Below are 115,343 nucleotides of genomic sequence, written 5' to 3' on the forward strand. Positions count from 1 at the left end.
CTTCAAAAGCACCCCGCGCACGATGCGCAGGAAATGGGTGATGGGCAGGACCTCGCCGATGGCTTGCGCCCAACCCGGCATGCCGCGGAACGGGAAGGCGAAACCCGATAACAGGATAGAGGGCATGAAAAAGAAGAAGGTCATCTGCATCGCCTGCATCTGATTGGTGGCGATGGTCGAGATGGTATAGCCGACCGCCAGCAGCGCGGTGATGTAGATGGTTCCCTCCACCGCCAGCACTGTCAGGTCGCCCAGCATCGGCACATGGAAGATGAAGCGCGCCACGCCCAGGATCAGGGCTGCCTGAAACGCGCCCACGAAGATATTCGGCGTGATCTTGCCGATCATGATTTCCAAAGGCCGCGCGGGCATGGCCAGCAGATTCTCATAGGTGCCGCGTTCGCGCTCGCGGGTCAGCGAGATCGAGGTCGCCATCACCATGGTCATGGTCAGGATGATGCCGAGCAGACCCGGCACGACATTGAACTGGGTATTGGCTTCGGGATTATAGAGATTGTGAATCGCCACCGAGAAAGGCGGGGGCGCGCTGGCACGCGCGGCGAGGGGGCCTTTCAGATCATCGCGCATCGCCGTGGTGGCAAGGCCCGTGATCGCCGACACCGCATAGGAACTCGCCGCCGGATCGGTGGCATCGGCTTCCACCAGAATGCTGGGGCCGCTTCCGCGTACGAGGTCGCGCGAGAAATTGGTGGGAATCTCGATCGCGAAAGCGACCTTGTTCTCTGCGAGAAGCTTGCGCGCTTCGGCGCGCGAATAGGTGACATGGCCGATATCGAAATAGCTCGAATTGGCGATGCCCGAGACGATGGAATCCACCAACGACCCGTCATCGGCCACGATCATCGCGGTGGGCAGATGGCGTGGTACCATGTTGATGGCATAGCCGAACAAAAAGAGCTGCATCAGCGGAATGCCAACCAGCATGGCCAGCGTGGTGCGGTCGCGCCGCATCTGGATAAATTCCTTGCCCAGCATGGCAAAGACGCGGTGGATGGTGAAACGGGCGCCACTCATGCTCCCGCCCCCTTGGCTATGGCTTGCTCCTGAAGCTGGATGAAGACGTCTTCCAGGCTGGAGTCGGTCTCCAGGATGGTCAGCTTGGGATCGCCGCGATAGGGCGCCAGCGCGCGTTCCAGAACCTCGCGGTCGTAGCCGGAGACATGCAAAAGCGCGCCGAAGAAGGCGACGGAAGCAACGCCAGGCTGGCCACGCAGTCGATCTGCCAATTGCCGCGCGCCCTCACCGCCAACGGTGAAGGTGATGAGGCCTGATTGGCGGATGATCTCGCGCACCGGTCCGCGCGCCACGATGTCTCCGTACGAGATGAAGACGATCTGATCGCAGCGCTCGGCCTCATCCATGTAATGGGTGGAGACCAGAACGGTGATGCCTTCGCCGGAAAGCCGGTGAATCTCGTTCCAGAAATCGCGCCGCGCCTTGGGGTCCACGCCCGCGGTGGGCTCGTCCAACAGCAAAAGTTTGGGGGAATGCAGGGTGCAGGCGGCGAGCGCCATGCGCTGCTTCCAGCCGCCCGATAATTCGCCCGCAAGCTGTTTCTGGCGGCTCGCGAGGCCTAGCTTTTCGAGGCAGTCATCCACCAGCGCGCGGCGGTTCGAAAGCCCATAGACCCGCGCCACGAATTCGAGATTTTCGCGAATGGAAAGATCTTCCCAGAAGCTGAAGCGCTGGGTCATGTAGCCGGTTTCGCGCTTGATCGCGTCGGCTTCGCGGCGAAAATCATAGCCAAGGCACGTGCCCTGGCCGTCATCGGCATGCAGCAGGCCGCAGAGCATACGAATGGTGGTGGTCTTGCCCGACCCGTTCGGGCCTAAGAAGCCCCAGACTTCTCCTTTCGGCACCGCGATATCGACACCATTCACCGCCACCTTTTTGCCGAAACGCTTGGTGAGGTTCTGAACGTCGATAGCCTTAGCCGTCCCACCACTTGGGTTTGCATGGTGGCTCGTGGTGGAGCGGCGCGCATTCATAGCGGATCGATATCCACCGGCTGGCCGGGATTGAGTTTCAGCCCGCCCGGCGCGCGCGCCTCGATCTTGAACACCAGCTGGCTGCGGCTCTGATTGGAGAAGATCACCGGCGGGGTGAATTCATGGGCGTCGGCGACAAAGCTAATCGTTGCGGTGAGGCCATCGCCACAGCCATCGCAATGAATGCGCACTTTCCGCCCCAGCTTCACCTGGGCGAAATCGGCTTCCGGCACGAAGAAGCGGACATAGATGTTCTCAGGCGGCAATATCGCGACAACAGGCGTCTGCGCTGGCACATATTCGCCTTTGCGGAAATAGATCTGCTGCACACGGCCAGAGGTGCGCGCGATGATCTGGCGTTCGGAAAGCTGATAGGCGGCGTTGGTAAGACTCGCTTTGGCTTGCGCCTCACTGGCGCGCAGGGCTTCGATCTCAGCCGCCGCAGCCTCATAGGCGGACTTGGCCTGATCATAGGCTTGGCGTGAGGTCGCGGCTTTTGCCATCAGGCCTTTCTGGCGTTCGAACTGGCGCTTGGCGAGATCAAGATTGGCTTCGGCTTGCGCGATTTGGCCTTTTGTCTGGGCGATCTGTGCCGTGGCGGAATCGCGTCCCGCCGTCTGGCTGGTATCGTCCAGCACGAAAAGCGGATCGCCGATTTTCACCGCCGCGCCTCGCTCGATTTTCATCTCGCTGACCCAGCCCGGCGCCGGTGCAGCGATATTGGCGACATCTCCTTCGGCATAGCCCAGCCAGCGCCCTTCATGCGGCTTCTCGCAGCCCGCTAAAAAGATCGCCACAGCCAGTCCGATGAGGAGGTCGCGCAATTTCATGCCGCACCCCCTGCGCGCAGGCCGCGATAGAGCACGTCGCGATGCACCGCCAAAAAGGCATCGTAATCGAAAGGCTTATCATCGGTCTGGGCAAAGGTGGTGCGCCAGATCAGGCTCATCAGCATCGGCGCCGCGCAGAGTTTGCAAATATAGTCCACCGGCAGGTCGCGAATCTCACCGCGCGCGATGCCTTTCTCGATGATGCCGCGCAAAAAACTCATCGAACGGTCGATCACCTCTTTGCGCCAGAAGATGGCGAGCTCCGGGAAGTTGCCGGATTCGGCGATGATGATCTTGGGCAGGGCGGCGGCTTCGCTGTTCACGACATTGCAGGCGAAGCCATGGAAAAACAGCATCAGGAAATCGAAGGTACTGCCTTCGAAATCGCGCGCCGCCGTCGTGGCGAGGTTGAGCTTATCGCCGACATGCTGGCGGGCGAGCTGCTTGAAGACCTCTTCCTTGCTTTGGAAGTAGAGATAGATCGTGCCCTTGGTCACACCGGCCCTGGCGGCGATGTCTTCCATGCGGGCAGCCGAAAATCCTTTTTCAGCGAAGACGGTGAGGGCGGCATCCAGGATCTCGCCTGGGCGGGCCTGCTTACGTCGCTGCCAGGTGCGGCTGTGGCGATCCGCTTCGGGTTTGGTGTCTACGGCGGTGTCTGGGGAGGGAATGTTGTCCATGGCGGGCACCATAAATAACTGACTAGTTAGTAAGCAAGTACAAAATGACTGGTTAGTTAGGAAAAATGACGCAAGCTGAGGAACTTTTGCGACGCCATAGGGTTACTCTTTGCCGCGTAGTCCCCAGAATGCGATCAAGGGAGAGATGAGGATGTCAGCTTTTGCCCGCGTGAGTGTTGCAGTGGGGGCATGCCTGATCCTCGCGGCCTGTCAGACCCCGGCCACTTATCATCCCCGCGACCCCCAAAGCGGCACCGGCTACACTGATGAGCAGCTCGCCGCGAATCGCTATCGGGTGACCTTCACCGGCAATTCCTCGACCCGTCGCGAGGTGGTGGAGAATTATCTTCTTCTGCGCGCTGCCGAGGTGACCCTGAAGGCGGGCTATCACTGGTTTATCTTCGACACCCGCGATACCCAGGCCCAGACCACCTATAGAAGCGATTTCGTGGGCTGGCCGGGCTGGCGCGGCTATGGCCGCTATTGGCATAGCTGGTCCGGTTGGGGCGTCGGTGCCGGGACCGATATCACCACACGTCCGATCACATCCTATGAGGCCTTCGCGGAGATCGTGCTCTTGAACCAGCCCGAAGCCATGCGCGAGCCGCGCGCCATCAAGGCGGAAGACGTGCTGGAACACATCGGACCGATGGCCCGTACCCCGCAGCCCTAACGGCGCTGCAGATGGGCGCGATAAATCCCGCCCTCGTGGGCTTCGCTCAACACGGTGAAGCCCTCTTGCCGCGCCATATGCGGCAGGTCCAGGTGTGAGAGCGGGTCATCGCAGATCACCAAAAGCACCGTGCCTGGCGCGGCGTTGATAAGAACCCGGCGTGCCATCAAGGCGGGCAAAGGGCATTTCAGCCCGCGAAGATCGAGGTGCTCGGCGCCATCAAACATCTTCTTGGATCTCGAAGCGCCGCTCGGTGGCGGCGGAGATCTCGGCGGCTGGAATATCGCCCTCGCGCTCGTAGCGGACAAGATGGGCCTCGGCGGCGCGTTCGATATGGCCGCGCAAAGGCGGATGCTTGCGTGTCAGCATGGTGAAATCCTCTGCCGAAAGCGCCAAGAGACGGCAATTGGTCAGCGCCACGATGGTCGCGCGCCTATGGGTCTGATGCAGTAGTGCCAGCTCGCCGAAGAAATCGCCGGGGCCGAAACGGACCGGGCGGCGCGCCACCTCGGCTTCCACCTCGCCGGAGATGATGAAATACATCGCATGCGCGGGGGCGCCCTTCACGGCGATGATGGTGCCTTTGGCGACCGATTGGCTGCGCAAGACGCTCATCACCTCGCTGAGGAGCTTGGCGTCGAAATCCTTGAACAGCGGCACGCGCGCCAGCATGCCGAAGGTGACGACGAATTCGCGCTGATGGATGGAGGTCATAAAGCCGTTGGCGACAATACCGACCGGCAAGGCCAGAACGCCAAGCCCCATCACCATGGTAAAGCCTGCCACGACGCGCCCCCAGAAGGTGATCGGAACTTCATCGCCATAACCGACCGTAGTCAGCGTGGTGATCGCCCACCACATTGCCGAGGGGATGGTACCGAATTTATCCGGCTGCACCGAGCCTTCCACCGCATGCATCACCGCGGCGGCAAACACGGTGGCACAGATGAGCAGCAGAAAGGTGCCGTAAAGGGCGCGGCGCTCCGCCGCCAGAACCCGGCCCAAAGTCGACAGCGCCGGCGAATAGCGCGCGATCTTGAGAAGCCGGAAGAGGCGCACCATGCGCAGGAAGCGCAAATCGAGATAAGGAAAGAAGACCGTGAAATAGACCGGCGCCACCGCGAAGAAGTCGATCACCATGGTCGGGGTCAGGGCGGCGCGTAGCCGTCCTTTCCAGCGCCCATGGCTGCGGATGAGCGGGTTTTCGATCGCCACCCACAGCCGCGCGATATATTCGAGGGTGAAAACGGCGACCGAGAAAACCTCGAAGGCCTCCAGATCGAACCAATAAGGCTCGCGGATGGAAGGCACGCTTTGCAGCGTGAAGGCGACCACATTGGCAATGATGAGGACGACGATGAAAATCTCGATCGCCTCGCCCAGCTTGCCATGAGCCGGGCCGCCTTCCAGCACAAGATAAGCGCGATGGCGGAGCTTTGCGTAGCTGGACCGCGCCCCGCCCATCGCCTCTACAGCGTCTTCAGCTTGGCTTCGATGGCGGCCAGCGCCACATCGGCCTTATCGCCATCGGGACCGCCAGCCTGGGCCATGTCGGGACGGCCACCGCCGCCCTTGCCACCCAAGGCTTCCGAGCCCACGCGGACAAGATCCACCGCGCTGACGGTCTTGGTCAGATCATCGGTCACGCCCACCACCAGCGAGGCTTTGCCATCGGCCACCGCCACAAAGGCGACAATGCCGGAGCCGAGCTTGGTCTTGGCATCGTCCGCCAGACCCTTCAGGTCCTTGGGCGAAACCCCTTCGACGACACGGAGCACGGCTTTGAAGGCGCCGATCTCTTTCACATCGCTTTCCGCCCCGCCCTTGGCAGGACCGGCGAGCGCCAAAGCCTTTTTGGCTTCGGAGAGTTCGCGCTCCAGACGGCGGCGGTCATCGGCCAGCTGCGCGACACGCGCAGGCAGTTCCGCCGGGCTCGTCTTCAACGCCGCCGCAGCCTCCTTGGCGAGTTCGGCCTGATGGGCGAGGTAGTGGCGGGCGCCTTCCGAAGTCAGCGCCTCGATACGGCGCACGCCCGAAGCAACCGCGCTTTCGGAGAGGATAGTGAGAAGCCCGATATCGCCGAGGCGGAAGACATGGGTGCCGCCGCAAAGCTCGACCGAATAGGGTTTGCCGTCGATTTCAAGATCGCGGCCCATGGTGAGCACGCGCACTTCATCACCATACTTCTCGCCAAACAGCGCTTCTGCGCCCGCTTCGATCGCCTTGTCGGTCGGCATCAGGCGGGTGGTGACATCGCTGTTCTGACGGATCACCGCGTTGATCAGCTCTTCGACCTTTTGCAGCTCGTCGAGAGTCATCGGTTTCGGGTGGCTGAAGTCGAAGCGCAAGCGATCCGGCGATACCATCGAACCCTTCTGCGCCACATGCGGACCCAGAACGCGCTTCAGCGCGGCATGGAGAAGATGGGTGGCGGAGTGGTTGGCGCGGGTAGCCCGGCGGCGTTCGGAATCGACCTTGAGGTCGAGCGCATCGCCGACAGAAATCTCGCCTTTTTCGATTTCGACCACATGCACGATCAGGGCGCCGAGCTTTTTCTCGGTCTCGGTGACCTTGCCTTCGGCCTTGGCATTCTTGACCAAGCCATGATCGCCCACCTGACCACCGGATTCGCCATAGAAAGGCGTCTGGTTGGTGACGATGCGGACGGTTTCGCCCGCTTTGGCCGATTGCACGCGCGCGCCGTCTTTCAGGATGGCGATGACGGTGCCTTCTGCCTCTTCGGTGTCGTAGCCCAGGAACTCGGTCTTGCCGAGTTCGTCCACGATGGAGAACCATTGGGTATCGGTGGCAGCTTCGCCCGAACCTGCCCAAGCTTTGCGGGCTTCAGCGCGCTGGCGGGCCATGGCATCGGTGAAGCCGGCCAGATCCACGCCCACGCCACGCGATTTCAGCGCGTCCTGGGTGAGGTCGAGCGGGAAGCCATAGGTGTCGTAAAGCTTGAAGGCGGTCTCGCCATCCAGCGTATCGCCCTTGCCGAGCGTGGTGCTGGCTTCGTCCAAGAGCTTGAGGCCGCGGGCCAGGGTCTCGCGGAAGCGGGCTTCTTCCAGCTTCAAGGTCTCGGTGATCAGCGCCTGGGCGCGCGGCAGTTCGGGATAGGCCTCGCCCATCTCGGCGACAAGGGCGGGCACCAGGCGGTGCATCAACGGGTCCTTGGAGCCGATCAGATGCGCATGGCGCATGGCGCGGCGCATGATACGGCGCAGGACATAGCCGCGCCCTTCATTGGAGGGCAGCACGCCTTCGGCGATCAGGAAGGAGGAGGCGCGCAAATGGTCGGCGATGACGCGGTGGCTGGGAAGGATATCGCCTTCCGCCTTGGCGCCCGAAAACTCGACCGAGGCCGCGATCAAATGGCGGAAAAGGTCGGTTTCGTAATTGTTGGTCTTGCCCTGCAGGATGGCGGCAAGACGCTCCAGCCCCATGCCGGTATCGATGGAGGGCTTGGGCAGCTCGATGCGGGTATTCTCATCCACCTGCTCGAACTGCATGAAAACGAGGTTCCAGAATTCCAGGAAGCGGTCGCCATCTTCCTCGGCCGAGCCGGGAGGGCCGCCCCAGACATTAGGGCCCTGATCGATGAAGATTTCCGAGCAGAAACCGCAAGGCCCCACCGGGCCCATAGCCCAGAGGTTGCTCTCATGGCCGATGATGCGGTCGTCCGAGAGACCGGCGATCTTCTTCCAGAGCCCGCGCGCAACGTCGTCTTCGGGATAGACGGTGATCAGAAGCTTGTCCTTGGGCAGGCCGATCTTCTTGGTGATCAGATCCCAGGCATAGGTGATGGCTTCTTCCTTGAAGTAATCGCCGAAAGAAAAATTGCCCAGCATCTCGAAGAAGGTGTGGTGGCGGGCGGTATAGCCGACGTTATCCAGATCGTTGTGCTTGCCCCCGGCGCGGACGCATTTCTGCACCGTCGTCGCCTTCGAATAGGGCCGCTTCTCCGCGCCCGTGAAGACGTTCTTGAACTGCACCATGCCCGCATTGGTGAAGAGCAGGGTGGGGTCGTTTCGCGGCACCAGCGGCGAGGACGGAACGACGGCGTGTTGGCGGTCCCGGAAGAATTCGAGGAAGCCGGAGCGGAGATCTGCAAGACTAGTCATAGGGACCCTTTTAGCGGGGGCTTAAATCCTTGTCATCAGAGGCTTTGGGGGTGCGGAGTCGCGCGCGGGGCAAAGGGCAAGGCCCCCAAACGGGAAGGGGCGCAGCGGTTGCCCGCTACGCCCCCCGGAGTCGCTCCCTCATGCCAACAAGGGAACAGACCTGAAAACTGTTCGCGAAGGTCTTACCCCTCCGCGGCTTCCGAATCTTCACCGCCCAGCGCCAGCGCTTGGCCGATCAGACCGGCATTCTGCCGGATGGCGGCTTCGATCGTGTCGGCGACCTCCTTGTTGTTCGCAAGGTAGGTCTTAGCGGCTTCGCGCCCCTGACCGATTCGGGTGCCATCATAGGAGAACCAAGAGCCCGACTTTTCCACGATCCCGGCTTTGACGCCGAGGTCGAGAAGTTCACCGGTCTTGGAGATTCCGAGGCCGTACATAATGTCGAATTCGACCTGTTTAAAGGGCGGAGCGACCTTGTTTTTCACCACCTTGACGCGGGTCTGGTTGCCCACCACCTCGTCACGGTCCTTGATGGCGCCGATGCGGCGGATGTCCAGGCGCACGGAAGAGTAGAATTTCAGCGCATTGCCGCCGGTCGTGGTTTCGGGGTTGCCGAACATCACGCCGATCTTCATGCGAATCTGGTTGATGAAGATGACCAGACAGTTCGACTTGGAGATCGAGCCGGTCAGCTTGCGCAGGGCCTGGCTCATCAGGCGGGCCTGGAGGCCGGGGAGCTGGTCGCCCATCTCGCCTTCAAGCTCGGCCTTGGGGGTCAAAGCGGCGACCGAATCGATCACCACGATGTCGACACTGCCCGACCGCACCAGCGTATCGGCGATTTCGAGGCCCTGTTCGCCAGTATCCGGCTGGGAAATCAGGAGCTCGTTGATGTCCACGCCCAGCTTGGTGGCATAGCCCGGGTCCATGGCGTGTTCGGCGTCCACATAGGCGGCAATGCCGCCCTTTTTCTGGACTTCGGCCACCGCATGCAGGGCCAGCGTGGTCTTGCCCGAGGATTCCGGGCCGTAGATTTCGACAATGCGCCCACGCGGCAAGCCGCCGATGCCAAGCGCGATATCGAGGCCCAAAGAGCCGGTCGAAACCGTGTCCGCCGCGGTCACAGGTTCGCGCTGGCCAAGCTTCATCACGCTGCCTTTGCCAAAGGCGCGATCAATTTGTGACAGCGCCGCTTCCAGCGCTTTCTTCTTATCGTTGTTGTCTTCTTTGCCCACGACGCGCAACGGTGCCTGACTCATCGCTTCAGCTCCCTTAGACCACGGCTGGCTCTCTATTCCCAATGAATTTCCGAAGAGCCGCTATGCATGCCAAAGTACACGCTTTGTTCTCTTTGGCAAGCCGCTAGATAAAGACCTGATTTAGCGGAATAATACCTTATCATGTTCTCTCACCGTTCCAGTTGGAACAAAACTGGACCATGAAACCAGATTCTGGGCTCTTTTCAGCTTCAGATAGCAGCCCCGCAGGCGCGCGCGGCGGGGGCTGTGCAGAGTGATTCCAGAGGCCCTAAAAGCTGTTCTCCGAGAGGGTGTTAGCCCCCGACTCAAGGCTCCTGCCGGGAGGAAAATACCTAGGCTTCGGATGGCCCTTTGGCTCCATTTTGTAAGAGGTGGGAAAGGGGCGGCGCCTATCGTCGAGTGCGGTTTTCCAAGGACATCCGCGCATGGTCATCGATTTTTCCGGTCTCATTCTGGGCGTGGAGATGATGGACGCGGAGCATCGCAAGCTTGCCGAGCTTTTTGATGCTTTCGAACAGTGTTTCCACGAAAGGTCGGTCGAGCAAAAGGCCGAATGGGTCATCACCGAAGCGCTCACCCTCGCCAATTTGCATTTCGAGCATGAGGAAGAAGAGATGGAGAGAAGCGCCTTTCCCTTCACTGCGGAGCACAAGTTCCAGCACCGCAATATGCGCCTGCAGTTCACCACGCTGATGGCCGATACGCTGGCCCATGCCAAGGCGCACGATCCGGTCACGCTGGAGCACCTCGATATCATGCGCCAGCTCATCAAGGATCACATTCTGGGCCCGGACGCTGCGCTGGCCGCCTATTTAAAGAAGCGCCAGGCCGCTTGAGAAGGGCGCCCTGTTGGGCTCGGGCTTTTATGGCGGGCTTGAGGCACATCCTCGGGCCCCGCCGCGCCCTAGCGCCTGCTGCGAAAACCTAAGGCCGAGAAAAAATTATTTCCCGGAATGGCTTAGTGCGCGGATCGCGTCCCGGGATCATGGTTAGCGCTGATCTGCGGCATTAAGGCCTTCGGCAATTCAGGCCAAAACCCGTCCAAGGCGAAATCGAATACCTTCAAATGGCTGCAATCGCGCATGATCGCGCCCTGCTCACGCCACAGGGGTGCGACATCAGCACTCGCGCAACGCGGGAGCTGGTAGATGCGCAACATCGTCTCTGTCTATTCGGTGACCATGGGCCTTGCCATGGGCGTGTTCTGGTCGGTTTTGTGGGCGATGTCGCTGCTGCCGGATATGAGCGCAAAGCCGATGGAGCTGGTGACGACCCTGACCGCGCAATTCACCACCGCGCTGCTTTTGATCGTGTCCGGCATCGGCATGTGGTTTTCGGGCCGTTGGGCGCTGCGCCTCAACATGTTCGCCTCGGGCATGCTGGTCTACAGCCTGATCCAGCAGCCCGGCTATTATCTGGAGCGCCACGCCATGACGTTTGTGGTGCTCTTTGCGGTGACCTTTGTGATCACCGTGCTTCTCTCCCCCGCCTTCAAACCGAGTCTTGATGTCGAGTGCGAGTCGTAACTTTGCTCCGGCGCGCGGCACGTTTTTTGAGCCAGATCACGATTCCCGTGACAGACAGCATCGCCACCGCCAGCCCCGTCAGGCAAACCAGGATACGTCCCGGCCAGCCTAAGATGCGTCCTGTGTGAAGCTGATACTGCATGCCGGCGTAAATGTCGGCGGCGCGGCCTTTGCCAGCCTCTTGGGCAAGGATCAGCTTGCCGCTGCGGTCATCGAAATAAAGGTAGGATAGGCCAAAGCCATCCATGCCCTTATCGCCCCTGTTGCCATAGCCGACACCGATGCTGCCATGCTCGGGTTCGGCAAAAACCCATTGCGGCACGAACTCGCCTTGCACCTTCTGGCGGCCAAGACGCAGCGCATCATCAAAAGATAGCAGCGGAGTATGAGCGGCGGTGCTCGGGGGACGAAGGTCGTGCAAGCCGGGCGAAAGCGTCGTGACGCTTTTCAGAAGGGGGCGGAAAACTTGTTCGGGAAGATTAAGCGCCACGCCGCTTGTCGCCAGAACCAAGAGCACGCCCCAGAGCCACAAGCCGCCAGCGCGATGCAGATCGACATTCAAGCGATAGGCGCCCGCGCCGCGCTTGATCGACCAGGAGGTCTTCCATTTTTTCCAAAAGGGCTTCGCGCGCGGCAGTGTCAGCACAAAAGCGGTAAAGCAATCGAGCGTCCAAAGGCAGCCGATAATGCCCATCAGCCAAATGCCGATCACGCCTGGCAATTTCAGCGTGTAGTGAAACAGATAGAGCATCGGCATCAGGGCGGCGCGGCTAACCCCGGCCTCGCCCCATAAGCGCTTGCCCAGTACCTTGCCGGTAGCGGGGTCTGCAAAAACCTGATTATAGGAAAGCGCATTGCCGCGCCCGATCACCCAAATCTCGCTCGCACGGCCGCGTGGCGGCAGCGACAGCATGGTGACTTTGCTGCCCGGCAATTGCGCCTCCGCGGTCGCCGCTAAGTGCGAGGGCGAAAGAGGTGCGGATTGGGTTACGGGCACCTTGAATAGGTCCGGATTCAAGGCACGATCGAGCTCCTGATAGAACACGATCACGCTGCCGCTGAGGCCTGCCAGCGCGAGAAAGATCGCGATGGCAAGCCCCACATATCGGTGCAAAAAAGTAAATGCGGCGCGCATCAGAGCCGGTAAGAGAGGCGGGCTTCGATGCTGCGCGTGGCCCCCGGCTGGACATAGACGTCGTTATAGGAGCCGGAGAAATAGCGTTCGTTGAAGAGATTCTTGAAGGAAAGCTGCAGTGTGGCATCACCGTAATCATAGGCGATACCTGCATTGGCCAGTGTGTAAGAGGGCAGGCGGAAAGTATTGGGCAGATCGCCCGCCATGCTCGAATAGTAATAGACCCCGCCATTGACCGAGAGCCCATTCAGCGCGCCATCAAAGGCATAGCGCGACCACAGCCCGATGCTGTTCTTAGGCACATTGGAAAGCTGATCGCCCACCGGATAGGTATTGTCTTCGATCACCACCGCATCGGTATAGGCATAGGTGAAAATCGCCTGCCAGTTTTCCACGATGTTGAAGCGGCTGTCGAATTCAAAGCCGCGGCTGCGTTGTTTGCCGCTCTGGATGCTGGAGAAGGGATGGGTGGGATCCGAGGTCGCCACATTGTTGCGGGTGAGGTAATAGAGCGAGGCGGAAAGATCGATATGCCCATCGAGCAAGCTCGCCTTAACGCCGGTTTCCCATTGCCGTCCGGTTTCCGGCTTCAAGGGCTCGCCTGAGAAGAGCGTCCCGCTTTGCGGCAGGAAGGATTCGCTATAGCTCGCGAACAGTACTGCGTCCGGCATCACCGCATAGGTCAGCCCTAAGCGCGGCGTATAGGCGACATCGGTCTTATCGGCGCCGCCGCTGATCGAATGCGCATCGTCCCAACGCAGAGAGGCGGTCAGGGTGAAATCGCCATACGTGATATGGTCCTGCACATAGGTGCCAAGTGTGTTGAGGCTTTCGTGGGCGGAAGCGAAGCTCTTATAGACCGGCATCGGCTTGTGATAGGTGGGGTGGAAAAGATCGATCACCACATAGGAATTGGGATCTGCGTAATCGATCTGGCCGGAATGCGAATGGGAATGGGTGATGGCATAATCGGTGCCGATCATCACCTGATGGCGCAAGGGGCCGGTGGTGAAATCGGCCGATAACGACGTATCGGTCGTGATCATCGTGCCGAAGCTGTCATAGTCATAAGGGTACTGAGAAAGCGCCAGCGTCGAGCCGGTGTCGACCAGCGATGAGGTATAGAGAATTTTGTTCCAGCGCTGATCGTTGACCGTGTAGCGCAGGCGATGGTTGAGGGTAAAAACATCGTTGAAGCGGTGGCTCGCCTGATAGCCAAGCTGGGTGCGGTTGACCCAGGAGTGGTTATCGTCGCCGAGATTACCGGTATAGGTTTTGAGCGAATAGGTGCCGTATTTCGACGGCGTGATGGTGCCGAGCGCGGTCAGCGGCATCACCATGTTGAACTTGTCGTGCTGATAGGAAGAGAGCAGCGTCACGCTGGTATCGGCATCGATATCCCAGGTGACCGAGGGCGCCACATAGATGCGGTTGTCGCCACTGGAATGATCGGCGAAGCTGCCCGCCTGGCGCCAGGTCGCCACCAGCCTTGCAGCGACATCGCCTGTGATCGGCCGGTTGCCGTCCAGCGACAGCTCATAACTGTCGAAAGAACCGTAGGCCGCGCTGACATTCAGAAAAGCGTCGCGGGTCGGCCGCTTGCTGACGAAATTCACGAGACCGCCCAGCGCACCCTGGCCATAAAGGGCAGAGGCGGGACCCTTCACCACCTGGATCTGTTCCAGCCCCGAGATTTCGGCATTCACGTCGACATAGGAGTCGAGCCGCATACCATCGAGATAGATGAAGCCCGAGGCGTCGAAGCCGCGAATGCGGAAATAATCATAGGACTGGTAATAGCCCCCGCCCATCACACCGGCGACATTGCGCAAGGCTTCGTCCAGCCGGGTCACATTCTGGCTGGCGAGGAGGTCGGCGGAGAGGATTTGGATGTTCTGCGGCGTCTCCAGAAGCGGGGTATGGCCTTTCACATCCAGATTGATGGACTGGCCGGTGACCGTGACCGTCTCAACGCCTTCGGTTTTTGCCGCTCCTTCGGCGTTTGCCGCCACCGCGCAAATCCCCGCCGCCATGACAGCAGCCAATGCTGTGTTCCCGCGAATGTGACGCTTTATCATTTTACCCCTCTAAAAGTTCCTACTAAGAATTACTCTCAATAGGCTCATAAGAGGTAATGCGAGTGTTTCGCAAGTAAGAACCCGTGTCCGCGACGATTTCAGAAATTCTTCATTGCGGCCAGGAGTTTACGCTCTCAACCGATGTGCAAGCGCGTGCCTGCTACACACCGGTAGTTGCGAATCGTTTTCAAATTTATCGGGCTACTACTTCTTCGTCGTCGGCGCGCCTGACAGCACTTCTTTCACCTTGGCGGCAAGCTGTTTCAGGCCAAAAGGCTTGGGCAGGAAGTGGAGGTCTTCGGCCTTCTCGTCATTGCGCCGGAAAGCTTCTTCGGCATAGCCCGACATGAAGATCACCTGCATATCGAACCCGATGGCTGGAGAACTTCAACGCTCTTCACGCGGATAATCCGGCTGAATCCTAATGAGGCGGTGACGTGAATAATGCAGCTTCTATCAAAATAGCTTGTTCAAGGAATGGTCGAGTCCCCGGTTATGGCCGGGAAACCACGGGCGCCCCACACTGCAAGAACGTGTTCGAAATAGGCTTCGTTTTTTTCTGCAACACAGATGGTGGCGAGTTCTGATCCTGCCCGGGTAAACATCGCTTCGCCAACTTCTAGAGGCTGAGAGCCGGGATTGGCAATTTTCACTCGTTCACCGAAATAACTAGCATCTATCGTGGTTGACTGCTCTGTCAGTAAGAAGTTTGCATTTGGCGAATGCCGTAGCAATCCGATCGCATCGAGATGTTCCAATAGCGAAAAATGAATTCCCTGGTCTGCATAAACTTGACGGTTGTCCTCGCTAAAAATGACTGGAATCTTTGAAGGAATGTCCCAACAAAAAGAGCAGAATTTTGTAAATAGCCTCGCGTCGCGTTTGTCCATGCTTGCGACAATTTCGATTGTTCGTCTACTGAAAGAGTTTTGGGTGTTCGCTTCATCAGCCAAGATCTTGGCCCACAACATTTGCATCTCGTCGTCGGAAAATAATCGAGCCCGATCGAAGAGATATGTAAGCCAATCCTTTTCTATCTGATCAGGTTTGGCGTCTTCTTTGAGTAGTGGAAGGGCTTTGGCAGTGATGTTCTCTATATTTTCTTGCTTCTGAGCCTCTTCTCGGAACATGCGCTCCATTGCACGCCGCTCGAGGTCGGAGATTTCGATGCGCGCTTCGGCGCGAATAATTTCCGCTTTGGCTTCCGCTTTGGCGACGCTAATAATCTGCCCAGGACGTGCTATCCCTCCGACAGCGTCTGAAATCTTTTCGATTAGAGTCGTCACGGGCTTGGATAAATCGCCGAAATTTATGAGCGAATTGCCCCCCGACATTGTGCATCCCCTTTTCGACTGACTTCGAGCTCAGCCCCTACTTCTTCGTCGCCGGCGCGCCTGACAGCACTTCTTTCACCTTGGCGGCAAGCTGTTTCAGGCCAAAAGGCTTGGGCAGGAAGTGGAGGTCTTCGGCCTTCTCGTCATTGCGCCGGAAAGCTTCTTCGGCATAGCCCGACATGAAGATCACCTGCATATCGGGGCGGATGCGTTTGACCTGACGCACCAGGGTTGGGCCATCCATGTTCGGCATCACCACGTCGGTGATCACGAGATGGATCGGCGCCTTGCCGTCCTTCACATGTTCCAGCGCTTCTTCGCCGCCGGAGGCCTCGATCACATTATAGCCGCGCATCCGAAGCGCCCGGGCCGCGAAGCTGCGCACCGCTTCTTCGTCTTCCACCAGCAGGATGGTGTCCTGGCCGGTGACATCGCGCGGCGCCGATTTTTCCTGTTCCTGCACCACCGTGACGGACTCGATGTGGTGTCGCGGCAGATAAACTCGGAAAGTCGTGCCGCGCCCCATCTCCGAATCCACCGTGATGAAGCCGCCCGATTGCTTGACGATGCCATAAACGGTGGCGAGCCCCAGCCCCGTGCCCTGGCCGACCGGCTTGGTGGTGAAGAAGGGGTCGAAAATCTTGCCCAAAATTTCCTGCGGAATGCCGGTGCCGGTATCGGCGACATCGATGCGGACATATTCGCCCGCGGGCATGATGGCGGTGCCGAGCGCCGAGGCATTGGCCGTCGTTTCATTGGCCGTGCGGATGGTCACCGTGCCGCCATTGGGCATGGCGTCGCGCGCATTAACGACGAGATTGATGATGGCGTTGGAAATCTGCGCCTCATCGGCATGCACCGGCCAAAGCTCGCTGCCATGCTCGAGTTTGAGGTCAATGCCTTCGCGCAAAAGGCGGCGCAGCATCAGGGCAAGCTCGCCCACCACATCGCGCACGGCCAGAACTTTCGGCTGCATGGTCTGCTTGCGGCTGAAGGCCAGCAGCTGGCCCACAAGGGTCGCGGCGCGCAAGGCGTTCTGATGGATTTCGTTGATCTCTTTGAAAGAGGGATCGCCTGCCTGATGGCGCATCAGCAAGAATTCGGAATTGCCGATGATGACGGTCAGAAGGTTGTTGAAGTCATGCGCCACCCCGCCGGCGAGCTGGCCGACGGCCTGCATCTTCTGGCTTTGGGCGAATTTGACTTCGAGCGCCTTCTGCTCAGAGACGTCGAGGAGATAAAGCACCGCCTTGCCGCCCGGCATGGGGCTGGCAAAGACTTCCGCCATCCGTTCGGTGCCGCCGCTGGCGCGCACTTCCACAGAGGCGAGGTTGGATTCGCCGCGCGCCGCCTTGGCGACCAGATCGAGCGCCCGGGGCCGGTCGCCCACTTCCACAAGCTCGCCCAAAGAACGGCCCGCCACCGCGGCGGCGAAGAAAGAGCGGAAAGCGGAATTTGCCTCGGTCAGGGTACCATCCGCATCGGCAAAGGCGATGCCCATCGGGGCGTCGCGGATGACATCGCCGGGGGCTTCAATGGGTTTCGCTTCGGCAGAAGGGGCCGGCACGGCGATGCCGGGGGCTGGGCTGGCGGTGCGGGCGCCGGGGGCAAGGCGCGGGGTGAACCACCACACCGAATGGGCATCCGCCATCGGGCGGACAGCGGCCACGATTTCGAGCCCCGGCGCGACCGGGAAAGTCTCTTCGCGGGGTTGGCCCTCGGCTGCGGCTTTGGTCAGGCGATAGAGCACAGCGGCAGAGGCTTCACCGGCCAGCGCCAATTCGGGCGGGGCGGCGGCATCGCCATCAGCACCTGCCATGCGCCGGTAGGTATCGTTGCACTCGGTCACCGCGCCATCTTCGCCGGTAATGGCCCAGGCGACATTGGATTTGGCGGCGGCTTCCGCCAGACGGCGCACATCGGCTCCGGAAAGCCATTTTTTTTGCCACAGGCCAAAGAGCACCAAACTCGCCACTCCCCCGATGCCGAGAAGCAGGGCGGCGCCCGCCCATTGCGCGTCTTGCGGCGCGGCCACGGCCAATAAAGCAGCGGCAAAGGCCAGAACGGTGAACGCCACCGCAGCCCAGCGCCAATTGCCGCCCGGCACGCTCAGCGTAATGTCCTTCAAGCCGCCAACCGCCATGTGATTCGAACCTCTTGCGACACTAGAACTTTTTTTCGCTCTTTCGAAAGTTACCATGGCCGGAGGCGGCTCGCGATTGCGCCTGGGCGCCCTCGGATTATAAGTCTGGTACCGATAACAGATACCGCGAAACAGCGGCCCCACGGGCGGAAGACAGATATGCGCAAGACCTTGGCTTTGATGCTTTTGACTGGAACGGCCCTGACCAGTGCGGTCGCTGCCGCGCCCAAAGCCCAAGAGCCCAAAGCCCAAGAGCAATGGGTCACGAGCTGGGCCACCTCTCAGATGATCGCCGTGGGCGACAATATCCTGCCCGCCGCCGATCTGACCGGTGCCACCTTGCGCCAGTCCGTGCGGCTTTCGACCGGCGGCAAGGCTTTCCGTCTGGTGCTGTCGAACGCTTTCGGGTCCGCGCCGCTGCATCTTCCTGCCGTCCATGTCGCCAAGTCCTTGCCGGGCGGCGGCATCGATCCTTCCAGCGACCACGTTTTGACCTTTGGCGGCCATGGCGATGTCACCATCCCGGCAGGTGCGGCTTATGTCTCCGATCCGGTGGCGATGCCGGTTGGCCCGCTTTCCGATATCGCGATTTCCATCCGCTACGACGCGGCGCCTGCGATTGAGACCAGCCATCCCGGATCGCGCCAGACGTCTTATGTGCTCCCTGGCGACCACCTCTCCGATGCGGTGGTGACCGGGGCCAAGACGGTGGACCACTGGTACCAGATCGACCGCATCGAGGTGCTCGCCCCCGCCAAAACCAAAGCCGTGGTGGCGCTGGGCGATTCCATCACCGATGGGCGCGGCTCGACCACCAATGGCAATGACCGCTGGACCAATGTGATGGCCGCGGCCTTCCAGGCCCAGAATGCCACCCGCCATCTTGGCGTCTTGAATTCCGGTATTGGCGGCAATTGTGTGCTCACCCAATGCCTTGGCCCGGCGGCGCTGGCACGGCTGGAGCGCGAGGTGTTTTCCCCGCCCGGCGTGGAGAGCGTGATCGTTTATGAAGGCGTTAATGACCTTGGCGGCCTTACCCGCGAAAAGCCCGCCACGCCCGAAGAGCATGCCGCGCTTGTCGCTCGCCTCATTTCCGGCTTCACCCAAATTGCGGAGCGCGCCCATGCCCATGGGCTGAAGGCCTATATCGCCACCATCCTGCCTTATGGCACCAATGCCTATTACCATCCTGATGCCGCCAACGAGGCGGATCGGGCGGCGGTGAATGGCTGGATCAAGAGCCAGAAACTCTTCGATGGGGTGATCGATTTCGACGCCGTGATGCGCGATCCGTCCCATCCCGCCAACCTCAATCCGGCCTATGATACCGGCGATGGCTTGCATCCCAACGCTTCTGGCTATCAAGTCATGGGGACTTTCGCGGCCAAGGCTCTGGCGGCGAAGACGACGAAGGGCAAAACCAAATGACGATCCGCGCGCTCGCTTTAGCCGCCGTCTTTTTATCGGGGGCTGCCATGGCCGAGCCGCGCGTCGTTCTGACCTTCGATGATCTGCCAGTGCATGGCGTTCTGCCCGCAGGCTTTACCCGCATGGGAATCGCCAAAGAGCTCACCGATGCCTTAACCGCGGGCGGCATTCCGCCGACGGTCGGCTTCGTCAATGGCGTGGGCGCGGTGAATGAGCCCGCCTCAGCACCGGTCCTGAAGCTGTGGGTGGAGAGCGGCAATTTCCTCGGCAATCACACCTGGAGCCATCCCGGACTTTCCAATACCCCGACGGCGAGTTTCGAAACCAATACCAACCGCAACGAAGAGACGCTGCGCCAATATGCTGGTACCAGCGATTGGCATTGGTTCCGCTATCCCTTTGTCGACGAAGGCAAGGATGAAGCCCAGCGGGCGGAGTTCCGGGCGTTTCTCGCCAAATCCGGCTACAAGATCGGCACGGTCACGACCGGGCTGAACGATTGGGACTACCCTAGCGTCTATGCCCGCTGCCTCGCCAAATCGGACGGCGCAGCGATCGCCAAGCTGGAAGCGATGTATCTTGCCCGCGCTGAAGAGGGGCTCGCCTATTCGCGCAAGCTTTCTGCCGCGCTTTATGGCCACGACATCCCCTACATCATGCTGCTGCATATCGGCTCGTTCCAGGCCCATATGCTGCCCAAGGTAATCGCGCGCTATAAGGAGCTGGGCGTCAGCTTCATCAGCCTGCAAGAAGCGATGACCGATCCGCATTACGCCGCTTACGCCGATCCCTCATTGCCCGCCCCGCCGCGCGGGCTTGAGCAAGCGCTCGCCGCCAAGAATATCCCCGTCCCGCAAGGCCCCGACAATCACATGGCTGAGCTCGAGGCGATGTGTAAGTAATCCCGCCGCTACGTATCCTGGCGCGAAGGCTTGTGTGCCACACGTCCGAACATATGGGCACGCGCATTAAGTCCGTGATTTCGCGGCCCCGTCTTGAACAGGGCCGTTGCGCTCTTATATCGCCCTAATCGAAGTGCTTTACTGCCGCCCGCCGCTGCGCTGCTGGAATGCGCCGGCCGCCCGCCTCGTGGTGATGTGCTCCCCATCCATCGCATCATGCGGAGAGATTCATGAAAGTCCTGATCGTCCTGACATCGCACGACACGCTCGGCACCACCGGCAAAAAGACCGGCTTCTGGCTCGAGGAGTTTGCCGCTCCCTACTACACCTTCAAAGATGCGGGGGCTGAGATCACGCTGGCCTCTCCCAAAGGCGGCCAGCCGCCACTTGATCCCAAAAGCGATCTTCCCGACTTTCAAACCGAGCTGACGCATCGCTTTAAAGCCGATCCCGAAGCCCAGCGCGCACTCGCCAACACGGTGCTTTTGGAGGGTGTGAAGGCGGAAGATTTCGACACCGTGTTTTATCCCGGTGGCCACGGCCCGCTCTGGGATCTTGCCGAATCCGCCCAATCCATCGCGCTGATCGAGGCGTTTGAACGCTCCGGCAAGCCCATCGGATTTGTCTGCCACGCGCCGGGCGTGTTGCGCCTTGTGAAAGCGGCCAACGGCGCGCCTTTGGTTAAAGGGCGCAAAGTGACCGGTTTCACCAACAGCGAAGAGGCCGCGGTGGAATTGACCGATGTCGTGCCTTTCCTCATCGAAGACGAGTTCAAGTCTCTCGGCGGACTTTATGAAAAAGGCCCGGATTGGCAGCCTTATCTGGTGGAAGATGGAAAACTCATCACCGGCCAGAATCCGGCGAGCTCCGAAGCGGTCGCCAAAGCCTTGATCAAACAGCTTTCGTAAGCGCGGAAGGCGCGGGGTTTCCCACGCCTTTTATTTTAGCGCCTGCTTCAGCACTTTGCGGAAGAGGGCGCCGTCGGCTTTTTTGATCACGCGTGCATTCGCGGCTTTAGCCTTGCCGAGCGCCGGGTCGGCGACTTCTTGTTTGGGCACTTGCGCATGACTCACGCTGGAATAGGCGCGGGTCAGGCGTGAGGCGGTTTCGATTTCCACCAGGCAGTCTTCGCTTTCCTGCACAATGCCGGGCACCAGGGCGCAAGCAGTCGTGAGCGCGTCGGGATGCACCGTGCCGCCATGGCCGTAATGGGCCTGGCTGAAGGCGACCGCGGCCTCGTTGACCTTGGTGAAGAAGGCGGACTTTTCGCTGCCATAGCTCGCTACTTCGGCGAGATCGTCTTCGCCCATCCAGCTCGATTCCAAGGTCAGCGTCCAGGTCACGAGCGAGATGTTGAACCCGGCATTGAACACCATCGCGGCGGCTTCGGGATCGACATAGAAATTATATTCGGCGGCGGGCGTGACATTGCCGACGCCATTATCCGTGCCGCCCATGATCCAGAGATGTTTGAGGGCGCTCACGATGCGCGGCTCCATGGCCGAGGCGACTGCGATATTGGTCAGGGGCGCCTGCGCGATGATGCTGATCTCGCCGGGGTTGGACATGATGAGGTCGATCATCGCCTCCACCGCATGGCGTTTTTCGGGGCGCTGGCGGGTTTTGGCGTAGTGGGCGCCGCTCATGCCGTCTTCGCCGAAGACGTAAGCGGCATCGACATGATCGCGCAAAAGCGGTTTGGGGCAGCCGGGATAAACCGGCACCTTGCCGCCAAGGCCCACAACATCCAGCGTTTTCAGCGCATTCTCGATTTGCTGGCTAAAAGCGATGTTACCATTGCAGATGGTGATGGCTTCGATGGTCACATCCGGCTGCGCGGCGGCGACCATAATAGAGAAACAATCATCGCCCGCCGTATCGGTATCAATCAGAAGTCGCATCGCCAAAGCCGTTATGTAACGCGGGCCGCACCCTGCCGCAGCAGGGCGGTGAAGGCAACGCCGGCGGCTAATTCGCCCTGATTTTCCCGGTCAGCTTCATGACATAGGAGATGACCTGGGCCACGGCCTTATAATGGTCGGAGGGGATGGGGTCGTCCACCTCGATCGTGGCGTAGAGCGCGCGGGCGAGCGGCGGATTTTCCACAATGGGAACTTCATGCTGCTTGGCCACTTCGCGGATACGCAAGGCGAGCGCGTCGGTGCCCTTGGCGACGCAGACCGGCGCCTGGGTCTTGCCGGATTCATAGTACAGCGCCACCGCAAAATGGGTCGGGTTGGTGATGACCACGGTGGCTTTCGGCACGGCGGCGATCATGCGGCGCTTGGCTTTCTCCATCCGCATCTGTTTGAGCTTGCCTTTGACATGCGGATCGCCTTCGGTCTGTTTGAATTCTTCCTTGATCTCCTGCTTCGACATGCGGTTACGCTTCATGAACTGCATGTATTGGTAGAGATAGTCGACGCCTGCGATCAGCAGCATGGAGCAGAGTGTCGCCAGCATCACCTTGAAAAAAAGATGGCTCATATCGCCCGCCACCGCGCCCGGCGATTGAGTCAGGCTGGCTTCCACCAGCGCTCGCTCCGGCCAGACCTGAAACCAGATCGCGGCGCCGACAATGGCGATCTTGAGGATGCCCTTGATGATGTTCACCAAGCCCTCTTTACCGAACATGCGGCCAAATCCGCTGATCGGGTTCAGCTTGTTGAGGTTGGGCTTGAGCTTTTCAAAGCTGAAGGTCGGGCGATGCTGCAGGACGTTGGCGACAATGCCCGAGAGCATCATGAAGCCGAGCATGGGGCCGATGATGATCAAAAGCTTCATCAGAAGCATGCCCATCAGGATCTTTAGCGAGGCGCCATCGGTGCCAATTTGATCGGGTTCGGCGATGAAGGTACGAAAGAGCTTGCTGAGCTCGATCGAGGCGTTTTGTGCGAACATCGCCACCGACAAAGTGCCGCCCAAAAGCAGGATCAGGGTCGTCACTTCGGCGCTTTGGATCACATCGCCATGTTCGCGCGCCTGATCTAACCGCTTCTGTGTCGGCTCTTCGGTTTGCTGTTCCTCGTCGCGATCATCGGCCACGGCTTATTCCTTCAGAGAAACGCCGCCATTTGCTGGCCGTAGAAGTTGAGAAAGATGGTCATCATGGTGCCGATGATGAGGGTCAGCATCACGAAACCGACGAGAATGTTGAACGGCGTGGCGATGAAGAAGACCTGAAGCTGCGGCTGCATGCGGGCCAGAACGCCAAAGCCCGCATTGACCGCAAAGCCGAAGACGATAAAGGGCGCCGACAATTGAAAGCCGAGCGCGAAGGACCCGGAAACGAGCCGGATCGCAAGTTCGGCCATGTCGGCGGTGGGAAGCGCCGAGCCCGGCGGAATGAGATGATAAGAGCCCGCCACCGCGCCGATGGCGAGGTGATGCAGATTGGCCGAGAAGATCAGCACCACCGCAAGCATGGAGAGGAAGTTGCCGATCACTGCGCCCTGCTGGCCATGGCTGGTGGGGTCGAGGGATTCGGCGAAGGAAAGCCCCATCTGGTTGGCGATCATGGAGCCGGCGATATTGATCGAGCTCATGATGATGCGCGCCAGTGTGCCGATCAGAACACCTGCGGTGACTTCCATGCCGATCATCACGGCCAGGGCGATCGCGGTTTTCGGGGCTGCGGCGGGATAGGCAGCAGAGACCGTCGGCGCCATCGCCATGGTCACGGCCAAGGCCAGCATCAGGCGCACGCGTGAGGGTACGTTGATGTCGCCGATGGGCGGAAGCAGCATCAGCATCGCGCCGCAGCGCGAAAATACGAGGAGATAGACGAGCACCGCCCCGGACAACGCTGGCAGGGTGATGTGCATCGTTAAGGTTACCTATCAATAGGCCGCGATACGCTGCGTGATGTCGTTGAAGAGGCCGCTCATCGCCGAGCCGCAGAGCGGCAGCGAGATCAGCAGCACCACGAACACCGCAATGATCTTGGGCACGAAGGTAAGGGTGGCTTCCTGGATCTGGGTCAAGGCTTGCAACAAGCCGATGGCAAGGCCCACCACCAGCGCCGTCAACATGGTCGGCATGATGACCTGGAGCAGCACATAGATGGAGGAACGGGCAAAATCGATGGCTTCTGGGCCGGACATGGCAAAGGACCTTAAATCGGCATGTTCATGATGGATTGATACGCGGCGACGACCTTGTCGCGCACCGCCACGACGGTATCGAGGGTGATCTCGGCCTGGTTCACGGCGTTGACCACATCGACGATATCGGCTTTGCCGGCGACGCCGGCGCCAGCCATTTTCTCGCCCTGCTTCATCGTGTCGATGGAGCTTTTGAGGGCGTCGGAAAGAAAATCGCCAAAGCCGCCGGCACCTGTTTGTGCGGCAGAAGCGACATCGCCAGCGCCCCCGACGGAGCCCATCTTGGCAATGGACTGATAGGCGGCGGCAGCGGCAGCAGGAAGGACAGCCATCTTGGGCTCCTCGTTTTAAGGATCGGCGCTCACTTCTTGAGCCGGGCTTACTTCTTCAAGAGATCGATCGTGCGCGACATCATCGCTTTGGTCGCATCCATCACCGACAGATCGGCTTCATAGGATTTTTGCGCCTCGCGCATGTCCATCATTTCAATCAGGCTGTTGACGTTCGGCATCTTCACATAGCCTTTGGCGTCGGCTTGCGGATTGCCGGGATCGTATTGCAGGCGGAAATCGCTCTGATCGGCCATCGGCTTTCCGGCCTTGACCATGGTGGCGTTGAGCTCGCGGTCGAAATTTGTGGTGACCGTCGGGATCTTGCGGCGATAGGGATCGGCGCCGGGTGTGGCGGCCGCCGAATTCGCATTGGCGATGTTTTCGGCGATTGTCTTCATGCGCTCTGATTGCGCCTGAAGGCCGGATGCGGCCACCGCCATGGATGTGGTGAAATCCACCATCGGTTAACTCCTTATCCGCCGCCTCTGCCAATGGCGGTCTTCATCATGCCGATCGCCTTGGCATAGATATTGGTTGCTGCCTGGTATTGCGCCTGGGTGTCGGCGACCTTGATCATTTCGGATTCCAGCGAAACCGAATTGCCGTTGGGGGCCGCGGCGACATCGCGATGTTCTTCGACCTTGAACGCCGTGTTATCGCGATGCAGCGCGATATGGCGCGGATCAGTGACCATCAGACCCGAAGAGGAATTCTTCTGCGTCGAGCGCAGTGTTTCCTCGAAATTCATCGGCTTGAGATCGCGCGCGTTATAACCGGGCACATCGGAGCTGGCGACGTTCTGCGCCAGAACCTCCTGGCGCTTGGAGAGCCAGGACATCCGGTTTTTCAGCATCGACATCAATGGAATGTCGTCAACTTGCATGGCGCGCGAGCGGGTCCCTATTTCAGGGCCCTATGCTGGGGCCAATCTCTTAAGCCGTGCTTAACACAACGGGAAAATCCTGCCGGGCAAATTATTCCTCCGGTTAACCCATGATTAAGCATGTGCGCGTCTTATGAAGGCATGGATGTGCTCGACTTTGCCCGCTACTTCGCGGCTTTGCTTCTGGTTCTCGGCCTGATCGGGGCGGCGGGACTGGCCACGCGCAAGTTCGGTGTCCCCGGCCTTGCAAAGCCAAATGCGACACGTCGCCTTCATATCGTGGAAACCTTGATGTTATCTCCCCGTCAGCGCCTGGCGATCATTCGCCGCGATGGGGTCGAACATCTCCTCATGATCACGCCCACCGGGGCCACGGTGATCGAGGCCGGAATCGTCCCGCCCGCGACATCTGAAAAGGCCGGTGAAAAGGCCGGAGAGCCGGTATGACTCTGCGCCGCGTCCTTCTTATTGGCAGTCTGGTCGCGGCGGCTCTGATGCTGCCCGGCATGGCGGAAGCTGCACCGCGCGCAGCGGCTGCTGCGGCGGCCTCCTCCGGGGCGGCGGCAGGCGGGCTTTCCATCGATCTTTCTGGCGGCGGGATTTTCACCGACCGCATGATGCAGATCATCGGCCTCATCACCATTTTGAGCGTGGCGCCGTCCATCCTCATCATGATGACGAGCTTTGTGCGCATCGTCGTCGTCTTGTCGCTCTTACGCACTGCGCTTGGCCTTTCCACCAGCCCGCCCAACGCGGTCCTGGTTTCGCTGGCGATGTTCCTCACCCTCTTTGTGATGACGCCGACGCTGAAAGATGCCTATGCCGCGGGTGTCGAGCCCTTGATGAACAATCAGATCACCACCACAGACGCGCTTGATCGCGCCTCGGTGCCAATGAAGAAATTCATGCTGGCCCATGTGCGCCAAGCCGACCTCAAACTCTTTATGGATATGAGCGGCAAGAAAGACCTGCCAAAAACGCCCGCGGCGCTGCCCATCACCACGCTGGCGCCCGCCTTCATGATCTCCGAATTGAAGCGCGCGTTTGAAATCGGCTTTCTGGTCTTTATCCCCTTCCTCATCATCGACATGGCCGTGGCCTCGATCCTGATGAGCATGGGCATGATGATGTTGCCGCCGGTGATCATCTCCTTGCCCTTCAAGCTGATCTTCTTTGTGTTGGTCGATGGCTGGCGCCTGATCGCGGGTTCGCTGGTGGAAAGCTATATGCACGGCCCGCCGCCTGGTTGAGGTTGTCTCTATCACAGATTGTGCGTCAGGGCGCCGCCTTGCCGGTTTGGGCGTTACACGGCGTAATCCGCGCCGACACAAATGGCCGGCAGCGCCGCCAAAGAAGCGCCGCCCTGGTTTGTGAGAAAAACATAAGACTTAAAGCCCGCTGAACCCCCCATCGTTCGGCTGGCAAAGCAGGGCCCCACGGGATTCCCAGATTCCGGGGCCCTTTTCTTTTTGTGGCGTGTTTTCATTTTCGCTTGCCCTGGGTCATAGCGTATCTTTGCCGCATGCATGACCACGCCCGATTTACCCACGAACATGTCTTCCTCGGCACAGGCCATGAGCGCGCCGAGAAGCGTGCCCGCCTTGTCACCATCCTGACCGCCGCCTTTATGGGGGTGGAGATTGCCACCGGCCTGTTGTTCGGCTCGATGGCGCTCCTGGCCGATGGCGTGCATATGGCGACCCATGTCGGGGCGCTGGGGCTTGCCGCCGCCGCCTATTGGCTGGCGCGGCGCCACGCCAAGGACCGGCGGTTTTCCTTTGGCTCGGGCAAGTTCGGCGATCTTGCGGCTTTCGCCAGCGCCATTGTGCTCGGCATTCTCTCCATCGGCGTGGCGATAGAGTCTGTGCATCGCCTCTTCACCCCGGTGACAGTGGAATACCGCGAAGCCTTGTTCATTGCCGTTATCGGGTTGCTCGTGAATATCGCCTCGGCGGCCCTGCTGCATGACGGCCATCATCACCACGGTCACGATCATGACCATGACCATGACCATGAACATGACCATGAACATGAACATGAACACGCGCACGACCATGATCACGATGATCACCACCATGATCATGCCCAGGACAACAACCTGCGGGCCGCCTATGTGCATGTCTTGGCTGATGCGGCCACCAGCGTGGCGGCGATTGCCGCTTTGGCGGCGGGGATGTGGTTTGGCTGGGCCTGGGCCGATCCTCTGGTCGGCGTCTTAGGCGCGGTGGTGATCGCGAGCTGGGCGGTGGGGCTTTTGCGCGATGCGGGCTTGGTGCTGCTCGATGCCGAAGATGATCCGGACATGGCCGACAACATCCGCCATCTGGTGGAGCAGGAAATTCCCGGCAAGGTCTTTGACCTGCATCTCTGGCGGCTTGGCCCCGGCCATCACGGGCTGATCGTCTCGGTCGCGGGCGGGCAAGGCAACTGCGAAAGCCTGAAGGGCGAGCTGCAGCAGCGCTTCCCCTCCTTGAGCCATATCACGGTGGAACTGTCACCTTGCGATGATTGCGCCAAGGTCGCCTGATCTTTAGGCAACAAAAAAGGCCGGGACGCCCCCCCGGCCTTTGTCATATCTGACGTGTCGCATCTGCCCTTAGCGGCGGTGTGACCAATCCACCGCGATGCCGCGCGAGAAGGTGGTGGGCAGCTCCTCGTGGTCGGCCACAAGCTTCTTGAGGCAGATTTCCGCGTTGCGGTCCGCCTTTTCGCCTGCCGACTGCATCACCTTGGTTTCGACCTCGCCGCCATTCTTGCGGCTGACCACGACAATCGAGATCGTTTGCGGTCCCATGAATTTGCGGTCGGGGGGATAAAGCTTGTGGCAGCGCTTGTCCGCGTCGCGTTCGAGATCGGAAAAGGCTTTGCTGTCGCCCTCCAGATCGCGCACTTCGGCCTGGTGGAAATTGAAGGTATCTGGTGCCGCAACCGGAACGCCATCATGGCTGGCCGGCTTGTAGGTATAGCCCGATACGCAGCGCGCGACCTGTTCGTCAAAGGTGGCGTTGCCGCTCGATTTAAGGACATGCATGTCCGTGACCGCACCCGTCGCGGTGACGGTGAACCCGAGCTTGGCTTCCAGCGGCTCGTTATATTTGTGCATACCGCACTCTTTGATGGACAGTAGGACGGGCCGCGTGTCCGCTGCATGGGCTGCCCCAGCCATGAGAAGTGATGCCATAAGAATACGTTTCAGCATGAAAGCCCCCTGATCCTTGGCGTGTGTGAATGCGTCCATCTTGAGCCGCCGATATTGACGCGTTTGTGTCAAAGCGGGGAGGCGGTCCCAATATTTTTTTGTAATTTCCGCTCTCAATTGGGAGGCTTTGCGAACAGGCTTGACGCGTTCTGCCGCAGCCGGTTTGTTAGCTTTCAGAACGGGGGCTTCAGATGGCGGGTTACGCGGTCGAACTATCCGGGGTGACCAAATGCTTCGGCGATTTCACTGCCGTCGATCAGTTGGATCTCGCCTTGCCGCGCGGCGGCATCCTCGGCTTTCTGGGTCCCAATGGCGCGGGCAAGACCACGACCTTGCGCATGCTCCTGGGCATCTATGCGCCGGACGAGGGCAGCATCAAAGTCCTGGGCGGCAAGGTGGAGGAGATGCGGTCCCGCATCGGCTATCTGCCGGAAGAGCGCGGGCTTTACCGCCGAGCTCGGGCCGATGACGCCATCGCTTATATCGCCTCCCTGAAAGGTGTGCCGGTGCGCGAGGCCAAGATGCGCGCCAAAGGGCTTTTGGAGCGTTTCGGGCTGGGGGAGTTTGCCCGGGTGCGCATGGAAGGGCTTTCCAAAGGCATGTCGCAGAAGGTCCAGCTTTTGGCGGCTGTGGCGCATGACCCGGACTTCGTCATTCTGGACGAACCCTTTTCCGGGCTTGATCCTGTCAATCAGGTGGACCTCACCCACTTCCTGCAAGAGCTGGCGGCGGAGGGAAAGACCATCCTCTTTTCCACCCACACCATGGAGCATGCGGAGCGGCTCTGTGATCGCCTCGTCATTCTCGCCAAGGGCAGGAAGCGCTTCGAGGGCAATCTCGCGGAGGCGCAGAACCTTCTGCCCAAACGGGCCGAGATCGGTGCGACCGCGGATTTATCTTTCCTTGCCTCTGTGGAAGGTGTCGCCGCGGTGCATCCGCCGAAAAGCGGGACCTATTGGCGGATCGAGCTGAAAGAGGGGGCAGACGGGCGCGCGCTTCTCAAAGCCTGTTTCGATGCCGGGGTGGTGCCGGACTATTTCAACGTCAACCCGCCCAGCCTGCACGATGTCTTCGTTTCCGTGGTGGAGAAGGCCCAATGATCTCGCCCCGCCGCACCTTCCTTGTCGCCCGCCAGGAATTCGTCAAATACGTCACCCGGCGCGGCTTTCTCATCTCGCTGGTGATGATGCCGCTCCTGATGGGGCTCTCCTTCGCCATCCCGCGCTTCGCCGCCAGCCACCCGCGCACCAATGTGATGACGGTGGTCGATCTCGCCGGAGGCTATGCGCCCTCTATCGCGATCGCGGTGGAGCGAGATCACGCCCGCGACACCTTGCGTGATTTTGCCGATTACGCCCGCAAATACGCCGATATGCCGGCCCTCGCCAAAGCCGATCCCGCCCTTGCCCGCCTTCTTGCCGCGCCCGAACGGATTGCGAGCATCAAGGCGTTTATGGATCGCGGCGGCTGGCAGCCCGCCTTTGAGAAGCTGCATCTGAAACCGGATGCGCCCGCTTTCGATCCGCCCAAGCCGTCCATTGTGCTGGTCCCCGCACCCGCCGATCTCAGCAGCGATTTCGCTGCCGGGCACAGTGAGGCCGCAAGGGCCTATCTTGAAGGCGCGCTGTCGGTCACCGCGCTTGGCCGTCCCTCGCGCCTCACCTCCATTATTTTGATCCCCAAAGGCTTTGCGCCGGGCGGTGAGACGTCGGCGCAATATTGGAATCTCGACAGCCAGCAATCGCTTTCCTTCATCCGGGGCGCGCTGACCGACGCCTTCCGCCTCAAGAGCAACCAGGCGCTGGTGGCGCCCGGGCTTCAGGATCGTGTCACCCTCGATGTCGATGCGCCGGTCAAACCGGTGGATGCCTCCAAGCACAAGGCGACCGATTGGAAGGATCAGGTGGCCAAGCTGGTGCCCGCGGGGCTCGCGCTGCTGCTCTTCCTGGTGGCGTTTTCCGATGCCGCGCTCTTGCTGCAGGGCGTGGTGGAGGAAAAATCCACTCGCATGATCGAGGTGCTGCTCTCCTGCGCGGGCCCGCATGAAATCATGACCGGCAAGCTTCTAGGCGTGGTCGCCCTGGCCCTCACCACCATTCTCGGCTGGGCGGTGATAGGTTTTGCGATGACCGCACCCTTCTCGGACGAGGCCGTTCCGGTGATCCTGGCCGGGCTTTCCGGCATCGGTCTGATGGCGCCCTTGGTGCTGCTCTATTTTCTCTGCGGGCTGATGATCTATGCCGCGCTGTTCCTCGGCATCGGCGCCACCTCATCTTCCTTGCCCGATGCCCAGGCTTTGAGTGGTCCGGCGACCATGGTGATCATCCTGCCGATGATGCTGCTGGGGCCGATCGTGCAGGACCCCAACGGAGTTCTGGCGCAGGTGATTTCCTGGATTCCGATCTACACGCCGTTTTTCATGCTTCTGAGGTTGCCCTTCCACCCATCCGCCTTCGAGCTTTGGGCAACCACGCTTTTGACGCTCTTCACCACCTTCTTCCTCATCCGCCAGATGGGAAGGGTTTTCGCCCGCAACGTCCTCACCAGCGAACGCCCCCCCAGCCTCAGCGCGCTGATCAGGCAGGTAACTGGGAGAAAGTAGGGCGAAGGGTATTTTCACGCGGAGCCGCGGAGACGCAGAGAGACACGCGCGCAGCGCAACTTCCCTCGCATATCTCCAACATCGCAGGAAATGATCCGGGCCGCTCCGCGCCTCCGCGCCTCCGCGTCTCCGCGTGAACCAAAAAGCTTACGGTCCCGCCGTCACCACGGCATGGCGATAGCTGACCAGTGATGGCGTGCCGTTATCCGTCACTTCCAGGATGACATGGATTTCGCGCTCCGGCCCTTCGCCGGGCCAGCCGGAGGCGGGCTTCGGCACCACCAGCGAAGCATGTTGCGGATCGACCTCTGTCAGCACCGGCTCCACGCTGGGGGAATTCGCGTCCTTATAAATCCACCATTTATAGCTCAGCGTGTTCTTGTCAGGATCGCTGGAGCCTTCCGCCGAGAACTTCACCGCCTCGCCATATTTGGCGCGCAGCTGTAACGGCGCAAAACCAGTATCCCCATTCAACACCGCTTTCGGCGCGTGATTGGCGCCGGAAAACTTATCCGTCAGCGTCCAATTGATCCTTGCGGCGAAATCATTTTGGAAAGCCGCGCGCCAGCGCCAGATGCTCGCTTGGCTGGTGTGATAGGTCTTGCCGTCCACCCCCACCGCCGTATCGGGCGTATTGGAATAAAGCCCCCATTGCGGCGCCATCTTGCCATAGCGCCCGCCCCAGCCGCCCCATTCGGGATGTTCGGGATCGGAAAGTCCGCGCGAAATCAGGTTCAGGAAAGAGGGCGTATCGCCTTCCATGATCCAGATGTGCTGCGGATAGAGCGCGCCCAGCGGGCCTTTGCGGATATGCGCATCGAGCCAGGCATTGGTGACCAGGCGCGTATCGGGGCCGGTCATATGCTCGGCTTTTGGATCGTCATGCACCTCGCTCGAAATGCCGGTCCAGGTCGCGCTTTCATATTGGCTGAAGGCATGGATGGAGGCGATCCAGAACAGTTCGGGAAAATTTGCTCGCGCCCAAGGCCCGGCATCATCCTGATCGGAAATCGAATAGACCCGCAGCTTGGCGATGAAGGCTTTCAGCCGTTCCGGCGTGCGGGTTTTCTTCACCTTGTAAAGCGCTTGGGCCAGATCGGCGCTGCCGCCCCAATTGACCACCCATAAGGGGCGCGGGTCGGGTTTGTCGGCCTGGGCGATGATCCAGTCGGAGCCCTCGGTATCGAAACCCTCGCCGACATGGGCGATGCCGTAATGCGGTTGGCCGTTTTTGACGAGGGCCATCAGCTTGGCGGCGTCAGGATAGGCCTTGTCATGGGCGCGCAGATTTTTCAGCACCTTGCCATAGGCCTCGATGCGTTCGCGGAATAATTCGGGATGGATGATGTCGCGCTGCCAGGTGGAGGTGGAGGCGACAAAGCCCTCCGCATCAAGCTGATTGGTATAAAGCAGAAAGCGGACGAAGCTTTCGGAATCATCCGGCTCGTTACCGATATCGGAGACCACGATCACGCGCGGCTTCACATCCGCCGCCGCCAGCGCCGTTGTGCCGAGCAGCAGCGTCGCAAAAAGTCCGGTTAGTATTTTCATGATGTCCTCCCGCCGAACGGGAGGCATTAGTCACCGGGAAACAGCACAGGGCAAGTCACCAATTCGCCGTCATGGCCGGGCTTGACCCGGCCATGACGAAACAGGTGTGAAATCTAGTTCGCCGGGCGGCGCTGGGCGCCACTGCGCTGCTGGGGGCGGCCTGAACGCTGCGGTTTGCCCTGGGCGGGCTTTCCTTGCGCGCCGCGGGCTTCGCTTTTGCCCGCGGGCTTGCCGCCGCGATGGCTGTGCTTGCGCTCGCCCGCATCGCTGCGGCTCTCGCCACGACCTTCGCCGCCGGGTTTGCGCCCGCCATGGAAGGGGCGCTTCTTGGCGTAATCGCGCGGCGCCTTGGGTTCGCTCGGCAGCATCTCGCCGCCGGCCACCGTCAGCTTCATCTTGGTCAGCCGTTCGATGTCGCGCAGATACTCGTTTTCGGTGGCATCGCAAAAGCTGATCGCCTTGCCCGCATTGCCCGCACGCGCGGTGCGGCCGATACGGTGGACATAGCTTTCCGCCTCGTTGGGCAGATCGAAATTCACCACATGGGTCACGTCATCGATATCGATGCCGCGCGCGGCGATATCGGTCGCCACCAGCACCCGCACTTCACCGGCCTTGAAGCGGGAAAGCGCGCGCTGGCGGGCATTCTGCGATTTGTTGCCGTGAATGGCTTCGGACTCGATGCGGTTCTTGCCCAAAAATTCCGCGATGCGATTGGCGACATGCTTGGTGCGGGTGAAAACGATCACCCGGCTCATGGCGCTGTCTTTGAGAAGGTTCACCAAGAGCGGGCGCTTATCGGCGGCGGAAACGAAATGCACCACCTGCTCGATATTTTCCGCGGTGCGCTTGGGCGGGGAAAGATCGATGCGCGCCGGTTGATGCAGCAGCACGCGGCCCAGCTCCTCGATCTCGCCCGGCATGGTGGCCGAGAAGAGCATGGAATGGCGCTTGGCGGGCAGCATCGCCACGATTTTCTTGATGTCGCGGATAAAGCCCATATCCAGCATGCGATCGGCTTCGTCGAGCACCAGATGGCTCACCGTATCGATGCGCACGGTCTTCTGCGACAGGTGGTCGAGAAGCCGGCCCGGTGTGGCGACCAGAATATCGACGCCACCGGAAAGTTCCTTGATCTGATTGTTGATCGAGACGCCGCCCACAATCACCGTGGAGCGGATATGCGAGCCTTTGGCATAGGTGCGCACATTGTCGTGGATCTGGATGGCAAGCTCGCGGGTAGGCGCCAGGATCAGCGCGCGCACCGATCTGGGCTGGCGCGTGCCATGGGCGCGGCTCAGCACCGCCATCACGGGCAGGGTAAAGGCGGCGGTCTTGCCGGTGCCGGTCTGTGCCAGCGCCAGCATATCGCGGCCTTTCATGAGTTCGGGGATCGCCGCATTTTGGATCGGGGTCGGGGTCTGATAGCCCGCGTCGACCAGGGCCTTCAGCAGAATTTGGGGCAGGCCAAAGCTCGCAAAACCAGCCTCTTGGGCCGGGTTCTGTACGTCAGTCACACTTCATCCTTCGGGCACATCGGCCAATGCCGCTGCGCCAGTTGCCGTGTCCTATGCACGAAAGGATGAACGGAAGTTTTGGAAAAATCTCCGCGCCAAGGCTCAAAAAGCCTACGTGCATGCGCGAAAGGTGTGTAGCCTCTACAGCTTTAGGCCGCGCAGGTCAAGTTGGCGGGGGATAGGGGAAACGCTGCGACGGAGAATGTTTTAGAGGCGCCAGAACACGACGTTCGCCTACCGACGCTCCATCCCTCCTGCGTAGCGGTTCATGTCGTCCAAAGCAGCCGTGAAAGCTTTACGAATTTCTGTTTGGGAAAAGCGCTGATCCCAGAACTCAGTCATGAGTGCGTTCATCACTTCGATCAGCGCAGTTTCGCTGATCGAAACATTCATCTCCCTGAGTTGGCGACACTGGGCTGCTAAATCTGCGGCGGTTTTGTACGCGCCGAAGAGGACGCGCTCTTCATTGGTGAGGTCATCGGGCTGTTCAGGCAACATCGGGCGATTTCCGTGCATGTTGAAGGAACCATAGCAGGCCCAGCGCGCATTGCTGCGGGTAATTTGCCCTGTAAAGGGCAACTAATAGCGCATGCCGGAAATTGCCTTCACCCACTGCGATCCGCGCACCTATTCCGGCACAAAGCGCAGATGGCCCACCACGCGCGTCGTGCCGGTATCGTTGGGGTGATTGACGCCATCCACCACCGGGATATCGGGGAAATCGAAGGGGCTCACGCCTTCCAGGCAGGCGACATTGACGCCGAACAGCGCCGAGTTGGAGCGGCGGCGGTGATGGGTGTAGATGCCGCAATTGGAGCAGAAATAATGCTCCGCCACGCCGGTGTTGAAGCGATAAAGCTTTAGCACCTCCGCCCCCGTAAGGATGGTCAGCTCTTCGGCCCGCGCCGAGACAGGCGTGCCGCCCCGCATCCGGCAATAAGAGCAGGTACAGCGGCGGATGGAGTTGAACCCGTCGAGCAGCTTGACGCTGAAGCGCACGCATCCGCAATGACAGGCGCCGTTCAGAAATTCGTTCATAGTTATGCCTTTCAGCTTGCCCTTAGCGCCGCGCTTCTTCCAGCGCGCGGTTCAATATCACATCGCCCGGGCCGCGCGTTGTGAGATCGATGAGAATGCGCGGCTGCCAGAATTCACGCGGGGTTCCGTCGACGTGATACAGCCGCTCAATCGGAAAATGCACCGTGATGCCGCTATGGGGCAGGGTGAAAGGGCCGGTGCCGCCGCGCAAGCCCGCCATGGGCGTGCCAATGCTGGTGGCGTGGCGCAAGGCATCTAAGCCGATGGTCATGCCTTCGCCCATGCTGCCGGTCCAATGATCGCAGAGCACCACCAGCTTGGCGGTGATGCGGGGCCCGCGCGGGCTGACCATTTTCAGCCAGGAGTCTTTGGGAAAGCTCTTGCCGGGTCCTGGTTCAAAGACGCGCTGATAGGCTGCGGGTTTCGCGATGAAGCGCCCCAGAATGGGCTCGGCCACATCGGTATTGCCGCCGCTCGGCGTATTGCGCAAATCGAGGATCAGCGCGCGGATTTTTCCGAGCTTTTTTACCGCCGCATCGAAGGCCGCGACTGTCTCCGTATCGCCTAGGCTGTTTTCAATGCGGATATAGCCAATCCCATGCTCAAGCTTTCGCGCGGTGACCGGGGCTTGGCTTTGTAGCGGCGCGTAAGGGGCAAGGGTGACCTCCTTGCGCGCCCCATTCTGACTGAGGCTGAGGCGGCGCTCGCCCTCATGAGTTCCCGCCAAGAGCACGCGCAAGGTCGCGTTATCGGCGTCGGGATCGGGCTCGATGAGCGCTTTGGGGGCCGCCGCGCGCACCGCCTCCGTGATGGAAATGCCATTGAGGTTTTCCAACACCGCTCCGGCGCGGATACCGGCCTTCTCGGCGGGGCTGCCAGGGCGGACCTCGGTGATGATCGCGCGGCCGTTTTGGAGCTCGGCCCAAAGCTCGGCGCCGGTCGGGATCAATTGCGGGGAGGAGGGGGTGTTGCGGTTGAGGGTGGCATGGGGATCGTGCAGCTCGCCCACCACCTTCTCAATCATATGCAGAAAGTCGTTCCGCCCCGCCGCGCTCTCCGCCGCGCCGCGATAAAGGGTGCGCAGCTTCTCCAAATCCAGATGGCGCTCGGGCAAATAGGCGTAATGGGAAGCGATCTGATCGATGAGGTAGTCGTAATCGGCTAGACGGTCGGCGGGGGTCATCTCCGCACGGATCGGCCCAAACGCCAGAGAAATCGCCAAAAAAGAGAAAATCGCTGCCCGCCGCATCCTGCCCGCCCAATATCCTATTCGGGCAGTCAATCACGGAGAGGCTGGTTTTAATCCCGGCGTGCGCAGCATGGCTGGGTTGCGCGCTGCGGCATTCGTGCAGCCTTGAAGCAACGCTGTCGCACACCCACATCAGGAAGGCTGTAGTTCCGTGGGTATCGCCCGCCAGAAGCTTACCGGTCTCTGGCGGGTGATGCTTTTTTGGAGCCCCTCAGGGGGAGATTCGCGCTCAACTGCGATTTTCCAACGCAAAAAGGCCGCCCAGATGGACGGCCTAAAGCTCTGCTCAAAGAACAGTCGCGCTTATTTCGGCAGCAAGCCTTCGCGCTGCAGGCGCTTGCGCTGCAGCTTGCGATAACGGCGGATCGCTTCGGCGCGCTCACGGGCCCGCTTCTCGCTCGGCTTCTCGAAGTGGCCACGCAGTTTCATTTCGCGGAAAATGCCTTCACGCTGCATCTTCTTCTTCAGCGCCTTGAGGGCCTGGTCGATGTTATTGTCGCGAACGATGATCTGCAAAAGTCTCACTCCGTTTGTTCTTTGAGGGGCGGCTATATATCCGATGCCCAACCCCAAGTCCACATGGTGCCCCCCTTGAATCAACGCATTCGGGGGCGGATTCTGCCGCAGGGCGTGTGATTTTTGGGTTTGGTGCGCCAAAGCCCGGCTTTCGAGGTTAAAATCTTAAATCCCGGGGAAGGATTTAGGCCCCAAAATGGCGCCTAAGCCCCGCAAACATCATGGAATTCGCCATGGCCATCTTGAAAATCGCCCGCATGGGCCACCCCGTCCTGATGAAGAAGGCCGAAAGCGTGGCCGACCCGACCGCGCCCGAGGTCAAACGCCTGGTCGCCGATATGTTCGAGACCATGGTGGATGCCAATGGGGCGGGCCTCGCCGCGCCGCAGGTCCATGTCTCGCTCCGGGTGGTGGTGTTCCAGGCCCCGGCCGAGCGCGCCGACAGCCTGACTGATGAAGAACGCTATGAGCAGACCGCCCCGCTCACCGTGCTGATCAACCCGGAGATCGAAATCCTGGATGAGAAAACGGAACCCGGCTGGGAGGGCTGCTTGTCGGTGCCCGGGCTTCGCGGTCTGGTGGAGCGCCCCGCCCATATCCGCTATCGCGGCTTTGATCACGAGGGCCATAAAATCGAGCGCGTCGCCAAGGGCTTCCATGCCCGTGTGGTGCAGCATGAGGTCGATCACCTCGAAGGCATCCTCTACCCCCAGCGCATGAAGGACCTGCGCCCGCTGATTTTCGAAAGCGAAATCCGCCATTGGGTGAAGGGGTAGGGGGAGCCCTCGGAGCGACACCCTTCCTCTACTTATCGTCATGGCCGGGCTCCGACCCGGCCATCCATTGCTCACCGCAGAAGCCCCTACAGTGGGCTAAGTCCACTCACCGCCTGGATGGCCGGGTCAGGCCCGGCCATGACGGAAATTGTAAGCTCCCATTCGAAAACCATCTCCCCCTATGCGTCCCCTGCGTTGGAGCATCGCGGTTGACGCTGCTTGCTGGCGGTTGAACTGAGGCGCACACTCGCTTTCGACTCCAAATGGGGGAGGCTGGTATGCGCGTTTCAAAAGCGTGCCTCTGTCTCGCCGCGTCTGCGCTGGCTCTGGTGCCCAGCGCAATGGCCCGACAACTGGCAGTCGTCAAAGTTACACCTGTCGGTGTTGCCTGCATGTTTTCTCCGAAATGCGGCATCACACCCACCGATTCGGTGAGTTACTTCCAACTTCCTGGCAGCGCGGGGCAGGGCAAGCTCCTGGTCCGCACCTATCCCGGGCTTCCTGGCACCAGAGCCGCGGGGCTGACGGGCTATTCCTTTTTCATTGATATGAGCCGGTCCATGGCGCTCGGTGCACCGAATTGCGTGTCGAAAATGGTGCTCGATACCGGGCCGGTGGCAACTCTCGAATATGGCTCGCCTGGCGAAGTCTTTGTGGTGGACGGCAATGCCGGCGCCGGACTTTCCCAAGTGAGCCAGACCGGCAATCGGCTAACCTTCACCTTTGCCAAGGCGATTTGTCCGGGCCGTTCGGGAATGACCGAAAGCCTTTATTTCGGTTTCGCCGCCAAGGGCGGGCCGATTCCGGCTAAGGGCCAGATCTCTGGATCGGAATCGGGTGTGGTCGATGTTGACGTCAGGGTGCCGCGCCGCACTGGGCCCGATAGCTGATCGTCGCTCAAGAGTTGATTGTATGGGGCGCTGAGCTTTGGACTTTTGCGCTGGGGGCGGGGATAATCCTCTGCCCCCACCGCAGGAGTTCGCATGCCCGACGCTCTGAATGATGCTTTGAAAGACGCTGTGCTGGATGGCGTGCTTGCGCATGCCGAGAAAGACGGTTTCACCCCGGCTTCACTTACACGTGTGCTGCGCGAAAGAGGTGCGCCCGATACTCTTTTTCCGAATGGCATGGCGGGCGTCATCGCCTATTGGTCTGAAAGGACCGATACGATGCTCGCGGAGAACTTGAAGGGTGCGAACCTTCTGCAACTGCCGATGCGCAAGCGCATCCAAGTGGCGGTGCTTGCGCGTCTTGCGATCCTGAAACCGCACAAGGCCGCGGCACGCAAAGCCGCTCTTCTTCTGGCTTTGCCGCAACATGCGGGCCTGGGGGCCGAACTTGTTTGGCATTCGGCGGATGTGATTTGGCGCGCGGCGGGCGATCTCTCCACCGATTTCAACTATTACAGCAAGCGTGGAATTCTCGCGGGCGTTTTGTCTTCCACCATGATCGCCTGGTTCGGTGATGACAGCGCAGATCAGGCTGCGACGATTACATTCCTTGAAGCGCGCATCGACAACGTTATGCAGTTCGAGAAATTGAAAGCGCGGGTGAAAGACGCCTGCAGCCCCAAAACAGGAACTGCCGCATGAAGGCCAAGGCACCGCTATTCGCCACTCTCGCGCTCGATCTTATCACCGCTGCGGCTTTCGCGGATGGCTCTCCCTTGGATGGCTCGAAGGTCTATCATCGCGATGATGCGCCCGCGCGCAGTTTTCCCAATGGCGGCGGGGCGCGTGATCTTATCCTGGGTACACTGAAAACGGGTGAGGCAGTGCGCTTGCACGAATCGATGCAGCCGCAAGGCGCCCCCCCCAACCCTGCGCATGCCATCGAGCATTCCGAACTCATCATCGTGGGCGAGGGGCGTCTCGCCTTCATTCACGACGGCGTGACAGAGGAAGCTGGCCCTGGCGATGTTCTCTATGTCGCTTATGGTACCAACCATCAGATTCAGAACATCGGGTCCGGCCCGGTGAAATACGCCATCGTCTCGATCGGCGGAGACATCAAGCCGAAGCCGTAAAAAATACAGGGAGACAGGGATGGACAACGCACTCGACCGCCGCGGCCTTTTCGCCGCGCTGGGGATGATCGGCATGGCGGGTGCGTTCGGCAAAGCCGAGGCGGCGGATGGGGCGTCTCTCACCGAAAGCCGCGTGCTGAAATATGCCGACCTGCCTTTGCGCAAATTCGATAATGGCGGCGAGCAGCGCCGGGTGATGGCGGGCACGCTGGCAACGGGCGAGTTTGTGGAGATTCACGAGACCATGCTGCCTGCAGGCGAAATGCCTCATCCTCCCCATGCGCATCCCAATTCGGAATGGCTTTTCATTCAGACCGGCAGCCTCGAATACATTCATAGCGATGGCAGCCATATTCCCACCGGCCCTGGCGATATCGTCTTCACCGCCTCGAACAAAACCCATGGCTTGAAGAACATCGGCGCCACACCGGCCACATACATTGTGGTGTCGGTGTCAAAACAACTGCCGGAAGGCTAAGGGCGGGGAGGCCCGCCCTTAACGCAGATCATCATCGAGACGAGCAGATTACTGCTGCGGAGGAGCTGCAGGCTCCGTCTGCTGCTCCGGTGATTGCGGCGCCTGTTCTTGCGGCACTGTCGCGCTCGGCTGTTCGCTGCTCGGCACCGTCGGAGTTGGCGTCGGCGCGACGGTCTCCGGAGCCACCGTTGCAGGCGCTATCGGTGCTGCCGTGTTCGGGACGGCGGTGCTTGGCGTGGTTTGCACGGCATCACGCGGCACCGCGGGCGCATTGCTTGCCGGGCGGCTTACCGGTTTGGCGGCGCGCGGCTCGGCTGTGCTTTTGGGCGCATCAGACGCGCTCTTCGGTGTCACTGGTGCGGTATTAGGCGCGGTCGGTTCGCTCGCCTGCTCGCCTGCGATCACGCCTTTGGGCATATCGCTCGGCTGAGCGGCGCTCTGTTGCGTATTGGCCTGCTCGGCCGGCGCAGACGGCGGAACGGGCTTATCCGGCACATTGGATGCCACATTCTCGGCCTGGGGCGGTGAATTCCACATGCCTGTTGCGTAGCTGAGCGCGCCACCACCCAAGAGGATGGCAACAAAGGCCGCACCGATCATCAGCTTGGTTTTCGAGCTTTCCGGATCGCTGTCCGGCATGGGCTCAAAGCCGCGCAAATCATGGCCTGCGAGGTCTTGGGTTATAGCATCTCGCTGTGCCGGGCTCTGGCTGAGCTGGTGTTCCGGCATAATGCGAATCTCATCCTGCCGCGCATTCGGGCGATAGATGGTCAGATTGTCGGATTCGACATCGTGCTTATGAAAAGCATTCATCTCGGATCTCCTAAAGAGTCTCGCCATCGATGCGAGTTCCTTCTAAGGATCGTCAGCCTTTCTTATTCGGCCATGCCGCCATCAGAAGGATGGTTAGGTACGGAGTGCTTTTCCGTACGGGAGTTTTTCTCTTCTCTCATGTCGGGGGTAAGAACGCCGCGAGATTGGTGCGGGTTGCGCGGCCGGGCTGTGCCGAAAAAGGGCCCCGCAACAAGGCCGCGCTTCAGCCGCGAAGTGGCCATATTGCAAAGATGCACGACTCTGCAGTTGAAGGGACCTCTCGTTGGACATTGGTTAGTTTGTCGTCAGAGCTTTGATCGAATAGAAAAACTCTGCGTCACTCCCACTTCCCACATTGAGGCTAAAATGTAGGTGAGCCTAGTTTTGTGATTTAGGTCGGTGGTGGCGAGAAATAAATTTGACGAGTCATAATGTCAATTTAGGTCCTTACCGCTGAGGCTTTACATCGGGCTCCAAAATTAAACCATACGCAGCGGTGGCGAGTTGAAGTGTTTGGCAAACTTCTAGAATATCTGCTGGAGAAAAATGTATCGCTGATCCCACAGGTATACGCTTCTCTTTGTCATTTATTTCTACGCGTGCCGGTGCACCTTCAATATGCTGAGCTTGCACTAGTCCTTTCATGGGGCTGTTTATAACAACGGATTGTGCCTGACCTTCTATCAGTTCAAATTTTGCCACCAGCCAGCGAATAACAAGTTCATTGCCGTCTGTGACGTCTCTCGCTCCGACTATGCCTTGTCGATGTGCTAACGAGTTACGAGCTTTGTTATATCCCGCCAACCTAACTGCCCACCTCGGATCAATCTGGAAGTCTGTAGAGATGACATCCAGCTGGTCCTCAATTCCCATTCTTTCAAATTTCTCCAGGGTGGTCGAATAACGGCGGGACGGCTTTATCTTCAAAGCTTCTCGATATAGCTCCATGAGGAAAATAGAGAAGCTCTCGATTAGATCCCTCAGTACACAGCTTGACGCCCACCTCTGGAATTCAGCGTGTAATGTATCGTTTTTTTGTTCGCTTATGTTCTCAAAGCTATATTCCACATTTTCCAGCGACAGCTTACAATCCGCGTTAGTCGGTCTAGTCTTCATGCACACAATGTAGTGAAAGCCTGCGAGCTGGATTTCGCTCTGCATTTTGCCAACTGGGTTTGGGAGATATTCGGACATTTGGGCCTGATTTTTCTGCGGAGAATCTATGCGGCTGCAGAGTGCGTGATCCGGGTTCAAAGAAATATTGTTTTGACGCTCTGGCATACATCGCCTTAGTGACCTTGTGGGGCGAAAATCTATTTAATGGCTTGTGAGAGGGCACATTGCTTCCCATATCTATGAAGCTCTTTGATCGCGTCGGGATCGATTTTAGAAAAGCCGCGAGGGCGCGTCTTCGCTGCGCCCAAACTTTCCGGCGAAAAAGTTTTGCGATCAGCCACTTACGGCGAAAAACGCCGACTGGAACGTAAATTTTCACATTTCCATATGCGCCACGAATGACGCGTAGCTGGAGGGTCTCCCCCTCCCTTTTCCTCCAAACACGACAAACAAAGATCAAGCGGTTGTGGTTTGGACATAAGCGCCTAGCCACTCCTTGAGGGTGGTCTATCGCGTTTGGGGTTGCGAGCCCCATCTTGTCATCCCGGACGCGCCCGCGATGATCGTGTCATCTGGCATATGGGCGCGATCCGGGACCCGCTCAGAAATCTGAACATTGTCGAAGTGGATCCCGGCTCTGCGTGCTCTCTGCTTCGCAGCGCGCACTGCGGCCGGGATGACAGCTTGGGTTAATTCACCCAAAAGCAATACCCAGCCCTCAAGGGGAGGGTTGATCTTGTGCTCTAGTCCCCCAGCACCACGCCTTCGCGTCTGGGGTCGGCGGCGCCGATATAGCCGCCCTTCACCTTCTCTACGATATGCAGGCCGGAGGTCTCGGAGGTGGCGTTCTTCACCTCATAGCCCATGGCGGTAAGCTGCGGGGCCAGCGCGGAAAGTCCCGGGTCTTTTTCAAGCTGCAGCACACCGCCCGTCATCACATGATGGGGCAAAGCGACAGCGGCCTTGGGCGAGAGGCCCCCATCCAGCATCGCCACCAAGGTGGTGCCGACATAAGGAATGATCGCGGGGCCGCCGGGCGAGCCGATCGCCATCAGGAAACTTCCATCCTTGTTGAAGACAATGGAGGGCGACATCGAGCTCATCGGCCGCTTGAACGCGGCGGGGGCATTGGCCGTTTTCTTGCCGTTCCATTCGGGCACAAAGGAAAAGTCCGTCAGCTGATTATTCAGCACAAAGCCTTTCACCATCATCGCCGAGCCTAAGAAGAACTCGACCGTGGTCGTCATGGAAACGACGCGGCCCTGGTCGTCGACAATCGACATATGGCTGGTGGCGGGGATTTCCTCCTGCACCGGCGGGGCGAAACGGGCGTGAAGCTGCGGCGGGGTGCCGGGTTCGGCTTGGCCCATGTCATGGGTCTCATCGATCAGCTTGGCGCGGGCAGCAAGATAGCGCCTATCCAGCATGCCTTTTACCGGCACGCGAACGAAACCTGGATCGCCGATGTAAAGATTGCGGTCCGCGAAGGCGAGTTTGCTCGCCTGGGCATAAAGATGGATTTCGGAAAGCGTGTTCGGCTTCAAGTCTCGCGGGCTGAAGCGTTCCAGCATCCCCAAGGTCGCCAAGACCGTGATGCCGCCGGAGCTTGGCGGTGCCATGGAGCAGACTTTATAGGTGCGATAGGGCCCGCACACCGCGTCGCGCTCAGCGGGGCGATATTTGGCGAGGTCCTTCAGCGTCATGCCGCCTGGATTGACCGGGGCGTGCTGCACCTTATCGACAATCGCCGCCGCAATCGGGCCTGTATAGAAGGCGCGGGCGCCGCCCTTGGCGATTTGGCGGAAGGTTTCGGCGAGTTCGGGGTTCTTCAAGACCTCGCCCGCTTTGACGAAGCTGCCATCGGGTTTGCCAAAATGGCGCTTGATGTCGGGCATATTGGCGACTTGGGGAAAGTTCTTGAGAAGGTTCGCCAGCTTCTTGGTCACCGGCACGCCCTTTTCGGCGAGTGCGATGGCCGGTTGGAAAAGATCGGCCCAGGGAAGTTTGCCGTATTTCTTATGCGCCAGTTCCATCATGGCGAGGACGCCGGGCACGCCGACCGACAGCCCGCCGGGAATGGCGTCCATATGGTTTCGCGGCTGGCCGTTCGCATCCAGGAACATGGTGGGGCTCGCCGAAGCAGGTGCCGTCTCGCGCCCGTCAAAGCTGGTCAGCTTCTTGGTCTTGGGATCATAGACCATCATGAAGGCGCCGCCGCCAATGCCAGAGGATTCCGGCTCGACCAGGGTCAGCACCATCTGCGCGGCGATGGCGGCGTCGATGGCCGAGCCGCCCTTCCTCAGCATTTGTAGCCCGGCTTCGGCAGCGTAAGGATTGGCCGCCGCGATCAGGTGTTTTTGGGCGATCTCCTCAGCCGATGCTTGCGGCGCAGCGGCGGAATAAAAGGTAAAGGCCGCAAAAAGAACGGGGAGAAATCGCTTCATGCTAAGGCTTTCCGAGAAATCCTCAAAAGGCTAGCCTCTTGAACATGATCCGCCAAGGCGCCCGTAACCTGATCACCGATGTGCCGGGGCTTAAAGTCGGCAATGCCGAGGATTTTGGCGTACGCACCGGCGTGACGGTGCTGATCGGCGATGTGCCTTCGCCTTGTGCGGTCGATATTCGTGGCGGCGCGCCCGGCACGCGCGATACCGATGCGCTTGATCCGGTCTCGTTGGTGGAAGGCATCGATGCCTTGGTGCTTTCGGGCGGCTCGGCTTTTGGGCTGGATGCGCCTGCCGGGGTGCAAAGCGTCTTGAAGGCGCAAGGGCGCGGCTATGAGATTGCCCCCGGCCTGCCACGCGTGCCGATTGTCTCCGGCGCCATCCTGTTTGATCTGGCGAGTGGCGGAAACAAGGATTGGGGCGATGAAACGCCCTATCGCCGTTTGGGTCAGAGAGCGGCGGATGCTGCCGGGATTGATTTTGCGCTCGGCAATGCGGGCGCCGGGCTGGGCGCTATCGCAGGTGCTTATAAAGGCGGGCTCGGCAGTGCTTCGGCGGTTACCGAAGATGAATATACGGTCGGCGCGCTGGTGGCGGTGAATTCGGTCGGCTCGCCGGTGCTGCCGGGCAGTGATGTGTTCTGGGCTTGGCCTTTCGAGATGGCAGGTGAGTTCGGTGGCAAACGCCCTTCGCCAGAGCTGAAACCTGGGCCACTTTTGCCATTGGACATGAAGGGCGCGGTGCGGGCCGGTGAGAACACCACCATCGCCATCATCGCGACCGATGCCGCGCTGACCCGTATTGAGCTCAAACGCCTTGCCATCATGGCGGCGGATGGCTTTGCCCGCGCGCTGCGTCCGGTGCACACGCCGTTTGATGGCGACCTTATCTATGCGCTGTCGACCGGCCGGCGCGCCTTGAAGGAGCCGCGCCCTTTGGAGGTGATGCGGCTTGGGGTTCTGGCCGCCGATAGCTTGGCCCGCGCCATCGCCCGCGGCGTCTATGAAGCCGAAAGCCTCGGCCCTGTACGGAGTTACCGCGACACGTTTTTGTGATCACACATTGGGAGACGCTGCCATGACCGATAGACGGGCCTTCATCGCCACCGGACTTGTTTCAGGCTTCACCCTCGCAGCGGGGCCGATCAACGCTGCCGCCATTCTCACCGATACCGCCGGGCTCGAAGCCGGTGAGGTCTCTATCAAGGTAGGTGATGGGCGGGTTCCCGCCTATCGCGCCCGGCCCAAGGATAAAACCCATGCGCCGGTCATCCTGGTGGTGCAGGAGATTTTCGGGGTGCATGAGTTCATCAAGGATGTCTGCCGCCGCCTGGCGCATCAGGGCTATTACGCCGTCGCGCCTGCGCTCTATGCCCGCTATGGCGACCCCGGCAAATACGACATGAACCATATCGAGCAGCTTATTTCCGATGTGGTGAGCAAGGTGCCCGATAACGAGGTGATGGGCGATCTCGACGCCGCCGTGGCTTTTGCCAAGGGCGAGGGCGCCGATACAGCCAAGCTCGGCATCACCGGCTTTTGCTGGGGCGGGCGGATCGTCTGGCTTTATGCCGCGCATAATCCCCGGGTGAAGGCTGGTGTGGCTTGGTATGGCCCCTTACGCGGCAAGACCGATGCGCTTCATCCCAAAACCGCCATCGAACTCGCGCCCCAGATTCACGCCCCTATCCTTGGCAATTACGCGGGCAAGGATATGGGTATCCCGATCGTGGACGTCGCCGAGATGCGCGAGGCCCTTGCCAAGGGCGGCAATACGAAATCCCGCATCGATATTTTTGAAGCCTCCCAGCACGGTTTCTTCGCCGATTATCGCGGCTCTTATAATGAAGCCGATGCCAAGACCGGCTGGGCCCACGCCCTGGCCTGGTTTGCCGAGAACGGTGTGAAATAGGCGTCCGATACACACCAGATACAAAAAAGGCGGACAGGAAATCCTGCCCGCCTTTCTTATTGGTTTGTTGCCCGGCTTAGCGGACGAACACCCGCACTTCCGTTGAGGTGGAGGTCGGGTCGGTCTGCGAGGCAACCGCCAGACGCGCCGCCGGCACGCCCATGTCCGTCATGGAGCGCAGCACATCCTGGGCGTGGCGATGGGCCGTGGTCTGGGCAAGCTGCACCGCGCTGGTCGTGCCGCGGGTGGGCGACACCGCCACGATGGAGAAGGCCGCGCCGGGGCGTACTTTCAGGGTTTCGGTCAGCGCCGCGTAGAGAATCTGCTGATAACTCACGTCCGGCTTATCAAACTTGATCACCACCAGCGGGGTGGAGGAGGCGGGATAGGCCGCGCGCGGGCCGCTTGCCATGGCGGTGCTCAGCATCGGGGAGCTGAGATCGGCGCCATAGAGCTCGCCATTCTTGATGGCGCTCGCAAGCGTCGTCAGGTTGGCGCGTTCGTTGGCGACGTAGGCGGTCTGGCGCTGCAGGTCCGCCGAAACATCGCCGAGCAGGCGATCGATCAGCACGATGGACTGGTTGGTCTCATCCTGCAGAACGCGAAGCTGGCGGTGGTCTTCATCGACCGCGCCGGAGACATTGAAGGTCGCCGCAATCTGGTCGAGGGCATAATGGGCGGTCGAGGCATCGCTTGCCACCGCGCCCGCCAAGGCGTTCAGGGAATTGATGTTGCCAGCGAGCTGGTCGAGGGCGGATTGGGCCCGGTTCCATTCGGCGACGAGTTCCGGGTTGCCACGGGTCGTGCCGATCTGGAGGCGGCTGGTGATCTTGGCCCGTGATTCGTAATAGGTAGCGGCGGCGCTGGCGCCCGAGCCGCGCAGGTCGTTATAGCGCTGGGCATTCGAGACGAGCGTGCTTTGCAGACCAGAGACCTGGGCGCGAAGGCTGGCCGCCGTCTTGGAAACGGCCGTGCCGGTATCGGAACCAGGTTCAATGGTTACGGGTGTAATGGTCACAGCCTGCCCCGAGCTGGCCAATATGGGGGCAGAATTGACCGCCGAAGGGGTCGCCGCAGGCCGGGCGACAACCGGGCTGGCGCTGGCTGTGTCGGGCGCGGAGCCCGAATCACCGAACAGCATCGAATCAACATCGGAGCAGCCCGCGAGCCCCACCACCAAGGTCAGGGCACCCAAAATCCGCGTAGAAACGCCAGAAGTCGTTGCCCGCCCGCGCAATTTCGCCGTCATTGCCGCTCTCCAAATCCGCTCGCGCTGCTTGGCGCGGCGATATTTCCAGCCCGCTTGCGCCTTCAAGACGCAAGGCCGAGGGAAGTCTTAACCACCGCTGGCCCTGGGGACAAGGGCCGAAAGTGCGGCTTTCTGGGGAGTTTTCCGGTGGTTACATGGCAAATCGCGACAGAATGCAAAGTGCGTAACGAGTGCTTGCGTTTCTCATCAGACATGAATAGGTTCCGCGCCCTGTCGCGATGCACCCGTAGCTCAGCTGGATAGAGCACCAGACTACGAATCTGGGGGCCAGAGGTTCGAATCCTTTCGGGTGCGCCACGACATCTCCTGAAACAGGACCGACGTGTTTTCAGCCCCCGTATGGGGGTGTCGGCTGTTTTCGGCTGCTTTGATCTCTCCCGGCAAATTAAGGTGCAGCACCGGCGCGGCCGTCTGGGGGCATATTCACGTCTCGAGGGCGTTTCGCGGCCCGTTCTGCCTGTGGCTGGCGCGAGATCCGGCTCGCCGCCGCACGCGGTAGCTCGGGTATTCGCCCGCCGTGAAGCCTGGAAAAGACAGTAAGGCCTGAATCGCCTGCGCTTGGCGATTGATGTCCATTTTGCGGAACATGCTCTTCAGCTCGGAGCGGATGGTAGAGATGGTCCGTCCAAGGCTTTGCGATATCTCGGTAACGGATTGGCCTTGCAGCAGCCGCTCGGCGACCCGCCTCTCGGCTTCGCTGAGGCCGAAGACCGCCTCGGCCTGATCAAGATAATGCTCGGCGCTATAGGCCGTGTCTTTCAGAATGATCAGAGCCTCGGCTCTTTCGCCATCCGGCGAAATCTGAATCTCCACCGGCAGGATCTGGACGAGCTGGGGGCCCTTGCCATTGCGGCGCGTCGCCAGCATCAGGAAGGCATCCGATTCATTGGGCGCCTCCCCCCGCACGGCCGCGCCGATCAGCTTTTGGAGTTTTTTATGCTCAGTATGGCGCCCCACGGCGAGGTGCCCGTCCTTAATAAAAAGGCCGTCCTTTTGCTCCAGAATGGTTTTAGCGGGTTGATTGGTCCACAGCACGCGTCCGCTTACATCCGTCAGGACTAGCCCTAGCAGGGTCCTGAGCATCAACGCCTGCCCAACACGCATCTCCAGGTCGGGGCATCGAAGGTGTCGTAATTTATCACTGGATGTCATGCAGCAATACGTTCGCGCGGAGAGTGGCAATGCTCCCCAGGTACGGATTTTGACTTCGTCACGGATGTAGGCGCCAACGGAAGTTTGCGATTACGTACTATTGTATAGTCCTTCAATCTGTGTTTGATAAGCTGTCCTTGGGAATACTGTAATGGCAAGTCGCCGCAACCCGCGACTGCCAATCCTGGTGACTATGTCTAGCGGCGGTTCGTTCTGTACACGGATGAAATCCGTGCCGCTTGTTCCATAATGGTGCGCAGCGAATATGACGGGGCTGCGCTGCCGCCGATCATCACGCAAAATATCTCACCCTGAAGAGTATGGTTCTAGTGCGGGGCTATCCGCATTCCCATAGGCTGCGCGATAGGTTGAGGAGGGTGCGCGGGGATATCGGTACCATGGATCAGCCGTTGAGACAGTATATGTCCCGAATAGGAGCGGCGTTGCGGGTTGGTGAAATGCGTGGCCCCGATAAATCGCACTGGCCCCTGATCGCGGAAGGTGAGCGGGGCGATGATGGTCTCGAGCGGGGCAAAGCCGAGGATCGAATGCTCCGCCCGCGTATGAAGATATAGCGCAGAGCCGATCTCCTGACAGCGCCGTAATAAGGCCAATACGTTCGGGCGTGACTGGTCATCAAAGCGATCTGTGAAAGCCGTTCCGCGCAACTCCCGTCCATATCGCTCACAAAGCATCGTTCCTGCGAGGCTATACGTGATACCGACCTCCCCCTGCACATCAAGAAGGAATACCACGGGCAAGATGGATTTAAGCGCCTTCGGCTCGATCGCGTCCCTCGACGGAATTGTGCCAACTCGGCACAGAGATCGCCAATATTCCAATAAGATCTTGCTCGCCTTCTCCATTACGGAAAACCTTGTCTAGAGATGCTCGTGGGACGCCTGCTTAAAGCTATGTGGGTGCCAATCTTTCGAGGGCTGTGCCTTCCTCACTGAATCCTATTCGCCAAAAAGATCGAGACCTTCTAGAGTAGGGCGATTTCCCGCCATCAGGCGGAGCATTCATCGGGACAGCACCGACTATACGAATGCTTTGCGTATCAGCGTGATCCACGCGATGTCTTCCGGCCTTCCACCGTCACGACAACGTAATATTTGCCAAGGTGGCAATAATCATGAAGGCTACGCTGAGCCTGCTGCATCGTCTGTCAGGTGTAAGACAGAGTTGAGAATATATTTGGCATGGGAAGAATTCCCTGTGAGCCCGCATTCATTCCGTAGACGGCTCAATTCATCCTGAACCGGATTGTACGGCTGGTTTGGCTTCTGGCCCAACTTTAGTGTTCTACTTCTCGCGCTGCTGGAAAACGTTGCACCTGTTCGCCTAATGTTTGAACAACTGCCTATTTTGGCAATGCAATGTCGCCTAGCTTGCGCGCGGAGAGGCCAGTGCACGACGTTGTGGCTTGCCTAGTTCACTAATTTTTTTCGTCGCCAAGATGACATTGCGTTTTGCGCCAAAATCATCTTGTGGTTGTCGTGCCAGAAATAATTGCGGCGCAAAGTTTTCCTTCTCTCGCAGCGATTTTTGCTACTTGCGGAGTTTGGATGGGGCGATGAACCGTGTACGGACATCTGCCCATTTGGATGAGCGGCAAGGCCATAGATTTGTCGGCTAGACGACGTTGTATCGCGTTTTCCATTTTGACTTAAATCAGAGTTTGTCTATTTGAAGAGACTGCGGGGAAACCTAGGGGCCAAACTTTGTCTCGTAATTTGCTAAGTATCCTGGAGTTGCCGCAAAACCAGCGTCTGTTATCGAGCTTTTATCGTGTTAAAATTCCTAGCGGCTCGTCTTTAAGCAAAGCGCATACTGTTGAGCCTGTCGTTGCTATTCTTATTTCGGGACAGATTCGCGCGTATTTGAGCGTTGAAGGCCAAGAACTCACGATTTTCCGCGCTGTTGAGCGGGGAGAACTGGTTCATCTCAGCGCCGATCTAATCTTGCGCGCCCGGCGCAGCTCCGAACTACTCCTTATGCCGCGCGAAGCTTTTTTGAAGCTGATGGCGACAGATCCTGATTTCTTCTGGTCGGCCTATCCATGGCTTGAGGCGCGCTTGGCGCAAGCTTTACGCATTATTGTGGATATTCGGTTCCTGGATGTCAGGACGCGCGTGATCCGCTTCATCATTGATCTGTGTACCGAGCGCGGAACGAAAGTCTTGGACGGCACATCGATTCCCTTCGATTTCAAGATCGAGGACGTAGCGAGTATTATTGGCTCTTCCCGCCAATCGGCATCGCAGGTGCTCAATGAACTCATCCGTGAGCGCTTGTTGCGGCGTGTTTCGCGTACGCAGCTCATTGTGCCGGACGTTGACAAACTGGCGTCACAGTTAACGAGCATAAAGATAGCACGTCACAAACCCGCGACAGGCGGGAGTGAAAGAGGTGGGCGCTTGACGGTTGGGTGTGGGACAACTGCGCATTCGCCAAGCTCGTCGCACGGATTGCGCCGAGAACCGCGGGGCAAGAGCGCAAGACCACAAGTCTAAGCGGGATCTCTAGTGGGGGCATGAGCCCCTATCTCGCGGTGCTTTGTATTATCTGCCTATCGATGGTTTAGGTAAGCGTAGTCATCACCTTATACATGATTGGTCTTGGGAAATATCCGCAGACGATGTTGTCTTCTGTATCGCATGCGATACGCGGTTGATGTGATCGGGATCCCTGGTGCGCCACACTGGCGAATTAGAGAGTTAAATGCGGGCGGTGAACGGCGACGAACCTCAACGCAAAGACTGGATTACCCGGCTATTTGGTGCTCCTGCGTTGCGCGCCAGGGTTCCAGACAGCACAGTTGTTTACGCTATCGGGGACGTCCACGGACGTTTCGACCTATTATACCAACTTCTGCTCAAGATTTTCGCGATGCCCAAGGCGGAACGCAATGTTCTGATCTTTCTGGGTGATTATATTGATCGTGGTCCATCCTCTCGTGAGGTGATTGAACTTCTCCTCCGTCTTAAGGTGCCGGGCTGGGAAATCATCCCGCTGGCGGGCAATCACGAAATCTCGCTGCTCGAGTTTCTGCAGAATCCGGCCATCTATCCCGCATGGAAGACGTATGGCGCAGACCTCACGCTGCTCAGCTATGGTGTCCGCCCGCCCGTACTATCAAATGACATCGCGCAGGTGCATGCCGAGTTTGTGGCGAAGTTTCCCAAGGGGCATGCAGAGTTTTTATCGAGTCTGCAGCATGCACATACTGAGGGGGACTATTTCTTTGTCCATGCTGGCGTGCGTCCGGGCGTGGCGCTGGAAAAGCAAAGCTCTGAAGATTTGCTTTGGATTCGTGAAGAGTTCTTGGCCTGCGAGCGGAGTTTTGGAAAAGTGATTGTGCACGGGCACACGCCCTGCGAAGCGCCGGTTGTACTTCCCAATCGCATCGGCATTGATACGGGCGCTTATGCAAGCAATCGGCTCACAGCCATCAAACTGTATGCTGATAAATTGTCGTTTTTGTCGGCTGACGACAATAATTCCACGCCCGCCGCCTAGGATTATTGGTAAAGATCGCGCGAAGAGCCAGATGAAAGTATCTCTTGGTGCGGGATAGCATGTCGTCGGTATTTGCCTTGCTTTGGCGCGTGGTCTTTTGCTTTGCTCTGGCGTCCGCCGTTTTTATGGCGTCGTCAGATGTTGCTTTCTGTCAGGATCTGCCTGGTCCTAGTACGGCCATGCGACAACCTGCGGCTCAGGCACAACCGGCTCCAAATGCTTTCAGCGCTGCGGCGCCTATTGTTGACGAACATTACCGTCTTGGCACTGGCGACAAGCTCAAGGTCACTGTCTATGGCGAGGACGACCTCAGTGGAGAATTCCTCGTGGACGGCTCCGGCCAGGTTCAGCTTCCGCTGATTGGTCAAGTGCGTGCAGCTTCGCTAACGATCCATGAGTTCGTCAACGAAGTCGCCGGGGCCCTCAAGGGTGGTTATCTGAACGACCCCAAGATTAATGTTGAGGTTCTCAACTATCGCCCATTCTATATCATCGGCGAGATCAATAAGCCGGGTGAGTATCCTTACGAAAACGGTTTGAATGTGCTCGGTGCGATCGCTCTGGCAGGTGGCTACACCTATCGGGCCAACGATAAGGACATCTATGTCCGTCGGGCTGGAACCGATCAGGAAGTCGTTCTGAAGGCGAGCACCGCAACCCGCGTTTATCCGGGTGATATCATTCGTGTTGCTGAGCGCTTGTTCTAGCCGTTCGGTTTTCTTTCATCGGCTTGGCGCAGTGGTATGCAGTGCATATCTAAGCGACTTCGCATGAATGCTTGCTTGTTTTGCTGTGCATTCGCTGTGCACGCTTGGCATAAAACTGAGCAGTTATCTTTATAGAAATTTCATATGTCGCCTTGGCGATGTTTCTTCGAATTGCGGGTACATCAGAGAGAGCTGCGCTGTTATGTAGTTAATGGGCTCGCGTTTCGCTTTCTGTGGTAGGCGCGATACGATCTGGAGTAACAGCGATGCGTCAAACAAAACGGAATAAAGCGGTCGCAGTTTTTTCTGCCGGTCTACTGACCGCCGCCGTAGTGGCCTTGCCGGCAACGGCACAAGCGGTGTTCGGAGCCGCGCAGATTGCAGCCGTGCAATCGCTGCTGCGCAATGCGCTCAAGCTCGCAAAGACGGAAGATGAGCAGCAGCTTGCCATTGCCGCTGCGCACCGCGAAGCGATTTCTATCTATGGCCATGAAGCGTCAAGAGCCATTACTTCGGCAATCATCAGCACGGCCGAGAGGGATCAGGTCGGAGAGTGCACGATCGGGCGTGGCCTTGGGTCGGCCGCGGCGAATGTTGCGCTGACGCGCCCGGCGGTTGCCGGTGAAATTGCGTCCTCTCTGGCTAATGAAGGTAAAGGGTTGGAGCGAAACTGCTTCCAGCAGAAGGTTCGCGAGCAGGGCTTGGTGGAACTCGCAGAAGTCGCGGCCCAGCCACCCGGCGTGACCGGCAGCACCGGTACAACGGGGGCGACTGGGGGAATTGGCGGTAGCGGCGGCCGCGGTGGTGCGATCGGTGGCATTGGTGGGGGCTTCTCCGGCGGCGGCACGTCCGGTGGTGGTGGCTGCCTCAACCCGTCCTGCACCAAGCTCTAAGCTTATAATCGAAACGGATAGATGAGGCGAGTGGGATTTCGGATGAAGTTGGTGGGGCTGAATATTTCGGGCAGCATCGTGGCTTGCCTTCTCGCTTGTGCGTCTTACGCAAACGCTGCGGCTCCTGATTACGTTGATCTGACGGCGCAAGATGTTGGTGTGATGGAGCGAGCGCGGCCTGCTTATGATGCCAAGGGCATCCCGATGGGTGGCTTCCGGCTTTTCCCCAATCTCGATACCAAGTCATCTTACGACGACAACGTTTTTAAAACCTCTTCGCCAGTTTCGGACTGGTTCTTCACGATCTCTCCGACTCTCCGCCTGCAATCGCAGTGGGGGCGTCATTTCCTAGAGGTCTATGGCGGCTCGAATGTCTATCAATACGCGACCCAGACGGGCCAAAATTTGGCCGACTGGCGCGTAGGTACGGACGGGCGTGTTGATATCTCGCGCGCCGCCAATGTGAGCATGAATACCTATTACGAGCATCAGCACGAATTGTGGTCCGCGCCGAACTCCACGGGCTTTCAGGCCGCGCCGAACCAGTACTTCCACGCCCATGCTGAAACTGTTGCGGATTATCAGCCGAATAGGTTGGGTTTTGGCGCTGGCTTTGCATTCGATAACTACAATTGGCAGACCACGCCGATGATCGGTGGCGGCAAGCTCTTCAATGAGGACCGCAATCAGGATGCCTATCACGCCTATGCAAAAGTCTATTACGATTTCTCGCCGGGCTATTCTGGGTATCTGAAGGCTAGCTATGACGAGCGCGATTATGCCAATCTCTTCGATCGCACTGGCTCGGACCGTTCTTCGCATGGCTATCGCCTCGATGGCGGTGTGAACGTCAAAATCTCGCATCTGGTGTCGGGCGAGGTGTTCGTCGGGTATCTGCAGCAGAACTACGCCCAGCATATCGGCGTGCCGCTGAAGGACATCAGCGGGTTCGATTACGGTTTGCAGCTTGATTGGTATCTATCACCCAATTTGACCATGCATGTCAGCGGTGAGCGCACCCTGGAAGATGTGGTCCTTGCCGGCATTTCCTCCGCAGATAACCGACGTGTGGCTATGGGCCTGGATTACGAATTCCGCCCGAATATCATTCTGCAGCTCGGCGGGGTGTACAACAACGTTGCCTATGCCGGTTCTAATCGAACCGATGAAGTCCCCGGTGTGAATGTCGGCATCAAATACCTCATCAATCGTTATGCCAGCCTCAACTTTGCATACGATTATGGCAGCCGGTCATCGAATCTCGGCGCGTTCAACTACCATGATAACACCGCGAGTGTTGGCCTCTCTCTGCATATCTGACGTTGTTATTCCTGGCGGTAAGTGCCGTCGATCACAGCAGTTTGAGTCATGAACATCCAGACGTCATTTGCAGCCACGAACGTGGCCGGTGCACCGCTGCCTTCCGAACCCCGCGAGACGGGAAGTGGGGGGCCAAACCTCCACGATCTCCTGCGCATCGTTCGGGTGCGCAGAAAGATTATCCTGGGGACGGCTGCCATTGTCGTCGCACTGGTTACTGTGGCGGTGATGGAGATGACGCCGCTCTATACTGCGACGGCTGTTGTCATGCTGGACCAGCGCAAGCACAATCTCGAAGACAGTGTCGCGCTGTTCTCTGGTCTGCCGGCTGATCAGTCCACCATACAGAACCAGATTCAGATTCTGACGTCACTGGAACTCGGCGGGCGCGTAGTCGACAAGGAAAAGCTGCGCGACGACCCGGAGTTTAATCCCGCCCGTGGCGCGTTGCCGTCCTTCTTATCAACCCTCAATCCCGCGCATTGGTTCGGGATGCGCAAGACAGAAGCGGACGCCCAACAGCTTGATGCCGAGCGATCTGCGGTTATCCATCGTTTCCTGGATCGTGTTTCGGTATCGCAGATCGGCCTTTCCACGGCCATGAACGTCTCGTTCCGCTCGGATAACCCGCGCAAAGCCGCGCGTCTCGCCGCCGCCATCGCCAATGCTTATGTGGAAGATCAGCTAGAGGCGAAATTCCAGGCCACGCAAAAAGCGACGCAGTGGCTATCGGGGCGCATTTCCAACCTCTCCAAGGAAGCCCAGCTCGCGGACGCAGCGGTTCAGCAATATAAGGCCGAGCATAATATCACTACCACCGCCAATGGTGTTTCCGTGGTCGATCAGCAGATCGCCGATATCAACGGCAAGCTGGTGGCGGCGCGAACGGAAATGGCGGAATTGCAGGCTAATTACGATCGTCTGCTGGCGCTTGCAAAAAACGGCAAGGCTTCTGACTCCGCCCAAGTTCTTGCTTCGCCGTTGATCGCAAATTTGCGTGCGCAGGAAACCCAGTTGACAAGCCAGATGGCCAATCTGGCCTCCAAATATGGCCCGCGCCACCCAAAGATGCTGGATCTCGAAGCGCAGCGCCAAACGCTGAGCGATAAGATCAACGAGGAAATTCAGCGCTTCGTATCTTCCGCGAAAAACGACGTTGATGTTGCGTCGTCTCACGTCGCCTCGCTCGAAGCCTCGCTCCGCCAAGCTGAGGCGCAGGGAGCTGGCCAGAACCAAGCCAATGTTCAGCTCACCGCCCTGCAATCGGCTGCGACTTCGGCGCGTGCGATGTATGAGGCATTCCTTGGGCGTTTGAACCAGACCCAGGGACAGGAAGGCATTCAAACGCCGGATGCACGCATCATTTCCAATCCGGAAGTGCCTGGAGCCCCGAGCTCTCCCAAAAAAGAACTGGCGATTGGCCTTTCGATTCCGGCCGGTCTGGTGCTCGGCTTTATCCTGGCCCTTATCATCGAACGGCTTGATATCGGTTTCCGCACCACGGCTGAGCTGGAAAGGTTGATGGGGGTGCCGGTACTCGCAACGGTGCCTGAAGTGGAACTGCTCACTGAAGGCGAGACTCCAGTGAAAGCTGCCGATCTCATCAGCACTAAGCCATTGTCGGCTTTTGCGGAGGCGGTGCGAGGCCTGCAGCTTGGTCTTAGCCTCTCCAATGTGGATGATTCGCCAAAGGTCATTCTGGTTTCGTCATCTGTACCCGGGGAAGGCAAGACAACTATCTCCCTGAGTTTGGCGAGAAGTGCGGCACGTGGCGGTCTGACAGCGGTGATCGTTGATGGCGATTTGCGCCGCCCTACGGTCGCAAAGGCTGTCGGGTTGACCGATATCCAGAACGGGATTGTCGAGACCTTGGCAGGCAAAGCGTCACTCACGGATTGCTTGTATAAAGATCCTCTCTCCAACGCTCTTGTGCTGCCTTGCTCGTCCATCCCGGCCAGCCCAACCGACGTCTTGTCCTCCAAGGCGATGCAAGGACTGGTTGCCCGGCTACGTGATGCTTTCGATCTCGTCATCATAGATACCGCGCCGCTCCTGCCGGTGAATGATGCGCGTATCCTGGGGCCGCTTGCGGACACCTGCTTGCTGGTCGTCCGGTGGGAGAAGACGCCGCGTGAAGCTGCTCTCAATGCTATGCGCCTGATTTCCGACACGCACACGCCGGTGGCAGGCATCGCGCTTGCCCGTGCAGATAACGAGCGGTTCCGCTATTACAGCTATGGCTATCAGAACTACTACAGCTACAGCAAATATTACTCTGGCTAATATAGGCACCAGCCTGTTGCTGTTGGCCGCAGTACTTTTGCTTGCGGCCTGTGGAGTTGTGCATTGGCGGAATGGCGTCGCGAATGACGGCGCTATTCCCGTGCCGGTCTATATGGTTTCGCAGCGGCCAATGCCGTCATTGGCCTACCGCCATGCCATTGATGCGCTGTCCGCTGCCAATCCGAAGGACGGGATCGCGGCGATCGCGGCAGCGGAAGCTGCCTTGCGCGCGGGATTGCCGCGTGGCGAGGTGATTTCGAGAGTACGCAAGGGTCTTACCGCTGAGCCGGCTTCCGCACGTGGCTGGCTTGTTTTGGCGGAGGCCCTCACACCAACCAATAAGCGCATGGCGGCGGAAGCTCTCTCGCAATCTCTTATGCTTGCGCCACATGAATTCTGGCTGGCTGGACCACAAAGCGTCGATGCTGCCGCGTTATGGCCTGATCTTGATGGCGACACACAGCAAGCCGCGTTGCGAAATGCCCGCCAGCTTTGGGATTATCCGCCTTTGCGTGAACACTTTTTTGCAGTCGCTGATACGCCTGGCGCGGCGTCGGTTCTCAACCGGGCGTTTTCCGCCGACGAAATCCGATACATAAACCGGTGGGGTCTTCTTCACGAAATGGGCCGGGCTCCATGAATGATCGGGCGGCACTGCTGGCAAGCGTGACAGAACGCTTCCAGTCGTTTTTGCGCGGCACCGCGCTCATCGTTTTCCTGGCTGCGCTTATTTGGGCGCCATTCCCTTTAGGTGGCGCTATCGCTTGGGCTTATGGCGTTCAAGCTTTGCTTATTGCTTTGAGCGCAGCATTTTGGCTCACAGGCGCGCTTGGCTCCGATGAGTATCTCGTTCGCGGTAATAGAAGCATTTTTCTGCCTTTCGTGTTGATGCTGGGGACGCTTGCTTGGGCGGTCGTTCAAATTTTGCCCGGTATGCCGCAAGCCTGGATTCATCCGGTCTGGCAAATGGCAGCGGGAGCACTGCATCTTTCCCTGGCGGGAACAATTTCGCTTAATCCCTGGCGAGGCGAAGCGGAGATCGTCAAGCTTTCGAGCTATGCTCTTGCTGCTTTTCTCGCTTTCCGTATGAGTCGCGATGCGCGCTGGGCAGCAATTTTGCTGAATGCCGTGATTGCGATTGGCGCACTCTATGCCGTTTATGCGTTTGCGCTGGATCTGCTCGGATATCAGCAGGCTAATCTTTTCTACGCGGTGCCATATCAGAGCCAATGGCTTTCCGGACCGTTCATGTCGCATAATTCCTTTGCGACCTTTGAAGCGATGGCTGCCATTGCGGCGGTTGTTCGCCTCTTTTCGGTCCTGAGCGAAAAGGCCACGCCGGGGCAGAGCCTGGTCAAGCGCCTAATCTCGGCGCTCCAGTTTTGTACCGGCCGTGGCGCACCGTTGACCTTCGCCTTCCTTCTCACCTTTGGCGCGGTTGCCGCGTCCGCATCTCGCGGAGGGCTCGCTGCGACCGCGATAGGTTTTGTGGCTATCGCCATGGCATCGCTGCCTTTTGCGCGTACGCGCGCGGCGCGCCTTGCGTCCATATCCGTGTTCATCTTCACTTTCCTTGTCATGGGTGCGCTCGTATTTTTTGGGGATAGCCTCGCCGCCCGTCTCGCTGAACCGTTCATTTTTGATGGAGGTGATAACCTCCGCCTCAGCATGTGGGATGCCGCGCTGCGCATGATCCAGGACGCTCCTATGCTCGGAATGGGGCTCGGAAGTTTCGAAGACGCCTACCCGATGTATGCCGTGCGCTTGTTTCCGGTGGTCATAGATAAAGCGCATTGCGACTACCTTGAATTCACGGCGGGGTTGGGCATTCCGGCAGCTTGCGCATGGTTTTTAGCTTTGCTGCTGATATTGCTGACCTGTCTTCGCGCGCTTTTTATCCGCCGCCGCAATCGCAGCTATGCACTTGCCGCTCTCGGTGCGATGTCAGTTGTTGCCGTGCATTCGACCGTAGACTTCAGTCTTCAGATGCCTGCGGTATCGCTCTTCTTCGCCACACTCATCGGCATTGGCTTGGGTCAAAGCCAGTCCACGCGATCGCGCTATTAGCATACAAAACATTTCGCACAATGCGCAGGCGTATGCTGCCTTCTCGCGCAATGCTGCCGGTTGCGTGCATTGCAGTGCTGTGACGGCTGTCTGTCAGCAGCGCGAATAATGTCCGGTAGCTGACGTCGCGCCGAATTAAGCTTCCGTTTACTCAGCGCTCTAGGTCAAAATGAACCTGCGGTTTTCTTGTATTTCTTGATCACTGGCCGGGTCTCAAAGAGCGGTAAGCGGAGCGGATGGACGCCAAGTTTCGCAATCATATGTCTTCTAGCCCAGACGGCGTAGCAGCCGTTTTAGCAGCGGGCTATTCATCACCGGCATATAAGAGCGTAGCGGCGCTGGATCATGTGCTATCCGAACAGGAACACATGCCGCCGCTGCCGGGGCGCAATGGAGTCTCGGCGCGTGAACTAAACTCAATACCTCAGTTCTTCGCCGATACGATATTCATTGTTGGGCTGACACTCGCGGTTGGTCTTCTTTGCCGCCCGCTTGGCTTTGAAGCGTCCGTTCCTTTGGCGAACTTCTCCAAGCTGGGGTTGGCACTTGCTGTCCTGTTTGGCGCTATCAGCCGTATTTCTCGCCAGCGCTTGGATGTTCGCCCGATTTCCGTTTCGGACCGGGCGAAGCAGGCAATGAAATGCTGGTGGGTTGCAATCACGCTCTTCGTGTTCTTCCTGGTCGCGTTCAAAGCCTCCTTCGGGGCCTCGCAATCCACACTCGTAGTACTTGGCTTGGTTGGGGCTCCGGTGCTCGCCTTTTGGCATGCTCTGTTGCCGCAACGCATGTCGCGGCTCATGGCAAGGGCGCGCAGCGGGCGCCAATGCATCATTATCGCGGATGCGGATGATCCATGGGCACGCGAACTCAGCACCGAGCTGCAGGATGCCGGGCAATCCGCCCCGAAAATCATCACCGGGCGCACGTCTTGTTCGCCGGCCGATTGGGCCAATGAGCTTCGCCGCATTCTCGATCACGTCACGGATGTGGCGGGCGATCTTGGCCCGGGCGACATTTATATCAGCGCGGGGCGTATAGGATCTGAGCGTCTTGCTGCCCTGAGCCGCGGATTAGCCCTCATTCCGCGCGCACTTCTGATCTTCCCACAGCCGCATCAGGCGAGCCTGGTGCAATATCAATCCGTTGTGGTTGGTCAGAAACTCGCTGTGGAAGTGCGTCGCGAGCCCTTGGGTGCCGTGCAGCGCGCGGTAAAGCGCAGCCTTGATATCGTAATTTCTGCCGCGGCGTTGGCCTTCCTGCTGCCTCTGTTTGTGGTCATTGGCATACTTATCGCAATGGACTCGCGCGGGCCGGTGTTTTTCCGCCAAACCCGTAATGGCTATCAAGGCAAGCCCTTTCGCATCTGGAAATTCCGTTCCATGCGCGTGCATGAGGATGGACCTGAGGTGAAGCAGGCGGTGCGCGGCGATCCGCGCGTTACCAAGGTGGGCGCTGTACTGCGCAAGACCAGCCTCGATGAGCTGCCGCAACTTATCAATATTCTTACAGGCGACATGTCGTTGGTGGGGCCGCGCCCGCATGCGCAAGCGCATGATGAGCTCTATTCCAAGCTCATTAAGCACTACGATATCCGCCAGCATGTGAAACCGGGGCTAACCGGTTGGGCGCAAGTCAATGGATTGCGCGGCGAGACCTCGAATATCGATCTCATGCGCCGCCGCGTGGAATACGACATTTGGTATGCGACGAATGCATCGGTCATCCTCGATCTCGAAATTCTGGTGAAGACCTTCGTCGCCATTTGGTTTCACAAGAATGCGTACTGATGGCTGGTCTCTGAAGATGTGTTGTTTGCCGCGGTATGCAGGTTGGCTGGGGTAGCCACAGATTACGGTTTTAGCAGGCTCGCTTCTGCGATGCGGAAGTGCGCAGCTTTGTCGAAAGTTGAACACAGATCAAACGTCGTTTGTCCCAAATGGCGGAAGGTTGATGGAGTGGAAATGTCGGTCCGCAAGATGGGAATGAGAACGTGACAATCCTTGTGACTGGTTGTGCCGGATTCATCGGCAGTAATTTTGTGTATTTGTGGGCTGGCGAGACGCGCGAGCAAATCGTCAATGTCGATAATCTCACCTACGCGGGCAATCCTGCCAATTTCGAGTCCCTCTCCAAAGATGCGAAGCATGTGTTTGTGCGCGGGGACATCGGCGACAAGGATTTGATCAGCGGCCTCCTTGCGCAATATAAGCCACGCGCGGTGCTGAACTTCGCCGCGGAATCTCATGTCGACCGCTCCATTCTCGGGCCGGGCCAGTTCATTCAGACCAATATATTGGGGACCTTCAATCTTCTCGAATGTGTGCGCGCATATTGGGGTGAGCTCGGCGAAGAAGATCGGGCCGCTTTCCGCTTCCTGCATGTCTCCACAGATGAGGTTTATGGCAGTCTCGAGCCGGAAGATCCGCCTTTCACGGAGGAAACGCCCTATCGGCCGAACTCGCCCTATTCCGCGAGCAAAGCTTCCAGCGATCATCTTGTGCGCGCTTGGTTCGGAACTTACGGGCTTCCAGTTCTGACGACCAATTGCAGCAATAACTACGGACCTTATCAGTTCCCAGAAAAGCTCATTCCGCTGGTCATCAATAACGCTCTGAGCGGCAAGACTCTGCCGATTTACGGCGACGGCCAGCAGGTACGTGACTGGCTTTATGTTGAGGACCACTGCCGGGCCATCATGAAAGTCCTCGCAGAGGGACGGCTCGGCGAGACCTATAACATTGGCGGTCGCAACGAAGTCGCCAACCTGACCGTGGTGAAGACGATTTGCGCTATCCTTGATGGCCTACGTCCTCGCGCGGACGGCAAAAGCTATGCGGAGCAGATCGCCTTCGTGAAGGATCGCCCGGGGCACGACCGGCGTTACGCCATCGATCAGACCAAGATTGAGCGCGAACTGGGCTGGAAGCCGCTGGAAAATTTCGAAAGCGGCATGATGAAGACGGTTCGTTGGTATCTCGAGCATGCCTCCTGGGTCGAAGGCGTCACCAGCGGCGCATATCGCAAATGGCTCGATCTGCAATACGAGAAGAAATCCAATGTCTGAGCCTGTGATCCTTTTGCTTGGAGCCAATGGCCAGGTTGGTCATGAGCTGCGCAAAACCCTTCCCGCGTTAGGCAAGGTTGTAGCGCTCGACTTCCCTGATGTGGACTTTACCCAGCCCACCAGCTTGCGCGCATTGGTGCGCGGCTACGCTCCGTCCATCATCGTCAACGCGGCCGCCTATACCGCAGTTGATAAGGCGGAATCGGAGCCGGCGACGGCCCATCTGATCAACGCAATCTCGCCGGCCGTGCTGGCAGAGGAAGCCGCTGCACTCGGTGCCACCCTGGTGCACTACTCCACGGATTATGTGTTTGATGGCAGCAAGGAAGGGGCTTACCGCGAAAGCGATGAGCCGTGCCCCCTGTCGATCTACGGCTGGACCAAATATCTCGGTGAGCGAGAGGTGGCGCGCAGCCCAAAGCATCTGATCTTCCGCACAAGCTGGGTGATCGGTGCGCATGGTGCAAATTTCGCCAAGACGATCCTACGCCTGGCGGCATCGCGCCAGCGGCTTACCGTGGTTGCTGATCAATTTGGCGCGCCCACCAGTGCGGCATTGCTAGCGCGCATGACCGCCGCCGCTTTGACGAAAATCGCGGAAGAGGACGGCGCACCGCGTTGGGGCCTTTATCACCTTGTCGCGAGCGGTGGCGAAAGCTGGAATGGCCTTGCCCGCCACATCGTGCGGCGCGCGCAGGAAGCCGGTGAAGCGCTCGAGCTCGCAGCGGAAGCTATCGAGCCGATCACGACCGCCGAATATCCGACGGCGGCTCGTCGTCCGGCGAATTCGCGGCTCGATACCAGCAAATTCAGTACAGCGTTCGGCTTATCTCTGCCCGACTGGAAACTGGGTATCGATGAAGTCTTGGATCAACTCGTGGGGTCACAGGCATGAGTACATCGACGCGCAAAGGCATTCTCCTGGCCGGCGGTTCCGGCACGCGCCTTTATCCGATCACGCAGTGCATCTCCAAGCAGTTGATGCCTGTCTATAACAAGCCGATGATCTACTACCCGCTCTCCACGCTGATGCTTGCGGGTATCCGGGACATCTTGCTGATCTCCACACCTCAGGACACGCCGCGCTTTTCGCAGCTCCTTGGGGATGGTTCCCAGTGGGGCCTGAACATCGAATATGGCGTGCAGGCCGAGCCCACGGGAATCGCGGAAGCCTTCTTGATCGGGCGGCGCTTCATTGCCGACGATCCATGTGCCCTGGTCCTCGGCGACAACATTTTTTATGGCCATGACATGCCAAAGCTGCTGCAGAGCGCCAGCGACCGCGACGAGGGTGCCAGCGTCTTCGCCTATCATGTCATGGATCCGGAGCGGTATGGCGTTGTTCAGTTTGATGCTGATCAACGCGCCGTCGATATCGAAGAAAAGCCGGCTAAGCCGAAATCCAACTATGCGGTCACCGGTCTTTATTTCTACGACAGGAATGTCTGCAACATCGCGGCCGCACTCAAGCCATCGCCGCGTGGCGAGCTCGAGATCACCGACGTCAACAAATGCTATCTCGAAATGGGCAAGCTCAATGTCGAGATCATGGGGCGCGGCTTTGCCTGGCTCGACACAGGAACGCATGAGAGCCTTCTGGAGGCCTCAAGCTTCATCTCCGCGCTCGAAACCCGCCAAGGCTTGATGGTGGCATGCCCGGAGGAAATCGCCTTCACCAAGCGGTGGATCGACGCCGAGGCTATCAACATCCTGTCGCGTCCGCTTCTGAAGACCGGCTATGGCCAATACCTTCAGCGCTTGATTGCTTGAGCGTGCGAGGGGAACTGCAGGTGCGGCCATCGCGCCCCCATCAACGAGATGTCCGCGCCTGCAGAATTAAAACTGAACTTTAGCCCTCCGTCTCGAAAGTGGCCGGGGATATCGCAAGGAATGCACATCGTGCCTTTTACCGTTACCGCAACCGAGCTTCCCGAGGTGCTTGTTCTCGAGCCCAAGGTTTATGGCGATGCGCGCGGTTTCTTCTTTGAGAGCTTCAACGCACGCGACTTCGAAGCTGCTACCGGCGTGAAGCGCAGCTTTGTGCAGGATAATCACAGCCGTTCGGTCAAGGGCGTGTTGCGCGGACTGCATTATCAGATCCAAAAACCGCAAGGAAAGCTGGTGCGCGTTGTCGAAGGGGAGGTCTTCGATGTCGCGGTGGATCTGCGCGCCAATTCCCCCAAATTCGGCTCTTGGACTGGCGTTCTGTTGAGCGCGGAAAACCACCGCCAGCTTTGGATTCCGGAAGGCTTTGCGCATGGCTTCCTGGTGCTCAGCGAGTCGGCGGAGTTTCTCTATAAAACAACCGAATTCTGGCACCCGGAACATGAGCGCACTTTGGTGTGGAATGATCCGGACGTTGCCATCGCCTGGCCCGAACACGGCGAGCCGCAGCTGGCGGCGAAGGATAAGGCGGGGGCGCTGCTCAAAGATGCAGACCGCTTTGAAGCTGAAGACAGCACCATTCATAATATGAGGCAAAACTGATGCGAATTTATTTGGCCGGCGTCGGCGGAATGCTGGGCGAGGCGCTTCACAAGGTACTTGGCGAAAAGCACGAATTGCTGTGCACGGATATCGACGTGAATGCGCCATGGCTGTCCTATAGCGATTTTCGCGACTTCGCCGATTACGAGAAGAATTTCTCGCGCTTTGAACCAGAAATCCTGATGCATATTGGGGCCCATACGGACCTGGAATACTGCGAGCGCAATCCGGATGACGCCTACCGCACCAATACGCTGTCGGTGAACCACGCCATCACGCTCGCGAATGCGCATGGCATTCCGCTGGTCTACATCAGCACGGCCGGCATCTTCGACGGCACCAAGGCGCTGTATGACGATTGGGATCAGCCCAATCCGCTCGGCGTCTACGCTCGAGCAAAATATATGGGTGAAGTGGAAGTGCTGGCTCGGGCCAATAAGCACTACATCTTCCGCGCCGGTTGGATGATGGGCGGCGGTCCAGCCAAGGACAAGAAGTTCATTTCGAAGCTGATGAAACAGCTTGCCGCCGGGGCGACGACGCTCAACATCGTTGACGACAAGCTCGGCACACCTACCTACACCATCGACTTCGCGCGCACCCTCGGCGCCATGGTGGAGACGCCCTATTACGGTCTCTACAATATGGTCTGCGGCGGCGAAACCGGCCGTCTGGAAGTGGCGGAAGAATTGATCCGCCTTCTGAAGCTCGAGAGCAAGGTTAAAATCAACTCTGTCCAATCCGAGTATTTCTCGTCGGAATATTTCGCGCCGCGCCCACCCTGCGAGCGTCTCTACAACTACAAGCTCAAGCTCCGCGGCATGGATTTGATGCGCGATTGGCGCGTGGCCCTGAAGGACTACATCGCCACCTATTACGCCGATCACGTCAAGCCATTCGCGCCTGACTACCAGCCCTAAAGGAGTATCCGCTTGCAGACCCCGCTTCGTATCGCAGCTTTCGGTTTTCGCAATTTCCCTCCGCGTGAGGGCAGTGCGGGGGCTGATAAATTCGCAATGGAGTTGCTGCCGCGTTTGGCGAAGCGGGGGGCGAGCGTGGTTGCCTATAACCGGCTCTATCCTGGCATGGCGGGCGATCCGGCTGCCGTTGAAAATATCAGCGGCGTCGAAGTCCGCTCCATCCGCACGGTGCGGAACAAGGGTTTCGATACACTGCTGCATTCCGCCCGGGTGACTTATGACATCATCCGCAACAACCGCGCCGATGTCGTGCACATCCAAAATGGCGGCAACAGCATTTTCGGCGCGATTCTGCGCCTGTTCGGAAAGCGTACCTACCTCAGTCAAGATGGCGTGGATTGGGTGCGGGACAAATGGACGTGGTACGCTAAACTATTCCTCTGGCTGTCGTCCTTCTTGACTGCGCGTGTACATAGCCGGGTGATTTTCGATAACGTGTTTGCCCGCGAAATGTTTGAAACCCGCTTCAAGCGGAAATATGATTTCATTCCCTTCGGCGCAGATGTCGCCTACGACCTTGCTTCAGAACGGGTTCTCGATGAACTTGGGCTAAAAGCGGGAAGCTATTTCCTGTTTGTTGGCCGGTTCATTCCTGACAAGGGCCTGCATTGGCTGGTTCCAGCTTTTGAGCGCCTTTCGACGGATAAGAAGCTTGTTCTCGTCGGTGGTTCGCCCAACCCGTCCGACTACGAATCCCGCATTCGCGATACCAAGGACGAAAGAGTTCTGTTCGCCGGATTTCGCTATGGCACGGAAGTACATGCACTGATGCGCAATGCCTATGCTTATGTCCAGCCATCCGCCATCGAAGGGCTGTCGCCGGTTATCCTGGAAGCAGCGTATCTCGGTGCGCCGATCATTTGCAGCGACATCCCGCAGAACCAATATGGCATGCGCGAGCACGCCACTTACTTTTCCAATGGCTCGACGGATGACCTCGAAGCCAAGCTCTCCTGGGCACTCGAAAACAGCGATGCTCTTGCGGCCAAGGGTGCCGAGGGCGCCGATCATGTGGCACGTACCTTTAGCTGGGATAGCGTCACGGATCAGCATATTGCCCTTTTTCGGGGTGATGAAGCGTCCGAGGCCAGCAAAACGGGCGTCGGCGCACCCAGCGCAGCGGTGAGAAGTTGAGCCTGGCATCAGCATCTTTGCCGGAGAAGCAGATTGTGCTGGGCGCCGCGAGCGGCCCGGCACGGCAGCTGCTATCCATCAATGCCTTTCACTATCGCCGGGGTGGAGCAGATAACGTCTATCTCGACCATGCGCGTCTGATGGGGGAACGCGGCTGGGCGACATCTTTCTTTGCCACACGTCACCCTGAAAATCTGCCTAGCGCCGATTCGCAATATTTTGCCGAAGAGAGTGATTTTGCTCTGGGTGGCTCACTTTCTCAGCGACTGATTCAATCAAGCAGGATCATCTATTCCTTCGAGGCTCGGAGAAAATTGGCGCGCATGCTGGATGCGGTGCCGGTCGATCTTGCCCATGTCCACAATATTTATCACCACCAATCCCCTTCTATACTTGTGGAGCTGAAACGCCGCGGCATTCCCGTGGTGCTGACGGCCCACGATCTGAAATTGGCTTGCCCCGCCTACACCATGTTGAATAGTTCTGGCATTTGCGAAAGCTGCAAGGGTGGGCGGTATTGGAATGTGGTGCGCAATCGCTGCATCAAGGGCAGTCTGCCGGCCAGCACCGTCATTATGCTGGAAATGATGCTGCATAGAACGCTCGATATCTATGCAAGGCATGTCGACAGAATCGTGGTGCCAAGCCGCTTTTACCGCGACAAGCTGATTTCCTGGGGTGTCGATGCTGCAAAGCTCGTCTATATCCCAAACTTTATTCGCCCAGTTCACGGGCTCAAGGCACAAACGGGCGGACGGCACATCCTTTATTTCGGCCGGTTGTCGAAAGAAAAAGGGGTGATGACACTCATCCGCGCGGCAGCGAACGCTGGCGTCGAAGTCCAAATCGCGGGGCGTGGACCGCAGGAAGCGGAGTTACGCGCCGAAGCTGAAGCTCTAAACGCGCCGGTTCGCTTTCTTGGCTTCCGGACCGGTGCGGATCTTGTCGAGATCATCGATGCCGCGCGTGCCATCGTCTTGCCGTCTGAATGGTACGAGAACAGCCCGTTGAGCGCGCTCGAGGCACTTCAACGGGGCAAACCGCTGATTGGCGCGCGCATTGGAGGCATTCCGGAGCTGATCGAGGAGAACAGAACTGGCTGGCTGTTCGAGAGCGGCAATGTTTCAGCGCTCGCCACTGTGCTGGCGGACGTTTCCGCGCTTCCCGAAACCCGTCTTTCGGATATGGCGGCTGAGTGCAGGGCCTTTATTTCCCGCAACCATTCAGAGGATGGTTATTTCGAAGCCATGCAGGCGCTCTATCGGAGCTTGCTGTAAATGGGCTCGGATAAGAAACTGGTCCTCTGCGATTTTTGGTATGCAGATGAACTCCCCGCACTGACCGTCCCGTTCGAGCCCTATGCGCGCGAACGGTTAGGCCATTGGGCTGTCCCGTTTCTGAAAATCCCGCCGTTGCGCGCCATGGCTTTGCTGTGGCTGGGGCGGAAATTTGACGCGGTCGCGCCGAACTGGTATCGCGGCGGCAGGTTTGCGTGTTTCCTGCAGTCATTGACTGGGCGCAAATGCCTTATCCTTCTCGAATGCATAGATTACGGCGTGGAGGCAAAAGGACCGCTCACGCGCTTCCTCTATCGCATTCTGTTCCAACCATTCATGGGCGCAGCGTTGCGCCGGTCGGTCGCCGGTCTGCAGGTGTTGACCTGCAGAGAGCGTGATCTTTTCAAGACGCGCTATGGGCTTAGCGCGCAAGCGATCACCCTCATCACTTGGCCCCTCAAGGGCTGGCTTAAGCCCCAAGCCGCAGTCAAACCTGCGCAAGGCTACTATGTCTTCTCGTCGGGCCGGTCCGCCTGTGATTGGGAAACATTGTTCAAAGCTGCTGAAATAGGCGGGTGGGCATTGAAGATCGCCTGCTCCACCAAGGATCTTGGCCTAGTGAAGGCTCTGAATGCGCGCGGCACGGTGGATGTGCAGTGCGAGGTAAGCCTTGCCGAGCATGATGCTTATGTCGCGGGGGCGCAGCTCTACGTGCTCTGCCTGCAAGAACAATACAAAAGCTCCGGGCAGGTCCGTCTGGCCGCGTGTATCGAAGCGGGTGTCCCGGTAGTGGCTTCGGATGTGCGCGGGCTTGAAGGCTATCTCGTTGACGGGGTTTCGGCTGCGGTTGTACCTCCCAAGAACCCGGAAGCTTTGGCAAAGCGTGTAGCGGCTTTGCTGGCGGATCCAGAAGCACGTGCTGACCTCACTCGGCGAGCCCGGGAATACGCCGACGGATATACGCGGGCGGATTACTTTCGCGCTGTGGAGGGGTTCGTGCGAGATGCATTAGCCCGAGCCGAACCATGAAAATTTGCTTTCAGACCAAGACATGGGGCGAGGGCACCGGCTGGTTTGCTCAGGAGCTTGCTTCCGCACTCGCTGAAAATGGAGCTGATGTCATCTACGTCGCGCCTAAGGCTGTGCCCGCCGAGCGCGACCCCAAACATCCGCGCGTCACGCGTTATGTTTCCCGGCGCGAATTGGGCAACGGGCCGTTACTGCCGCGCGTCTTAAGTTCGCTCGCGCGGGTGCGTGACGGGATCTTTGGCTGTTTATCGGCGCGCCTTCAGACAAATACCTATCTCTTTTCTATTCCGGATCCGATGCCATTTTTCCTGCCGCTTCAAGCAATGCTGCGGCTACTTGGAGCGCGGGTCTATCTCATCGTGCATGATGCGACGCCCCACGCCTGGGCGGGCAGGGCAAGGCCGCCGTTTTGGGGTCGCTTGGCGCTCATTCTGAGCTACCGCTTGTCTTCCCATCTTATCGCAACCACGCGCGATTGCCGCGATGAGATGATCTATCGTTATAACCTTTCTCCCGCGCGGATTTCGGTGCTGCCGCATGGCTTGTTCGCGCTCGGTGCGCCGCGCGACTTGCCTGGCAACGGCAATCTTCTGGTGTTTGGCAGCTTGCGCCGTAACAAGCAGGTTCTGGAATCCATCCGCGCGGTTCAGGCATGCCGGGCGCAAGGTCTAAAGGTTACGCTCACGATCGCTGGTGCGCCGGATCGTGCGGATCCCTCCTATTGGGCGGATTGCCAAGCCGAGATCGCCCGCGCACCTGATGGCATAGCCTGCGATATCGGTTTTGTTCCGGATGACGCACTAGAGGACCTTATCGCACAGAGCGATGCGGTCTTGCTGCCCTATCGCGGATTTTCCTCGGCAAGCGGGGTCGCCATTCTGATGGCGCTGTCACAGCGCCCGCTTATCGCATCCGCCACCGGCGGCATTCGTGATCTCTTCGACACTGGTATGACGGGGATTGCGCTTTCCGCAGATGCCGGGGCTGAGGATATCGCTGCCGCCATATCGCAATTCTGCGCCAAGCCGCCAGCCATCTGGCAGCAAGAGGCACAGAAAGCGAGGGCAATCCTGTTGAAAGCTCTGTCCTGGCACGAGATCGCCAAAGGGTACCTCGCCGTGATTAACCAACGCGGCGCGGTGCCCGGAACGTAATTAGATATATTTGATGGGTAACAGCGTGCTTCCTCAGTTGTGTCAAAAGCTGCTCTCCAGCCGGTTACGGAGCGCCATCTTCGGGTCGGGCGCGCGCGTTTTCGCGCTGGGCTCGCAGTTCCTGGTGCTCATCCTGATGAACAGGCTGATGCCCAAGGACGCTTTTGGCGAGCTGATGATCGTTTTCACGATTTATCGGCTGATCAATCTTGGCCTTGGCTCGAGTTTCGGAAGCATCGTGCTCTATCATGTGAGCCGTCATTCGGGGGACCATGTTCTTGATGTGCAGCTGATGCGCTGCATGTACCTCTTCGGTGGTGCCGTCAGCCTGGCCGTTCTGGGCGGCGCAGTGGCCTTCGCCCCGCAAATCGCCGGGCTCTTCGCAAAACCGGGTATGGTGGAGTGGCTGGTGAACCTTTCGCCGATGATCGTCTTCGGCACGCTTCTTCAAATCACCGCGAGCTCCTTTGACGGCCGATCACAGGTACCGCGCTCGATCATGGTCACGGAGGTGATGCCCAACGCGATCCGTATGACGGGATTTGTTTTGGCCTGGCTTCTTGGCGCCCCAGCCTATTGGGTGGCGGTCATTCTCTGGGTCGGCCCGGCGCTGCCTTGGTGTGTTGACGTTGTGCGCGTGCTCAGCCCTACAATCAAAGGTATTGGAAAGCTCACCTGGTGGGATTTGCGCTATGGCGGCTGGCTCGGCTCCTATTCAATGCTCGGCCAGCAGTTGCAGGGCATCGATATGCTGTTGGTCGGCACCTTCTTTTCATCCACCATCGCAGCGGATTATTCGATCGCCTCGCGGCTCGCCTCTTTTTACCCCTTCCTGCTGCAGATCGTTATGCGCACGGTGATGCCGAAAGTTGGTCCGCTGTTTCACGCTGGTGATATTTCCGGCGTGAATACGCTTCTTAGCGAGCTCAGCCGTATCGCGCTGCCCATGGTTGCGGGCTTGGCGGGTGTAATCATTGGCGTGGCACCTTTTGTCGTCCATATGTCAGGAGACTATATCCCGGCTCTGCCGATCATGGTCGCTCTGGTGGTTGCGCCGCTGATCGGAACGATGTTTGTCGGTGTTGAGGCGGTACTGCGCATGAGCGGTCAAGGTGCCATTATTGCGATGGTGTCCGGATCATCCTCACTCATCCTTTGCCTTGGCAGCTTCGCTCTGCACAAGGTGCTCGGCATCTATGCGTTGCCGGCGTCGATGGCGCTTTCGACGGCACTCGTGAATTACTCTGTCACTCTGCGTGTTCGTCGCATGAGAATTACACTTTTCAACTCTCAGCGTCTTGTGATGCTTGTTCCTCTCTGCATCACTTTGGTAACTTTCGTAATCTGTTTGCCATCTCTCGTTTGCGCGATTTTGAGTGCGGTACTTCTTCTCGCGGCTGCTGGTTTTCTGGTGCTCCCGCGCTATCAGGCAAGGTATTTGGGGCTTTTTCAGTGATGGGCTTAACCGCTGTTGCAAAGACAATACTGCCTAAGCCGTTCCGTAATTGGTTGAAGGGGCTGAATTCAACGCGGCTCCTGGCGCAATATTCGGTGTACGATTTCAATCGCTTTCATCGGCATTCGTCCGCGGGCGGGCTTCGTGGAAGTCTGGCGCATGAAGATGCCGAGATGACGAAGACCTATCACGCGATTGAAAAGGGATTGTCGCTGCCGGTTCCGCGGCCGGGATTCGGGGCAATCGTTGTAAGCCGTCTTGCCAATACGCTTGCAAGGCGCATCCGGAACAACGGTCCTTGGACGCCCGCTTGCGCACACAGCCTGAATGCTCTTAGTGCCTACCTCCGTCACGCCCGCGAAGGCAGTGCTGCCATACCTAAAGGGGTTGAAGAGGTTCTTTCTTTGGCTGCGGAGCGCGGGCTCGAGATCTCAGGGAAACCAACAAAGCCTATACGCCGTGAAGATGTCGAAGCGGCGACATCGTTTGATGCGGAACGCTTCTTCTGGTCGCGCCATTCAGTGCGGCAGTTTTCGGACGAAGCTTTGGAGGCAGCTTTCCTCTTGAAGGCCATTGATATGGCTCGGTCCACTCCCTCGGTATGCAATCGCCAGTCCGGCCGTGTGCATATCTTCATGAAGCCCGAGGACAAGGAGAGGATACTGCGCCACCAAAACGGAAATCGCGGGTTTGGCGATACAGCTGGTGCGATTCTGGTCGTCACATCCGATCTATCCGCATTTGTCGATCCAAGTGAGCGCTATCAGGCATGGATCGATGGCGGCATGTTCGCCATGACCATTACGCTGGCCTTGCATGCCTTGGGTCTTGGCTCCTGCTGTCTGAATTGGTCTTCTCCACCGCAACTGGATAAAGCGTTGCACCGCGATGGAAGCATTCCTGCCGGTGAGACCGTGATCATGTTGCTCGCGGTGGGGCGCCTGCGGGAGAGCTTTGCCGTAGCAACCTCCGACCGCTTGCCCGTTTCTGAAATCGCCAGAGTGATTCAATGACATCGCATCCAAAAGTCATATATTTTGCGGGCCAGTGGTCCTTCGGAAATCGCGGGTGCGAGGCGCTGATTCGTTCCAACACAAAGCTGCTGCGTGAACGCTTTGCGGATATTCAGCTTATCTGTCCCTCCACCGACATAGAGCTCGATCGCAAGCAATGGCCGAATGCGGTATCGCAAGGGATCACCTTTGTGCCCGCCCCTAAGGTTCCACTGCGCCTTAAGCTTTGGAACCGGGCCTATACGCGGATGCCGAATGTCCATCGCTTAGGCATGCCGCCAGTGGGGGTGGATCCGGAAACCTCGAGGCAACTTGCTGGTGCTGATGCACTGATCATGACGGGCGGCGATATCATCTCGCTCGATTACGACCTGCTCAGTCTTTATTACTGGGTTGGCGTGGTGGAGGCTGCGCGAAAGCTCGGTAAGCCAACCCACCTTGTTGCGGCTTCGGTTGGTCCTTTCACCAAGCGCCCCGCGGTGGAACGCCAGATGACCCGCCATCTTGCGGGCTATACGTCCATCACCGTGCGAGAGACAGCGAGCTTCGGATATCTAAAAGGTTTGGGGCTGACGAATGTGCAGCTTGTTGCGGACCCCGCTTTTGTGATGGATTCGGAACCATGGGATACCAGCGCTGTCTTGGTGCCGGAGCGCAGCTATCTTGGGATCAATTTCAGCCCGCTGGTGCGTGGCTATCGTCCAACCGAAGATCTGCGCCGAGCTTTCGATCGCGAGATTGTGGAATTCTTTCACTGGGTGCTTGCCGAGACAGCCATGGACATCATGCTGGTGCCGCATGTCTGGCCCCTCGCCGGCGTCGATAACAACAGCGATTGGCACTATTTGCAGGGGCTGATGAACATGGCGGGCGATACTTCTGGGCGCATTCGCCTCCTGCCGGATGGGCTCAATACCGCGCAACTGAAATATGCTCTGGGGCTGTGCCGCTATTTCATCGGCGCGCGCACCCATGGCACGATCGGTGCGATATCCCAATCGGTGCCCACCTTGTCGATCGCCTACAGTATCAAGGCGATCGGCATCAATAACGACCTCTTTGGCTCGACAGACTATGTCCTGCCCACACCCGATGTAACGCGACAAAGCTTGTCCGCCGGGCTGCAACGTCTGATCGTGGACGAGAGTGCCATCAAGACACTTCTGGCCGCCAAACTGCCAGAATGGAAAAGCAGGGCGCGCAAAATTCCCGATGTTTTCGTAACCTCAGGTTCCGCATGCTAGGATCATTTGGTCAGATCGGGCGAAACGCGTTTTTGCGAGCAAGCGCTTGGCAGGGCGGTCTTGGCCCGGCTGTAGCGCTGGGGATCTATTTCTCAATTCATTATATGATCTTGATGGCTCAAAGTTCGTATGGGCCATCGCCACTGGACGAAACCGCGGTCACGCTGATTGCTCTGCCGGCACTCTATTATCTTACGCGTTCCGGCGACTGGACCATTGCGGTCTATTGCGGTTACATCTTTTGCCTGCTCGTAGGTCCATTGGCGCATAATTACGGCGGCGTGCCCCAGCCGATATCGTCCATCAAGGCGGCGGTTCTCGATCTGAAATTGCCTTTTGTCGTCTTGGCGGCTTCGTTTGCCTTTTCTGCCACGCGCGACGTCAAAAAGATCTTCACCTCCATGTATCTGGTGTTCATGGGCTTTGCCTTTTTGAATATCCCTTTTGTTTTCTATGACCTTGCGGCGGGGCACACGATTTTCGACCGCGAATTGGCGAGCAAGGGCTCCTATTTACAGCCTTTGGCGCTTTGCGGTTCAGCGGCTGAACTGGCTTGGCTCAATTGTCTTGCGTGTTTCGGGGCGCTGGCCCGTGGCGCTGAGCGGCGCAACGTCTGGTACACAGTGAGTGCAATTCTGTTCGCGTTGATGGTGGTGATCACCGCCTCCATCAAGGAGATTGCCGCACTCGTTTTGGGGGCATACCTAATCACTCAGCATCGCCAAGGCGGCTTGTTCAAGAACATGCTCCTCCTGGGGGCGGCGGCTGCCGTTTTGATTCCCCTATTCGCGTTCACCGGCGTGGGCGAATCCATGCTGGGCCACCTTAATATGTTCGTCGGTGCAGATGCCATTCCGACCGTGCGCGCGGGGATGATGAATGCCTCCTTCCAAATCGGGATAGATCATTTCCCATTTGGAACGGGCGGCGGCACCTTCGGCAGCGCCCCGTCTTATCAAGATGGCTATAGCAACGTTTATTACGCCTATGGCATCAGCATGCTGAATGGTGGCGGCCCCACTTTCGCGGCCTTCTTGCAGGACGTTTTCTGGGCAAAGATCATCGGCGAAGCGGGATTTCTCGGGGCAATCTGCTACGTGATCTATATCGCGACATTCGCGCTGCGCTGCTATCGCGCTATGCGCTATTCGGGTGGGCGCGCCGACGTCGCCACGCGATATAGCCTCGCGGTGCAGGTGATGCTGTTTCTTGTATCTCTGGCATCATCGCCTTACACCAATGAGCTCTTGCTTGTGGTTGCCGGTGTAACGATGGCCTATGGTGCACGCAGCGAAGCGCTCTATGTTCCAGCCCCGCGTAGCCGGTACATCGCCCCGTCTCCACGCCCGTTTGTTAGTCCCCATGCCAAGCTCCCCAAATAGCGTCTCGCGACGTCTGTTCCTGGCGAGCTCCGCGGCAGTTGCCTCGGCGACGAGTGCTGACGCATTGCCCTCGGCAATAGGCACTACACTTGGGCTGGGCACTGTTCTTCAGGCAAAAGGCGCGCAGATTTCAGCCGATGTCGCCGCGCTCCAGGTTTCGGGGTACGCAACGGCGGGGGATGGTGGGGATACAATCTACCGGCGTGTTGCGGCAAAGCCTTCTCACAGTGCCGCGTTTCGCTCGGCGGATGGCGCGTGGTGGGAGTTGGCGGGCGATAGCTTTCGCCTTTTCGTGTTTCACAATGATGCTGCCACAGCGCTGATCATCGCGGAAAGCTATTTCAACGCCAAGGGCGCTGGTCGGCTTCTGTTGCCGCCTTGCGATGTTCCTGTATCCAAAACGATCTATCTGCCCATTGGCTCCTCGCTGATCGGCGTGCCATGGCGGACCAGGTTATTGACCACCGCCGAGGCTGCTTACGACGACAACGTTCTCTTCCGGCTGAATGTGGGCGGCGATGGCAAATGGGAGCAGGGTTTTCCCGGCCCGCGCGCCGGGTTCATCGAAGATATCCGCTTTGTGAACAACGCCAATCGCGATGTACGGGCATTCGATCTCGGCGGCGGCTATAGCTTGAAGCGCGTGGCGGCGGAGAACTTCTGCCAGCTTGCGCATATGGCGCCTGATTATGTGGATCAGGTGAGCTTCGAGCAATGCCTGTTGTTTTGGCGCAAGCCGCCTTCCTCTTGGCCCGCGCGGCACCAGCAGGGAATCTCGAGCGGGGCGTTTGGTGATGGTCTGCGCATCGATGGCTGTCACATCATGCCTTTTGTCGGTGACAAGGCGGAAGGCATGGCGGAATACGTTGGTATCTCGCTATCGGCTTGCCGCGGCGGGACCATCGCCAACCACATCAACGGCAAAATCCAGTTCACCGATTGTGCCGCGCTCGCCGTCACTGGCGGGCATTTCGAGCTTGGCGGGCTCGAGCTTTTGCGCTCCCAGATAGCCGTCAAGAGCACTATATTTTTTAATCGTGGGTTGCTCGGCCGTACGCCAATCGACGTTCTTCCGGCTCCGAGCGAAAGCTGCAACAGCCTCGATTTGGAAGACGTGCGGTTTGAAATCCTGGAAAACTTTGGTGGTGTGGTCACGGGTGCAGATGTGAAGCTGGCGCGCGGCAGTCGGTTGACCACGCGGGGCAGCTTTCGCCGTTTCGGGCGGAACGGAAATCTTTCGCTTCAATGCCTGTTCGGATTCATCCTGGCGGATGAGCGAGGTTTTCCGTTGCCGGATTGGATATCGAAGGCCGCCGCGTGTTCCATGGACGGATCGGTTGAAGCCGATGGCACGATCTCGACTCCCATAACTGCTTCGACGCCGCGCGCGAATGCGCTATCACTGCGGACCGACAATGTGGCGGGGCCTTTCACGGCGCCGTCGTCCACATATTATTATACCTATCAGCTTTTCTACGACATGCAGCGCCTCATCGGTCATGAGGTGGATGCTGCGCCGGTGTCACTTCGCCTGCAACAAGGTAAGGCAGGCGCTGTCCTTTTGCCTTCACGCGTGGTTGGCGTCACTTTGCGGGTATATCGGGGCACCGAGCCGGGCCGGTATCGCTGGATGGCAGATGTGCCGGTCGTCGCTGCGAATGAACTTTATGATTTTGGCAGACATCTTTCAGGTTTTGCCTGGCAGGCCCGCTCGCCGGGCCCAACTGTCGCGCTTTCGCTTCCCGGATTTTTCGGAACAGTGTCGTGGCGGGGCGGCTTGGTCGATGCGACTGCGCGCGCGAGCTTGGCCAGCCCATTTCCTGTTTCGGGGCAATGGCGTGCAGGTGACCGGCTTAGCTTTGCTCATCCCCTACGTCAGAGCGACGGACGTGATGCCATTGGCCTGATCTGCAGCGCGGATACCCAAACCAAGGTTCAGCGCGCCGATTTTCGGCTTCTTATCGCGAGCTGAAATCTTCCGTAGAATTTTGTAGCGCTCGTTACAGAATTCTGCTACTGAATGCTCACCCCAATCTGGCGATCTGTCAGGCGTTCTCCCGGGCCGTTGAACGCTTGGCGGCTTTGCCAGGCTGGGGCAACCCGTTCACGGCCATGGCCGCGATGTTGCGCAAATCCTCACGGCTCGCGCCGTTGACGGCTTGCACACACAGGCCTGAGCCAATGGCCATAATATAACGTGCGAGTTCGGCGGGCTTGGCCTCTTCGGGCAAGTCGCCGCTGCGTTTGGCGCATTCAAAGCGTTCACGCAAAGCCAGTTCGTTCGCCATTTTGTGGCGGGAAATCTGTTCGGCGACTTCGCCTTCCACGGTGGAAAGGCCCGCCTTGACCAGAAGGCATCCCGGCGGATGCTTTTTGTCGGTAGCGTAATCGGCAATGGCGCTGAGATATCTAAGCGCCACGTCGCGTGCAGTGGGCTCGTCGATGATCTTGAGCAGTACCTTTTCGCGTGCCGCATCGTAATGTTCGAGAACGGCGCGAAACAAACCCTGCTTGGAGCCGAAGGCCGCATAAAGGCTCGGCGAGTTGATGCCCATGGCTTCGGTCAGATCGCTGATGGAAGCGGCCTCATAGCCCTTCAGCCAGAACACATTTCGGGCGGCGTTCAGGGCTTCTTCCAGGTCAAAGGCGCGATGCCGCCCCATAAATAATGTCCTCCAGCAAAATTTTGTGTCGATCGTTACAGAATTACCCTTGAAGGTGTTCAGTAGCGACCTATCTGTAACGCTCACTACAAAATAGTGGAGCGGCACCATGGTTTCAAGTTTCGTACGTAAACACCCCAGAATTCTCCTTGCCGGCGTATTGGCTGTGCTGGTCGCCACCCCGGTAGTGATGACCTATCGCGCGTCGGCCGGCCCGGCCCAGGCCGCGGCGCAAGCCATTCCGGTCGGTACGCGCACCATTGCGCCCCGCCAAGTCCAGCTTTGGGCTGAGTTTTCCGGCAGGTTGACGGCCGTCGACGCGGCGGAGATTCGCCCGGAAGTGGCAGGCCGTATCACCGAAATCCGCTTCAAGGATGGCCAGAAGGTAAACGCCGGTGATGTGCTCCTCGTCATCGATCCGCGCCCCTTCGAAGCGGCCCGCGCCAAGGCTGAGGCTGATCTTGCCTCCGCGAAGGCCAGCGCCGCCTATGCCCGCACCGATCTGCAGCGCGCGGAAGGTTTGATCAAAGCCAACGCTATCGCGCGCAGCCAATATGATCAGCGGGTCAGTGCGGATCGCGTGGCCGAGGCAAGCGTGGCCGTTGCTCAGGCTGCGCTACGCCAGGCGCAGATCGATGTCGACCACGCCTATGTCAAAGCGCCGATTTCTGGCCGCATCAGCCGTCCAGAGTTGACACTGGGCAATCTAGTGCAGGCCGCGCCCAACGCGCCGCTTTTGGCGACGATTGTTTCGGATAATGGCATCTATGCCGATTTTGATGTCGATGAGCACACCTATGTCGATACCGTGCGCGCGGAAGCCGACAGCCACGAGGCCGAGCAGCATCTGCCAGTTGCCATGACTGTGCAGGGCACCAACAGCGGCGGCGCCTATCACGGCACGATCTATAGCTTCGACAACAAGATCGATAGCGCATCAGGCACGATCCGCGCCCGCGCCAAGTTCGATAATAAAGACGGCAGTCTCGTGCCCGGCATGTTCGTCTCTGTGCGGCTTGGCTCTGGTTCCACGCGTGCTGCACTTCTGGTGCCCGAACGCGCGGTGCAGTCCGACCTCAACAAGAAGTTCGTCTATGTGGTTGGCCGTGGCGACAAGGCTGAAATGCGCGAGGTTAAGCTTGGTGCCAGTGTGGAAGGTGAGCGCATCGTGCTCTCCGGCCTCAAGACTGGCGATCGTGTGATTGTGGATGGTGTGCAGCATGTCGCCCAAGGCGCACCCGTGATGATCGAGAAGAAGCTCGCTCTGGCGCGCTGATCTAAAAAGATTTGGAGAACCGGCGATGAATCTGTCGCGCTTTTTTGTAGACCGGCCGATTTTCGCCGGTGTGATTTCGGCCATCATTTTTCTGGCTGGGTTGATCGCTCTTTTCCAACTGCCGATTTCGGAATATCCCGAAGTCGTGCCGCCCTCGGTGGTGGTGAAGGCGCAGTTTCCCGGCGCCAATCCGAAAGTCATCGCCGAGACGGTTGCCACGCCCTTGGAAGAACAGATCCAGGGCGTGGAGAACATGCTCTATATGTCGAGCCAGGCTGCCTCTGATGGCACGCTCACCCTGACGGTGGTGTTCAAGCTCGGCACGGATGCCAATCTCGCCCAGCAGCTTGTGCAAAACCGCGTCAACCAAGCATTACCGCGCTTGCCGGAAGTGACGCGTAGCCTAGGCGTGACCACAGTGAAAAGCTCGCCTGACCTGACCATGGTCGTGCATCTGGTCTCGCCCAATAACCGGTACGACATGTTGTACCTGCGCAATTACGCGGTGCTGAATGTCAAAGATCAGCTCGCCAAGATTGAAGGCGTGGGTTCGGTGCAGCTCTTCGGCTCGGGCGATTACGCCATGCGCCTTTGGCTCAACCCGGAAAAGCTCGCGGCCCGTAATCTCACCGCCAATGATCTGGTGCAGGCTGTTCGCCGTCAGAACGTTCAGGTCGCCGCGGGCGTGATCAATGGCCCGCCTTATAGCGCCAAAGGCGAATTGCAGCTTCCCATCAATGCGCAAGGTCGTCTGACCGATCCAGAGCAGTTCAATGAGATCATCATCAAGCAGGAAAACGGTGTCGTCACCCGGCTGAAGGATGTCGCGCGAGTGGAGATCGATGCCTCTCAATATGGGCTTCGTTCGCTCTTGGATAACCAGCAGGCGGTCGCGATCCCGATTTTCCAGGCGCCTGGTTCAAACGCCATCGCGATCTCAGATCAGGTGCGCGCCACGATGAAGGGGCTCTCGGCGAATTTTCCGCCGGGGCTGGAATACCGCATCGTCTATGATCCGACCGTGTTCGTGCGCGGCTCTATCGAGGCGGTGGTGCATACCCTGCTCGAAGCCGTGGCATTGGTCGTGCTGGTCGTGGTGCTGTTCCTGCAGACCTGGCGTGCCTCCATCATTCCGCTTCTTGCCGTTCCGGTTTCGATCATCGGCACCTTCGCGGCCATGTATATCTTCGGCTTTTCCATCAATGCGCTATCGCTGTTCGGGCTTGTGCTCGCCATCGGTATCGTGGTGGACGACGCCATCGTGGTGGTCGAAAATGTTCAGCGCGGTATCGAGGAAGGTTTGTCGCCCCGCGATGCCACCTTGCGCGCCATGCGCGAGGTGACAGGGCCGATCATTGCCATCGCGCTGGTGCTGTGCGCGGTGTTCGTGCCGGTCGCCTTCATCTCGGGCCTGACGGGCGAATTCTATCGTCAGTTTGCGCTTACCATTGCCTTCTCAACCATCATCTCCGCCTTCAATTCGCTCACCCTTTCGCCCGCGCTGGCGGCCCTGCTGTTGAAATCCCCCCGCGCGCCCAAGGACGGGTTAACCCGTGTGATGGATCGCTGGTTCGGCGGTGTGTTTTCCCGCTTCAATCGATTCTTCCTCAGCTCCTCCGAGCGCTATGCCTCAGGCACGCGCAAGCTGGTGCACCACAAGACGCGGGCACTGCTGGTCTATGGCGTTCTTCTCGCGCTGACCTATGTCGGCTTCAATCTGGTGCCGCCGGGCTTTGTGCCGCTGCAGGATAAGCAATATCTCGTTAGCTTCGCGCAGTTGCCACAAGGCGCCACGCTGGATCGTACCGAAAAGGTCATCCGCGAGATGTCGGAAATCGCCTTGAAGCAGCCCGGCGTTGATCACGCCGTGTCGTTCCCGGGCCTTTCGATCAACGGTTTTATCAATAGTCCTTCCGCTGGCATTGTCTTTGTTACGCTGAAACCCTTCGAGGAACGCAAATCCGCGGAGCTCTCCGGCATGGCGATCTCTCAGGCTCTGCAGAAGAAGTATATGGCGATCAAGGATGCTAATATCGCCATCTTCCCGCCGCCGCCTGTGCAGGGGCTCGGCACTATTGGCGGCTTCAAGCTGCAAGTCGAAGACCGCAACGACGCTGGCTACGAAGCGCTCAACGACGCCATGGTGGCGGTGCAGATGAAGGCACGCCAGGCACCGGAGTTGGCGGGCGCCTTCTCCAACTACTCCATCGGTGTGCCGCAGTTGAATGCCGACCTCGACCGCACGCGCGCCATGCAGCTCGGTGTGGATGTGCAGGATGTCTTCGACACCATGCAGATCTATCTTGGCTCGATCTACGTCAACGATTTTAACAAATTCGGTCGCACCTATCAGGTGATCGCGCAGGCCGACACCCAGTTCAGGTCCAACCCGCACGACATCTTAAATCTGAAAACCCGCAATGCCGCAGGCGAGATGGTGCCGCTTGGCTCTGTACTTCGCCTCACCGAAACCATCGGGCCGGATAGTGCGACCCGCTATAACGGCTTCCGCTCGGCGGATTTGAACGGTGCTCCGGCGCCGGGCTATTCCTCCGGCCAAGCCCAGGCAGCCATTACCAAGATTCTGGAAGAGACCTTGCCCAAGGGCATGCGCTTCGAATGGACAGAGCTCACCTATCAGCAGATCCTGGCAGGCAACACGGCGCTGCTTGTCTTCCCACTCTGCGTGCTCCTGGTCTTTCTGGTGCTGGCGGCACAGTATGAAAGCCTGGTGCTGCCGCTGGCCATCATCCTGATCGTGCCGTTATGCTTGTTCTCGGCCATCTTCGGTGTCTGGATGACGGGCGGTGACAACAACGTCTTCACCCAGATCGGCCTCTTCGTGCTGATAGGCCTTGCTTCGAAGAATGCGATTCTGATCGTGGAATTTGCCCGCGAGCTGGAGATGCATGGCCGCTCGACTATAGCGGCGGCGATCGAGGCTGCGCGGCTGCGGCTTCGTCCCATCCTGATGACGTCCTTCGCGTTCATCATGGGTGTGGTGCCGCTGGTGCTCTCGAGTGGCGCGGGCGCCGAGATGCGCCACGCCATGGGTGTCGCCGTGTTCTTTGGCATGCTCGGGGTGACCTTCTTCGGTCTCTTCCTGACACCTGTATTTTATGTGCTGCTGCGGCTCCTGGAGCAGCGCATTACCTCTAAAACGCCGCGCCAGATCCCGGACGGGGCGGTTTCTCCAGCCGAATAGGCACCATCCCTGAAAACGAAAGGGGCGGCATCGCGTTGGCAATGCCGCCCTTTTTTTTATGCGTTACGCCGGATGGCTTCTATCGTGCTGCGGCAGTCTTCATCGCATGGGCGGCGAGGGCCACCTGAGTCCGGTTGCGCACATTCAGTTTGCGCATCAGCACGGTCATATGGGCCTTTACCGTCGTTTCGGCGATGCCAAGATCAAAAGCGATTTGCTTGTTCAACAGCCCGGACTGTACCCGGTCGAGAATTTTCATCTGCATGGGCGTAAGCGCAATAGAGGGTTCCGGACAGATGCCGACGCTCCCCTCGCGGATATTTTGCATTTCCACGGACTTCTCCCTGTCGCGGGCATTTGAGTGCCCAATAGTTGAGGCGCTTTCTTGGTGAAGCTCTGTTCGGATCATAGGCAAATTTGTTGGACAACTTCAAGCAAATGTGTTGCTCAAAAGACCAATTGTGGCTGAATGTTGCAAACACCCCCTATAATCTGTCATACAGCAGCACAAGCAGTGGCTGTAGCTCGGCAGAGAGACCGGGTAACTGTCGGGAGGGGCGAGGATGACCAAGCGTTACGCTCGAGTTTTCTGTCCGAAGCGGCTGTTTCATGCTCACGGCTGACGTGCAACTCGCGCTAGCAGCAGTTTTCGGAGTGGCTCTGGCGATTCTGATGATCGTGCGCGGGCGCTTTCATCCTTTTGTGGCGTTGCTCTGTGGCGCGTTCGTCATTGGGCCTCTCAGCGGGCTTTCGCTGATCGATACCGAAAAGGCGATTCAAAAAGGCGCCGGCGATGTTCTCGGAAGCATCGGCTTGGTAGTGGCGTTGGGCCTTGCTTTGGGCACCATGCTGCAGATTTCCGGTGGCGCATCCGCTCTGGCGCGCTGGATGATTGGCCGGCCCGAAGCGCGCCGGGCGCCATGGATGAGCTTGGCGGTTGCGCTGATTATCGGTTTGCCGTTGTTCTTCGAGACCGGGCTTGTACTGCTGTTGCCGATTATCGCGGGCGCTGTCGCGGCATTGCCCCAAGGCGAAAAGCGCGATTACCTGCTTTTGACCATAACGCTTTCCGCGCTCACCGGGCTTTCGGTCACGCATGCTTTGATTGTGCCCCATCCCGGCCCGCTTCTTGCGGTGGCCACACTGCACGCGGATGTGGGGCGCACCATGCTCCTTGGCATGCTCGTTGCGCTGCCTACCGCGATACTCGCAGGCCCCTTGCTTTCGCTCTTCACCGCGAAAGGTCTGCGTCTCTCCATGCCGACGCTGGTCGCCCAAGCAGAAACTATCGCCGCGCCGCCAACCATTCGTGCGCTGATTGTTGTGCTGCTGCCGGTTGTTTTGATCGCGAGCGGGCAGCTTCACGCCATTTTTCCGAAGAGCGCCTTCGCGGCTTGGGTCTCGGCGGCGTCCAATCCGGTGTTCGCGCTGCTGCTCGCCTGTCTTGTCGCCCTGCCACTTCTCTTCGGGCGGCAGTTGCGCAAGGCCCAGCTACATGAGCTGATCTGGTCTGAAACCATGAAGCCGGTGGGGACCATCCTGCTCTCGATCGCGGCGGGTGGCGCGTTGAAACAGGTGCTGGTGAGCGCCGGCATGTCCGATGTGCTGGCCCGCTTGGCCGCCCAGGGATCGCTTTCGCCCATCATCTTGGCGTGGGCTATCGCGGTAGCCATTCGCTTGGCTACAGGCTCGGCGACGGTGGCCACCATCACCGCAGCGGGTGTTATGCCGGGCGTCGTGGTCTCAACGGGCGTGTCGCCAGAATGGGTGGTGCTCGCCATCGGTTCCGGCTCGGTGTTTTTCTCTCATGTCAACGATCCTGGCTTCTGGCTGGTGAAGAGTTATCTTGGCACTTCCACGCCAGCGACCTTTCGAACTTGGTCTGTGCTTGAAACGGTGATCTCGCTATGCGGACTAGCTTTGGTACTGGTGTTCAGCCGGCTCATCTGAATCGGGGACTTGCAATGAGCGGAAGACGCCTTGCAGATCAGGCCTATTCAGGGATTGTCGAGTACATCACCTCGCAGAAAATGTCGGTGGGTGATCGCTTGCCTGCTGAAACACAGCTGGCGGAAATGTTCGGAATCTCGCGCACCATCGTGCGGGAGGCGCTGGTGCGCCTGGCTTCCGACGGCATTACCGAAGCTCGTCGTGGCTCGGGTTCTTTTGTCAAGAATAAGCCCTCTGACCGGCTGATCGCCTATACAGGTAATCTCTCGGCGGCCTTGGGTACCTATGAAGTGCGCTTCGTCCTCGAAACCGAAGCCGCGCGTCTCGCCGCCATGCGCCGCTCCGAACATGACATGATGAATATCGAAGAAAGTATGGGGCGCTTGCGGCATGCGCTGATGACCAACGCTCCCGCCCATCATGAGGATATGGAGTTACACCGCCAGATTGCGCTTGCTACCGCCAATCCCACCTTCATGATTGCGCTCGATGCACTGCGCGAGCAGGTGGATAAGATCATGCAAGCCGGTGTCGATATTTCCCGCTCCCGTTCCCCTGACATTATCGGCGCGATGCTGCGCGAGCACGAGGCTATTGTCGACGCTATCCGGGTGCGCGATGCCGATAGTGCCGCGCTTGCCATGCGCTGGCATCTGGCAGAAGGGCGAAAAAGGCTGATGCCGTAGATTATTTGGTGCCGTTTGGCGGAAGGGCTTGGATCCAGGCGATGATGTCCTGGCAAATTGCCTCGGGTGGCTTCTGGCCATCCAGGGTGAGAACGCCTTCCTCCGGTGCCGGGCGCTCGAGAGTGTCAAGCTGGCTGCCCAGAAGGCTTGCCGGCATATAGTGGCTTTTGCGTTCAGAGAGCCGGCGCAGCAATTCCTCGCGTGAGCTATCCAGCAGAACAAAGCATACGGGCGACGTAATCGCGTGGCGCAGCCGATCGCGATAGGCGTGTTTTAAGGCTGAGCAAGACGCAACGCCAATACCATGCTCGGCAATGGTGCTATTTACCGCCTCACCAATCCTGTCCAGCCATGGCCAGCGGTCGTCATCATTCAAGGCAATGCCTGCCGCCATTTTCGCAATGGATGCAGGCGCGTGATAGAGATCGCCTTCGATCTGCGGGCAACCAATAAGCTCCGCCAAGGCCTTGCTAACAGTCGTTTTCCCGCTGCCGCTGACACCGATGACAAAGATCGCGAACGGCCGCGCGACAGCCGGAATGTTACCCATACGGTTTGCCGACTCCATGTTTTGCGCGGTGTTGTGCTGTTCGATTGTGTGCATCGCAAATGAATTTGAAACTACGACTTAGGTCGTGGATGTCACGCGGGGCATCCCCGGTATCATACCGCAATGCTGAAGCCCGAATGGGTCTGCTGGCGCATTGAGCGGTGTGCCCACCAAAGAGGGCGATACATCAGGACTACGCGGGGAGTGTAAAGCCATGAAACATTGCGATCAAGCAACCCAAAAATGGAAACGGGATGCGATTTTCCGCGCCTGTCTGGCATCGGCGAGCTATGTGGCAATACTCGCGGCGGTCCCAGCCGCGGCACAATCGGCAGGCGGTGCTGACACACTTGAAACCATCGTCGTTACCGGAACGCGTATTCAGGCGAGCGGATTCACCGCGCCAACGCCGACTCAAGTGATCGGAACAGAGCAGATCGAGAAGAATGCTCAGCCCAACATCTTCACCACGATCGCTCAATTGCCATCGCTGCAGGGCTCGTCTGGTACAGCGGTCAATACCTTCTCCACGTCCTCCGGGCAGCAGGGACTTAGCTCCTTTTCATTACGCGGCCTGACGCCTATCCGCACCTTGACCCTTCTTGACGGTCAGCGTGTGGTGGGCGCAAACGTCACCGGCGTGCCCGACATCAGCTTGTTTCCACAGCTTTTGGTGCAGCGTGTCGATGTCGTGACGGGCGGTGCCTCAGCGTCTTACGGCTCGGACGCGGTGGGCGGCGTGGTCAACTTCATCACCGATAAGCGTTTCACGGGCATCAAAGCTAATGTTCAAGGCGGCATCACCACCTATGGTGACAACGCGCAATATCTCTTGCAGGCGGCGGTTGGACATAATTTCCTCAATGACCGGCTGCATGTCCAAGTTTCGGGCGAATATGATCATGAAGACGGCATTCCGCCGGGCGGCTTTGGCGAAAATGCTCCGAATGGGCGGAGCTGGTATCACGCCACCACACTGGTCAACACGGGCATCACCAATAACGGTTCTCCGCAATATCTCTTGCGCGATCACGCGCAAGCCACCGGCTATTCGAAATACGGTCTGATCTCCGCCGGGCCTCTGCAGGGCACAGCTTTTGATGCCAACGGCCAGCCCTTCTCATTTCTCTACGGCTCCAATGGCGTGCCCGCCAAGGATGCCAGCGGCAATGTCACTGGCTGCTATATCGGTTTTTGTCTCGGTGGGGATCGCTCCGGCGCTGTCGGTATCGGGGCATCGCTTCAGTCAGGCATCAAGCGCCTCGATGGCTACACGCGTATCGGATTCGATCTCGATTCCAACAACGAGATTTACGCTACCTTCAATATGGCCCGGGTTACCTCCAACAATCAGCCCAATCCCGGTGCCCAGAAATCGGGCCTGACGATGTCCTGTTCGAACCCCTATGTTCCGACGTTGATTCAGCAGGCCTGCACCGCCAACAACATCACGAGCTTCAAATACGGCACCGACAACGCCATGTTGCCGAACATCCATGTCAACACATCACGCCGTCAAATGCGCGCGGTGTTCGGTGCGGATGGCAAGCTCTCTCTGGGTGATACGTCCTGGCGCTATGACGCCTATTACGAGCATGGCGAGGAAATCACGGATATTCGCGTCCGCAACATCCTGCTGACAAATCGCTATAACGCGGCGATCAATGCCACTCTGCTGAATGGTCAGATCGTTTGCGCCGATGCGACCGCGCGCGCCAATGGCTGTCAGCCGCTCAACATTTTCGGCGGCCTGGCGCCAAGCCCCTCTGCGCTTTCCTATATCGTTCCGGATAAAGGACCTTTCCAGCACACCCATCAGCAGCAGGATGTGGTGAGCCTGAACCTCAACGGCGAGCCTTTCGCCTTATGGGCAGGGGATGTTTCGGTGGCGTTTGGCGGTGAATACCGGCGTGAGAATTATCGCGTCAACGCCGATCCCTATGGCGCGGGCATCACGGCGACCAACACCTATAACAGCACCTATCCCGCAGATCCCGTTTTGGCGACCGCTGGCAGCAACTGGTTTGCGGGCAATTACCACGACGGCACCGGCACATATGATGTGAAGGAAGCCTATCTCGAAATCAACGCCCCCTTCCTCAACTCGCCGCAATTTGGCAAAGCCAGTCTCAACGTGGCGGGCCGCTGGACCGATTACTCCACCTCCGGCACGGTCTACACCTGGAAGATTGGTGGTACCTGGGATACGCCGCTGGAAGCGGTGCGCCTGCGCGCGGTAATGTCGAACGACGTGCGCGCGCCCAACCTGTCGGAGCTCTTCGCCGCGCCCACAACGACGACGGTGCCGAGCTTCACCAATCCCTTCAACAAGACCTCGGTCACTATTCTGCAGAACACGATCGGCAATTCGGCTCTGAAGCCTGAAATCGCCCGTAATATCGAGGCAGGTATCGTTCTGTCGCAACCGAGCTGGCTGCCAGGCTTCTCCGCTTCCTTTGATTACTACCGCATCAAGCTGACCAAGGGTATTTCGAGCCTCACCGCGGATCAGATCGTTAATTTCTGTTTCAACGGTATCAATCAGACCTGCGGCGCATTCAATTTCAATCCGGCCTCCGGCCTTCCTTTTGTGAATGTGCAGCAGTTCAATCTGGCATCGATCTTCACCGAGGGCTTCGACTTGGAGGGCAGTTACCAGTTCGATCTGCCCGATATGGTGCCTGGCCACTTCACTCTGCGCGGGCTCGCGACGAACATCGGCACCTTCCTCACCGATCCTGGCATTCCGGGCACCATTCCGCAGCAAACCGCGGGCACCAACTCTGGCGCAACCCCGCATTGGAAATTCCTGATGACCCAAAGCTGGGATAACGGCGTCTTCAGCTTCAATCTGCAGGAACGCTGGTTTACCGATGGCGTAATCGACCGCAAATATGTGGTCTGCCAGACGGGCTGTCCGGTTTCGACAGGTAATAACCCGACACTCGATAACAATTTCATGAGCGGGGCGTTCTATCTCGATGTCGGTGGTACCTACAGCTTCACCGATTCCATGACGGCCTACTTCAAGATCGACAATTTGTTCGATCGTGATCCGACGCCGTCACCACAGACCAATACCGGCCTCGATACCAATCCAGCGCTTTATGACATTGCCGGCCGGACGTTCCGGGTCGGCGTGCGGTTCAGCATGTAAGTGGGGGAATGACGGTGTTGCGCGCGATACTTCTTGGCTGTGTCCTGGCTCTTGGTTTGGTTCAAACCGCACAGGCGCAAGCATCCCCGTCATCCACCTCCGTTTTTCAATCGGCGCCGCCTGAACCTGGCGCCATCACCGTGACCGGGAAGGGTGATGGGCAAGCCGACGATACGGCCGCGCTCCAAGCGGCCATAGATAAAGCAGCCGACGGCGGCGGTATCGTCTTTCTCCCCCCTGGGCGATACCGCATCAGCCGCACGATCCTTGTATGGCCGGGCGTCAGGATCTATGGCGTCGGCGCGTCGCGCCCGGTCCTTTTTTTAGGGCCTAATACGCCGGGTTTTCAGCGCGGCGTGGCCAACATGGTCGTCTTCACCGGTGCCAAGCGCGGCGCCATAGAGCATGTGCCCTTTCCGCCGCCCAGCGTCGTGCCGTTTGATCCAAAGGTGGCGGATGCTAATTCCTCCACTTTCTATTCCGCCATCAGCAATGTGGATGTGGAGATCGGAGAGGGCAATCCTGCCGCGGCCGGAGTGCGCTTGCGCATCGCGCAGCACGCGTTTCTTACCCATATGGATTTTCATCTCGGCTCCGGCTTCGCGGGCATATATCAAGCGGGAAATCTGGTCCGCGATGTGCGCTTCTTCGGTGGCCGCTATGGCATTGTCAGCGAGAAAACCTCACCAGCGTGGCAGTTCACCATTCTGGATTCGGTTTTCGAAGGCCAGAAGAACGCCGCGATCCGCGAGCATGAGCTAAGCCTGACGCTCGTCAATGTCACCATGCGCAATACGCCCGTCGGCATCGAGATTGATCCCGGCTATAGCGACCGCTTATGGGGCAAGGATGTCCGCTTCGAAGGCGTACGCCAAAGCGCAGTTCTTATCTCGGAAGAGAAGAACGTCCAGACACAGATTGGTTTTGAAAATGCGTTGGCCGCCGATACGCCAGTCTTCGCGCGCTTCCGGGAGAGCGGCAAAAGCGTAGCGGGCAAGGGGCGCTATTACCGCGTCACAGATTTCAGCCATGGGCTTGCGGTGCCCGGTCTTGGCCAGATGGGCAAGATCAACACCAAAGCTGATATCACTGGGCTCGATAGTCTACCGCCGCCGCGCGCCGATGCGGTGCGTGCCCTGCCGCCAGTATCTGAATGGGTCAGTGTGAAAAGCCTGGGCGCCAAGGGCGATGGGCAGGCCGACGATACCGCTGCGCTGCAGAAGGCTGTCGATAGTCATCGCGTGGTCTTTCTACCGATGGGCAATTACAGTGTGAACACCACTCTGCATTTGAAGTCCGATACGGTTTTGATCGGCCTGCATCCCAACCTCACTCAGATTTTTCTCCCCGAAGAGACGCCCGCCTATAAAGGCGTGGGCGGCCCCAAGGCGCTGATCCAATCGGCCGAGGGAGGTGACGCGATCGTCTCGGGCATCGGCATCTTCACCGGCGGCATCAACCCGCGAGCCACGGGGCTACTGTGGATGGCGGGCGAGCATTCGCTGGTCGACGATGTGAAATTTCAGCTCGCACTCAAAAACGAGTTCTTCAGCGGTGCGCGGCCCACGCCTTTCACCGCCGCCCAGACCGCCATGAATGTGCCTTATCAGATTTTCGGCACCAAGCCTGAGCCGCGCTGGGATGGTCAATATCCAAGCCTTTGGGTGACCAAGGGCGGAGGTGGCACTTTCGTTGGCTGCTGGACGCCGAACACGCTGGCGGGCGCAGGTTTCTATATCTCCGATACCTCCACGCCCGGTCATGCCTATGAAATGTCGGTAGAGCATCACGTCCGCAACGAGATCGTGCTGGAACGGGTTTCCAATTGGGAGTTTCTCGCGCCGCAGACCGAAGAGGAATATCGCGAAAGCGGCAATGCGGTGTCGCTCGAGATTCGCGATTCCCACGACATTCTGGTCGCGAATTATCACGCCTATCGTGTCACACGTACCCAGCTTCCCGCGCCCGCGGCGGTCCGGCTTTATAATGCGCGCAATATCCGCTTCCGGAATGTGCAGGTGAATGCCGAGAGTGGCTACACGAGCTGTGAGGGCACGGATTGCATTACCTATCTGCGCGCCAATAAGTACCCCTTCGAGAATGCGATTGAAGACACGACCTCTGGGCGGAAGCTGCGTGAACGGGAATTCGCCAGCCTCGACATAGGGGCGACGCCAACACCGGCTTCGACGTCTGGGCAAGAGGTGAAAAAGCTCGCTGATGGCTTCTTCGCACTCGGCGGCGGTGCGGTGGATGCTCAAGGCAACCTCTACTTCATCGACCGCAGCTTCCAGCGCATCTATAGCTGGTCGAGGGATCGCGGGCTCCAGATCGTGAACAGCCATCCTTTGGACGCAGTGAACCTTGCGGTGGATCGTTCGGGAAATCTCTTGGTGCTATCTTCAGCGGGCTATGCGGGGGCGGTGTTCTCGCTCGCCCCCAATGGAGAGAGCCTCGTGCCGCTCTCTTCCCAGGCCGTGAACGCTTCCGCCAAAGCGGCTTTCGCTCTGCCGACCAATTGGTGGGTGAATGGCGAGTTCAAGGATCAATATGTCCCCGCTAAGGACCATTTTGTCACCTTGGCTGAGATGTTCGCTAAAACGGTTTCGACGGCGCCTGGCAAAGCCTATGTATCACCCGACGGCAGCCTGATTTTGCCTGCCTATCGCACCGTGCATCAGGGACCGCCCGATAATCGCGGCTGGCGCTTCTCGCCGTCGCTTGACACCTATGGCTTCACCGTCGCCGAACCCGGGGCGCGCATATATATCAGTAATGAATCCGAGGCCCGGACCTACAGCGCGCGGGTGACGAAGAACGGCACGCTCGCTGATCTTAAGGTTTTCGCCGATCGTGGCGGAGAGAGCGTGGCGACCGATGCTTCGGGAAAGGTCTATCTCGCCAACGGACAGATCTTCGTGCATGGGCCTGAAGGTCAAGAACTTGGCCGGATTGATGTCCCTGAGCGCCCGATTCAGTTGGTGCGCGGCAAGGGGATGCTCTTTATCCTCACCCATCACAGCCTCTATGCGCTCGGCCTTCCTGGGGCAGAATAAAGGTCGGGTGGCGAATCTCCGTATTATCCCTTATGTGTTTGAAGCCTCAATCTGCGCAGCTCTGTGGAAGAGAGAATCATTTTCTACCAGAGCTTCGCGGATGATTGCGCTACCAATGTTATTGATCACCATAATACGCATACAGACGAAGCTGATAGCGCTTTCCCGATAATCTGATTCGTTGCGCAGTGAATCGCAGTCACGCTGAAGAATTGGAGGCGAAGCGGCAGCACGCGGTGGCGGCACTCTTGCAACAAGCATTCGTATTCAGAACACAATCTCGCCATGAATACGTATGCAACAGGTTGGCATATTTTCGCCACAGGGTAATCCTCCCCCCGAAACAAGTGGCCGGAATACCGGCTACGAAAAAGCCCCGGCGCATAGCGCTGCAGGGCATATATGGGGAGGCTTAGAGTATGACTTCACGCATTTCGCGCGCGCGGCCGGCATCAGTGCGCCATACCGTTCTGGCGTCTACCGCAACGAGCTTCGCCGTACTTGCCCTAGCGACGAGTGGTGCGTTTGCGCAGGAGCAAATGGAATCGGTTACGGTTACGGGTTTCCGTGCCAGCTTGGAAAACACCATCGTCCTTAAGAAAGAGTCGACCCAGATCGTTGAAGCGATTTCGGCCGAAGACATCGGCAAACTGCCGGATGCCTCGATCGGTGAAGCGATTTCCCGCCTGCCGGGCCTTGCCACCCAGCGCACCAACGGCCGCGCCTCGGACATCTCCATTCGCGGTACCTCGCCGGACTTCTCGACCACGCTTTTGAACGGCCGCGAGCAGGTCTCGACCAATGACAATCGCTCCGTTCAATTCGACCAGTACCCGGCCGAACTGATGAGCGGCGTTGTGATCTACAAGACCCCTTCGGCGGACCTCGTCGGCGCAGGTCTGTCGGGCACCATCGACATGCGCACTACCCGCCCGCTCGAATACGATCATCGAGTTATCTCGTTGAACGTTCGCGGCCAGACCAACTCGCTCGGCGAGCTGAACCCCAAGGAAGGCCAGTATGGCTGGCGTCTCGGCGGCACCTACATCGATCAATTTTCCGGCGGCAAGCTCGGCCTGGTGGTCGGTGTCTCGCTGATGGATGACCTCAATCCGTACCAGGAATACGCCTCCTGGGGGTATCCGAATGGCGGTTGGTGCCGTTCAGCCGCTCCGTGCCCCCCTGCAACTCCCGTTGTTCCGAGCAATGTCGTGGTCCCCGGCGGCGCGAAATTCAACTCGGTCGTGGACGGCCTCAAGCGCAATGCTGCCCTTGCCACCTTGCAATACCGCCCCAACGAGCATTTTGAATCCACGCTCGACTTCTTCGGTTCGACCTTCCGGGATGACTGGCGGGTGACCCGCGTCGAAGCGCCGATGTACAACTGGGGCAGTCAGGACCTTCTGCCGGGCTATACAGTCAACAATGGCTATGTCACCGGCGGCACTTTTACGCCGGGGGTGCATCAGATCGGTCGCGAAGAATCTGATCGCAAAGACAACGACCTTTGGGCGATCGGTTGGAAGAACACCTACACCAACGGTCCTTGGTCGGCGATGCTCGATGCCGGATATTCCAGTGTGCAGCGTCATTCGCGCCTGCTCGAAAACTATGCCGGGACGAGCTATGGCGGTGGCGGTGGCGCGGTCGATCCAATGCCGTTCACGCTGGACAGCAACATGGTCATGCATGTCGCCCCGAAGCTCGATTACGGCAACTACAGCAACATGCTGCTGGCCGATTCCGGGTGCTGGGGTAATGTCAATGGTCTAAATTGCGCTCAGCAGGGCTATCTCAAATACGACAAGGTCCATGACCACATGGCGACCTTGAAACTGGAGCTGCAGCGCGACCTGGGTGCTGGCTTCTTCAAGGGTGTCACCGCCGGTCTCTATTTCACCAATCGTACCAAGACAAAGTCGACCGACGAATACTTCCTGGTCGTCAAGTCGGTGTGGGCCGACGCCAACACCTATTACGCGGCGCATGGCAATAGCTATGCGGGTTACACCTTGCCGGTCGGCACGCCGATCCCGGATCAATACCGCACCGGTGTATCTTCGGGCCTGTCCTACTTCGGCATTCCCGGCTTCGCCTCCTGGAATGCAGACGCGGCCTTTGACGGCGGCTTCTATTCTGCCATTCATAACACGGGGCCCTGGGCCTATCAGAAGGGCTACGACGTCAACGAAGCGGTCTATACCGGCTATATCAAGACCGACATTGATACGCTCTTGGCCAATCACGCCCTTACCGGCAACATCGGCCTGCAGTTCGTTTATACCCATCAGACATCGGCTGGTTTCGGTGTCTCGTTCCCCAGCAACGCACCTCCAATTGTCATCCCGCTCACCGGCGGCTTGAACTACGGCCAGTTGTTGCCGAGCATGAACTTGTCATTCGAAATCAACGACTCCAGCAAGATCCGCCTCGGCGGGGCACGCGAACTGGTGCGCGCCCGCATGGACCAGATGGTCAACGTCAATTCCTATAGCTTCGGCACCTCCGGCTTCGACCCGGTGACGCTCGCGGATAGTTGCCCGGCCGCAAATTGGATGAACTGCAGTCATTGGAGCGGTGACGTAGGCAATCCCAAATTGAAGCCCTGGATCGCGGATGCGGTGGACCTCTCCTATGAATACTATCACGGCAAGGACACCTATCTGGCGATCGCGGGCTTCTACAAGAATCTCGAAAGCTACATCTACAAACAGACCACGCCGTTCGATTTTACCGGCTATCTCACTCCGACCGGGTACAAGCCGAACAGCTACATGGGTTATGTCTCACAAGATGTGAACGGTTCCGGTGGCAACATCGCAGGCATCGAGGTGAGCGGTGCGTTTTCAGGCAGCGCGCTCTCCGGCTGGCTTGAGGGTTTCGGCCTGACCGGCAACATCTCCTACACCGACTCGAGCATGAAGGGTGTCTCGAATTCGGGCACTGCTACGCCGCTGCCCGGCCTATCGAAACTCGTCTATAACGGCACGATGTACTACGACAACGAAGGCTTCTCGGCGCGCGTGAACTACAATTTCCGGTCACGTTACTACGCCCAGATCAAAGGCTTCGATAACACCTACACAAACAACGAGTTCAAGGCCCAGGCGTGGCTTGGGGCACAGATCGGCTACACCTTCCAGGAAGGCACTGCCAAAGGTCTGAACATCAGCTTGCAAGCCGACAACCTGCTGCACGCAAAGCAGATGATGTACCATTTCGATGCCGATCCGAATGATACGCGCAACAACCAAGATTGGTGGCGTTTCGGCACGACCTATCAAGTCAGTCTCTCTTATCGGTTCGAATAAGCTCAGCCTCCCTTGCCCTCGTCGGCCAAGTGGCCGGCGAGGGTCCTTACATCGTGCCCTATGCGTTTAGTTGGCCGGGAGATTTGATATGCGGAACCTTGCGCTCCTGGCGCTTGTTGCACTTGCTCTGACGTCGGTGTCGCCATCTGCTTTAGCCGCTTCGTCGCCTCAGAATTCGCGGCTCGAACGTCCTGCTGAAGACGAGTTCATCTATTTCCTTCTGCCCGACCGGTTCGAGAATGGCGACAAGACCAATGATCGTGGCGGTCTGAAAGGCGATCGGCTCATCACCGGTTACGATCCCACCTCCAAAGGGTTCTTCAACGGCGGGGATTTCAAGGGCGTGATCCAGCATCTGGATTACATCCAGTCACTTGGCGCGACGGCGGTTTGGCTCGCCCCCATTTTCAAGAACAAGGCGGTGCAGGGCGACAAGGGTAATGAATCCGCAGGCTATCACGGCTACTGGATCACCGATTTCGAACATGTCGACCCGCATTTCGGAACGGACGCGGATTTCAAGAAGCTGGTCGATGCGGTGCACGCGCGCGGCATGAAATTCTACATGGACATCGTTGTGAACCATACCGCCGATGTCATCAAATACGGCGAATGCCCCAAGCAGATGGACTGCCCCTATCGCTCGCCCGCAGACTATCCCTATTCACGACAGGGCGGGGTGAACGGCAAGCCGATCAATGACGGTTTCCTCGGCGATGCGGTGCAAAGCGAAGAGAATTTCGCCAAGCTGACCAATCCCAATTACGCCTATACGGTCTATCTGCCCAAAGGCGAGGAGCACGCGAAAAATCCGGAGTGGCTGAACGATCCGCTTCTCTATCACAATCGTGGCAACACCACTTTTGATGGCGAGAGCGCCACACGCGGGGATTTCGTCGGTCTCGATGATCTCATGACCGAAAATCCGCGTGTTGTGAAAGGCATGATCGATGTCTTCGGCGGCTGGATCGATCGCTATGGTGTGGATGGCTTCCGCATCGATACCGCCCGCTTCGTCAATCCTGAATTCATGCAGGCTTTTGTTCCGGCCATGCTGGCGCGGGCGAAAGTTAAAGGCATCACCCATTTCCATATTTTCGGGGAGAATATTTCAGGCCTCGATGGCGCGGACGCCATGCAGGCGCGTCATACCCGCATCGACAAACAACCGTCGGTTTTGGATTTCGCCTTTGCCATCACGGTGGGGCAGACGCTGGCGGGAAATACGGGAACCATTGCCTTCGCGCGGCTTTTTGAAAATGACGCCCTTTACGAAGGCGGTGCCGCCACGGCCCTCACGCTCCCTACATTCATCTCAAACCATGATGCAGGCCGCTTCGCCTGGTATGTCCGCACTGCTTTTCCCAAGGCGAGTGATGCGGAGGTGCTGCAGCGTGTAACCCTGGCGCATGCCATGCTGTTCACGTTGCGCGGCGTACCGACGGTCTATTACGGCGACGAACAAGGTTTTGCTGGAATCGGCAATGACCAGAGTGCGCGTCAAGACATGTTCGCGAGTAAGGTCCAGGAATACAATGAGACGCCGCTGGTCGGCACCAAAGCCACCACCGCGACGGCGAGTTTCGGTCAAACCCACCCCCTCTTTATCGCCATCAGGGAGCTCGCCGCCCTTCGCGCCGCCCATCCCGAGCTGCGCCGCGGCCACCAGGTCGTGCGCGCCTATTCCGAAAAGCCCGGCCTTTTGGCGGTCTCGCGCCGCGATCCCGCGACGGGGCACGAGATCCTGATCGCTTATAACACCTCCACAGAGCCGCTCGAGGCCCAGGTCGAAGTCGACTACGGGGTCAAGGGGTTTAAGGCCCTGCACGGTACATGCGCCCCATCTGTGAGCGCGCCTGGCAGCTATCATGTTTTGCTGAAGCCGCTCGATTTTGTCATCTGCTCGGCGGTGCCGTGATGAATCTGAAAGCGTGCCTGTTCGATCTCGACGGCGTAATCGTGGATACCGCGAAATATCACTACATCGCTTGGCGCCAAATCGCTGAGGAGCTCGGTTTCGAATTCACCGAACGTCATAACGAGCGGCTGAAAGGTGTGTCGCGGCAGCGTTCGCTGGAAATCCTGTTGGAAATCGGCGGTATCACGCTTCCGGCAGAGGAAATGGCCAAGCTCGCCGAGCGCAAGAACAATCTCTATCTCGAGCTCATCCGTCGGATGACTCCTGAGGAGATTCTTCCCGGCGCGCAGGAATTCCTGAAGGCCTGCTGGGCCGCCGGATATAAGACCGCGCTCGCCACGGCCAGCCGCAACGCCGCGCTGATCCTGGAGCTTCTGCAAATTGGATCGCTCTTCGATGTAGTGATGGACGGTAACAAGGTCAGCCGCACCAAGCCTGATCCAGAAGTTTTCCTGAACTGCGCCCGTGATTTGCGTGTCCCGCCGGCTGCGTGCGCCGTGTTCGAGGATGCCGAAGCGGGTATCGAAGCCGCGGTCTCGGCCAACATGCTCGCCATCGGTATTGGTGACCCCGCCATTCTGCATCACGCGGATCTGGTGGTGCCAGGTCTCGCATCTCTCTCCATTGAAATTTTGCGTCAAGCAGCCAACAAGAAAATCTCATGAGTAGCATCGTCAACGAGTGGTCGATCATCGAAGAAGGCTTCGATCCGGAGCGGCACGAAGCTTCTGAAAGCCTCTTCTCCATTGGCAACGGCCATATGGGGCAACGGGCGAATTTCGAGGAACGCTATAGCGGCCCCTCGCTGCAAGGCAGCTATATCGCGGGGATCTATTACCCAGATAAAACCCGAGTTGGCTGGTGGAAGAACGGCTACCCGGAATATTTTGCCAAGGTGCTGAACGCGCCCAATTGGATCGGGATTGATGTGGTAGTGAATGGCCACGCGCTTGATCTTGCCACGTGCAAGGTGGAAGACTTTCGTCGCGTGCTCGATATGAAACGCGGTGTTCTCACCCGCGACTTCATCGCGACCATGGCGGATGGTGCCCGCCTTAAAATAGAAGCCTTGCGCTTTGTCAGCATGGCGCGGCGAGAGGTTGGCGTGGTGCGATATCGCGCCACCGCTTTAAGTGATCTATCGCTGCATCTGCGCCCCTATCTCGATGGGGACGTCACCAATCGCGATTCCAACTATAATGAAAAGTTCTGGAACATCCAGGAAACCGGTGCGGAGGCTGGAAAAGCCTTTCTCGTAGCGCAAACTCGCAAGCTTGATTTCCGTGTTGGCTTCGCAATGGCGCTACAGATTACGGCAAAGGGTGAAATAGCTTCCAGCGCGGCGGCCGGTGCTACCATGGCCGATAATGTTTTTGTGCTGCATCTCAAGGCCGGAGAAAGCGTCGAACTCGTCAAATACGTTGGCGTGGTGACCTCCGAGGATCATCCGAAGAACACGCTGAGGGCCAAGGCTGAGAAGGCCGCGCAGGCCGCCATGGCTGCGGGTGTTTCAACGCTGTTCGCCGAGCACGAAGCTAAATGGGCCGATATCTGGAATCACAGCGATATCGTGGTGGAAGGCGATGCCGCGGCCCAGCAGGGTATCCGATTCAATATTTTCCACCTCAACCAGACTTATACGGGCGAGGATGAGCGCCTCAATATCGGTCCCAAGGGGTTCACGGGCGAGAAATACGGCGGCAGCACCTATTGGGATACGGAAGCCTTCTGCATTCCCTTCTATATCTGCGCTGCGCCTGCGCGTGTCACCCGCAACCTTCTCATCTATCGCTATAAGCATCTTGAGAAGGCGATCGAGAATGCGGCCAAGCTCGGTTTCAAGGATGGTGCGGCGCTCTATCCGATGGTCACCATGAATGGCGAGGAATGCCATAATGAGTGGGAAATCACCTTCGAGGAAATCCACCGTAATGGCGCCATCGCGTATGCCATTTTCAATTACATCCAGCATACCGGCGATGAGGCTTATCTCGCGGAATATGGGCTGGAGGTTTTGATCGGCATAGCCCGTTTTTGGGCGCAGCGGGCGACCTTCTCCAGCGACAAAGGAAAATACGTCATCCTGGGCGTCACGGGCCCAAACGAATACGAGAACAACGTCAACAACAACTGGTACACCAATACCATTGCAAGCTGGTGTCTGGATTACGCGCGCGAAGCGATCGGCATTGTAGGCCATATTGCGCCCGATCGTTTGGGTGAGATCATCACCAAGACCAAATTGGATCGCGCCCAAGAGCTTGCCCATTGGGAGGCGGTGGCTAAGGGCATGCATTATCCTGTCGATCCACGCAGCGGATTGTTCCTGCAGCAGGATGGCTATCTCGATAAGGAGCAGGTCACGGTCGCTGATCTTGATTCCCAGGAGCGGCCGATCAACCAGCATTGGAGCTGGGACCGGATTTTACGCTCCCCGTTCATAAAGCAGGCTGATCTTTTGATGGGCTTCTATCTCTTCGAAGACCGCTTTGATGCGGAAGCCCACCGCCGCCATTTCGATTATTATGAAGCCCGCACGGTGCATGAATCCTCGCTCTCGCCCTGCACCCATGCGGTCCTGGCGGCGCGCCTTGGCCTGATGGAAAAGGCCTATGCAATGTACTTGCGTACGGCGCGGCTTGATCTCGATGACTACAACCACGAGGTCGAGGAGGGGTTGCATATCACCTCCATGGCGGGGACTTGGCTCGCGATCGTGGAAGGTTTCGGCGGCAAGCGGATCAAGAACGGCAAGCTCAGTTTTGACCCCCAGATTCCGGCGGAGTGGCAAAAATATGCGTTCCGGCTGCTTTACCAGGACCAACCGGTGGAAGTCTCCGTCTCGCGGGATGGCGTCGAAGTACGTTATGGCGGGCCAAAACCGCTTACCGTCGCGATATGGGGAGCGGATCACGTGCTGACACCGGGGGAGCCTTTGCGCCTCTCTCATGCCGACAGCGCTGGTATGCCGCGTAAATTGGCATAACGGTGAAGTGCATACGAAAGCGCCTATGCGCCTGCGATTCATGTCGTTGCAAGAATGCAGCGCTCGCCGTCAACGCGGGCGTTCGCACAAGCACCTAGTTGCGCAGCCCCCACCAAATTGTGGCATACTCGTGGCATGAGGATTCCCCTGGGCGGCGGCACCGACGAAAAGCTGCGCGTACACGAAAGGCCGACGTCGTTTGACATCGCCTATCGGGCTGGCGTGTCACAATCGACGGTCTCACGCGCCCTGCGCGGCGATCCCAATGTGAATGAGGAGACCCGCCGCAAAATCGAGGCGATCGCCCGTGAGCTGAAATATAAGGTCGACAAGAACGCCTCCAATCTCCGGCGCCAGCGCTCGAACACCATCGCTGTCCTGTTTTTCGAGGACCCGAGCCCGGATCCCTCGCAGATAAACCCCTTTTTCCTCTCTATGCTGGGCTCGATTACACGGGCTTGCGCCAAGCGCAGCTACGATCTTCTGATTTCCTTCCAGAAATTCGCCCAGGATTGGAACGAGGATTACGAGGATAGCGGCAAAGCCGATGGGCTGATCCTCTTGGGCTATGGCGATTACGTCGATTACCGCCAGCACCTCGAGCAATTGGTGGAGCAGGGGACGCGGTTTGTGCGCTGGGGTGCGGTGGAGGAGGGCCAGCCCGGCGTCTCCATCGGGAGTGACAATTTCAACGGCGCGCGGATTGCTACCGAACATCTCATCGGTCTTGGACGTCGCGCCATCGCTTTCCTGGGGGATTCCTCCAACCACGCGCCGGAGTTTTCCGAGCGCCATCGCGGTTATAGCGCGGCAATGCAGGCCGATGGCTTACCGGAAAGTTTCCAGGCTGCTGGGGTGTCCTCCGAAGAAGCTGGCGCCGCCGCGGCTTTGGCGCTGATCGAATCCGGGGTACCCTTCGATGGCATTGTCGCCGCCTCCGATCTCATTGCGGCGGGTGCGCTCGCGGTCTTGCGTGACAAGGGTTTTGATGTGCCCCGCGATGTCTCGGTGATTGGCTATGATGACATCCCGGCCGCAAGCTTCGTCAATCCGGCGCTCACCACCGTGGCCCAGGACACTTGGCTTGCGGGTGAAAAGCTGGTCGAGACCCTGCTTAAGATGATGCAGGGCGAGGTGGCGGAAAGCGCCAAGCTTCCCGCCCGCCTGATCATCCGCCGCTCTTGCGGGGCCAAGAAAGTTTAGGCTTTTTTCTCCTTGGGCAGGCGCAGTACCAGCGCACCCGAAATCAAGAAACTCACCCCGCCCAGTGCCAGGGCGAAGACCGGCTTGCCCTCGAAGGCGATCTTCAAGATGAAGCCGAGTACACTCGCCGCCACAAGCTGTGGAATGACGATGAAGAAATTGAAGATGCCCATATAGACGCCCATGGTCTTGGCAGGCACGCTGTCGGAGACGATGGCGTAAGGCAGCGACAGGATCGAGGCCCAAGCAAAGCCGACCCCCAGCATGGAGGCAATCAGCCATACCGGGTCTTTGATCACCAGGAAGGACAGAAGCCCCAGTCCGCCAAGCCAGACATTGGCGAGGTGCGTCCATCTAAGGCCGATTTTCTTGGCAATCCCCGGCACGATGATGGAAGCGAGGGCGGCAAAGCCGTTATAAGCCGCGAAGAGAACGCCAACCCAATTGGCGCCCTCATTATAAGCGGCGGAAGAGGGGTCATGGGAGCCGAACCAGGTCTCGGCTACGGCGCTGGTGGTGTAAATCCACATCGAGAATAGCGCCAGCCAAGAGAAGAACTGCACCGGCGCCAGCTTTTTCATCGTATCTGGCATGGTCTCGATGTTCAGCATGATGGTGCCGAACAATCCGGATGGCTTGCCCTTCTTCTGTAGCAAAAGCGCAATGCCCCAGATCAGCACCATGGCGCAGATGAGATAAAGCTGCTTGTCGATTGCCGCACGATAGACCGCGAACAATCCTGCGATGCCAAACAAAACCCAGATCAGGCCACGCGCGCGATTGGGATGTGCTTCTGCGGCGAGTTCCGGCGCGTCGTCCTGAAAAGCTTCGAGCTCCTCGGGCGGATACTCCCTTGTTGAAAATACGGTCCACAGCACCGCCACAAACAGCACCAGCGCGCCCAGGAAGAAGGAGTAACGTACCGTATCGGGCACGATGCCGGCAGGCGCGGTATTGGAAATGCCAACCTTCTCGAAGGTCCAGGGCAGGGCGCTTGCCACCACCGCGCCGACGCCAATAAAAAAGCTCTGCATGGCATAGCCGGTCGGGCGCTGCGACAGATCTAGCTGGTCGCCGACGAACGCGCGGAAGGGCTGCATGGACGTGTTGATGGAGGCGTCCAGCACCCACAGCATCACTGCCGCCACCCACAAAGCAGGCGACATCGGCATGATCAAGAGCGCCGCCGAGGAGAGGAGCGCGCCCACCAGCAGATAGGGCCGACGGCGTCCGAGTCTGGTCCAGGTCCGATCCGACAAATAGCCGATCAGCGGCTGCACCAAGAGGCCGGTCAAAGGGGCCGCGATCCACAGCGCCGGAATTTCGTCGAGGCTTGCCCCCAGCGTCTGAAAGATGCGGCTGACATTGGCATTCTGCAGTCCAAGGCCGAATTGCAGCCCCAGAAAGCCGAAGCACATGTTCCAGATTGCGAAGAAGCTGACGGACGGCTTGCGCGAGGCCCTAAGGCTCGGCGGGGCGGTAACAGCCATGTGTGTGTTCTTTTGTGGTTTCTTCCCTGTGGCGCGATGATACGCCCAGGCCCCTGGCGGGCAACCTCATGCATACGTATGGCGTTGAGGATCGGGCGTTTTTCAGGCTCTCTATGCGGCCCGCCAGCCCGACCAAAGTATGGCCTGAGATTATTTTGACGCCCGCGCGTTCCCCATGCGAAATAAAGCTTGGTTCGCCCCCCGGCAGAAAGACGCCCCGCATGCCAGCTCCCAAGACCGATATCGCCGTTATCCGCCTCAATCCCAACGACAACGTCGTCGTGGCGGTGACCCAGCTTGCCGCTGGGACCTCCGTGGGCGCCGAAAACATCATCACGGCGGATGTCATCCCCTTCGGCCATAAGGTCGCAACCTCCGCCATCCGTGAGGGCGAGCCAGTGCGCAAATACGGCCAGGTGATCGGGGTGGCGAGCGCTGATATTGCCCCGGGCGCGCATGTTCATGTCCACAACCTCGCCTTTTCGGATTTGCGCGAGGCGGCCGGTGTCGCGCCTGCCTTTTTGCGCAACGACGCGGTGAAGACCTTTCAAGGGTTCAAGCGCGGCGATGGCCGTGTCGCCACCCGCAACTATGTCGGTATCCTAACATCCGTGAACTGCTCGGCCTCGGTCGCCAAATACATCGCCCAGGAAGTGGAGCGTAGCGGCCTCCTTGCCGATTACCCCAATGTCGATGGCATTGTGCCGATCGTGCATTCCGGCGGCTGTGGCATGGCGGGGCAGGGCGAAGGTTTTGATCTTCTCTCGCGCACCCTTTGGGGCACCGCCGCCAATCCCAACTTCGCCGCTGTCTTGCTCGTGGGCCTGGGCTGCGAAGTGCTCCAGCTGGCCAAGTTCAAGCAGATCTATGGACTTACAGAGTCTGAGCATTTTCAATCGTTTACCATCCAAGACACCGGTGGCACCAAACGCGCCATCGCCGAAGGGGTGGATAAGCTCAAGGCCATGCTGCCGCGCGCCAATCAGGCCCAGCGCACGCCCCAGCCCGCCAGCGAATTGGTGATCGGCCTGCAATGTGGTGCTTCTGACGGCTGGTCGGGCGTCACCGCCAATCCTGCGCTGGGCAATGCCTCGGACCGCATCATTTCCATGGGCGGCACGGTGCTGCTTTCGGAGACGCCGGAAATCTATGGCGCCGAGCATCTTCTCTATGCCCGCGCCGAGAGCCCCGAACTGGTCGAAAAGCTCCGTGCCCGGATCGAATGGTGGGAACGCTACACCGCGCTCCACGAAATGGAAATGAACAACAACCCCTCGCCGGGCAACAAGGCGGGCGGGCTTACCACCATTCTCGAGAAGTCTCTCGGTGCGGTGGCCAAGGCAGGCACCTCGCCGCTGGTGGATGTGATTGAATATGCCGAGCCGGTGAAAAAACACGGTCTCGTCTTCATGGATAGCCCCGGCTTTGATCCTTGCTCGGCCACCGGGCAGGTCGCCTCTGGCGCCACCATGATCGCCTTTACCACCGGTCGCGGCTCCGCCTATGGCTGCAAGCCCACCCCCTCGATCAAACTCGCCACCAACAGCGAGCTCTTCAAGAAAATGCCCGACGATATGGATGTCGATTGCGGCACCATCGCCCTGGGGCAAACGACCGTGGAGGAAAAGGGCGCCGAGATCGTCGACTATATGCTTTCGGTCGCTTCCGGTCAGAAGTCCAAAAGTGAAGAGCTGGGTTACGGCGATATGGAATTCGTCCCCTGGCATATCGGCGCCGTGATGTAACGCGGCCAAAACAACGCGCGAGAAACGCTCAACCCCACGAGAACCCTATGCAACAGCTCAATCAGTCCCTGGTGAAGGAGCGTTTCCGCCCCACGCCGCGCATTCTGCAATTCGGCGAAGGTAATTTCTTGCGCGCCTTTGTCGATTGGAAGATCGACCGCATGAATGAGAAGGCGGGCAGCGATTGGGGTGTCGTAGTGGTGCGTCCCATCGCTGGCGGCAATCCTCATACGCTGAACGAGCAGGATGGCCTTTATAATGTGCTGACCCGCGGCGTCGCCGATGATGGTTCCACGGTTTCCGAAGCCCGGCTTGTGACCTGCGTGCGTCAGGAAATCCCCAGCCATGAGGATTGGGAAGGCGTGCTGAACCTGGCGCGCAATCCCGAAATTACCGTCGTCGTGTCGAACACCACCGATGCCGGCATCGCCTATGTGCCGGATGTCGCCTATGGCGATCAGCCGCCGGTGTCTTTTCCCGGCAAGATGACCCGGCTTCTGCATGAGCGCTGGAAATATTTCGAGGGCGCTCCGGCTTTTGGCTGGCAAATGATCGCCTGCGAATTGATCGATCATAATGGTGATGAGCTGAAGCGCATTGTCTTGCAGCATGCCGCCGAATGGGGGCTGGAGCCTGAATTCATCACTTGGCTGCACGAATGCAACGCTTTCTACAACACCCTCGTGGATCGCATTGTGCCGGGCTATCCCAAAGCCGACGCCGAGAAGCTGGAAGCCGAGTTTGGCTATCGCGATCTCTTCATGACGGTGGGCGAGTATTTCCACTTCTTTGTCATCGAGAAAAAGGCTGATCAGCCCGCGCTGCGCCTGCCGCTCGCCGATTATGACGAGCACACCGTCGTGACCGAGGACGTAACGCCTTATAAGGCGCGCAAGGTGGCGATCCTGAACGGCGCCCATACCGCGCTTTGCCCGCTGGCGCTGATTTCCGGCGTCTTGACGGTGGGCGAGGCGGTGACGACCCCGGTCGGCGCCAAGTTCCTCGACCGGCTCTTGAACGAGGAAGTCATCCCCTTCCTCACCTTGCCCAAGACGGAGTTGGAAGCCTTCGCGGCGGCGGTACTGCGCCGCTTCACCAATCCCTTCATCCGCCATCTCTGGCACGACATCTCACTGAATGGTCTGGTCAAATACCAGACCCGCAATCTCGATCGGCTCGAGGCGTATCTCGCCAAAAATGGCAAGCCCGCCCCGCTGATGACCTTGTCTCTGGCGGCGTGGCTGGTCTTTTATCTCGGCAAATTCCCGGGCGCGGCCGAGCTGGCCCCGCGCGATGCTGCCGCGATACTGGAAAAGGTCAAGGCGATCGGTGCGTTGGACGATGGCTCGCCGGAAGGCCGCGAGAAGATGGTCGCCGCCTATCTCGGCGAGACGGCCTTCTGGGGCCATTCCATCGATTCGGCTCCGTTGCGTGCCGCGGTCGCCGCCGATTACACGTTACTGACCGAGACCCCGCTCAACTTCGAACGTTTGGCCTCGTTCCTCGCGGCTCGATAAGCACCTCCCGCCAGTCCTGACACAAAGATTTTATGGCTGGCGGGATTTATGTCTGACATAATAGCGAGCGGAAAACGACAACGGCCTCATTCAAGGCTAGGGGAAACGCGACGATGTTTAAAGTAATGGCGACGACAATGGCCATGGCTGCGCTGGCGGCTGCGGGATCGGCAGAGGCTGGCGTGACCAAGGCGCCCTTCGGTAAGACGGCGGACGGCAAGCCGGTCGAGCTTTTCACACTCTCGGGCAAGGACGGCTTCGAGGCCAAGATTTCGACCTATGGCGCCACTCTGGTTTCGCTCAAGGCCCCCGACAAAAAAGGCGTTTATGGCGATGTCGTGCTCGGCTTCACCAGTGTCGATCCTTATGTGAAGGGCGTGCCCTTCTATGGCGCCACCATCGGGCGCTATGGCAATCGCATTGCGCTTGGCAAATTCACTTTGGACGGCAAGAGCTATCAGCTCCCCACCAATGACGGCCCCAACTCGCTGCATGGCGGCACCAAAGGCTTCGACAAGCGGCTGTGGACGGCCGAGCCGGTCGACACCAAAGACGGTTCGGCGCTGAAGCTCACCTATGTCAGCGCGGATGGTGAGGAAGGCTATCCCGGCCAGCTCACGGTGCACGTCACCTATACGCTCAAGGCCAACCACACCTTGGCGATCACCTATGATGCCACCACCACCAAGCCGACGGTGGTGAACCTCACCAACCACACCTATTTCAATCTTTCGGGCAATCCCGAAAAGCCGATTCTGAACCACCTTCTAACGCTGAAGGCCGACCGCTTCACCCCGGTCAACAAGACGCTGATCCCCACCGGCGAGCTTAAGCCCGTCAAAGGCACGCCCTTTGATTTCACCAAGGCGACCGTCATCGGCGCACGCATCGAAGCGAACGATGAACAGCTCAAATTCGGCAAGGGCTATGACCATAACTGGGTGCTGAACAGCTCTGGCAAGCTTGCTAGCGCCGCCGTGCTGGAAGATCCCGAAAGCGGCCGCGTGCTGGAAGTCTCCACGACGGAGCCGGGCATTCAGTTCTATTCGGGCAACTTCATGGATGGGAAACCGGCGGGCGCCGGCACCGTCTATAAGCACCGTACCGGCCTTTGCCTGGAGACCCAGCACTTCCCGGATTCACCGAACCATCCCTCTTTTCCCTCGACGGTTCTGAAGCCCGGTCAGGCCTATCACAGCGAAACCGTGCTGAGCTTCCGCACGAAGTAACCCTATGCAGCAAAACGCCGTTTCCTTTGCACATCCGTGGGCCTATTCAGCCCGGTCAAGGAAACGGCGTTTTCTGTTTGTACTCTTGTCTTAACTGCCCTTGGCTTAAAACGCCTGCTTATGTGTCCGCACTTGGATGCGGCGCATCCTTGGCTATAGTGCAGCGGAAGGATGCATCATGAAGAAAACGGCTTCACACGGACGATTTGCGTCTGGCGCTAGGGCGCTCAGATTGCACGGTACGATTGCACGCGATCTCGGCGTGGCCATCGTCTCGGGCCGTTATCAGCCTGGCGATCTTCTGATCGGCGAGATCGCCTCCTCCGAAAAGCTGGAAGTATCACGTACCGCCTATCGCGAGGCTGTGCGGATTTTGTCCGCTAAAGGGCTGGTCGAATCCAAGCCCAAGGTCGGCACCAAGGTGACCGCGCGCAGCCATTGGAACCTTCTAGATCCGGATGTGCTGGCTTGGGCTTTTGAAAGCGAGCCCGATCTCGATTTGCTCGAAAGCCTGTTCGAGCTGCGTAATATCGTGGAATCTGCCGCCGCCGCTTTCGCGGCCACCCGCCGCACCACTGCGCATCTCGATGCCATGCGCGATGCCATAGAACGGATGGCGCGCCATACCCTTGCGACGCCCGAAGGCCGCCAGGGCGATCAGGATTTTCATGCCTCGCTGCTGGAAGCGACCGGTAATCCCTACATTATCTCTCTCACCACAGGCGTGAACGCTGCGGTCAATACCACCACCATGTTCAAGCAGCGCGAGCGGCCACTGCCGCGCGATCCGGTGCCGGATCATTTGCGGGTGTTCACGGCGATTGCTGATCGCGATCCTGATCGGGCCCGCGAGGAAATGAGCACCCTGATCCGCCTCGCCCTGCAGGACACGCCCGTCCCCCAGCGCGCCAAGGCGCGGGGCAAGGCCCAGAAAGCTGCCCGCTAAGCTCCACACGCGATTGTGCTGCAACTTGCCGCGCGAGGGGCGGCGGCATTCGCGCGCGGCTGCCTGAAAAGCCAACTTTTTCAGGCATTTTGCGACTTTTAGCCAATACCCCTAAAAATGACCCTCTTTCCAAATTGTCTGCTTTTTTGATGCTAGCGGAATTGGGCTGTGATATTGGGAAGCGGAAGCCCCGCGTAAGAAGAGACCCCCCATGGCCAAGATCGCCAATTACGAATTGTGGTTTGTCACTGGAAGCCAGCATCTGTACGGGCCGGAAGTGCTCAAGCAGGTCGCCGCCGATTCCACGCAAATCGCCAAGGCGCTGGATGAGAGTGCTGCGATCCCCGCGAAAGTCGTCTTCAAACCGGTGCTGGTGTCGCCGGAATCGGTGAGCGCGCTGGTTGCCGAAGCCAACAACACCCCGGCTTGTATCGGCCTGGTTATGTGGTGCCACACCTTCTCGCCTTCTAAGATGTGGATCAACGGCCTCAAGGAGCTGAAGAAGCCCGCCGTTCATCTGCACACCCAGTTCAATCGCGATATCCCCTGGGGCTCCATCGATATGGACTTCATGAACCTGAACCAGGCCGCTCATGGCGACCGTGAGCACGGGTTCATTTGGACGCGCCTGCGCCTCAACCGGAAGGTCGTGGTCGGCTATTGGCAGGAACAGGCCGTGCAGGAAAAGATCGGCTCCTTCGCGCGCGCCGCCGCCGCTTGGGCCTCCTGGCAGGGCGCGAAATTCGCCCGCTTTGGCGACAACATGCGCGAAGTTGCGGTGACTGAAGGCGATAAGGTTTCGGCCCAGTTCAAGTTCGGCTACTCGGTCAACTATCATCCGGTCGGTGATCTGGTGAAGGTGATTAACGCCATCTCAGATAAGGAAGTCGATCAGCTCGTCGCCGAATATGAAGCGGTTTACGATGTATCGAGCGATCTGCGCTCCACCGGCAGCCGCGCCAAATTCGTCCGCGAACAGGCCCGCATCGAGCTTGGTCTGCGTGCCTTCTTGAAGGAAGGAAACTTCAAGGGCTTCACCAATACCTTCGAAGACCTCTGGGGTCTGGAACAGCTTCCCGGCCTGGCCGTGCAGCGTTTGATGGCTGATGGCTATGGCTTCGGCGCTGAAGGCGACTGGAAGACCTCCGCACTGGTGCAGGCGGTGAAGGTGATGGCGACCGGCCTTAAGGGCGGTACCTCCTTCATGGAGGACTACACCTATCATCTCGATCCGGCGAACAAGCTGGTGCTCGGCGCCCATATGCTGGAAGTGTGTCCCTCCATCGCGGCCGAGAAGCCGAAGCTGGAAGTGCATCCGCTCGGTATCGGCGGCAAGATGGACCCGGCGCGTCTGGTCTTCACCACCCCGGCCGGCCCGGCCGTCGGCGCTTCGCTGATCGATCTCGGCAACCGTTTCCGCCTTCTGGTCAACGATCTCGAAGTCGTCACCCCGCCGCATGCGATGCCCAAGCTCCCCGTCGCCCAGGCGATGTGGAAGCCGCTGCCGAGCCTCGAAGAATCCTGCGCGTGCTGGATTTACGCGGGCGGCGCCCATCACACGGCGTTCAGCCAGGCGGTCGGCTCCGAAGTGCTGGAAGATTTCGCGCGCATCGCGGATATCGAGTTCGTCTCGATCAACGCGAAAACCGATGTCAGCGAGTTCCAGAAAGAGCTGCGCTTCAATGAAGTCTATTACGCGATGAACCGCGGCTGGACGATCTAAAGCATACATGGCGCGCTTCGTGGGAGGTTGCTTTTCCTTCCCGAAGCGCGCCGTCATATTCACGGGTTTAGGGAAGAACCCCTCAGGATAAGAACATGGGCAGTCGCTATACTATCGGTCTCGATTATGGGACCAATTCCGTCCGTGCACTGATCGTCGATGTGGCGGACGGGCGCGAAATCGCCGCCGCCATCTGGGTCTATGAGCACGGCCATCAGGGTGTGATCCTGGATAAGGATCCCAACGTCGCCCGCCAGCATCCGGGCGATTATCTGAAGGGCGCGGAGCTCACGATTGTTGAAGCGCTGGCCACGGCGGCCAAATCTGTTCCTGGTTTCTCCCCTGCGCAGGTGATCGGCATCGGTGTCGACACCACCGGCTCCACCCCCATGCCGGTCGATGCCGATGGCATCCCGCTCGCGCTGAGCGACAAATATAAAGACGATCCCGCTGCCCAGGCTTGGCTCTGGAAAGATCACACCGGCTGGGCGGAAGCCGCCGAGATCACCAAGCTCGCCCATGACATCCGCCCGCAATATGTGGCGGTGATCGGTGGGGTTTATTCCTCCGAATGGTTCTATTCCAAAATTCTGCGTTGCCTGCGCACGCGCCCGGATGTGTTCGATGCCGCCTATAGCTGGATCGAGCTGTCGGATTTCGTGCCCGCAGCAATGACGGATACGCTCGCCCCATCCAAATTCACCGCGGGCATCTGCGCCGCCGGTCATAAGGCGATGTATTCCGCCGCCTGGGGTGGCTATCCCGATAAGGAATTCCTCGCCAAGCTCGATCCCAAGCTGGCCGATCTGCGCGACCGTCTCACCCCGCGGGTGAAGGCGGTGGATAGCGCTGCTGGTGGTCTCTCCCCCGCATGGGCCAAGAAGACCGGCCTTTCTGAAGGTATTCCGGTCGCCATCGGCGCCTTCGATTGCCACCTTGGCGCTGTCGGCGCGGGCGTGGCCCCGGGCGTGCTGGTGAAAGTGCTCGGTACCTCCACCTGCGATATCTCGGTGCAGCCGAATAACGTGAAGCTCGCGGATGTGCCGGGCGTCTGCGGCATTGTCGATGGTTCGGTGCTGCCGGGCTATTTCGGCCTCGAAGCCGGTCAGTCGGCGGTGGGCGATATCTTCAATTGGTTCGTGGAATATGTGAACCCGACCGGCCTTGGCCATGTCGAACTCACCGCTGAGGCGTCCAAGCTGAAGCCAGGTGAATCCGGCCTTCTGGCGCTCGATTGGAACAACGGCAACCGCACCGTCCTCGTCGATCAGCGCCTCACCGGCCTGCTCCTCGGCCAGACGCTCTATACGACGCCGGCGGAAATTTACCGCGCGCTGGTGGAGGCGACCGCGTTCGGCGCGCTCACCATCATCAACCGCTTCGAGGAATACGGCGTCAAAATCGATACCGTGGTCAATTGCGGTGGTATCGCCGAAAAGAACGCCTTCATCATGCAGACCTATGCTGATGTCACCGGCCGCACCATGAAGGTGTCGCGCTCGGCCCAGACCCCGGCATTGGGTTCGGCGGTGGCCGCCGCCGTGGTGGCGGGCGCGCATAAGGATTTTGCCAGCGCCATCGCGGCGATGACCGGCCTCAAGGATAAGGTCTATGAGCCTAATCCCGCCGCCCATGCCGTCTACAAAGAGCTTTATGCCCTTTATCACACCCTGCACGACGCTTTCGGCACCGAGAAAGGTCAGACCAACCTCTTCGGCGTGATGAAGAAGCTGATCGACATCCGTACGGCGGCGCGGGGCTGAAATGCTGGAAGAACTGAAAGAAGAAGTCTGTCAGGCCAATCTCGATCTCGTCAAAGAAGGTCTGGTGATCCAGACCTTCGGCAATGTCAGCGGCATCGATCGCGAAAAAGGCCTGGTGGTGATCAAGCCGTCGGGCGTCTCTTATGACGTGATGAAGCCCGAGCATATGGTGGTGCTGGAGCTTGCCAGCGGCAAGGTGGTGGAAGGGAACTTGCGTCCCTCATCCGATACGCCCACCCATCTGGTGCTCTATCGCGCTTTTGCCAATGTCGGCGGCATCGTTCACACCCACAGCCTTTATGCCACCGCCTGGGCCCAGGCCAAGCGCTCCATTCCGGCGCTCGGCACCACCCATGCCGATTATTGGCATGGCGATATTCCCTGCACCCGGCTGATGAGGCCGGAAGAAATCGCGGGCGAATATGAAGCCAAGACCGGCGATGTGATTGTCGAAACCTTCGGCAACACCGATCCCATGCACAAGCCGAGCGTGATCGTGGCGAGCCACGGCCCCTTTGCTTGGGGCAAGGACGCCCATGACGCCGTGCATAATGCGGCGATCCTGGAATATGTCGCCAAGCTCGCCAGCCTATCGTTGCAGATCGTGCCCTCGACGGGCGAGATGCAGTCCGAGCTGCTCGACAAGCATTTCCTGCGCAAGCACGGGCCCAAAGCCTATTACGGTCAGAAATAACGTTTTTATCGGAAGTAACGACATAACACTGAGGGGAACGCTTCCATGAGTACCGCAACCGCCGGGGCCCTACATGGCCCCGTCTTCAACACGACGGACTGGATCGTCGTCGCCGTTTTCATCGCCGTGATGCTCGCCGTCATCGTCGCGTCGATGTCCAAGAAAGCCAATTCCGGCAAGGACTACTTCCTGTCGGGCCGTGATTCCGGCTGGCTGCAGATCGGCTCGTCGATCTTCTCCTCCAATATCGGCTCCGAGCATCTCGTCGGACTCGCCGGTGCGGGCTTTGCCACCGGCATGGCCATGGCGCATTGGGAAATGCAGGCCTGGATCATCCTGTGCTTGGGCTGGGTCTTCGTGCCGCTTTATGATCGCATGAAGGTCTTCACCATGCCGGAGTTCCTCGAGCTGCGCTTCTCGCGCGGGTCGCGGAATGTGCTCTCGCTGCTCACCATCGCCAGCCTGGTGCTGACCAAGATCGCCGCCACCATCTATGCCGGTGACGTCGTGGTACGCACCCTTCTCGGTATCGAGAGCGTCAACCTCTTCGGTTTCCAGGTCGACGTCTTCTGGGTCATCGCGCTGGGTCTCGCCTTTACCACGGGCCTCTACACCGTGCTCGGCGGGTTGCGCGTGATCATGTACACCTCGGTGCTGCAAGCCCCGGTCCTGATCTTCGGCTCGCTTTGCATTCTCTGGACCGGCCTGCATGTGCTCGGCCATGGCGATCTCATCGCCGGCTGGAACGCGACGGTGCATGCCGCAGGCAAGAACATCCACCTCATCCGTTCCTTCCATGATCCGGAATGGAGCTGGGCGGCCGTGCTTCCTGCCTCCATGATCATCGGCTTCTGGTACTGGTGTACTGACCAATACATCGTGCAGCGCGTGCTTGCGGGCCGCGATCAGAAGCAGTCCCGCCGCGGCACCATCTTGGCCGCCTATTTCAAGCTCACGCCGGTCTTCATCTTCCTGGTGCCGGGCATGATCGCTTATGCGCTCACCCAGACCCCGGGTTCGGGCTTCACCACCTCCGGTGACGCGGCCTATACCTCGATGGTGGCGCAGATCCTGCCGCATGGTCTTCGTGGCATGGTCGCTTGCGCGATGATCGTGGCGTTGATGGCTTCGCTGGGCTCCAAGTTCAACGCCTCGGCCACGCTCTTCACCATGGACTTCTTCCGCGAGTGGTACCCCAACGCTAGCGGCAAGACCGAAGTGCTGGTGGGCCGTATCGCCACCGCGGTGATCGTCGCCATCGGCATCTGCTGGGTGCTGGTGATCAAGGCGCTGTCCTCCAACCTCTACACCTATCTGCAGAGCGTGCAGAGCTACCTCTCGCCGGCCATCGTGGTGCTGTTTGCGCTGGGCGTGTTCTGGAAGCGCGCCAATGCCAAGGGTGCGTTGGTCGCCTTTGTCTTCGGTGTAGTGGCTGGCTTTGCCCGCCTCGCGGCCGACATCTATATGCGCGCCTATGAGCCGGTGGTGAAAAGCCTGAAAGAGAAACTCTTCGAGGGCAGCATCACCCAGGCTGCTTATGATGCCGCCATCGCGCCGATCCAGGCGCAGAACGGCCTCATCTTCACCATCTGGCACATCAACTGGCTCTATTACTGTCAGATCCTGTTCGTGATCACGGCAGCGATCATGGTGACGGTCAGCCTTCTCACCAAGGCGCCGGACCCGAAGACGGTCCGCTTCACCTGGTATGGCGCCACGCCGGAAGAAAAAGCGGCGACCCGCGCCAGCTGGGGCACAATCGACGTGGTGCTCTCCGTTGTGGCGGTGCTGTTCGTGATCGCCTTCTACATCACCTTCTTCTGAGGCCCGCCAGCTTCAGGGAAGTGGAAACGCCCCGGCTCAACACCGGGGCGTTTTTATTTTTTGCCGTAGCCACCGCCGCCGGGCGTAGCGATGGTGATGGTGTCGCCCGCATTCAGCGCGATTTCTGCGACGCCGCCAATTTCTTCGCGGGTTCCATCCACCCGCGTGATCCATTGCTGGCCCGGCGCGCCATCACTGCCGCCATTAAGGCCAAACGGTCCGCGTGTACGTCGTGACGATACCAAGGTCGCGATCGCGGGTGTCAGGGCGCGCATGCCGCGCAACACACCATCGCCGCCTTGAAAAGCCCCGTCCCCGCCTGAGCCGCGCCGGACCCCGAACTGT

The 115,343-nt window shown here is 58.9% G+C and carries 98 protein-coding genes and 1 tRNA gene (2 of these 99 cut by a window edge); 61 read left to right on the top strand and 38 right to left on the bottom strand.

What is annotated here, in order from left to right; genetic code table 11:
- The 4 genes in view from FHS83_RS08070 to FHS83_RS08085 are tightly spaced (each overlapping or abutting the next) and all read right to left on the bottom strand, a layout consistent with a single transcriptional unit that may run on beyond the window.
- A protein-coding gene (locus FHS83_RS08070) for an ABC transporter permease (RefSeq protein WP_167082479.1) crosses the window boundary here: on the bottom strand, nucleotides 1–1,035 show its 5' portion. 105 nt of this gene lie to the left of the window's left edge; only the first 1,035 of its 1,140 coding nucleotides appear in the window; its start codon is at nucleotides 1,033–1,035; its stop codon lies off the left edge, out of view.
- On the bottom strand, nucleotides 1,032–2,009 hold the full coding sequence (locus FHS83_RS08075) for an ABC transporter ATP-binding protein (protein WP_167082480.1): 978 nt from the start codon (nucleotides 2,007–2,009) through the stop codon (nucleotides 1,032–1,034). The genes FHS83_RS08070 and FHS83_RS08075 overlap by 4 nt, the downstream gene beginning before the upstream one ends.
- Nucleotides 2,006–2,839, bottom strand: a complete 834-nt coding sequence (locus tag FHS83_RS08080; RefSeq protein WP_167082481.1) for an HlyD family secretion protein — start codon at nucleotides 2,837–2,839, stop codon at nucleotides 2,006–2,008. The genes FHS83_RS08075 and FHS83_RS08080 overlap by 4 nt, the downstream gene beginning before the upstream one ends.
- On the bottom strand, nucleotides 2,836–3,519 hold the full coding sequence (locus FHS83_RS08085) for a TetR/AcrR family transcriptional regulator (protein WP_167082482.1): 684 nt from the start codon (nucleotides 3,517–3,519) through the stop codon (nucleotides 2,836–2,838). Before FHS83_RS08085 ends, FHS83_RS08080 begins: the two co-directional genes overlap by 4 nt.
- Before the next feature lie 151 nt (nucleotides 3,520–3,670).
- Here FHS83_RS08085 and FHS83_RS08090 point away from each other — a divergent pair, with 151 nt between their 5' ends.
- Nucleotides 3,671–4,192, top strand: a complete 522-nt coding sequence (locus tag FHS83_RS08090; protein WP_167082483.1) for a CC0125/CC1285 family lipoprotein — start codon at nucleotides 3,671–3,673, stop codon at nucleotides 4,190–4,192.
- Here the strand turns inward: FHS83_RS08090 and FHS83_RS08095 are convergent.
- The 4 genes from FHS83_RS08095 to recA all read right to left on the bottom strand — a co-directional run bounded on the left by FHS83_RS08095 (nucleotide 4,189) and on the right by recA (nucleotide 9,572).
- Complete coding sequence (locus FHS83_RS08095; RefSeq protein ID WP_167082484.1) at nucleotides 4,189–4,419, bottom strand: sulfurtransferase TusA family protein; 231 nt, start codon at nucleotides 4,417–4,419, stop codon at nucleotides 4,189–4,191. The genes FHS83_RS08090 and FHS83_RS08095 overlap by 4 nt on opposite strands.
- The gene (locus FHS83_RS08100) at nucleotides 4,412–5,656 is read right to left on the bottom strand and encodes a cyclic nucleotide-gated ion channel (RefSeq protein ID WP_167082485.1); all 1,245 of its coding nucleotides are present in this window, start codon (nucleotides 5,654–5,656) and stop codon (nucleotides 4,412–4,414) included. Before FHS83_RS08100 ends, FHS83_RS08095 begins: the two co-directional genes overlap by 8 nt.
- A 5-nt stretch (nucleotides 5,657–5,661) precedes the next feature.
- A complete protein-coding gene (alaS, locus tag FHS83_RS08105; RefSeq protein WP_167082486.1) occupies nucleotides 5,662–8,313 on the bottom strand; it encodes an alanine--tRNA ligase in 2,652 nt (883 codons plus the stop codon).
- A 182-nt stretch (nucleotides 8,314–8,495) separates the two neighbouring features.
- Complete coding sequence (gene recA, locus FHS83_RS08110) at nucleotides 8,496–9,572, bottom strand: recombinase RecA (RefSeq protein WP_167082487.1); 1,077 nt, start codon at nucleotides 9,570–9,572, stop codon at nucleotides 8,496–8,498.
- Between the two features lie 425 nt (nucleotides 9,573–9,997).
- Between recA and FHS83_RS08115 the strand changes: the two genes are divergently transcribed.
- Both FHS83_RS08115 and FHS83_RS08120 read left to right on the top strand, forming a co-directional pair.
- Complete coding sequence (locus FHS83_RS08115) at nucleotides 9,998–10,408, top strand: hemerythrin domain-containing protein (protein WP_167082488.1); 411 nt, start codon at nucleotides 9,998–10,000, stop codon at nucleotides 10,406–10,408.
- 312 nt (nucleotides 10,409–10,720) lie between these two features.
- Entirely contained in the window at nucleotides 10,721–11,098 is a 378-nt protein-coding gene (locus FHS83_RS08120) for a DUF8058 family membrane protein (protein ID WP_167082489.1), read from the top strand.
- Here the strand turns inward: FHS83_RS08120 and FHS83_RS08125 are convergent.
- The 5 genes from FHS83_RS08125 to FHS83_RS08145 all read right to left on the bottom strand — a co-directional run bounded on the left by FHS83_RS08125 (nucleotide 11,064) and on the right by FHS83_RS08145 (nucleotide 17,788).
- Nucleotides 11,064–12,233, bottom strand: a complete 1,170-nt coding sequence (locus tag FHS83_RS08125; protein WP_167082490.1) for a PepSY-associated TM helix domain-containing protein — start codon at nucleotides 12,231–12,233, stop codon at nucleotides 11,064–11,066. The two genes, FHS83_RS08120 and FHS83_RS08125, sit on opposite strands and share 35 nt — an antisense overlap.
- A complete protein-coding gene (locus FHS83_RS08130; protein ID WP_167082491.1) occupies nucleotides 12,233–14,311 on the bottom strand; it encodes a TonB-dependent siderophore receptor in 2,079 nt (692 codons plus the stop codon). Before FHS83_RS08130 ends, FHS83_RS08125 begins: the two co-directional genes overlap by 1 nt.
- 204 nt (nucleotides 14,312–14,515) lie before the next feature.
- Complete coding sequence (locus FHS83_RS08135; RefSeq protein ID WP_167082492.1) at nucleotides 14,516–14,674, bottom strand: hybrid sensor histidine kinase/response regulator; 159 nt, start codon at nucleotides 14,672–14,674, stop codon at nucleotides 14,516–14,518.
- A 107-nt stretch (nucleotides 14,675–14,781) separates the two neighbouring features.
- A complete protein-coding gene (locus tag FHS83_RS08140) occupies nucleotides 14,782–15,645 on the bottom strand; it encodes a DUF2806 domain-containing protein (protein ID WP_167082493.1) in 864 nt (287 codons plus the stop codon).
- 37 nt (nucleotides 15,646–15,682) lie between these two features.
- Nucleotides 15,683–17,788, bottom strand: a complete 2,106-nt coding sequence (locus FHS83_RS08145) for a PAS domain-containing sensor histidine kinase (protein WP_167082494.1) — start codon at nucleotides 17,786–17,788, stop codon at nucleotides 15,683–15,685.
- A gap of 159 nt (nucleotides 17,789–17,947) precedes the next feature.
- Between FHS83_RS08145 and FHS83_RS08150 the strand changes: the two genes are divergently transcribed.
- The 3 genes from FHS83_RS08150 to FHS83_RS08160 all read left to right on the top strand — a co-directional run bounded on the left by FHS83_RS08150 (nucleotide 17,948) and on the right by FHS83_RS08160 (nucleotide 21,026).
- A complete protein-coding gene (locus FHS83_RS08150; protein WP_167082495.1) occupies nucleotides 17,948–19,216 on the top strand; it encodes an SGNH/GDSL hydrolase family protein in 1,269 nt (422 codons plus the stop codon).
- Nucleotides 19,217–19,263: 47 nt separating this feature from the next.
- The gene (locus FHS83_RS08155; protein ID WP_167082496.1) at nucleotides 19,264–20,118 is read left to right on the top strand and encodes a polysaccharide deacetylase family protein; all 855 of its coding nucleotides are present in this window, start codon (nucleotides 19,264–19,266) and stop codon (nucleotides 20,116–20,118) included.
- A gap of 230 nt (nucleotides 20,119–20,348) precedes the next feature.
- On the top strand, nucleotides 20,349–21,026 hold the full coding sequence (locus FHS83_RS08160) for a type 1 glutamine amidotransferase domain-containing protein (RefSeq protein ID WP_167082497.1): 678 nt from the start codon (nucleotides 20,349–20,351) through the stop codon (nucleotides 21,024–21,026).
- Between the two features lie 30 nt (nucleotides 21,027–21,056).
- On the opposite strand, the gene FHS83_RS08165 is transcribed toward FHS83_RS08160, so the two are convergent.
- The 7 genes from FHS83_RS08165 to flgB form a co-directional block, all read right to left on the bottom strand.
- A complete protein-coding gene (locus FHS83_RS08165; protein ID WP_167082498.1) occupies nucleotides 21,057–22,019 on the bottom strand; it encodes a nucleoside hydrolase in 963 nt (320 codons plus the stop codon).
- Between the two features lie 67 nt (nucleotides 22,020–22,086).
- A complete protein-coding gene (flhB, locus tag FHS83_RS08170) occupies nucleotides 22,087–23,163 on the bottom strand; it encodes a flagellar biosynthesis protein FlhB (protein WP_167082499.1) in 1,077 nt (358 codons plus the stop codon).
- 11 nt (nucleotides 23,164–23,174) lie between these two features.
- On the bottom strand, nucleotides 23,175–23,942 hold the full coding sequence (fliR, locus tag FHS83_RS08175; protein ID WP_167082500.1) for a flagellar biosynthetic protein FliR: 768 nt from the start codon (nucleotides 23,940–23,942) through the stop codon (nucleotides 23,175–23,177).
- A gap of 15 nt (nucleotides 23,943–23,957) precedes the next feature.
- A complete protein-coding gene (locus FHS83_RS08180; protein WP_167082501.1) occupies nucleotides 23,958–24,221 on the bottom strand; it encodes a flagellar biosynthetic protein FliQ in 264 nt (87 codons plus the stop codon).
- Between the two features lie 11 nt (nucleotides 24,222–24,232).
- The gene (gene fliE, locus FHS83_RS08185; protein WP_167082502.1) at nucleotides 24,233–24,553 is read right to left on the bottom strand and encodes a flagellar hook-basal body complex protein FliE; all 321 of its coding nucleotides are present in this window, start codon (nucleotides 24,551–24,553) and stop codon (nucleotides 24,233–24,235) included.
- 47 nt (nucleotides 24,554–24,600) lie between these two features.
- Nucleotides 24,601–25,014, bottom strand: a complete 414-nt coding sequence (gene flgC, locus FHS83_RS08190) for a flagellar basal body rod protein FlgC (protein ID WP_167082503.1) — start codon at nucleotides 25,012–25,014, stop codon at nucleotides 24,601–24,603.
- A gap of 11 nt (nucleotides 25,015–25,025) precedes the next feature.
- The gene (flgB, locus tag FHS83_RS08195) at nucleotides 25,026–25,436 is read right to left on the bottom strand and encodes a flagellar basal body rod protein FlgB (protein WP_167082504.1); all 411 of its coding nucleotides are present in this window, start codon (nucleotides 25,434–25,436) and stop codon (nucleotides 25,026–25,028) included.
- A gap of 141 nt (nucleotides 25,437–25,577) precedes the next feature.
- On the opposite strand from flgB, the gene FHS83_RS08200 reads away from it, so the two are divergent.
- The 3 genes from FHS83_RS08200 (at nucleotide 25,578) to dmeF (ending at nucleotide 27,963) form a co-directional block, all read left to right on the top strand.
- Nucleotides 25,578–25,883 (top strand): FliO/MopB family protein, encoded by a 306-nt coding sequence (locus tag FHS83_RS08200; RefSeq protein WP_167082505.1) that lies wholly within the window; start codon nucleotides 25,578–25,580, stop codon nucleotides 25,881–25,883.
- A gap of 47 nt (nucleotides 25,884–25,930) precedes the next feature.
- A complete protein-coding gene (fliP, locus tag FHS83_RS08205) occupies nucleotides 25,931–26,686 on the top strand; it encodes a flagellar type III secretion system pore protein FliP (protein WP_167085346.1) in 756 nt (251 codons plus the stop codon).
- A gap of 272 nt (nucleotides 26,687–26,958) precedes the next feature.
- Nucleotides 26,959–27,963, top strand: coding sequence for a CDF family Co(II)/Ni(II) efflux transporter DmeF (dmeF, locus tag FHS83_RS08210; RefSeq protein ID WP_167082506.1), 1,005 nt, complete (start codon nucleotides 26,959–26,961; stop codon nucleotides 27,961–27,963).
- A gap of 69 nt (nucleotides 27,964–28,032) precedes the next feature.
- Here dmeF and FHS83_RS08215 read toward each other — a convergent pair whose 3' ends face one another.
- On the bottom strand, nucleotides 28,033–28,539 hold the full coding sequence (locus FHS83_RS08215; RefSeq protein WP_167082507.1) for an energy transducer TonB: 507 nt from the start codon (nucleotides 28,537–28,539) through the stop codon (nucleotides 28,033–28,035).
- Between the two features lie 287 nt (nucleotides 28,540–28,826).
- Here FHS83_RS08215 and FHS83_RS08220 point away from each other — a divergent pair, with 287 nt between their 5' ends.
- Complete coding sequence (locus tag FHS83_RS08220) at nucleotides 28,827–29,735, top strand: ABC transporter ATP-binding protein (protein WP_167082508.1); 909 nt, start codon at nucleotides 28,827–28,829, stop codon at nucleotides 29,733–29,735.
- Nucleotides 29,732–31,237, top strand: coding sequence for an ABC transporter permease (locus tag FHS83_RS08225; protein WP_167082509.1), 1,506 nt, complete (start codon nucleotides 29,732–29,734; stop codon nucleotides 31,235–31,237). The genes FHS83_RS08220 and FHS83_RS08225 overlap by 4 nt, the downstream gene beginning before the upstream one ends.
- Before the next feature lie 147 nt (nucleotides 31,238–31,384).
- Here FHS83_RS08225 and FHS83_RS08230 read toward each other — a convergent pair whose 3' ends face one another.
- The 6 genes from FHS83_RS08230 to rpsU all read right to left on the bottom strand — a co-directional run bounded on the left by FHS83_RS08230 (nucleotide 31,385) and on the right by rpsU (nucleotide 37,108).
- Entirely contained in the window at nucleotides 31,385–32,788 is a 1,404-nt protein-coding gene (locus tag FHS83_RS08230; RefSeq protein WP_167082510.1) for a nucleoside hydrolase-like domain-containing protein, read from the bottom strand.
- A gap of 113 nt (nucleotides 32,789–32,901) precedes the next feature.
- The gene (locus tag FHS83_RS08235) at nucleotides 32,902–34,305 is read right to left on the bottom strand and encodes a DEAD/DEAH box helicase (protein WP_208414311.1); all 1,404 of its coding nucleotides are present in this window, start codon (nucleotides 34,303–34,305) and stop codon (nucleotides 32,902–32,904) included.
- A 234-nt stretch (nucleotides 34,306–34,539) separates the two neighbouring features.
- Nucleotides 34,540–34,803, bottom strand: a complete 264-nt coding sequence (locus FHS83_RS08240; protein WP_167082511.1) for a hypothetical protein — start codon at nucleotides 34,801–34,803, stop codon at nucleotides 34,540–34,542.
- A gap of 129 nt (nucleotides 34,804–34,932) precedes the next feature.
- Entirely contained in the window at nucleotides 34,933–35,343 is a 411-nt protein-coding gene (locus FHS83_RS08245; protein ID WP_167082512.1) for a GFA family protein, read from the bottom strand.
- Nucleotides 35,344–35,365: 22 nt separating this feature from the next.
- Nucleotides 35,366–36,592, bottom strand: coding sequence for a S41 family peptidase (locus FHS83_RS08250; RefSeq protein WP_167082513.1), 1,227 nt, complete (start codon nucleotides 36,590–36,592; stop codon nucleotides 35,366–35,368).
- 303 nt (nucleotides 36,593–36,895) lie between these two features.
- Nucleotides 36,896–37,108 (bottom strand): 30S ribosomal protein S21, encoded by a 213-nt coding sequence (rpsU, locus tag FHS83_RS08255; protein WP_167082514.1) that lies wholly within the window; start codon nucleotides 37,106–37,108, stop codon nucleotides 36,896–36,898.
- 233 nt (nucleotides 37,109–37,341) lie between these two features.
- Here rpsU and def point away from each other — a divergent pair, with 233 nt between their 5' ends.
- The 5 genes from def to FHS83_RS08280 all read left to right on the top strand — a co-directional run bounded on the left by def (nucleotide 37,342) and on the right by FHS83_RS08280 (nucleotide 40,388).
- Entirely contained in the window at nucleotides 37,342–37,884 is a 543-nt protein-coding gene (def, locus tag FHS83_RS08260) for a peptide deformylase (RefSeq protein ID WP_167082515.1), read from the top strand.
- A gap of 278 nt (nucleotides 37,885–38,162) precedes the next feature.
- Entirely contained in the window at nucleotides 38,163–38,774 is a 612-nt protein-coding gene (locus tag FHS83_RS08265; protein ID WP_167082516.1) for a hypothetical protein, read from the top strand.
- Between the two features lie 93 nt (nucleotides 38,775–38,867).
- Nucleotides 38,868–39,476, top strand: coding sequence for a COQ9 family protein (locus FHS83_RS08270; protein WP_167082517.1), 609 nt, complete (start codon nucleotides 38,868–38,870; stop codon nucleotides 39,474–39,476).
- A complete protein-coding gene (locus FHS83_RS08275; RefSeq protein WP_167082518.1) occupies nucleotides 39,473–39,910 on the top strand; it encodes a cupin domain-containing protein in 438 nt (145 codons plus the stop codon). Before FHS83_RS08270 ends, FHS83_RS08275 begins: the two co-directional genes overlap by 4 nt.
- A 19-nt stretch (nucleotides 39,911–39,929) precedes the next feature.
- Entirely contained in the window at nucleotides 39,930–40,388 is a 459-nt protein-coding gene (locus tag FHS83_RS08280; protein ID WP_167082519.1) for a cupin domain-containing protein, read from the top strand.
- Nucleotides 40,389–40,436: 48 nt separating this feature from the next.
- Here FHS83_RS08280 and FHS83_RS08285 read toward each other — a convergent pair whose 3' ends face one another.
- From FHS83_RS08285 to ggt, 3 genes are all read right to left on the bottom strand, one after another.
- On the bottom strand, nucleotides 40,437–41,201 hold the full coding sequence (locus FHS83_RS08285) for a hypothetical protein (RefSeq protein WP_167082520.1): 765 nt from the start codon (nucleotides 41,199–41,201) through the stop codon (nucleotides 40,437–40,439).
- Between the two features lie 447 nt (nucleotides 41,202–41,648).
- On the bottom strand, nucleotides 41,649–42,482 hold the full coding sequence (locus FHS83_RS08290; protein ID WP_167082521.1) for a hypothetical protein: 834 nt from the start codon (nucleotides 42,480–42,482) through the stop codon (nucleotides 41,649–41,651).
- Between the two features lie 578 nt (nucleotides 42,483–43,060).
- Entirely contained in the window at nucleotides 43,061–44,761 is a 1,701-nt protein-coding gene (ggt, locus tag FHS83_RS08295; RefSeq protein ID WP_167082522.1) for a gamma-glutamyltransferase, read from the bottom strand.
- A gap of 44 nt (nucleotides 44,762–44,805) precedes the next feature.
- Here ggt and FHS83_RS08300 point away from each other — a divergent pair, with 44 nt between their 5' ends.
- Nucleotides 44,806–45,816, top strand: a complete 1,011-nt coding sequence (locus tag FHS83_RS08300) for a P1 family peptidase (protein ID WP_167085350.1) — start codon at nucleotides 44,806–44,808, stop codon at nucleotides 45,814–45,816.
- A 22-nt stretch (nucleotides 45,817–45,838) separates the two neighbouring features.
- Nucleotides 45,839–46,672 (top strand): dienelactone hydrolase family protein, encoded by an 834-nt coding sequence (locus tag FHS83_RS08305; RefSeq protein WP_167082523.1) that lies wholly within the window; start codon nucleotides 45,839–45,841, stop codon nucleotides 46,670–46,672.
- Nucleotides 46,673–46,748: 76 nt separating this feature from the next.
- On the opposite strand, the gene FHS83_RS08310 is transcribed toward FHS83_RS08305, so the two are convergent.
- Nucleotides 46,749–47,921 (bottom strand): hypothetical protein, encoded by a 1,173-nt coding sequence (locus FHS83_RS08310; RefSeq protein ID WP_167082524.1) that lies wholly within the window; start codon nucleotides 47,919–47,921, stop codon nucleotides 46,749–46,751.
- Nucleotides 47,922–48,162: 241 nt separating this feature from the next.
- On the opposite strand from FHS83_RS08310, the gene FHS83_RS08315 reads away from it, so the two are divergent.
- Nucleotides 48,163–48,239, top strand: a tRNA-Arg gene (locus FHS83_RS08315).
- A 126-nt stretch (nucleotides 48,240–48,365) separates the two neighbouring features.
- On the opposite strand, the gene FHS83_RS08320 is transcribed toward FHS83_RS08315, so the two are convergent.
- Together FHS83_RS08320 and FHS83_RS08325 are read right to left on the bottom strand one after the other, a co-directional pair.
- Nucleotides 48,366–49,025, bottom strand: coding sequence for a helix-turn-helix transcriptional regulator (locus FHS83_RS08320; RefSeq protein ID WP_167082525.1), 660 nt, complete (start codon nucleotides 49,023–49,025; stop codon nucleotides 48,366–48,368).
- A gap of 395 nt (nucleotides 49,026–49,420) precedes the next feature.
- Nucleotides 49,421–49,960 carry a PAS domain-containing protein gene (locus FHS83_RS08325; protein WP_167082526.1) on the bottom strand — a complete coding sequence of 180 codons (540 nt, stop codon included), beginning with the start codon at nucleotides 49,958–49,960 and terminating at the stop codon, nucleotides 49,421–49,423.
- An 858-nt stretch (nucleotides 49,961–50,818) separates the two neighbouring features.
- Here FHS83_RS08325 and FHS83_RS08330 point away from each other — a divergent pair.
- From FHS83_RS08330 to FHS83_RS08440, 23 genes are all read left to right on the top strand, one after another.
- Nucleotides 50,819–51,610, top strand: a complete 792-nt coding sequence (locus FHS83_RS08330; RefSeq protein WP_167082527.1) for a Crp/Fnr family transcriptional regulator — start codon at nucleotides 50,819–50,821, stop codon at nucleotides 51,608–51,610.
- A gap of 208 nt (nucleotides 51,611–51,818) precedes the next feature.
- Nucleotides 51,819–52,616: a metallophosphoesterase family protein gene (locus FHS83_RS08335; protein ID WP_167082528.1), complete on the top strand. Its 798-nt coding sequence runs from the start codon at nucleotides 51,819–51,821 to the stop codon at nucleotides 52,614–52,616.
- Nucleotides 52,617–52,675: 59 nt separating this feature from the next.
- Nucleotides 52,676–53,323 (top strand): polysaccharide biosynthesis/export family protein, encoded by a 648-nt coding sequence (locus FHS83_RS08340; RefSeq protein WP_167082529.1) that lies wholly within the window; start codon nucleotides 52,676–52,678, stop codon nucleotides 53,321–53,323.
- 266 nt (nucleotides 53,324–53,589) lie between these two features.
- Nucleotides 53,590–54,216: a hypothetical protein gene (locus tag FHS83_RS08345; RefSeq protein WP_167082530.1), complete on the top strand. Its 627-nt coding sequence runs from the start codon at nucleotides 53,590–53,592 to the stop codon at nucleotides 54,214–54,216.
- A 42-nt stretch (nucleotides 54,217–54,258) separates the two neighbouring features.
- A complete protein-coding gene (locus FHS83_RS08350) occupies nucleotides 54,259–55,536 on the top strand; it encodes an outer membrane beta-barrel protein (RefSeq protein WP_167082531.1) in 1,278 nt (425 codons plus the stop codon).
- A 48-nt stretch (nucleotides 55,537–55,584) separates the two neighbouring features.
- Nucleotides 55,585–57,819, top strand: coding sequence for a GumC family protein (locus FHS83_RS08355; protein ID WP_243846197.1), 2,235 nt, complete (start codon nucleotides 55,585–55,587; stop codon nucleotides 57,817–57,819).
- A gap of 130 nt (nucleotides 57,820–57,949) precedes the next feature.
- Nucleotides 57,950–58,459 carry a hypothetical protein gene (locus FHS83_RS08360; protein WP_167082533.1) on the top strand — a complete coding sequence of 170 codons (510 nt, stop codon included), beginning with the start codon at nucleotides 57,950–57,952 and terminating at the stop codon, nucleotides 58,457–58,459.
- Nucleotides 58,456–59,886: an O-antigen ligase family protein gene (locus tag FHS83_RS08365; RefSeq protein ID WP_167082534.1), complete on the top strand. Its 1,431-nt coding sequence runs from the start codon at nucleotides 58,456–58,458 to the stop codon at nucleotides 59,884–59,886. The genes FHS83_RS08360 and FHS83_RS08365 overlap by 4 nt, the downstream gene beginning before the upstream one ends.
- A gap of 236 nt (nucleotides 59,887–60,122) precedes the next feature.
- Nucleotides 60,123–61,673, top strand: coding sequence for an exopolysaccharide biosynthesis polyprenyl glycosylphosphotransferase (locus FHS83_RS08370; RefSeq protein ID WP_167082535.1), 1,551 nt, complete (start codon nucleotides 60,123–60,125; stop codon nucleotides 61,671–61,673).
- 203 nt (nucleotides 61,674–61,876) lie between these two features.
- Nucleotides 61,877–62,950, top strand: coding sequence for a dTDP-glucose 4,6-dehydratase (rfbB, locus tag FHS83_RS08375; RefSeq protein ID WP_167082536.1), 1,074 nt, complete (start codon nucleotides 61,877–61,879; stop codon nucleotides 62,948–62,950).
- Entirely contained in the window at nucleotides 62,943–63,845 is a 903-nt protein-coding gene (gene rfbD, locus FHS83_RS08380) for a dTDP-4-dehydrorhamnose reductase (protein ID WP_167082537.1), read from the top strand. Before rfbB ends, rfbD begins: the two co-directional genes overlap by 8 nt.
- Nucleotides 63,842–64,720, top strand: a complete 879-nt coding sequence (rfbA, locus tag FHS83_RS08385) for a glucose-1-phosphate thymidylyltransferase RfbA (RefSeq protein WP_167082538.1) — start codon at nucleotides 63,842–63,844, stop codon at nucleotides 64,718–64,720. Before rfbD ends, rfbA begins: the two co-directional genes overlap by 4 nt.
- A gap of 120 nt (nucleotides 64,721–64,840) precedes the next feature.
- The gene (gene rfbC / locus FHS83_RS08390) at nucleotides 64,841–65,437 is read left to right on the top strand and encodes a dTDP-4-dehydrorhamnose 3,5-epimerase (protein WP_167082539.1); all 597 of its coding nucleotides are present in this window, start codon (nucleotides 64,841–64,843) and stop codon (nucleotides 65,435–65,437) included.
- The gene (locus FHS83_RS08395) at nucleotides 65,437–66,357 is read left to right on the top strand and encodes an SDR family oxidoreductase (RefSeq protein WP_167082540.1); all 921 of its coding nucleotides are present in this window, start codon (nucleotides 65,437–65,439) and stop codon (nucleotides 66,355–66,357) included. The genes rfbC and FHS83_RS08395 overlap by 1 nt, the downstream gene beginning before the upstream one ends.
- 12 nt (nucleotides 66,358–66,369) lie before the next feature.
- Nucleotides 66,370–67,551: a glycosyltransferase family 4 protein gene (locus FHS83_RS08400; protein WP_167082541.1), complete on the top strand. Its 1,182-nt coding sequence runs from the start codon at nucleotides 66,370–66,372 to the stop codon at nucleotides 67,549–67,551.
- Entirely contained in the window at nucleotides 67,548–68,828 is a 1,281-nt protein-coding gene (locus FHS83_RS08405) for a glycosyltransferase (protein WP_208414315.1), read from the top strand. The genes FHS83_RS08400 and FHS83_RS08405 overlap by 4 nt, the downstream gene beginning before the upstream one ends.
- Complete coding sequence (locus FHS83_RS08410) at nucleotides 68,829–69,857, top strand: glycosyltransferase (RefSeq protein WP_167082542.1); 1,029 nt, start codon at nucleotides 68,829–68,831, stop codon at nucleotides 69,855–69,857.
- Nucleotides 69,854–71,011, top strand: a complete 1,158-nt coding sequence (locus tag FHS83_RS08415) for a glycosyltransferase family 4 protein (protein ID WP_167082543.1) — start codon at nucleotides 69,854–69,856, stop codon at nucleotides 71,009–71,011. The genes FHS83_RS08410 and FHS83_RS08415 overlap by 4 nt, the downstream gene beginning before the upstream one ends.
- 13 nt (nucleotides 71,012–71,024) lie before the next feature.
- On the top strand, nucleotides 71,025–72,467 hold the full coding sequence (locus FHS83_RS08420) for a lipopolysaccharide biosynthesis protein (protein WP_167082544.1): 1,443 nt from the start codon (nucleotides 71,025–71,027) through the stop codon (nucleotides 72,465–72,467).
- Nucleotides 72,467–73,480, top strand: coding sequence for a nitroreductase family protein (locus tag FHS83_RS08425; RefSeq protein WP_243846328.1), 1,014 nt, complete (start codon nucleotides 72,467–72,469; stop codon nucleotides 73,478–73,480). Before FHS83_RS08420 ends, FHS83_RS08425 begins: the two co-directional genes overlap by 1 nt.
- On the top strand, nucleotides 73,477–74,724 hold the full coding sequence (locus FHS83_RS08430; protein ID WP_167082545.1) for a polysaccharide pyruvyl transferase family protein: 1,248 nt from the start codon (nucleotides 73,477–73,479) through the stop codon (nucleotides 74,722–74,724). The genes FHS83_RS08425 and FHS83_RS08430 overlap by 4 nt, the downstream gene beginning before the upstream one ends.
- A gap of 113 nt (nucleotides 74,725–74,837) precedes the next feature.
- Nucleotides 74,838–76,106: a hypothetical protein gene (locus tag FHS83_RS08435; RefSeq protein ID WP_167082546.1), complete on the top strand. Its 1,269-nt coding sequence runs from the start codon at nucleotides 74,838–74,840 to the stop codon at nucleotides 76,104–76,106.
- A gap of 265 nt (nucleotides 76,107–76,371) precedes the next feature.
- Nucleotides 76,372–78,078 carry a hypothetical protein gene (locus tag FHS83_RS08440; protein WP_167082547.1) on the top strand — a complete coding sequence of 569 codons (1,707 nt, stop codon included), beginning with the start codon at nucleotides 76,372–76,374 and terminating at the stop codon, nucleotides 78,076–78,078.
- 73 nt (nucleotides 78,079–78,151) lie between these two features.
- On the opposite strand, the gene FHS83_RS08445 is transcribed toward FHS83_RS08440, so the two are convergent.
- Nucleotides 78,152–78,769, bottom strand: coding sequence for a TetR/AcrR family transcriptional regulator (locus FHS83_RS08445; protein ID WP_167082548.1), 618 nt, complete (start codon nucleotides 78,767–78,769; stop codon nucleotides 78,152–78,154).
- A 109-nt stretch (nucleotides 78,770–78,878) separates the two neighbouring features.
- Between FHS83_RS08445 and FHS83_RS08450 the strand changes: the two genes are divergently transcribed.
- Together FHS83_RS08450 and FHS83_RS08455 are read left to right on the top strand one after the other, a co-directional pair.
- Nucleotides 78,879–80,045 carry an efflux RND transporter periplasmic adaptor subunit gene (locus FHS83_RS08450; protein ID WP_167082549.1) on the top strand — a complete coding sequence of 389 codons (1,167 nt, stop codon included), beginning with the start codon at nucleotides 78,879–78,881 and terminating at the stop codon, nucleotides 80,043–80,045.
- A 25-nt stretch (nucleotides 80,046–80,070) separates the two neighbouring features.
- Nucleotides 80,071–83,250 carry an efflux RND transporter permease subunit gene (locus FHS83_RS08455; RefSeq protein WP_167082550.1) on the top strand — a complete coding sequence of 1,060 codons (3,180 nt, stop codon included), beginning with the start codon at nucleotides 80,071–80,073 and terminating at the stop codon, nucleotides 83,248–83,250.
- Between the two features lie 79 nt (nucleotides 83,251–83,329).
- Here FHS83_RS08455 and FHS83_RS08460 read toward each other — a convergent pair whose 3' ends face one another.
- Complete coding sequence (locus FHS83_RS08460) at nucleotides 83,330–83,578, bottom strand: helix-turn-helix domain-containing protein (protein WP_167082551.1); 249 nt, start codon at nucleotides 83,576–83,578, stop codon at nucleotides 83,330–83,332.
- Nucleotides 83,579–83,859: 281 nt separating this feature from the next.
- Here FHS83_RS08460 and FHS83_RS08465 point away from each other — a divergent pair, with 281 nt between their 5' ends.
- Together FHS83_RS08465 and FHS83_RS08470 are read left to right on the top strand one after the other, a co-directional pair.
- Complete coding sequence (locus FHS83_RS08465) at nucleotides 83,860–85,200, top strand: GntP family permease (RefSeq protein WP_167082552.1); 1,341 nt, start codon at nucleotides 83,860–83,862, stop codon at nucleotides 85,198–85,200.
- Nucleotides 85,201–85,214: 14 nt separating this feature from the next.
- Complete coding sequence (locus FHS83_RS08470; RefSeq protein WP_167082553.1) at nucleotides 85,215–85,886, top strand: FadR/GntR family transcriptional regulator; 672 nt, start codon at nucleotides 85,215–85,217, stop codon at nucleotides 85,884–85,886.
- 1 nt (nucleotide 85,887) lies between these two features.
- Here the strand turns inward: FHS83_RS08470 and FHS83_RS08475 are convergent, their stop codons facing one another.
- Nucleotides 85,888–86,490: a gluconokinase gene (locus tag FHS83_RS08475; RefSeq protein WP_208414319.1), complete on the bottom strand. Its 603-nt coding sequence runs from the start codon at nucleotides 86,488–86,490 to the stop codon at nucleotides 85,888–85,890.
- A gap of 160 nt (nucleotides 86,491–86,650) precedes the next feature.
- On the opposite strand from FHS83_RS08475, the gene FHS83_RS08480 reads away from it, so the two are divergent.
- The 7 genes from FHS83_RS08480 (at nucleotide 86,651) to FHS83_RS08510 (ending at nucleotide 102,067) form a co-directional block, all read left to right on the top strand.
- On the top strand, nucleotides 86,651–89,593 hold the full coding sequence (locus FHS83_RS08480; RefSeq protein ID WP_167082554.1) for a TonB-dependent receptor plug domain-containing protein: 2,943 nt from the start codon (nucleotides 86,651–86,653) through the stop codon (nucleotides 89,591–89,593).
- 8 nt (nucleotides 89,594–89,601) lie between these two features.
- Entirely contained in the window at nucleotides 89,602–92,649 is a 3,048-nt protein-coding gene (locus FHS83_RS08485; RefSeq protein ID WP_167082555.1) for a glycosyl hydrolase family 28-related protein, read from the top strand.
- Nucleotides 92,650–93,068: 419 nt separating this feature from the next.
- Nucleotides 93,069–95,960 (top strand): TonB-dependent receptor, encoded by a 2,892-nt coding sequence (locus FHS83_RS08490; RefSeq protein WP_167082556.1) that lies wholly within the window; start codon nucleotides 93,069–93,071, stop codon nucleotides 95,958–95,960.
- Nucleotides 95,961–96,048: 88 nt separating this feature from the next.
- Nucleotides 96,049–97,878: an alpha-amylase family glycosyl hydrolase gene (locus FHS83_RS08495; RefSeq protein WP_167082557.1), complete on the top strand. Its 1,830-nt coding sequence runs from the start codon at nucleotides 96,049–96,051 to the stop codon at nucleotides 97,876–97,878.
- Nucleotides 97,878–98,543: a beta-phosphoglucomutase gene (pgmB, locus tag FHS83_RS08500; RefSeq protein ID WP_167082558.1), complete on the top strand. Its 666-nt coding sequence runs from the start codon at nucleotides 97,878–97,880 to the stop codon at nucleotides 98,541–98,543. Before FHS83_RS08495 ends, pgmB begins: the two co-directional genes overlap by 1 nt.
- Nucleotides 98,540–100,864 (top strand): family 65 glycosyl hydrolase domain-containing protein, encoded by a 2,325-nt coding sequence (locus tag FHS83_RS08505; protein ID WP_167082559.1) that lies wholly within the window; start codon nucleotides 98,540–98,542, stop codon nucleotides 100,862–100,864. Before pgmB ends, FHS83_RS08505 begins: the two co-directional genes overlap by 4 nt.
- Nucleotides 100,865–100,999: 135 nt before the next feature.
- On the top strand, nucleotides 101,000–102,067 hold the full coding sequence (locus FHS83_RS08510; RefSeq protein ID WP_167082560.1) for a LacI family DNA-binding transcriptional regulator: 1,068 nt from the start codon (nucleotides 101,000–101,002) through the stop codon (nucleotides 102,065–102,067).
- Here the strand turns inward: FHS83_RS08510 and FHS83_RS08515 are convergent.
- Complete coding sequence (locus tag FHS83_RS08515) at nucleotides 102,064–103,557, bottom strand: MFS transporter (RefSeq protein ID WP_167082561.1); 1,494 nt, start codon at nucleotides 103,555–103,557, stop codon at nucleotides 102,064–102,066. The two genes, FHS83_RS08510 and FHS83_RS08515, sit on opposite strands and share 4 nt — an antisense overlap.
- A gap of 221 nt (nucleotides 103,558–103,778) precedes the next feature.
- Between FHS83_RS08515 and FHS83_RS08520 the strand changes: the two genes are divergently transcribed.
- The 8 genes from FHS83_RS08520 (at nucleotide 103,779) to FHS83_RS08555 (ending at nucleotide 114,998) form a co-directional block, all read left to right on the top strand.
- Nucleotides 103,779–105,302: a UxaA family hydrolase gene (locus tag FHS83_RS08520; RefSeq protein ID WP_167082562.1), complete on the top strand. Its 1,524-nt coding sequence runs from the start codon at nucleotides 103,779–103,781 to the stop codon at nucleotides 105,300–105,302.
- A gap of 47 nt (nucleotides 105,303–105,349) precedes the next feature.
- The gene (locus tag FHS83_RS08525; protein WP_167082563.1) at nucleotides 105,350–106,819 is read left to right on the top strand and encodes a tagaturonate reductase; all 1,470 of its coding nucleotides are present in this window, start codon (nucleotides 105,350–105,352) and stop codon (nucleotides 106,817–106,819) included.
- A 113-nt stretch (nucleotides 106,820–106,932) separates the two neighbouring features.
- Nucleotides 106,933–108,048, top strand: a complete 1,116-nt coding sequence (locus FHS83_RS08530) for an aldose epimerase family protein (RefSeq protein WP_167082564.1) — start codon at nucleotides 106,933–106,935, stop codon at nucleotides 108,046–108,048.
- A gap of 232 nt (nucleotides 108,049–108,280) precedes the next feature.
- The gene (locus FHS83_RS08535; protein ID WP_208414323.1) at nucleotides 108,281–108,994 is read left to right on the top strand and encodes a FadR/GntR family transcriptional regulator; all 714 of its coding nucleotides are present in this window, start codon (nucleotides 108,281–108,283) and stop codon (nucleotides 108,992–108,994) included.
- 211 nt (nucleotides 108,995–109,205) lie between these two features.
- A complete protein-coding gene (gene araA, locus FHS83_RS08540) occupies nucleotides 109,206–110,717 on the top strand; it encodes an L-arabinose isomerase (protein WP_167082566.1) in 1,512 nt (503 codons plus the stop codon).
- A 95-nt stretch (nucleotides 110,718–110,812) separates the two neighbouring features.
- Nucleotides 110,813–112,480, top strand: a complete 1,668-nt coding sequence (locus tag FHS83_RS08545) for a ribulokinase (protein ID WP_167082567.1) — start codon at nucleotides 110,813–110,815, stop codon at nucleotides 112,478–112,480.
- A gap of 1 nt (nucleotide 112,481) precedes the next feature.
- Nucleotides 112,482–113,174 carry an L-ribulose-5-phosphate 4-epimerase gene (locus FHS83_RS08550; RefSeq protein WP_279590093.1) on the top strand — a complete coding sequence of 231 codons (693 nt, stop codon included), beginning with the start codon at nucleotides 112,482–112,484 and terminating at the stop codon, nucleotides 113,172–113,174.
- 45 nt (nucleotides 113,175–113,219) lie between these two features.
- Nucleotides 113,220–114,998 carry a sodium:solute symporter gene (locus tag FHS83_RS08555; protein WP_167082568.1) on the top strand — a complete coding sequence of 593 codons (1,779 nt, stop codon included), beginning with the start codon at nucleotides 113,220–113,222 and terminating at the stop codon, nucleotides 114,996–114,998.
- Nucleotides 114,999–115,051: 53 nt separating this feature from the next.
- On the opposite strand, the gene FHS83_RS08560 is transcribed toward FHS83_RS08555, so the two are convergent.
- On the bottom strand, nucleotides 115,052–115,343 hold the 3' portion of the coding sequence (locus FHS83_RS08560) for a hydantoinase B/oxoprolinase family protein (RefSeq protein WP_208414325.1). The gene runs 3,284 nt beyond the window's last position; the window shows 292 of its 3,576 coding nt (coding positions 3,285–3,576); the start codon falls outside the window, past its right edge; its stop codon occupies nucleotides 115,052–115,054.

This window comes from Rhizomicrobium palustre (assembly GCF_011761565.1).
GTDB lineage: Bacteria > Pseudomonadota > Alphaproteobacteria > Micropepsales > Micropepsaceae > Rhizomicrobium > Rhizomicrobium palustre.

Bases quoted from the DNA above. Each gene is read 5' to 3' on its own strand.
- FHS83_RS08515 (WP_167082561.1), bottom strand. From the start codon at position 103,557: ATGGCTGTTACCGCCCCGCCGAGCCTTAGGGCCTCGCGCAAGCCGTCC.
- FHS83_RS08365 (WP_167082534.1), top strand. From the start codon at position 58,456: ATGAATGATCGGGCGGCACTGCTGGCAAGCGTGACAGAACGCTTCCAG.
- FHS83_RS08215 (WP_167082507.1), bottom strand. From the start codon at position 28,539: ATGCACAAATATAACGAGCCGCTGGAAGCCAAGCTCGGGTTCACCGTC.
- FHS83_RS08465 (WP_167082552.1), top strand. From the start codon at position 83,860: ATGCTCACGGCTGACGTGCAACTCGCGCTAGCAGCAGTTTTCGGAGTG.
- FHS83_RS08530 (WP_167082564.1), top strand. From the start codon at position 106,933: ATGTTTAAAGTAATGGCGACGACAATGGCCATGGCTGCGCTGGCGGCT.
- FHS83_RS08230 (WP_167082510.1), bottom strand. From the start codon at position 32,788: ATGAAAATACTAACCGGACTTTTTGCGACGCTGCTGCTCGGCACAACG.
- ggt (WP_167082522.1), bottom strand. From the start codon at position 44,761: ATGAAGCGATTTCTCCCCGTTCTTTTTGCGGCCTTTACCTTTTATTCC.
- FHS83_RS08360 (WP_167082533.1), top strand. From the start codon at position 57,950: ATGCCGTCATTGGCCTACCGCCATGCCATTGATGCGCTGTCCGCTGCC.
- FHS83_RS08425 (WP_243846328.1), top strand. From the start codon at position 72,467: ATGGGCTTAACCGCTGTTGCAAAGACAATACTGCCTAAGCCGTTCCGT.
- FHS83_RS08120 (WP_167082489.1), top strand. From the start codon at position 10,721: ATGCGCAACATCGTCTCTGTCTATTCGGTGACCATGGGCCTTGCCATG.
- FHS83_RS08450 (WP_167082549.1), top strand. From the start codon at position 78,879: ATGGTTTCAAGTTTCGTACGTAAACACCCCAGAATTCTCCTTGCCGGC.
- FHS83_RS08485 (WP_167082555.1), top strand. From the start codon at position 89,602: ATGACGGTGTTGCGCGCGATACTTCTTGGCTGTGTCCTGGCTCTTGGT.
- FHS83_RS08475 (WP_208414319.1), bottom strand. From the start codon at position 86,490: ATGCACACAATCGAACAGCACAACACCGCGCAAAACATGGAGTCGGCA.
- rfbD (WP_167082537.1), top strand. From the start codon at position 62,943: ATGTCTGAGCCTGTGATCCTTTTGCTTGGAGCCAATGGCCAGGTTGGT.
- rfbA (WP_167082538.1), top strand. From the start codon at position 63,842: ATGAGTACATCGACGCGCAAAGGCATTCTCCTGGCCGGCGGTTCCGGC.
- FHS83_RS08520 (WP_167082562.1), top strand. From the start codon at position 103,779: ATGCCAGCTCCCAAGACCGATATCGCCGTTATCCGCCTCAATCCCAAC.
- FHS83_RS08550 (WP_279590093.1), top strand. From the start codon at position 112,482: ATGCTGGAAGAACTGAAAGAAGAAGTCTGTCAGGCCAATCTCGATCTC.
- FHS83_RS08155 (WP_167082496.1), top strand. From the start codon at position 19,264: ATGGCCGAGCCGCGCGTCGTTCTGACCTTCGATGATCTGCCAGTGCAT.
- FHS83_RS08300 (WP_167085350.1), top strand. From the start codon at position 44,806: ATGATCCGCCAAGGCGCCCGTAACCTGATCACCGATGTGCCGGGGCTT.
- FHS83_RS08085 (WP_167082482.1), bottom strand. From the start codon at position 3,519: ATGGACAACATTCCCTCCCCAGACACCGCCGTAGACACCAAACCCGAA.
- FHS83_RS08320 (WP_167082525.1), bottom strand. From the start codon at position 49,025: ATGCTCAGGACCCTGCTAGGGCTAGTCCTGACGGATGTAAGCGGACGC.
- FHS83_RS08270 (WP_167082517.1), top strand. From the start codon at position 38,868: ATGCCCGACGCTCTGAATGATGCTTTGAAAGACGCTGTGCTGGATGGC.
- FHS83_RS08480 (WP_167082554.1), top strand. From the start codon at position 86,651: ATGAAACATTGCGATCAAGCAACCCAAAAATGGAAACGGGATGCGATT.
- FHS83_RS08125 (WP_167082490.1), bottom strand. From the start codon at position 12,233: ATGCGCGCCGCATTTACTTTTTTGCACCGATATGTGGGGCTTGCCATC.
- FHS83_RS08130 (WP_167082491.1), bottom strand. From the start codon at position 14,311: ATGATAAAGCGTCACATTCGCGGGAACACAGCATTGGCTGCTGTCATG.
- FHS83_RS08340 (WP_167082529.1), top strand. From the start codon at position 52,676: ATGTCGTCGGTATTTGCCTTGCTTTGGCGCGTGGTCTTTTGCTTTGCT.
- FHS83_RS08090 (WP_167082483.1), top strand. From the start codon at position 3,671: ATGTCAGCTTTTGCCCGCGTGAGTGTTGCAGTGGGGGCATGCCTGATC.
- FHS83_RS08355 (WP_243846197.1), top strand. From the start codon at position 55,585: ATGAACATCCAGACGTCATTTGCAGCCACGAACGTGGCCGGTGCACCG.
- FHS83_RS08350 (WP_167082531.1), top strand. From the start codon at position 54,259: ATGAAGTTGGTGGGGCTGAATATTTCGGGCAGCATCGTGGCTTGCCTT.
- FHS83_RS08275 (WP_167082518.1), top strand. From the start codon at position 39,473: ATGAAGGCCAAGGCACCGCTATTCGCCACTCTCGCGCTCGATCTTATC.
- FHS83_RS08285 (WP_167082520.1), bottom strand. From the start codon at position 41,201: ATGAATGCTTTTCATAAGCACGATGTCGAATCCGACAATCTGACCATC.
- fliE (WP_167082502.1), bottom strand. From the start codon at position 24,553: ATGGCTGTCCTTCCTGCTGCCGCTGCCGCCGCCTATCAGTCCATTGCC.
- FHS83_RS08370 (WP_167082535.1), top strand. From the start codon at position 60,123: ATGGACGCCAAGTTTCGCAATCATATGTCTTCTAGCCCAGACGGCGTA.
- FHS83_RS08245 (WP_167082512.1), bottom strand. From the start codon at position 35,343: ATGAACGAATTTCTGAACGGCGCCTGTCATTGCGGATGCGTGCGCTTC.
- FHS83_RS08490 (WP_167082556.1), top strand. From the start codon at position 93,069: ATGACTTCACGCATTTCGCGCGCGCGGCCGGCATCAGTGCGCCATACC.
- FHS83_RS08095 (WP_167082484.1), bottom strand. From the start codon at position 4,419: ATGTTTGATGGCGCCGAGCACCTCGATCTTCGCGGGCTGAAATGCCCT.
- FHS83_RS08265 (WP_167082516.1), top strand. From the start codon at position 38,163: ATGCGCGTTTCAAAAGCGTGCCTCTGTCTCGCCGCGTCTGCGCTGGCT.
- FHS83_RS08080 (WP_167082481.1), bottom strand. From the start codon at position 2,839: ATGAAATTGCGCGACCTCCTCATCGGACTGGCTGTGGCGATCTTTTTA.
- FHS83_RS08495 (WP_167082557.1), top strand. From the start codon at position 96,049: ATGCGGAACCTTGCGCTCCTGGCGCTTGTTGCACTTGCTCTGACGTCG.
- FHS83_RS08460 (WP_167082551.1), bottom strand. From the start codon at position 83,578: ATGCAAAATATCCGCGAGGGGAGCGTCGGCATCTGTCCGGAACCCTCT.
- FHS83_RS08280 (WP_167082519.1), top strand. From the start codon at position 39,930: ATGGACAACGCACTCGACCGCCGCGGCCTTTTCGCCGCGCTGGGGATG.
- FHS83_RS08525 (WP_167082563.1), top strand. From the start codon at position 105,350: ATGCAACAGCTCAATCAGTCCCTGGTGAAGGAGCGTTTCCGCCCCACG.
- FHS83_RS08140 (WP_167082493.1), bottom strand. From the start codon at position 15,645: ATGTCGGGGGGCAATTCGCTCATAAATTTCGGCGATTTATCCAAGCCC.
- FHS83_RS08455 (WP_167082550.1), top strand. From the start codon at position 80,071: ATGAATCTGTCGCGCTTTTTTGTAGACCGGCCGATTTTCGCCGGTGTG.
- FHS83_RS08445 (WP_167082548.1), bottom strand. From the start codon at position 78,769: ATGGGGCGGCATCGCGCCTTTGACCTGGAAGAAGCCCTGAACGCCGCC.
- araA (WP_167082566.1), top strand. From the start codon at position 109,206: ATGGCCAAGATCGCCAATTACGAATTGTGGTTTGTCACTGGAAGCCAG.
- FHS83_RS08335 (WP_167082528.1), top strand. From the start codon at position 51,819: ATGCGGGCGGTGAACGGCGACGAACCTCAACGCAAAGACTGGATTACC.
- flgC (WP_167082503.1), bottom strand. From the start codon at position 25,014: ATGGTGGATTTCACCACATCCATGGCGGTGGCCGCATCCGGCCTTCAG.
- FHS83_RS08435 (WP_167082546.1), top strand. From the start codon at position 74,838: ATGGCTCAAAGTTCGTATGGGCCATCGCCACTGGACGAAACCGCGGTC.
- FHS83_RS08325 (WP_167082526.1), bottom strand. From the start codon at position 49,960: ATGGAGAAGGCGAGCAAGATCTTATTGGAATATTGGCGATCTCTGTGC.
- FHS83_RS08165 (WP_167082498.1), bottom strand. From the start codon at position 22,019: ATGCGACTTCTGATTGATACCGATACGGCGGGCGATGATTGTTTCTCT.
- FHS83_RS08505 (WP_167082559.1), top strand. From the start codon at position 98,540: ATGAGTAGCATCGTCAACGAGTGGTCGATCATCGAAGAAGGCTTCGAT.
- FHS83_RS08310 (WP_167082524.1), bottom strand. From the start codon at position 47,921: ATGACGGCGAAATTGCGCGGGCGGGCAACGACTTCTGGCGTTTCTACG.
- FHS83_RS08225 (WP_167082509.1), top strand. From the start codon at position 29,732: ATGATCTCGCCCCGCCGCACCTTCCTTGTCGCCCGCCAGGAATTCGTC.
- FHS83_RS08420 (WP_167082544.1), top strand. From the start codon at position 71,025: ATGGGTAACAGCGTGCTTCCTCAGTTGTGTCAAAAGCTGCTCTCCAGC.
- fliP (WP_167085346.1), top strand. From the start codon at position 25,931: ATGCTGCCCGGCATGGCGGAAGCTGCACCGCGCGCAGCGGCTGCTGCG.
- flgB (WP_167082504.1), bottom strand. From the start codon at position 25,436: ATGCAAGTTGACGACATTCCATTGATGTCGATGCTGAAAAACCGGATG.
- FHS83_RS08510 (WP_167082560.1), top strand. From the start codon at position 101,000: ATGAGGATTCCCCTGGGCGGCGGCACCGACGAAAAGCTGCGCGTACAC.
- FHS83_RS08545 (WP_167082567.1), top strand. From the start codon at position 110,813: ATGGGCAGTCGCTATACTATCGGTCTCGATTATGGGACCAATTCCGTC.
- FHS83_RS08160 (WP_167082497.1), top strand. From the start codon at position 20,349: ATGAAAGTCCTGATCGTCCTGACATCGCACGACACGCTCGGCACCACC.
- FHS83_RS08305 (WP_167082523.1), top strand. From the start codon at position 45,839: ATGACCGATAGACGGGCCTTCATCGCCACCGGACTTGTTTCAGGCTTC.
- FHS83_RS08240 (WP_167082511.1), bottom strand. From the start codon at position 34,803: ATGTTGCCTGAACAGCCCGATGACCTCACCAATGAAGAGCGCGTCCTC.
- FHS83_RS08180 (WP_167082501.1), bottom strand. From the start codon at position 24,221: ATGTCCGGCCCAGAAGCCATCGATTTTGCCCGTTCCTCCATCTATGTG.
- FHS83_RS08430 (WP_167082545.1), top strand. From the start codon at position 73,477: ATGACATCGCATCCAAAAGTCATATATTTTGCGGGCCAGTGGTCCTTC.
- FHS83_RS08470 (WP_167082553.1), top strand. From the start codon at position 85,215: ATGAGCGGAAGACGCCTTGCAGATCAGGCCTATTCAGGGATTGTCGAG.
- alaS (WP_167082486.1), bottom strand. From the start codon at position 8,313: ATGACTAGTCTTGCAGATCTCCGCTCCGGCTTCCTCGAATTCTTCCGG.
- FHS83_RS08135 (WP_167082492.1), bottom strand. From the start codon at position 14,674: ATGCAGGTGATCTTCATGTCGGGCTATGCCGAAGAAGCTTTCCGGCGC.
- FHS83_RS08345 (WP_167082530.1), top strand. From the start codon at position 53,590: ATGCGTCAAACAAAACGGAATAAAGCGGTCGCAGTTTTTTCTGCCGGT.
- recA (WP_167082487.1), bottom strand. From the start codon at position 9,572: ATGAGTCAGGCACCGTTGCGCGTCGTGGGCAAAGAAGACAACAACGAT.
- dmeF (WP_167082506.1), top strand. From the start codon at position 26,959: ATGCATGACCACGCCCGATTTACCCACGAACATGTCTTCCTCGGCACA.
- FHS83_RS08555 (WP_167082568.1), top strand. From the start codon at position 113,220: ATGAGTACCGCAACCGCCGGGGCCCTACATGGCCCCGTCTTCAACACG.
- FHS83_RS08145 (WP_167082494.1), bottom strand. From the start codon at position 17,788: ATGGCGGTTGGCGGCTTGAAGGACATTACGCTGAGCGTGCCGGGCGGC.
- FHS83_RS08200 (WP_167082505.1), top strand. From the start codon at position 25,578: ATGGATGTGCTCGACTTTGCCCGCTACTTCGCGGCTTTGCTTCTGGTT.
- FHS83_RS08410 (WP_167082542.1), top strand. From the start codon at position 68,829: ATGGGCTCGGATAAGAAACTGGTCCTCTGCGATTTTTGGTATGCAGAT.
- FHS83_RS08250 (WP_167082513.1), bottom strand. From the start codon at position 36,592: ATGCGGCGGGCAGCGATTTTCTCTTTTTTGGCGATTTCTCTGGCGTTT.
- FHS83_RS08395 (WP_167082540.1), top strand. From the start codon at position 65,437: ATGCGAATTTATTTGGCCGGCGTCGGCGGAATGCTGGGCGAGGCGCTT.
- FHS83_RS08290 (WP_167082521.1), bottom strand. From the start codon at position 42,482: ATGCCAGAGCGTCAAAACAATATTTCTTTGAACCCGGATCACGCACTC.
- FHS83_RS08115 (WP_167082488.1), top strand. From the start codon at position 9,998: ATGGTCATCGATTTTTCCGGTCTCATTCTGGGCGTGGAGATGATGGAC.
- FHS83_RS08075 (WP_167082480.1), bottom strand. From the start codon at position 2,009: ATGAATGCGCGCCGCTCCACCACGAGCCACCATGCAAACCCAAGTGGT.
- pgmB (WP_167082558.1), top strand. From the start codon at position 97,878: ATGAATCTGAAAGCGTGCCTGTTCGATCTCGACGGCGTAATCGTGGAT.
- FHS83_RS08150 (WP_167082495.1), top strand. From the start codon at position 17,948: ATGCGCAAGACCTTGGCTTTGATGCTTTTGACTGGAACGGCCCTGACC.
- fliR (WP_167082500.1), bottom strand. From the start codon at position 23,942: ATGCACATCACCCTGCCAGCGTTGTCCGGGGCGGTGCTCGTCTATCTC.
- FHS83_RS08415 (WP_167082543.1), top strand. From the start codon at position 69,854: ATGAAAATTTGCTTTCAGACCAAGACATGGGGCGAGGGCACCGGCTGG.
- FHS83_RS08100 (WP_167082485.1), bottom strand. From the start codon at position 5,656: ATGGGCGGGGCGCGGTCCAGCTACGCAAAGCTCCGCCATCGCGCTTAT.
- FHS83_RS08220 (WP_167082508.1), top strand. From the start codon at position 28,827: ATGGCGGGTTACGCGGTCGAACTATCCGGGGTGACCAAATGCTTCGGC.
- def (WP_167082515.1), top strand. From the start codon at position 37,342: ATGGCCATCTTGAAAATCGCCCGCATGGGCCACCCCGTCCTGATGAAG.
- rfbC (WP_167082539.1), top strand. From the start codon at position 64,841: ATGCACATCGTGCCTTTTACCGTTACCGCAACCGAGCTTCCCGAGGTG.